The 115343-nt window shown below is 37.3% G+C and carries 104 protein-coding genes, 9 tRNA genes, 1 rRNA gene and 1 pseudogene (1 of these 115 running past the window's edge); 61 read left to right on the forward strand and 54 right to left on the reverse strand.

The genetic code is table 11. The features are described 5' to 3' along the window. The 6 genes from DV356_RS08700 to DV356_RS08725 form a co-directional block, all read right to left on the reverse strand. A 16S ribosomal RNA gene (locus DV356_RS08700) occupies window positions 1-87 on the reverse strand; the annotation flags it as partial. Between the two features lie 175 nt (window positions 88-262). Continuing rightward, window positions 263-339 (reverse strand) — tRNA-Pro (locus DV356_RS08705). 21 nt (window positions 340-360) lie between these two features. Continuing rightward, window positions 361-436, reverse strand: a tRNA-His gene (locus DV356_RS08710). 26 nt (window positions 437-462) lie between these two features. After that, window positions 463-539 (reverse strand) — tRNA-Arg (locus tag DV356_RS08715). Window positions 540-687: 148 nt separating this feature from the next. Beyond that, window positions 688-2823, reverse strand: coding sequence for a bifunctional 23S rRNA (guanine(2069)-N(7))-methyltransferase RlmK/23S rRNA (guanine(2445)-N(2))-methyltransferase RlmL (gene rlmKL / locus DV356_RS08720; protein ID WP_118781189.1), 2136 nt, complete (start codon window positions 2821-2823; stop codon window positions 688-690). Between the two features lie 130 nt (window positions 2824-2953). Further along, a tRNA-Met gene (locus DV356_RS08725) sits at window positions 2954-3030 on the reverse strand. A 187-nt stretch (window positions 3031-3217) separates the two neighbouring features. On the opposite strand from DV356_RS08725, the gene mltA reads away from it, so the two are divergent. The 3 genes from mltA (at window position 3218) to znuA (ending at window position 6282) form a co-directional block, all read left to right on the forward strand. After that, a complete protein-coding gene (gene mltA / locus DV356_RS08730) occupies window positions 3218-4327 on the forward strand; it encodes a murein transglycosylase A (RefSeq protein ID WP_118781188.1) in 1110 nt (369 codons plus the stop codon). Then, window positions 4327-5097: a tRNA cyclic N6-threonylcarbamoyladenosine(37) synthase TcdA gene (gene tcdA / locus DV356_RS08735; RefSeq protein ID WP_005668509.1), complete on the forward strand. Its 771-nt coding sequence runs from the start codon at window positions 4327-4329 to the stop codon at window positions 5095-5097. Before mltA ends, tcdA begins: the two co-directional genes overlap by 1 nt. A gap of 177 nt (window positions 5098-5274) precedes the next feature. Further along, on the forward strand, window positions 5275-6282 hold the full coding sequence (gene znuA, locus DV356_RS08740; protein WP_118806846.1) for a zinc ABC transporter substrate-binding protein ZnuA: 1008 nt from the start codon (window positions 5275-5277) through the stop codon (window positions 6280-6282). 49 nt (window positions 6283-6331) lie between these two features. Here the strand turns inward: znuA and DV356_RS08745 are convergent, their stop codons facing one another. The 3 genes from DV356_RS08745 to metC form a co-directional block, all read right to left on the reverse strand. After that, window positions 6332-6838 carry a DUF2301 domain-containing membrane protein gene (locus tag DV356_RS08745; protein WP_005653606.1) on the reverse strand — a complete coding sequence of 169 codons (507 nt, stop codon included), beginning with the start codon at window positions 6836-6838 and terminating at the stop codon, window positions 6332-6334. 112 nt (window positions 6839-6950) lie between these two features. Then, the gene (gene mpl / locus DV356_RS08750) at window positions 6951-8312 is read right to left on the reverse strand and encodes a UDP-N-acetylmuramate:L-alanyl-gamma-D-glutamyl-meso-diaminopimelate ligase (protein WP_118806847.1); all 1362 of its coding nucleotides are present in this window, start codon (window positions 8310-8312) and stop codon (window positions 6951-6953) included. A 477-nt stretch (window positions 8313-8789) separates the two neighbouring features. Beyond that, on the reverse strand, window positions 8790-9977 hold the full coding sequence (gene metC / locus DV356_RS08755) for a cystathionine beta-lyase (protein ID WP_040035245.1): 1188 nt from the start codon (window positions 9975-9977) through the stop codon (window positions 8790-8792). A 136-nt stretch (window positions 9978-10113) separates the two neighbouring features. On the opposite strand from metC, the gene DV356_RS08760 reads away from it, so the two are divergent. The 5 genes from DV356_RS08760 (at window position 10114) to DV356_RS08780 (ending at window position 11822) form a co-directional block, all read left to right on the forward strand. Further along, a complete protein-coding gene (locus DV356_RS08760; RefSeq protein WP_005649619.1) occupies window positions 10114-10716 on the forward strand; it encodes a peroxiredoxin C in 603 nt (200 codons plus the stop codon). Window positions 10717-10816: 100 nt separating this feature from the next. Next, window positions 10817-11374 carry a CDP-diacylglycerol--glycerol-3-phosphate 3-phosphatidyltransferase gene (gene pgsA / locus DV356_RS08765; RefSeq protein ID WP_005649617.1) on the forward strand — a complete coding sequence of 186 codons (558 nt, stop codon included), beginning with the start codon at window positions 10817-10819 and terminating at the stop codon, window positions 11372-11374. 155 nt (window positions 11375-11529) lie between these two features. Continuing rightward, window positions 11530-11605 (forward strand) — tRNA-Gly (locus DV356_RS08770). A gap of 4 nt (window positions 11606-11609) precedes the next feature. Next, window positions 11610-11696: transfer RNA gene (locus DV356_RS08775), tRNA-Leu, on the forward strand. 50 nt (window positions 11697-11746) lie between these two features. After that, window positions 11747-11822, forward strand: a tRNA-Lys gene (locus DV356_RS08780). Between the two features lie 119 nt (window positions 11823-11941). Here the strand turns inward: DV356_RS08780 and DV356_RS08785 are convergent. Further along, entirely contained in the window at window positions 11942-12472 is a 531-nt protein-coding gene (locus DV356_RS08785) for an inorganic diphosphatase (RefSeq protein ID WP_005630160.1), read from the reverse strand. Between the two features lie 233 nt (window positions 12473-12705). Between DV356_RS08785 and DV356_RS08790 the strand changes: the two genes are divergently transcribed. The 5 genes from DV356_RS08790 (at window position 12706) to DV356_RS08810 (ending at window position 17849) form a co-directional block, all read left to right on the forward strand. Beyond that, window positions 12706-14022, forward strand: a complete 1317-nt coding sequence (locus DV356_RS08790) for an NCS2 family permease (RefSeq protein WP_118806848.1) — start codon at window positions 12706-12708, stop codon at window positions 14020-14022. A 220-nt stretch (window positions 14023-14242) separates the two neighbouring features. Continuing rightward, window positions 14243-14884, forward strand: coding sequence for a uridine kinase (gene udk / locus DV356_RS08795; protein WP_005658079.1), 642 nt, complete (start codon window positions 14243-14245; stop codon window positions 14882-14884). 8 nt (window positions 14885-14892) lie between these two features. After that, entirely contained in the window at window positions 14893-15480 is a 588-nt protein-coding gene (dcd, locus tag DV356_RS08800) for a dCTP deaminase (protein WP_005660907.1), read from the forward strand. A 3-nt stretch (window positions 15481-15483) separates the two neighbouring features. Further along, window positions 15484-16659, forward strand: coding sequence for an AsmA family protein (locus DV356_RS08805; protein ID WP_118806849.1), 1176 nt, complete (start codon window positions 15484-15486; stop codon window positions 16657-16659). Further along, window positions 16659-17849, forward strand: coding sequence for a sugar transporter (locus DV356_RS08810; RefSeq protein WP_118806850.1), 1191 nt, complete (start codon window positions 16659-16661; stop codon window positions 17847-17849). Before DV356_RS08805 ends, DV356_RS08810 begins: the two co-directional genes overlap by 1 nt. Window positions 17850-17928: 79 nt before the next feature. Here DV356_RS08810 and der read toward each other — a convergent pair whose 3' ends face one another. The 4 genes from der to dnaQ all read right to left on the reverse strand — a co-directional run bounded on the left by der (window position 17929) and on the right by dnaQ (window position 20893). Then, a complete protein-coding gene (gene der, locus DV356_RS08815; RefSeq protein ID WP_118806851.1) occupies window positions 17929-19440 on the reverse strand; it encodes a ribosome biogenesis GTPase Der in 1512 nt (503 codons plus the stop codon). A 418-nt stretch (window positions 19441-19858) separates the two neighbouring features. After that, window positions 19859-19935 (reverse strand) — tRNA-Asp (locus DV356_RS08820). A 23-nt stretch (window positions 19936-19958) separates the two neighbouring features. Beyond that, a tRNA-Asp gene (locus tag DV356_RS08825) sits at window positions 19959-20035 on the reverse strand. 87 nt (window positions 20036-20122) lie between these two features. Beyond that, window positions 20123-20893, reverse strand: coding sequence for a DNA polymerase III subunit epsilon (gene dnaQ / locus DV356_RS08830; protein ID WP_020910001.1), 771 nt, complete (start codon window positions 20891-20893; stop codon window positions 20123-20125). 60 nt (window positions 20894-20953) lie between these two features. On the opposite strand from dnaQ, the gene rnhA reads away from it, so the two are divergent. Next, entirely contained in the window at window positions 20954-21418 is a 465-nt protein-coding gene (rnhA, locus tag DV356_RS08835) for a ribonuclease HI (RefSeq protein WP_118806852.1), read from the forward strand. Window positions 21419-21688: 270 nt separating this feature from the next. Next, window positions 21689-22828, forward strand: coding sequence for a porin (locus DV356_RS08840; RefSeq protein ID WP_118806853.1), 1140 nt, complete (start codon window positions 21689-21691; stop codon window positions 22826-22828). A gap of 212 nt (window positions 22829-23040) precedes the next feature. Here the strand turns inward: DV356_RS08840 and nagA are convergent, their stop codons facing one another. The 6 genes from nagA to DV356_RS08870 all read right to left on the reverse strand — a co-directional run bounded on the left by nagA (window position 23041) and on the right by DV356_RS08870 (window position 30397). Continuing rightward, window positions 23041-24186 carry an N-acetylglucosamine-6-phosphate deacetylase gene (gene nagA, locus DV356_RS08845; RefSeq protein ID WP_112109978.1) on the reverse strand — a complete coding sequence of 382 codons (1146 nt, stop codon included), beginning with the start codon at window positions 24184-24186 and terminating at the stop codon, window positions 23041-23043. Window positions 24187-24322: 136 nt separating this feature from the next. Beyond that, window positions 24323-25135, reverse strand: coding sequence for a glucosamine-6-phosphate deaminase (nagB, locus tag DV356_RS08850; RefSeq protein ID WP_112080705.1), 813 nt, complete (start codon window positions 25133-25135; stop codon window positions 24323-24325). 1877 nt (window positions 25136-27012) lie between these two features. Next, entirely contained in the window at window positions 27013-27894 is an 882-nt protein-coding gene (gene nanA, locus DV356_RS08855) for an N-acetylneuraminate lyase (protein ID WP_005654434.1), read from the reverse strand. 10 nt (window positions 27895-27904) lie between these two features. Next, window positions 27905-28771, reverse strand: coding sequence for a MurR/RpiR family transcriptional regulator (locus tag DV356_RS08860; RefSeq protein WP_005654433.1), 867 nt, complete (start codon window positions 28769-28771; stop codon window positions 27905-27907). Further along, window positions 28764-29666 carry an N-acetylmannosamine kinase gene (locus DV356_RS08865; protein ID WP_005668146.1) on the reverse strand — a complete coding sequence of 301 codons (903 nt, stop codon included), beginning with the start codon at window positions 29664-29666 and terminating at the stop codon, window positions 28764-28766. Before DV356_RS08865 ends, DV356_RS08860 begins: the two co-directional genes overlap by 8 nt. Before the next feature lie 44 nt (window positions 29667-29710). Continuing rightward, window positions 29711-30397, reverse strand: a complete 687-nt coding sequence (locus DV356_RS08870) for a putative N-acetylmannosamine-6-phosphate 2-epimerase (RefSeq protein WP_005658108.1) — start codon at window positions 30395-30397, stop codon at window positions 29711-29713. Between the two features lie 349 nt (window positions 30398-30746). On the opposite strand from DV356_RS08870, the gene siaP reads away from it, so the two are divergent. From siaP to DV356_RS08895, 5 genes are all read left to right on the forward strand, one after another. Further along, on the forward strand, window positions 30747-31736 hold the full coding sequence (gene siaP, locus DV356_RS08875; RefSeq protein ID WP_005691499.1) for a sialic acid TRAP transporter substrate-binding protein SiaP: 990 nt from the start codon (window positions 30747-30749) through the stop codon (window positions 31734-31736). 64 nt (window positions 31737-31800) lie between these two features. Then, window positions 31801-33651 (forward strand): sialic acid TRAP transporter substrate-binding protein SiaT, encoded by a 1851-nt coding sequence (siaT, locus tag DV356_RS08880; RefSeq protein ID WP_005654416.1) that lies wholly within the window; start codon window positions 31801-31803, stop codon window positions 33649-33651. A 175-nt stretch (window positions 33652-33826) separates the two neighbouring features. Then, on the forward strand, window positions 33827-34954 hold the full coding sequence (locus DV356_RS08885; RefSeq protein ID WP_005648627.1) for an N-acetylneuraminate epimerase: 1128 nt from the start codon (window positions 33827-33829) through the stop codon (window positions 34952-34954). Window positions 34955-35041: 87 nt separating this feature from the next. Continuing rightward, a complete protein-coding gene (gene nagE, locus DV356_RS08890) occupies window positions 35042-36505 on the forward strand; it encodes an N-acetylglucosamine-specific PTS transporter subunit IIBC (protein WP_112084349.1) in 1464 nt (487 codons plus the stop codon). Window positions 36506-36568: 63 nt separating this feature from the next. Then, window positions 36569-37003: a methyltransferase family protein gene (locus DV356_RS08895; protein ID WP_005691502.1), complete on the forward strand. Its 435-nt coding sequence runs from the start codon at window positions 36569-36571 to the stop codon at window positions 37001-37003. Window positions 37004-37044: 41 nt separating this feature from the next. Here DV356_RS08895 and hflC read toward each other — a convergent pair whose 3' ends face one another. From hflC to yceD, 11 genes and pseudogenes are all read right to left on the reverse strand, one after another. Then, on the reverse strand, window positions 37045-37932 hold the full coding sequence (hflC, locus tag DV356_RS08900; RefSeq protein WP_110426649.1) for a protease modulator HflC: 888 nt from the start codon (window positions 37930-37932) through the stop codon (window positions 37045-37047). Further along, entirely contained in the window at window positions 37932-39152 is a 1221-nt protein-coding gene (gene hflK, locus DV356_RS08905) for an FtsH protease activity modulator HflK (RefSeq protein WP_192882174.1), read from the reverse strand. Before hflK ends, hflC begins: the two co-directional genes overlap by 1 nt. 121 nt (window positions 39153-39273) lie before the next feature. Next, window positions 39274-39981 carry a 4'-phosphopantetheinyl transferase family protein gene (locus DV356_RS08910; RefSeq protein WP_105894169.1) on the reverse strand — a complete coding sequence of 236 codons (708 nt, stop codon included), beginning with the start codon at window positions 39979-39981 and terminating at the stop codon, window positions 39274-39276. 59 nt (window positions 39982-40040) lie between these two features. Continuing rightward, the gene (locus DV356_RS08915) at window positions 40041-41372 is read right to left on the reverse strand and encodes an anaerobic C4-dicarboxylate transporter (protein ID WP_005654411.1); all 1332 of its coding nucleotides are present in this window, start codon (window positions 41370-41372) and stop codon (window positions 40041-40043) included. Window positions 41373-41576: 204 nt separating this feature from the next. Continuing rightward, entirely contained in the window at window positions 41577-41807 is a 231-nt protein-coding gene (acpP, locus tag DV356_RS08920; RefSeq protein WP_005544465.1) for an acyl carrier protein, read from the reverse strand. A gap of 254 nt (window positions 41808-42061) precedes the next feature. Continuing rightward, window positions 42062-42790 (reverse strand): 3-oxoacyl-ACP reductase FabG, encoded by a 729-nt coding sequence (gene fabG / locus DV356_RS08925; protein WP_005654404.1) that lies wholly within the window; start codon window positions 42788-42790, stop codon window positions 42062-42064. A 16-nt stretch (window positions 42791-42806) separates the two neighbouring features. Next, window positions 42807-43745 (reverse strand): ACP S-malonyltransferase, encoded by a 939-nt coding sequence (fabD, locus tag DV356_RS08930; RefSeq protein ID WP_118806855.1) that lies wholly within the window; start codon window positions 43743-43745, stop codon window positions 42807-42809. Window positions 43746-44370: 625 nt separating this feature from the next. After that, window positions 44371-45321 carry a beta-ketoacyl-ACP synthase III gene (locus DV356_RS08945; protein ID WP_048954931.1) on the reverse strand — a complete coding sequence of 317 codons (951 nt, stop codon included), beginning with the start codon at window positions 45319-45321 and terminating at the stop codon, window positions 44371-44373. A 53-nt stretch (window positions 45322-45374) separates the two neighbouring features. Continuing rightward, window positions 45375-45485: pseudogene (locus tag DV356_RS10045) on the reverse strand (phosphate acyltransferase PlsX); the annotation flags it as partial. A gap of 22 nt (window positions 45486-45507) precedes the next feature. Then, a complete protein-coding gene (gene rpmF, locus DV356_RS08950; protein WP_005544470.1) occupies window positions 45508-45678 on the reverse strand; it encodes a 50S ribosomal protein L32 in 171 nt (56 codons plus the stop codon). Between the two features lie 22 nt (window positions 45679-45700). After that, complete coding sequence (gene yceD / locus DV356_RS08955; protein WP_005668115.1) at window positions 45701-46225, reverse strand: 23S rRNA accumulation protein YceD; 525 nt, start codon at window positions 46223-46225, stop codon at window positions 45701-45703. A gap of 158 nt (window positions 46226-46383) precedes the next feature. Between yceD and asd the strand changes: the two genes are divergently transcribed. Next, a complete protein-coding gene (asd, locus tag DV356_RS08960) occupies window positions 46384-47253 on the forward strand; it encodes an archaetidylserine decarboxylase (RefSeq protein WP_162877190.1) in 870 nt (289 codons plus the stop codon). Between the two features lie 108 nt (window positions 47254-47361). Here the strand turns inward: asd and gorA are convergent, their stop codons facing one another. Continuing rightward, window positions 47362-48732 (reverse strand): glutathione-disulfide reductase, encoded by a 1371-nt coding sequence (gene gorA / locus DV356_RS08965; RefSeq protein ID WP_048954930.1) that lies wholly within the window; start codon window positions 48730-48732, stop codon window positions 47362-47364. A gap of 216 nt (window positions 48733-48948) precedes the next feature. Next, a complete protein-coding gene (locus DV356_RS08970; RefSeq protein WP_048954929.1) occupies window positions 48949-49548 on the reverse strand; it encodes a YajG family lipoprotein in 600 nt (199 codons plus the stop codon). 93 nt (window positions 49549-49641) lie between these two features. Here DV356_RS08970 and DV356_RS08975 point away from each other — a divergent pair, with 93 nt between their 5' ends. The 10 genes from DV356_RS08975 to mnmA all read left to right on the forward strand — a co-directional run bounded on the left by DV356_RS08975 (window position 49642) and on the right by mnmA (window position 58741). Further along, window positions 49642-49953 (forward strand): BolA family protein, encoded by a 312-nt coding sequence (locus tag DV356_RS08975; RefSeq protein ID WP_048954928.1) that lies wholly within the window; start codon window positions 49642-49644, stop codon window positions 49951-49953. A gap of 290 nt (window positions 49954-50243) precedes the next feature. Continuing rightward, a complete protein-coding gene (locus DV356_RS08980) occupies window positions 50244-51587 on the forward strand; it encodes a Na(+)-translocating NADH-quinone reductase subunit A (protein ID WP_105894812.1) in 1344 nt (447 codons plus the stop codon). 2 nt (window positions 51588-51589) lie between these two features. After that, window positions 51590-52825 (forward strand): NADH:ubiquinone reductase (Na(+)-transporting) subunit B, encoded by a 1236-nt coding sequence (locus DV356_RS08985; protein WP_005653793.1) that lies wholly within the window; start codon window positions 51590-51592, stop codon window positions 52823-52825. Further along, entirely contained in the window at window positions 52818-53552 is a 735-nt protein-coding gene (locus DV356_RS08990; RefSeq protein ID WP_005653794.1) for a Na(+)-translocating NADH-quinone reductase subunit C, read from the forward strand. Before DV356_RS08985 ends, DV356_RS08990 begins: the two co-directional genes overlap by 8 nt. Beyond that, window positions 53552-54178, forward strand: a complete 627-nt coding sequence (gene nqrD, locus DV356_RS08995; protein WP_005648665.1) for an NADH:ubiquinone reductase (Na(+)-transporting) subunit D — start codon at window positions 53552-53554, stop codon at window positions 54176-54178. The genes DV356_RS08990 and nqrD overlap by 1 nt, the downstream gene beginning before the upstream one ends. A 3-nt stretch (window positions 54179-54181) precedes the next feature. Further along, window positions 54182-54778, forward strand: coding sequence for an NADH:ubiquinone reductase (Na(+)-transporting) subunit E (gene nqrE, locus DV356_RS09000; RefSeq protein WP_005631374.1), 597 nt, complete (start codon window positions 54182-54184; stop codon window positions 54776-54778). 12 nt (window positions 54779-54790) lie between these two features. Next, complete coding sequence (gene nqrF, locus DV356_RS09005) at window positions 54791-56026, forward strand: NADH:ubiquinone reductase (Na(+)-transporting) subunit F (RefSeq protein ID WP_005648666.1); 1236 nt, start codon at window positions 54791-54793, stop codon at window positions 56024-56026. Between the two features lie 143 nt (window positions 56027-56169). After that, window positions 56170-57210: an FAD:protein FMN transferase gene (locus DV356_RS09010; protein ID WP_118806856.1), complete on the forward strand. Its 1041-nt coding sequence runs from the start codon at window positions 56170-56172 to the stop codon at window positions 57208-57210. Window positions 57211-57212: 2 nt separating this feature from the next. Continuing rightward, window positions 57213-57473: a (Na+)-NQR maturation NqrM gene (gene nqrM, locus DV356_RS09015; protein WP_105904836.1), complete on the forward strand. Its 261-nt coding sequence runs from the start codon at window positions 57213-57215 to the stop codon at window positions 57471-57473. Between the two features lie 116 nt (window positions 57474-57589). Further along, a complete protein-coding gene (gene mnmA, locus DV356_RS09020) occupies window positions 57590-58741 on the forward strand; it encodes a tRNA 2-thiouridine(34) synthase MnmA (protein ID WP_118806876.1) in 1152 nt (383 codons plus the stop codon). Window positions 58742-58784: 43 nt separating this feature from the next. Here mnmA and pgeF read toward each other — a convergent pair whose 3' ends face one another. Together pgeF and rluD are read right to left on the reverse strand one after the other, a co-directional pair. Continuing rightward, complete coding sequence (pgeF, locus tag DV356_RS09025) at window positions 58785-59519, reverse strand: peptidoglycan editing factor PgeF (protein WP_118806857.1); 735 nt, start codon at window positions 59517-59519, stop codon at window positions 58785-58787. A 1-nt stretch (window position 59520) separates the two neighbouring features. Beyond that, window positions 59521-60495: a 23S rRNA pseudouridine(1911/1915/1917) synthase RluD gene (gene rluD, locus DV356_RS09030; RefSeq protein ID WP_118806858.1), complete on the reverse strand. Its 975-nt coding sequence runs from the start codon at window positions 60493-60495 to the stop codon at window positions 59521-59523. 107 nt (window positions 60496-60602) lie between these two features. Between rluD and DV356_RS09035 the strand changes: the two genes are divergently transcribed. Further along, entirely contained in the window at window positions 60603-61391 is a 789-nt protein-coding gene (locus DV356_RS09035) for an outer membrane protein assembly factor BamD (protein WP_005658164.1), read from the forward strand. A 78-nt stretch (window positions 61392-61469) separates the two neighbouring features. On the opposite strand, the gene DV356_RS09040 is transcribed toward DV356_RS09035, so the two are convergent. The 4 genes from DV356_RS09040 to focA form a co-directional block, all read right to left on the reverse strand. Then, window positions 61470-61952 carry a surface-adhesin protein E gene (locus DV356_RS09040; RefSeq protein WP_005668088.1) on the reverse strand — a complete coding sequence of 161 codons (483 nt, stop codon included), beginning with the start codon at window positions 61950-61952 and terminating at the stop codon, window positions 61470-61472. 31 nt (window positions 61953-61983) lie between these two features. Beyond that, a complete protein-coding gene (pflA, locus tag DV356_RS09045; RefSeq protein ID WP_005691531.1) occupies window positions 61984-62724 on the reverse strand; it encodes a pyruvate formate lyase 1-activating protein in 741 nt (246 codons plus the stop codon). 130 nt (window positions 62725-62854) lie between these two features. Then, window positions 62855-65167, reverse strand: coding sequence for a formate C-acetyltransferase (gene pflB, locus DV356_RS09050; RefSeq protein ID WP_005653814.1), 2313 nt, complete (start codon window positions 65165-65167; stop codon window positions 62855-62857). Between the two features lie 37 nt (window positions 65168-65204). After that, window positions 65205-66059, reverse strand: coding sequence for a formate transporter FocA (gene focA / locus DV356_RS09055; protein ID WP_005694105.1), 855 nt, complete (start codon window positions 66057-66059; stop codon window positions 65205-65207). A gap of 504 nt (window positions 66060-66563) precedes the next feature. Between focA and nagK the strand changes: the two genes are divergently transcribed. Both nagK and DV356_RS09065 read left to right on the forward strand, forming a co-directional pair. Next, window positions 66564-67478 carry an N-acetylglucosamine kinase gene (gene nagK / locus DV356_RS09060; protein ID WP_116941953.1) on the forward strand — a complete coding sequence of 305 codons (915 nt, stop codon included), beginning with the start codon at window positions 66564-66566 and terminating at the stop codon, window positions 67476-67478. Window positions 67479-67661: 183 nt separating this feature from the next. Then, entirely contained in the window at window positions 67662-69101 is a 1440-nt protein-coding gene (locus DV356_RS09065; protein ID WP_015701433.1) for an alanine/glycine:cation symporter family protein, read from the forward strand. Window positions 69102-69285: 184 nt separating this feature from the next. On the opposite strand, the gene fghA is transcribed toward DV356_RS09065, so the two are convergent. Together fghA and DV356_RS09075 are read right to left on the reverse strand one after the other, a co-directional pair. After that, window positions 69286-70113, reverse strand: a complete 828-nt coding sequence (gene fghA / locus DV356_RS09070) for an S-formylglutathione hydrolase (protein WP_118806859.1) — start codon at window positions 70111-70113, stop codon at window positions 69286-69288. A gap of 8 nt (window positions 70114-70121) precedes the next feature. Further along, window positions 70122-71258, reverse strand: a complete 1137-nt coding sequence (locus tag DV356_RS09075; protein ID WP_012054862.1) for an S-(hydroxymethyl)glutathione dehydrogenase/class III alcohol dehydrogenase — start codon at window positions 71256-71258, stop codon at window positions 70122-70124. A gap of 122 nt (window positions 71259-71380) precedes the next feature. On the opposite strand from DV356_RS09075, the gene DV356_RS09080 reads away from it, so the two are divergent. The 5 genes from DV356_RS09080 to gdhA all read left to right on the forward strand — a co-directional run bounded on the left by DV356_RS09080 (window position 71381) and on the right by gdhA (window position 75283). Continuing rightward, a complete protein-coding gene (locus DV356_RS09080) occupies window positions 71381-71788 on the forward strand; it encodes a MerR family transcriptional regulator (protein WP_105894817.1) in 408 nt (135 codons plus the stop codon). A 217-nt stretch (window positions 71789-72005) separates the two neighbouring features. Next, the gene (gene tatA, locus DV356_RS09085) at window positions 72006-72233 is read left to right on the forward strand and encodes a twin-arginine translocase TatA/TatE family subunit (RefSeq protein ID WP_005648696.1); all 228 of its coding nucleotides are present in this window, start codon (window positions 72006-72008) and stop codon (window positions 72231-72233) included. Between the two features lie 3 nt (window positions 72234-72236). Further along, window positions 72237-72797 carry a Sec-independent protein translocase protein TatB gene (gene tatB, locus DV356_RS09090; RefSeq protein ID WP_005658525.1) on the forward strand — a complete coding sequence of 187 codons (561 nt, stop codon included), beginning with the start codon at window positions 72237-72239 and terminating at the stop codon, window positions 72795-72797. Window positions 72798-72806: 9 nt separating this feature from the next. Beyond that, window positions 72807-73577, forward strand: a complete 771-nt coding sequence (gene tatC / locus DV356_RS09095) for a twin-arginine translocase subunit TatC (protein WP_044332101.1) — start codon at window positions 72807-72809, stop codon at window positions 73575-73577. A 356-nt stretch (window positions 73578-73933) separates the two neighbouring features. After that, on the forward strand, window positions 73934-75283 hold the full coding sequence (gene gdhA, locus DV356_RS09100) for an NADP-specific glutamate dehydrogenase (protein WP_118806860.1): 1350 nt from the start codon (window positions 73934-73936) through the stop codon (window positions 75281-75283). Window positions 75284-75390: 107 nt separating this feature from the next. Here gdhA and fur read toward each other — a convergent pair whose 3' ends face one another. The 3 genes from fur to DV356_RS09115 form a co-directional block, all read right to left on the reverse strand. Then, window positions 75391-75831: a ferric iron uptake transcriptional regulator gene (fur, locus tag DV356_RS09105; RefSeq protein ID WP_118806861.1), complete on the reverse strand. Its 441-nt coding sequence runs from the start codon at window positions 75829-75831 to the stop codon at window positions 75391-75393. Window positions 75832-75858: 27 nt separating this feature from the next. Further along, complete coding sequence (gene fldA, locus DV356_RS09110) at window positions 75859-76383, reverse strand: flavodoxin FldA (RefSeq protein WP_005664331.1); 525 nt, start codon at window positions 76381-76383, stop codon at window positions 75859-75861. 94 nt (window positions 76384-76477) lie between these two features. After that, complete coding sequence (locus DV356_RS09115) at window positions 76478-77260, reverse strand: alpha/beta fold hydrolase (protein WP_118806862.1); 783 nt, start codon at window positions 77258-77260, stop codon at window positions 76478-76480. Between the two features lie 69 nt (window positions 77261-77329). Here DV356_RS09115 and seqA point away from each other — a divergent pair, with 69 nt between their 5' ends. The 7 genes from seqA (at window position 77330) to lpxM (ending at window position 86471) form a co-directional block, all read left to right on the forward strand. Then, window positions 77330-77935 (forward strand): replication initiation negative regulator SeqA, encoded by a 606-nt coding sequence (seqA, locus tag DV356_RS09120; protein WP_042594562.1) that lies wholly within the window; start codon window positions 77330-77332, stop codon window positions 77933-77935. Window positions 77936-77937: 2 nt separating this feature from the next. After that, window positions 77938-79296, forward strand: coding sequence for an o-succinylbenzoate--CoA ligase (gene menE, locus DV356_RS09125; protein ID WP_118806863.1), 1359 nt, complete (start codon window positions 77938-77940; stop codon window positions 79294-79296). A gap of 41 nt (window positions 79297-79337) precedes the next feature. Then, window positions 79338-82655, forward strand: a complete 3318-nt coding sequence (gene mscK / locus DV356_RS09130) for a mechanosensitive channel MscK (protein WP_192882175.1) — start codon at window positions 79338-79340, stop codon at window positions 82653-82655. A gap of 9 nt (window positions 82656-82664) precedes the next feature. Continuing rightward, window positions 82665-83738, forward strand: a complete 1074-nt coding sequence (gene aroC, locus DV356_RS09135; protein WP_112119508.1) for a chorismate synthase — start codon at window positions 82665-82667, stop codon at window positions 83736-83738. An 84-nt stretch (window positions 83739-83822) separates the two neighbouring features. After that, window positions 83823-84683 carry a penicillin-insensitive murein endopeptidase gene (mepA, locus tag DV356_RS09140; RefSeq protein WP_112119507.1) on the forward strand — a complete coding sequence of 287 codons (861 nt, stop codon included), beginning with the start codon at window positions 83823-83825 and terminating at the stop codon, window positions 84681-84683. 17 nt (window positions 84684-84700) lie between these two features. After that, entirely contained in the window at window positions 84701-85468 is a 768-nt protein-coding gene (locus tag DV356_RS09145) for a TSUP family transporter (protein ID WP_112119506.1), read from the forward strand. 46 nt (window positions 85469-85514) lie between these two features. After that, entirely contained in the window at window positions 85515-86471 is a 957-nt protein-coding gene (gene lpxM / locus DV356_RS09150; protein WP_005653851.1) for a lauroyl-Kdo(2)-lipid IV(A) myristoyltransferase, read from the forward strand. A gap of 1 nt (window position 86472) precedes the next feature. On the opposite strand, the gene hypT is transcribed toward lpxM, so the two are convergent. After that, window positions 86473-87360 (reverse strand): hypochlorite stress DNA-binding transcriptional regulator HypT, encoded by an 888-nt coding sequence (hypT, locus tag DV356_RS09155; RefSeq protein ID WP_005653853.1) that lies wholly within the window; start codon window positions 87358-87360, stop codon window positions 86473-86475. A gap of 229 nt (window positions 87361-87589) precedes the next feature. On the opposite strand from hypT, the gene cuyB reads away from it, so the two are divergent. The 3 genes from cuyB to selD all read left to right on the forward strand — a co-directional run bounded on the left by cuyB (window position 87590) and on the right by selD (window position 90777). Further along, a complete protein-coding gene (gene cuyB, locus DV356_RS09160; protein WP_005653854.1) occupies window positions 87590-88282 on the forward strand; it encodes a cysteate racemase in 693 nt (230 codons plus the stop codon). A gap of 14 nt (window positions 88283-88296) precedes the next feature. Next, window positions 88297-89601, forward strand: a complete 1305-nt coding sequence (locus DV356_RS09165) for an anaerobic C4-dicarboxylate transporter (protein ID WP_005653857.1) — start codon at window positions 88297-88299, stop codon at window positions 89599-89601. 135 nt (window positions 89602-89736) lie between these two features. Then, window positions 89737-90777: a selenide, water dikinase SelD gene (gene selD, locus DV356_RS09170; protein ID WP_112119505.1), complete on the forward strand. Its 1041-nt coding sequence runs from the start codon at window positions 89737-89739 to the stop codon at window positions 90775-90777. Between the two features lie 110 nt (window positions 90778-90887). On the opposite strand, the gene rplS is transcribed toward selD, so the two are convergent. From rplS to rpsP, 4 genes are read right to left on the reverse strand one after another with little or no spacing between them, the layout of a single operon-like run. Continuing rightward, entirely contained in the window at window positions 90888-91238 is a 351-nt protein-coding gene (gene rplS, locus DV356_RS09175; RefSeq protein ID WP_005648735.1) for a 50S ribosomal protein L19, read from the reverse strand. A gap of 36 nt (window positions 91239-91274) precedes the next feature. Beyond that, window positions 91275-92015 (reverse strand): tRNA (guanosine(37)-N1)-methyltransferase TrmD, encoded by a 741-nt coding sequence (trmD, locus tag DV356_RS09180; protein ID WP_050847665.1) that lies wholly within the window; start codon window positions 92013-92015, stop codon window positions 91275-91277. 37 nt (window positions 92016-92052) lie between these two features. Beyond that, a complete protein-coding gene (gene rimM, locus DV356_RS09185) occupies window positions 92053-92580 on the reverse strand; it encodes a ribosome maturation factor RimM (RefSeq protein WP_105875401.1) in 528 nt (175 codons plus the stop codon). 44 nt (window positions 92581-92624) lie between these two features. After that, window positions 92625-92873, reverse strand: a complete 249-nt coding sequence (gene rpsP / locus DV356_RS09190; RefSeq protein WP_021035616.1) for a 30S ribosomal protein S16 — start codon at window positions 92871-92873, stop codon at window positions 92625-92627. A gap of 292 nt (window positions 92874-93165) precedes the next feature. Here rpsP and DV356_RS09195 point away from each other — a divergent pair, with 292 nt between their 5' ends. The 5 genes from DV356_RS09195 to DV356_RS09215 all read left to right on the forward strand — a co-directional run bounded on the left by DV356_RS09195 (window position 93166) and on the right by DV356_RS09215 (window position 98564). After that, window positions 93166-93939 carry a hypothetical protein gene (locus tag DV356_RS09195; protein WP_118806865.1) on the forward strand — a complete coding sequence of 258 codons (774 nt, stop codon included), beginning with the start codon at window positions 93166-93168 and terminating at the stop codon, window positions 93937-93939. Between the two features lie 22 nt (window positions 93940-93961). After that, on the forward strand, window positions 93962-95773 hold the full coding sequence (nadN, locus tag DV356_RS09200; RefSeq protein ID WP_118806866.1) for an NAD nucleotidase: 1812 nt from the start codon (window positions 93962-93964) through the stop codon (window positions 95771-95773). Window positions 95774-96051: 278 nt separating this feature from the next. Then, window positions 96052-96594 (forward strand): shikimate kinase AroK, encoded by a 543-nt coding sequence (aroK, locus tag DV356_RS09205; protein ID WP_048942685.1) that lies wholly within the window; start codon window positions 96052-96054, stop codon window positions 96592-96594. 19 nt (window positions 96595-96613) lie between these two features. Further along, window positions 96614-97702 carry a 3-dehydroquinate synthase gene (gene aroB, locus DV356_RS09210; protein ID WP_118806867.1) on the forward strand — a complete coding sequence of 363 codons (1089 nt, stop codon included), beginning with the start codon at window positions 96614-96616 and terminating at the stop codon, window positions 97700-97702. Between the two features lies 1 nt (window position 97703). After that, complete coding sequence (locus DV356_RS09215; RefSeq protein WP_118806868.1) at window positions 97704-98564, forward strand: Dam family site-specific DNA-(adenine-N6)-methyltransferase; 861 nt, start codon at window positions 97704-97706, stop codon at window positions 98562-98564. 1089 nt (window positions 98565-99653) lie between these two features. Here DV356_RS09215 and DV356_RS09220 read toward each other — a convergent pair. Then, entirely contained in the window at window positions 99654-100379 is a 726-nt protein-coding gene (locus DV356_RS09220) for a phosphatase PAP2 family protein (RefSeq protein WP_118806869.1), read from the reverse strand. A gap of 68 nt (window positions 100380-100447) precedes the next feature. On the opposite strand from DV356_RS09220, the gene ribA reads away from it, so the two are divergent. After that, window positions 100448-101098: a GTP cyclohydrolase II gene (ribA, locus tag DV356_RS09225; protein WP_005629111.1), complete on the forward strand. Its 651-nt coding sequence runs from the start codon at window positions 100448-100450 to the stop codon at window positions 101096-101098. A gap of 315 nt (window positions 101099-101413) precedes the next feature. Here the strand turns inward: ribA and DV356_RS09230 are convergent, their stop codons facing one another. Both DV356_RS09230 and DV356_RS09235 read right to left on the reverse strand, forming a co-directional pair. After that, complete coding sequence (locus DV356_RS09230; RefSeq protein WP_118806870.1) at window positions 101414-102958, reverse strand: peptide ABC transporter substrate-binding protein; 1545 nt, start codon at window positions 102956-102958, stop codon at window positions 101414-101416. Then, window positions 102951-103313: a YbaN family protein gene (locus tag DV356_RS09235; RefSeq protein ID WP_005648761.1), complete on the reverse strand. Its 363-nt coding sequence runs from the start codon at window positions 103311-103313 to the stop codon at window positions 102951-102953. Before DV356_RS09235 ends, DV356_RS09230 begins: the two co-directional genes overlap by 8 nt. Before the next feature lie 124 nt (window positions 103314-103437). On the opposite strand from DV356_RS09235, the gene prlC reads away from it, so the two are divergent. From prlC to DV356_RS09265, 6 genes are all read left to right on the forward strand, one after another. Then, window positions 103438-105477 (forward strand): oligopeptidase A, encoded by a 2040-nt coding sequence (gene prlC, locus DV356_RS09240; RefSeq protein ID WP_105894834.1) that lies wholly within the window; start codon window positions 103438-103440, stop codon window positions 105475-105477. A gap of 245 nt (window positions 105478-105722) precedes the next feature. Next, the gene (locus DV356_RS09245; protein ID WP_112119503.1) at window positions 105723-107267 is read left to right on the forward strand and encodes a type I restriction-modification system subunit M; all 1545 of its coding nucleotides are present in this window, start codon (window positions 105723-105725) and stop codon (window positions 107265-107267) included. Window positions 107268-107351: 84 nt separating this feature from the next. Then, window positions 107352-108566: a restriction endonuclease subunit S gene (locus DV356_RS09250; protein WP_118806871.1), complete on the forward strand. Its 1215-nt coding sequence runs from the start codon at window positions 107352-107354 to the stop codon at window positions 108564-108566. Window position 108567: 1 nt separating this feature from the next. Further along, a complete protein-coding gene (locus tag DV356_RS09255; RefSeq protein ID WP_118806872.1) occupies window positions 108568-109701 on the forward strand; it encodes an AAA family ATPase in 1134 nt (377 codons plus the stop codon). Window positions 109702-109705: 4 nt separating this feature from the next. After that, a complete protein-coding gene (locus DV356_RS09260) occupies window positions 109706-110704 on the forward strand; it encodes a virulence RhuM family protein (protein WP_050848864.1) in 999 nt (332 codons plus the stop codon). Between the two features lie 10 nt (window positions 110705-110714). Continuing rightward, window positions 110715-113798 carry a type I restriction endonuclease subunit R gene (locus DV356_RS09265; protein ID WP_118806873.1) on the forward strand — a complete coding sequence of 1028 codons (3084 nt, stop codon included), beginning with the start codon at window positions 110715-110717 and terminating at the stop codon, window positions 113796-113798. A 147-nt stretch (window positions 113799-113945) separates the two neighbouring features. Here the strand turns inward: DV356_RS09265 and DV356_RS09270 are convergent, their stop codons facing one another. Together DV356_RS09270 and DV356_RS09275 are read right to left on the reverse strand one after the other, a co-directional pair. Continuing rightward, window positions 113946-114575 carry a YkgB family protein gene (locus DV356_RS09270; protein WP_005658466.1) on the reverse strand — a complete coding sequence of 210 codons (630 nt, stop codon included), beginning with the start codon at window positions 114573-114575 and terminating at the stop codon, window positions 113946-113948. Between the two features lie 212 nt (window positions 114576-114787). Continuing rightward, on the reverse strand, window positions 114788-115343 hold the 3' end of the coding sequence (locus DV356_RS09275) for an ATP-binding protein (protein WP_118806874.1). The gene runs 1241 nt beyond the window's last position; 556 of the gene's 1797 nt are visible here — the last part of the coding sequence; its start codon lies beyond the right edge, outside the window; the stop codon is at window positions 114788-114790.

The following is a 115343-nucleotide window of genomic DNA, read 5'->3' on the forward strand; positions in this document are numbered from 1 at the left end:
GCAAGCTTTCTCCTGCTACCGTTCGACTTGCATGTGTTAAGCCTGCCGCCAGCGTTCAATCTGAGCCATGATCAAACTCTTCAATTCAAGTTCAATCGCTCAATAAACTGCTTAGCTATAAATAAAATACTACTTAAAAAAGTAATAATGAATTTTCAGTTAAGCACCTATTAAGACTTCAAAATTAAAATATTTTTAAAACAAGTCAATCAACAAGTGCCCACACAGATTGTCTGATATATTGTTAAAGAGCAAAATAAAGTGGTCGGCGAGATAGGATTTGAACCTACGACCCACTGGTCCCAAACCAGTTGCGCTACCAAGCTGCGCTACTCGCCGTCAGATCTTATAAAGATAAGATGGGGTGGCTAATGGGATTCGAACCCACGACAACTGGAATCACAATCCAGGGCTCTACCAACTGAGCTATAGCCACCATTAAAAGTTGTTATTGCATTGACCTGGCGCGCTCGACAAGATTCGAACTTGCGACCTTTGGCTCCGGAGGCCAACGCTCTATCCAACTGAGCTACGAACGCGTTACTGCGTCGTTGCGGAGGCGTATATTAATGATTTAATAAAACCTTGTCTAGCACTTTTTGAAAAAAAATGTTTGCGCGATAGTTTTTTATTCAGTTTGTTTAAAATGCACTATTTTTTCGACTATTTTTACAACTTGGCGAATCATTATATATGTTGAATCATCCAACAATTATGAATTTGTTTATTACGTTCAAAATCTAGCGGTAAGGTTTTATGCGAAATTTCTACCGCACTTAAGCCTAATTCTTCCAACGCAACTAAATTCATTTTGAATCCACGTTTATTATTCGAAAAAACAATTGTGCCATTATTCGACAAAACTCGTTTTAGGTTGCTCATCAATTTCACATGATCTCGTTGAACATCCCAACTCTCTTCCATACGTTTAGAATTCGAAAACGTCGGTGGATCCACAAATATCAAATCAAATTGACGATCACATTTTTCTAACCATTGAAGGCAATCTGCTTGAATTAATTTATGTTGTTTACCTTCAATATCATTCAAAATAAGATTTTGCTCCGCCCAATTAAGATAAGTATTTGACATATCAACTGTAGTTGTCGATTTAGCGCCACCAAGTGCTGCATGAACAGTGGCAGAACCTGTATAAGCAAATAAGTTCAAGAAATCTTTACCCTTTGCCAACTCACCAATCATTTTTCTTGTTAAACGGTGATCTAAGAATAATCCAGTGTCTAAATAATCTGTCAAATTTACCCAAAGTTGCGCGCCATATTCATTCACATAAAAGTATTCGCCTTTATTGGCTAACTTCTCATATTGATTTGTACCTTTTTGTTTCTGACGAACTTTGAGGATCAACTTATTCGTTTCCACACCTGTCACTTGCAAAGTTGCAGTAACGGCATCTAACAAACGCTGACGAGCTTTGTTTTCATCAATATTTTTCGGTGCTGCATACTCTTGCACAACAATGTAATCTGCATAACGATCAACAGCTAAATTATATTCAGGCAAATCAGCATCATATAAACGATAAGCGTCTAATTCTTGTTGCTTTGCCCATTTGCTAATTTTCTTAATATTTTTTTGTAATCGATTAGCAAAATCGGGGGCGACCTCCGAAGTGCGGTTAAATTCTAATTCCTTTTCATCTGTAATTGCGTCAGATTTTCGTTCTGAAACTTGATAATTCTTTTGCACACAATCTAGTGGGCCATTTTTTGCTTTAAACTGTCGGCTGGCACGCATTCTCAAACAATCAAGCAATGTGGATTCGCTACTAAAAACAGAAACATTCCAACCGCAAAATTCTTTTTTAAGTCTTTGCCCAAATACAGAATAGAGCGCGATTAAAGCTGGGGTTGTTCCTAAACGTTCCCCATAAGGTGGATTACAGATAACCGTACCGACTTCATTTAAACGAGGATTTTTTAACGCTGCCACATCAGCTTGCTGCCATTTAATTAAATGTGAAACACCTGCATTTTGTGCATTTTTCTGCGCCTTTTTTAATACGCGGTGATCGAGGTCAAATCCATAAAAGTGCGGTTGAATTTCACGTTGTTTTTCCTCTGCTAATTCAATCGCTTCATTTTTTACTTTTTCCCAAGCCGATTGATTATACGCTTTCCAAAAATCAAATCCCCAATGTAAACGATAAAGTTGCGGTGCAATTTTAGCTTCAATTTGTGCCGCCTCAATTAAAAGCGTTCCAGAACCACACATTGGATCTACTAATGGAGAACCCGCTTGCCAACCTGAACGCATAACAATTGCCGCCGCTAGAGTTTCACGTAAAGGTGCTTGACCTGCATCTTCACGATAGCCTCGCAAATGTAATGCTTCCCCACTTAAATCTAAAGAAATCACTAAATTTTCACGATTCAAATAAGCATGGATACGTACGTCTGGCTGAATTTTATCTACATCAGGACGAGCTTTACCTTGACGTTCAAAGTAATCGACAATTCCATCTTTAACGCGCATCGCACCAAATTGAGTATGACGAATTTCTTGGTTGGTTCCATTAAAATCGACAAAGAATGTAACTCGTTCATCAAATTGCGCTAACCAATTAAAGCCTGAAACAGCCGCATAAAGATCCAAATCACTGTAAATTTTGGTTTCAATCAAAGGAAATAAAATGCGTGAAGCAAGGCGTGACCAAAGCAAAGTACGGTATAAAGTTTCGTCATCAGCTTGATAATGAACGCCACCTTGAACCACTTTTGCCTCTTGCGCGCCAAGTTCAGTGAGTTCAACTTTTAATAATTCTTCAAAGCCACGAGAAGTCGTTGCAAATAATTGTTTCATTTAGGTACCGATTTTGAAAATTTTGAGGGATTATAGCATAGAAAAAGATGATCTAATTGAGATCATCATAGCGAGTTAAACTGTAAAAAGAAAAGCCCTGATTTTCTTAAATCAGGGCTTTAGAATTTGTTGGTTGCGGGGGCCGGATTTGAACCGACGGCCTTCGGGTTATGAGCCCGACGAGCTACCAAGCTGCTCCACCCCGCGTCTGATGGGGCGTACTATACTCGCTTAAAATTGAATTGCAAGAATTAAACAAAACTTGACGTATTGTTTGTTAATAAAATGTTCAATATGTGGTTTTATTAATCAACTTCGCTAAATAACACTGGTTGTTTTCAGTAAATTTTGATAGCGTATGCAGCCCTATTGTAGCTTACTTTAGAATTAAAAAATGTCGATGCTTAAACCTTTCTGGTTCAAAACTTTTTCTATCTCAATTATTACCGCACTTTTGGTAGCTTGTACCTCTAACACAAAAAACACTCAGATTCCAACCACCCCAAATGGGAGTGATCCTCAACAATTCGGTGCAAAATATACCAATCGAACTTATCAGCAAACTGCTCTTGTGCCTGTTTCCTATATAGAAAACCAAAGTGCGGTAATAAATCAAGGCGATTTTTTAACACAGCTTTCCAATATAAAAAATTATTCAAGTAAACTTTCCACCAATTTTTACGATAATTATGAAAAGATTACAAATTGGGTTCTTTCTGGGGCAAATATTAATGAACTCACTCAATTTAATATCCAACCGCAAATTATGCGTGGCTTTGATGGATTTCAAAATGTGCTGATGACAGGCTATTATTCGCCTATACTTTATGCTCGTCATTCCCCACAAGGTCAATTTAAAAATCCAATTTATCGTATGCCTGTAAAAAAACGTCTAAGTCGAGCACAAATTTATGCGGGAGCATTAGCGGGAAAAAGATTAGAGTTAGCATATAGCGATTCAATGTTAGAAAACTTTTTACTTGGTGTACAAGGCAGTGGCTATGTAGATTTTGGCGATGGCAATCTTAACTATTTTGCTTACGCAGGACAAAATGGTTACCCTTACACGGCTATCGGGCGTTTATTAGTAGAAGATGGCGAAATTCCAAAAGAAAAAATGTCTATTCAAGCAATTCGAGAATGGGGTAATCGTAATCCCTCTCGTGTACAAAGCTTGTTAGAACGCAATGAAGCTTATGTATTCTTTAAAAATGATCCAAGTGGCAAAGTGAAAGGCTCTGCGGGCGTTCCTCTTGTAGCAATGGCTTCAGTGGCATCAGATCGCAATATTATCCCGTCTGGTTCTGTGCTTTTAGTCGAAGTACCCGACATTGATAATAACGGAAACTGGATTGGCACACACAAATTACACTTAATGGTTGCACTTGATGTAGGCGGTGCAGTGAAAGGTCATCACTTTGACTTATATCGTGGTATCGGTGCTAGAGCAGGACATATTGCAGGGCTTTCAAAACACTACGGTAGAGTATGGGTATTACGGTAATGGCTAGAATAGATAATTACGAACAACGCTTTGGTGGCATTGGGCGACTTTATACGCCTGATGGCTTAGCACGCTTACGCCAAGCGCATATTTGCGTAATAGGCATTGGTGGCGTGGGTTCTTGGGTCGTGGAGGCCTTAGCACGTTCAGGTATTTGCGAACTCACATTAATTGATATGGATGATATTTGCGTCACAAATATCAATCGCCAACTTCCTGCGATGAGCGGCACAATCGGCAAATTAAAAACTGAAGTCATGTCAGAGCGAGTAAAATTAATTAACCCAGAATGTACCGTCAATATTATTGATGATTTTATCTCGCCAGAGAATCAATCGGATTATCTCAATCGAGGCTATGACTATGTGATTGATGCCATTGACAATGTGAAAACTAAAGCGTCGCTGATTGCTTATTGTAAACGTAACAAAATTAATGTGATTACTATTGGTGGTGCTGGCGGTCAAACTGATCCAACCCAAATTCAAATTGCCGATCTCAGTAAAACCATTCAGGATCCGCTGCTCGCCAAAGTGCGGTCAGTTTTACGCAAGGATTACAATTTTAGCCAAAATCCAAAGCGTAAATTTAGTATCGATGCGGTATTTTCAACACAACCTTTAATATTCCCACAAATGACTGAAGGCTGTTCTACTTCTGCCACAATGAATTGCGCAAACGGATTTGGCGCAGCCACAATGATTACGGCAACCTTTGGTTTTTTTGCCGTTTCTCGTGTAATAGATAAATTACTAAAGAAAAAATCTTAATCACCTCTTGAAAATGCACATTGACCATAAATGTGCATTTTTTATTGAATGAAACCTATTGACTTTGAAAATGAAAAATTTTCCCTCTTTTTACTATAAAATCGTTGCAATTTATATAAAAAGGCGTACTCTTTTTTCCCTTTGAGAATTACTACCAACAAGTAAGGAAACATAAATATGAAAAAACTTTTAAAAATTAGTGCCATTTCTGCCGCACTTTTAAGTGTGCCAATGATGGCGAATGCCGATGTATTAGCATCAGTAAAACCTTTAGGCTTTATTGTTTCATCTATTGCAGATGGCGTAACTGGTACACAAGTCCTTGTTCCTGCAGGTGCCTCTCCGCATGATTACAATTTGAAATTATCTGATATTCAAAAAGTAAAATCTGCAGATTTAGTTGTATGGATTGGTGAAGACATTGATTCATTCTTAGACAAACCAATTAGCCAAATTGAACGTAAAAAAGTGATTACCATTGCCGATCTTGCGGATGTAAAACCTTTATTAAGTAAAGCTCACCATGAGCATTTCCATGAAGATGGCGATCATGATCATGACCATAAGCACGAACACAAACATGATCATAAACATGATCATAAACACGAGCATAAACACGAGCATAAACACGATCACGAACATCATGATCACGATCATCACGAGGGTTTAACAACAAACTGGCACGTTTGGTATTCTCCAGCTATCAGCAAAATTGTTGCACAAAAAGTAGCGGATAAATTAACTGCACAATTCCCAGATAAAAAAGCGTTAATTGCACAAAATCTTTCAGATTTTAACCGCACTTTGGCAGAACAAAGTGAAAAAATTACGGCACAACTTGCAAATGTTAAAGACAAAGGTTTCTACGTTTTCCACGATGCTTATGGTTATTTCAACGATGCTTATGGGTTAAAACAAACGGGTTACTTTACCATCAATCCATTAGTAGCACCGGGTGCAAAAACTTTAGCGCACATTAAAGAAGAAATTGATGAACATAAAGTAAATTGCTTATTCGCAGAGCCTCAATTTACGCCAAAAGTGATTGAGTCTTTAGCGAAAAATACTAAAGTCAATGTAGGACAACTCGACCCAATTGGCGATAAAGTTACTTTAGGTAAAAATTCTTATGCAACATTCTTGCAATCTACTGCAGATAGCTATATGGAATGTTTAGCTAAATAAATCTTTCTAAAAACAATGACCGCACATAAAAGTGCGGTCATTTTCTTTTCTAAATTTGATATTTAGTTTTATCTCCAATATCAAAATGCAAAGGCATTCGCCATTTTTGTATCGCTAAAACTAAAAGCAATACGCCAGAAATAATAGAAAAAATGCGTAGTGCAATAAGATTATTTAACACCCACGAAAACCACAAGCAAGCCACAAATATCGGCTGTAAATTTAGCAAAGGCACGCGGAAACAAAAATATTCTTTAAAACACAAACCGCCTAAAGTAAGTAACGCACCGCCAAGAGCCAACGCAGGATAATGATTAATATAAAAAAGTAATCCTATCCAAGTAGCAAATTGAAAAAGCAATCGAAAAGATTTTAAGTAAATGTGTAACGAAGAGGCACAACAGGTTGCCGCAATTAATATAAACGTGAGTGATAAATCTGGATACCAGCTTACGGTAAGAACAGCCAACGCAGCTATCACAAAACCAGTGCGGTAAATAATAACAGTCAGATAATCTAAAAAATCCATCGGTGATTTAATATGTGGATCAGCCATTGTATAAATGTTCCTTTTTATGAATTACAAATTAAAAATAAATATAGCCTAAAAGTCAGAAATAAAAAGTACAGTCAATTTAAAAACACGTTCTAAATTAACCGCACTTTTATTATTTCAGTTTTAGCTTATCAAGAATTTTTTGATGAATGCCACCAAAACTGCCGTTAGACATCACTAAAATATGATCCGTAGGTTGAGCCTCTGCAACAATCATATCCACTAATCGATCTAAATTTGCATTCCAATAAGCAGGTTGTACACATTGGTTTGCAATATCTGCCACTTCCCAAGAAAGTTGTTCAGGTTGAAGCATAAACACGGCATCAGCTCGGCCAAGTGCAGGCGCGATGTCATCTTTATCAACACCCATTTTCATTGTGTTAGAACGAGGTTCAAGCACTGCAAGAATTCGCACACCACCACCCACTTTATCTCGTAAAGCGGTTAGCGTAGCAAGAATAGCTTCTGGATGATGAGCAAAATCATCATAAACTGTAATGCTATTAACTTCGCCTTTCACTTCTAAACGACGTTTAGCATTCACAAAAGATCCCAACGCTTTGCACGCATCTTCAATAGCAACGCCAGTATGATGAGCCGCAGCGATCGCCATTAACGCATTATGCATATTATGTTGTCCGACTACATTCCATTTTACTTCTGCCACTTTTTCTCCATGATGGAAGACAGCAAAATGTGAAGCATCATTTGTAATACGTTCAGCAAACCACTCGTTATCTTTGCCTAAAAATTGCTGTTGAGACCAACATCCCAATGCCAAAGTTTCTTTTGCACTTTGTTCACTCGCCGAACTTAATACCAAGCCACTGGCTGGGATAGTTCGAATCATATGATGAAATTGGCGTTGGATCGCTTTGAGATCATCAAAAATATCTGCATGGTCAAAACTAATGTTATTTACGATAAGTGTACGAGGATTGTAATGGACAAATTTCGAACGTTTATCAAAGAAAGCTGTATCATATTCATCAGCTTCAATAACAAAATAAGGGCTATCTCCTAAACGAGCTGAAATGCCAAAATTACCCGCAATTCCTCCGATTAAAAAACCTGGTTTTAAGCCATTTTGTTCTAAGATCCACGTTAGCATACCTGTTGTCGTTGTTTTTCCATGCGTACCTGAAACCGCCAATACCCAACGATCTCGCAATAAATGATCATGTAACCATTGAGGACCAGATGTATATTTCAAATTATTTTCCAACACATATTCTACGCAAGGATTACCACGTTTCATCGCATTACCAACAATTACCATATCAGGCGCAGGTTGTAATTGTGCAACATCATAATTTGGAATAATCTCGATACCTTGCTCTTCTAAAAAAGTGCTCATTGGAGGGTAAACATTAGTATCGGAACCCGTTACGTGATAGCCCATTTGTTTAGCAATCATCGCCACACCACCCATAAATGTGCCACAAATACCTAAGATATGAATATGTTTCATTGTATTTCTCTATTGATTAAGGAAAACGAAAAATATGATAAAACAACTTCTATGAACTTTCAAAAGAAAAGACTGCCATACCAAACTATATGATCTATAATTAACGCCACTGAACTGTTATTTAACCACTTCAATAGGAATAAACAATGAAATTTAAGCGATAAAGCAATTTCAGAAGCACAATGGCTCACTATTTACAAAGAAAATAATCAGCCGTTCTATGTAGCAAATCTTCCTGCATTACAATTTGGAAAAACAGTTGCACCAAAAGCAAATGAAGTCGTTACCTTATCAACCGATGAAGAAGCCGTGCTTTCTCAAATTCGTCCTCACTTACAACAAGGAAAAAGTATTCAAGTCGATATTATTGGGACTTCAATTCATTTTGCTGACGGTACCCAAATTGGTTTAGTTTCAGAACAAAAATAATCCTATAAAAAATGCCTGTGTAAAACAGGCATTTTTTTATCCGCACTTTTAAGCAATTCGCTCAAAACCAGCTTTCAAATCTGCAATTAGTTCATCCACATTTTCAAAACCAATATGCACACGAATTAATGAACCTGTAAGATTACGTTTAATATTTGGACGAATATGTGCAATTTCTTCTGGTTGATTACAAAGAATTAGCGACTCAAATCCTCCCCATGAATAAGCCATAGCGAACAGTTGAAAATGATCCATAAAATTTGATACTTGCTCTGAAGTTAATCGCTGGGTTAATTCAAAAGAAAATAAACCACTGCTTCCACTAAAATCACGTAAAAAGAATTCATGACCAGGGCAACTTGGTAAAGCTGGATGATACACAGTTTTTACTTCTGGTTGCTCACTCAACCATTTTGCCACTTTAATACCGCTTTCCTGATGTTGTTTTAATCGTACCCCCAATGTACGGATACCACGAGCAGTCGTATAAGCAGAATCTGCATCAACCATTTGCCCCATTAAATAGGAATGTTCTCTAAGTTGATCCCAAGTTCGCGCATTCGCAACGGCAGTACCAATCATAATATCTGAATGACCCACTAAATATTTCGTACCCGCCTGAATAGAAATATCAATATCATGCTCTAACGCTTTAAATAGAACACCAGCCGACCAAGTATTATCAATCATAATCACAATATTAGGGTTCACCTTTCTTGCAGCCTTCACAATAGTCGGAATATCGGGAATTTCCATTGTAATAGAACTCGGTGCTTCTAAGAAAAGTACTTTTGTATTCGGTTGAATAAGCGTTGCAATATCTGCACCAATAAGAGGATCGTAATAAGTTATATCGATCTGCATTTTTTTCAGCACAATATTACAGAAATTTTGGGTTGGCTCGTAAGCTGCGCCACTCATTAACACATGGTCGCCAGTTTTAACAAAAGAAAGAATCGAATTAGTGACTGCTGCTGTACCACAAGGATAAAGATAACAACCTGCCCCCCCCTCCATTTCGCACATTAAATCTTGTAAAGCAAAATGTGTTAGCGTCCCTCTTCTGCCATAAAATAATTCGCCTTTTGCTCTACGTTGAGTAGCGTGTTTTTTATCTTCAATACTGTCAAATAGTAATGAAGAAGCTCGCTGTAAAACAGGGTTTACCGATCCTTGTGAAAAACGTTTTTGACGCCCTGCATGGACAAATGTTGTTGAGAGATTGTGTTGTTGCATATTTCCACCTTATTTTAGATAAGATTAATTGCTTTAATAGATAAAATCGAGTATAAAATGTCGGCGTTTCAAATAGAATCGCACCGCTATTTTGTGTGGCAAAACTTTAACTTAACTTTATATAGGAATTATGACTATGGTATTAGTAACCCGTCAAGCACCAGATTTTACTTCATCTGCTGTATTAAGCAATGGCGAAATCGTTGATAACTTCAACTTTAAAAAACACATTGCTGGAAAAGCTGCAGTAATCTTTTTCTACCCATTAGACTTTACCTTTGTTTGCCCTTCTGAGTTAATCGCATTTGACCACCGTTATGAAGAATTCAAAAAACGTGGAGTAGAAGTAGTTGGTGTTTCTATCGACTCTCAATTCACTCACAATGCATGGCGTAACACCCCAACTGAAAATGGTGGTATCGGTCAAGTTAAATATGCATTAGCGGCAGACGTAAAACACGAAATTGCTCAAGCATACGGTATTGAACATCCAGAAGCAGGCGTTGCATTACGCGCTTCATTCTTAATCGACAAAAATGGCGTTGTTCGTCACCAAGTAGTAAACGATCTTCCATTAGGTCGTAATATCGATGAAATGTTACGTATGGTTGATGCATTACAATTCCATGAAGATCACGGTGAAGTTTGCCCTGCTCAATGGGAAAAAGGTAAAGAAGGGATGAAAGATAACCCTGAAGGTGTTGCAAAATACTTAAAACAAAACGCTGATAAACTTTAATCCGTAATTATTTACAAGAAAGCCACATAATGTGGCTTTTTTTATATTCTTAGATACTTTAGAATAGGCATATCTCTAACACCAAGAGCGGTTCATTTCTATGAAATTTAATATTCCTATTTTCCTAACGATCTTTCGAGTCATTTTGATTCCTTTTTTCGTGATTGCATTTTATTTACCCATTGAATCATCTCCTTTCATCACAACGCTCATTTTTTTTATTGCAGGTGTCACTGACTGGCTAGATGGCTATCTAGCTCGTAAATGGAAACAGACCACGCGCTTTGGTGCATTTCTTGATCCTGTTGCTGATAAAGTAATGGTAGTGGCTGCACTAGTTTTAATTGTCGAACATCAACATACATTTTGGATAACCATTCCTGCCATTATTATGATTTCTCGTGAAATTATCATCTCCGCATTACGTGAATGGATGGCAGAGCTTGGGGAACGTAGCAAAGTCGCAGTCTCTTGGTGGGGAAAATGGAAAACCACAGCGCAAATGTTAGCACTAGGCGGATTATTATGGCGTTATAACAACTATATGGAAATAGCAGCAATTATCTTACTTTATATCGCCGCTATTTTAACTATATGGTCAATGATCCAATATTTACAAGTAGCAAAAGGAAGCTTGCTAGATAATATTCAATTATAAATTTAAATAAAACACAGTTATTTTTTATGATAACCATCTATATTTGAGTTATTTTTAATCAAATAAAATATTTTTTATTTTTTTCGTTTGACAGCAATATATAAATCCGTAAAATACGCCCCGTTGTCACGCAGCAGTGCTGATTAGTGATAAATGCGGGAATAGCTCAGTTGGTAGAGCACGACCTTGCCAAGGTCGGGGTCGCGAGTTCGAGCCTCGTTTCCCGCTCCAATTTGCCCGAGTGGTGGAATCGGTAGACACAAGGGATTTAAAATCCCTCGCCTTTCGAGGCGTGCCAGTTCAAGTCTGGCTTCGGGCACCATTTAAACACCAATCAAAAGATTTGAAAATTTATTTTAAAATCATCTAATTGGGTCGTTAGCTCAGTCGGTAGAGCAGCGGACTTTTAATCCGTTGGTCGAAGGTTCGAATCCTTCACGACCCACCACTTTAAAAATAAAGTAAGCACCGAAAGGTGTTTTTTTATTATCTAAATCTCTGAAACTCATATAAAAAATCCCCGACTCAAAGAATCAGGGACTTTTACAATCAAACGTCTTTAATTAATTAACGCTCATTCCAACGTTTAATAGACTCACGAATCACTTCTTTCGCTTCTTCTACATCGCCCCAATGAGTTACTTTCGTTGAGCCAGGTTTCTTAAGCGCTTTATAGTTATTGAAATGGAACTCAATTTGTTTAATTAAGTTTGCTGGTAAATCTGCTAATGAATTGTAAGCATTGCCTGTATCACGATCATCTGCAGGAACACAAACGATTTTATCATCCACTTCGCCATCATCAACAAATTTCATGACACCAATTACTTTAGCCTCAAGGAATACACCTGTTGCTAATGGTTGGCGAGTGATTAATAACACATCTAACTCATCGCCATCTTCATCTAAAGTTTGTGGAATGAAACCATAGTTAGTTGGTTTTGCAAAAATTGCTGGCTCAACACGATCTAACTGGAATGCCGCAACTTTACGGTTCCATTCGATTTTATGGCAGCTACCTTCTGGAATTTCATTTACTACATTGATAATGCCAGCATCTACATCGCCTGGCGTTAAAATTTGATTAAAATCAGCCATTTTGTTTCCTTCATTTTATCAAGTTAAAAAACGCGACAAGTATAGCAGTTTTTCTGCGAACTCGCAGTCTCATTTGTAGAGAAAATCAGCAAATAGATTATTTCATAACTATTCATAATTTTGACCGCACTTTATCCTAAATAAAACTCACGCAAACGTTTACTTATCATTTTTATGATGTAAAATAGCGCACCTTATTACTTCCAATTTTTTACTTAACTTCAAGGAACACTATGCCAACTTTAGAAAAAACATTTGAGCTCAAACAACGTGGTTCAACTGTTCGTCAAGAAATTATCGCGGGTTTAACCACGTTCTTAGCAATGGTTTATTCTGTCATCGTGGTACCCAATATGCTGGGTGCTGCAGGTTTTCCTGCGGAATCTGTCTTTATTGCCACCTGTTTAGTTGCAGGATTAGGCTCTATCTTAATCGGCTTATGGGCAAATGCACCAATGGCAATTGGTTGTGCAATTTCTCTTACTGCTTTTACAGCATTTAGCTTAGTGATTGGTCAAAAAGTCGCCATTCCCGTTGCGCTAGGCGCAGTATTCTTAATGGGGGTTGTGTTTACCTTAATTTCTACCACAGGTATCCGTGCATGGATCTTGCGTAATTTACCATCCAATATCGCTCACGGAGCAGGCATTGGTATCGGACTCTTTTTACTTTTAATTGCCGCAAACGGTGTTGGTTTAGTCGTCAGCAACCAAGCTGGCTTACCAGTAAAATTAGGCGATTTCACCTCATTCCCAGTCATGATGTCCTTAATTGGCTTAGCGTTCATTATCGGCCTTGAAAAAATGAAAATTAAAGGCGGCATTTTATGGGTAATTATCGCTATTACTATCGTAGGTTTAATTTTTGATCCAAATGTAAAATTTGGCGGAGAGATTTTCAAAATGCCAACCTTTGGTGAAAATTCTCTCTTCTTACAATTAGACTTTATGGGTGCACTACAACCTGCAATCTTGCCTGTGGTATTTGCTCTCGTGATGACTGCCGTATTTGATGCGACTGGTACAATTCGTGCAGTTGCAGGTCAAGCAGACTTGCTTGATAAAGACGGTCAAATTATCAATGGCGGTAAAGCCTTAACTTCAGATTCAATCAGTAGCTTATTCTCAGGCTTATTCGGTACAGCACCAGCTGCCGTTTATATTGAGTCAGCAGCAGGGACAGCAGCAGGCGGTAAAACAGGTATTACTGCTATCGTTGTTGGGGTGTTATTCCTATTAATGCTTTTCTTCCAACCATTAGCTTTCTTAGTGCCAGGCTACGCAACTGCTCCAGCATTAATGTATGTTGGTTTATTAATGTTAAGCAATGTAAGCAAATTAGATTTCGATGATTTCGTTGGAGCGATGAGCGGATTAATCTGCGCAGTGTTTATCGTACTTACCGCTAACATCGTAACAGGCATTATGTTAGGTTTTGCGGCATTAGTAATTGGAAGAATAGTGAGCGGCGATATTAAACGCTTAAATATAGGTACTGTGATTATTGCAATCGTACTTGTTGCATTCTATGCAGGCGGTTGGGCGATTTAGTAACAGAAATAAGAAAAGGGAAAAGCCTTCCCCTTAATTTTAATCACAAAAGCGCGGTGAAATTTCACCGCACTTTTTTATACTTGGATTACTCTTTCTTCAATAAGAAAATACCGTGATGAAGTTCACAGTTTTTAAAATTCAAGTGAAAAAATAAACGTGAAATTCACCGCACTTTTCTTTATAATTGCAAGAATTTTCCTTACATCGAAACACGATTATGTCAAATCCCTCTTGTATCATCATCGCCATCACAGGTGCATCTGCATCAGGCAAAAGTTCTATCGCTTCCACTGTTCACAAAGAGCTCTGTAATGAATTAGGCTGCCAAGAAATTGGTATTATTACTGAAGACAGTTACTATAAAGATCAAAGTCATTTAGAAATGACTGAGCGCGTAAAAACGAATTACGATCATCCAAGCTCTATGGATCGCGATTTACTTATCCAACATTTAAAAAATCTAAAAAATGGCAGTGCAGTAGATGTGCCTGTTTATAGCTATGTAGAACATACTCGCACCAACGAAACAACGCATTTCACACCAAAACGAATCGTAATTTTAGAAGGGATTTTATTGCTCACAGACGAAAGAGTACGCCAATTAGCCGATATTTCTGTATTCGTAGACACACCACTTGATATTTGTTTCATCCGCCGTTTACAACGCGATATGGAAGAACGTGGTCGCTCTCTACAATCAGTGATTGATCAATATCGTGCAACTGTGCGTCCGATGTTCTTACAATTTATTGAGCCGTCTAAACAATATGCGGATATTGTTATTCCTCGCGGTGGTAAAAATCGCATTGCGATCAATATGTTAAAAGCTCAAATTCTTCATTTATTGAATCAAAAATAGGAAATCTTATGCGTCTTTGCGATACTGATATTGAACGCTATCTCGATGATGGCATTATTTCTTTAACACCACGTCCAAATAATGACAAAATCAACGGTGCGACAATTGATGTTCGCTTGGGGAATTCTTTCCGTGTATTTCGTGAACACTCTGCACCTTTCATTGATTTAAGTGGCCCGAAAGAAGAAGTATCCGCCCAGCTTGAATCAGTAATGAGCGATGAAATTATTATTCCAGAGGGGGAAGCATTTTTCTTACATCCTGGTACTTTAGCCTTAGCAACCACGCTTGAATCCGTGAAATTGCCAGCCAATATTATCGGTTGGTTAGATGGCCGTTCTTCTTTAGCCCGTTTAGGCTTAATGGTACACGTCACCGCACACCGTATTGATCCAGGTTGGGAAGGAAAAATCGTGCTGGAATTTTATAATTCAGGGAAATTACCCTTAGCATTACGCCCAAATATGGTAATTGGTGCGTTAAGTTTTGAAGTATTAAGTGGCGAAGCAAAACGACCATACAGCAGCCGCAAAGATGCAAAATATAAAAATCAACAAAGTGCAGTAGCCAGTCGTATTGACGAAGACAAGGAATAATCGATGAAAAAGTTCGCACTTATCGTAGGGATCGTCGCTTTGGCGATCTTTTCTTTTTTATATATTCAACTTTACCGCGTGCAAAGTGCTATTAATGAACAACTGGCACAACAAAACATTGCCGTTCAGTCAATCAATTTATCATTATTTTCTCCCGCACTTTCCCTTGAAAATCTAAAAACTACGCAATTTTCAGCTCAAAAAATTGAAGCTAAATTTAGTTTTTTGCCTCTTTTGTATGGAAACGCAGCACTTCATTCACTGAATATTCAACAGCTCAAATTAACTCAAAACACACAAAATCCTGCCAATGTATCGATAGAGGTTTCGCCTTTTTCATTAAAACAGCTTTTATCAAAAAAAGTAATATTAAATGGCGAAAACCATATTCGCATTGAATTTAATAAACCTATTTATGGAAAAACAAAAACTTTCCATTTTTCTTTCCATAAAGCGAATTTAGACTTCTCAACATCAGAATCAGCCGTGCTTCAATTTGTAGATGCAAACCTAAATAATCAGCCTATCGGTTATATTGAAAGCCACACAGCCCACCAACAAATAGTGACTTATATAAAACCACAATGCGATAACAATTGTTTAGCCGTATTGAAATATCAACAAATTGGCAACCAAAGTGCGGTAAATTTTTCGAGTAAATATTTCCCTGTTCAACAATTATTCGCACTGTTAAATTTACCAGAAATGTTAAGTGGACACGCCGATTTTGATCTTGATTTCAGCTTTTCATCTTCCTCGCTTATTCAAGGCAAATTAAATTTTTTAGCGCAAAATGGCGAAATTCTTGGTGTGAATCTATTGGATATGGTAGCACAATATTTCCCGATTAATTACAACAATGATTTGTTACAAAACAAAGAGTTAAACACTCGCTTTGAACAATTTTACTTACAATTATTTCTCCAACAAAATCAACTCATTGCTGAAAAAATCGAATTAAAAACGCCCGCACTTTTGGGGCAAGGAAAAGGCATCATTGATTTAAATCGAATGGAATGCAATGTGGATATTAATGTAAATTCTACGGATCAACGCTATCAAAATTTAACCCTGCCAATCAATTTTTTTGGTAACTGCAATTCTCCACAATACAAAATTAATTTTACGAAGAAATTCCGCCATCAATTAATTGATGCGATTAAAGAAAAGTTACGTTAATGTCGTTATATTTAAAAGCTGAAAAAATCCAATCATGGCGCGTGCTTATTATGGCTTGCGCAGGATTTATTTTTAATACTACAGAATTTGTACCCGTTGCAATGTTAAGCGATATTGCACAAAGTTTTGATATGCAAACCGCTGATACTGGTTTAATGATGACAGTTTATGCTTGGACGGTGCTAATTATGTCTTTACCAGCCATGCTTGCCACGGGCAATATGGAACGTAAAAGTCTGCTTATTAAACTTTTCATTATATTTATTGTTGGGCATATTTTATCGGTCATTGCATGGAATTTCTGGATATTACTTCTCGCTCGAATATGTATTGCATTAGCCCATTCAGTGTTTTGGTCAATTACTGCCTCACTTGTGATGCGCATCTCACCTAAACACAAGAAAACTCAAGCATTAGGAATGCTCGCTATTGGCACCGCACTTGCCACCATCTTAGGCTTACCGATTGGAAGAATCGTCGGACAGCTTGTCGGTTGGCGAGTTACTTTTGGCGTTATTGCGATACTGGCATTATCCATTATGTTTTTAATTATTCGATTATTGCCAAATTTACCCAGTAAAAATGCTGGCTCTATTGCAAGTTTACCCTTGCTTGCGAAACGCCCATTATTACTTTGGCTTTATGTAACAACGGCAATCGTCATTTCAGCACACTTTACTGCTTATACTTATATCGAACCATTCATGATTGATGTCGGGCATTTAGATCCAAATTTTGCCACGGCTGTATTATTAGTTTTTGGTTTCTCAGGTATTGCCGCAAGTCTATTATTTAACAGACTCTACCGATTTGCTCCCACAAAATTTATTGTTGTTTCGATGAGTTTATTAATGTTCTCTCTATTGCTCCTGTTATTTTCAACTGAAGCAATGATAGCAATGTTCAGTCTTGTATTTATTTGGGGGATTGGCATTTCTTGTATCGGACTCTCTCTACAAATGCGCGTACTAAAACTTGCGCCAGATGCAACCGATGTTGCCACAGCTATTTACTCGGGCATTTTCAATGCAGGAATTGGCGCAGGCGCATTATTTGGAAACCTTGCGACAACCTATTTAGGATTAAATGAAATTGGTTATACGGGTGCAGCATTAGGTTTAATCGGTTTCATCATTTTTATTACAACGCACTTAAAATATCGCCATACCTTTCTTCTGCAAAACAAATAAAAAAATAACCGCACTTTAGTTCTCCAAAAAGAGTTTTAAAAGTGCGGTTAAATCTTGCTAAGTTTTATTTATCTTGCGTTTAACGTTTTGCTTTCTTAATAAACTTCATCAAACGTTTACGTTTACGCAATTGGTTCGGAGTGAGTTTATTTTTGCGTCCTGCAAATGGGTTAGCCCCTTCTTGGAAAAGCAGACGAATGGGTGAGCCAATAATTTTTAAGCTCTTACGATAATAATTAGATAAATAACGTTTATAAGAATCTGGTAGTTTATCCATTTGGTTACCGTGAACTACTATAATCGGCGGATTGTAACCACCTGGGTGAGCATATTTTAATTTAATGCGACGACCGCCAATCATCGGCGGTTGGTGCTCATCCGTTGCCATTTGCAAAATACGAGTTAAAAGCGAAGTCGTCATTTTTTGAGTGGCACAAGCATAGGCTTCTTTAATCGAATCAAAAAGATTACCCACACCACTTCCGTGCAAGGCTGAAATAAAATGCACGCGTGCAAAATCAATAAAATCTAAACGACGATCAAGTTCAGATTTCACACGATCTTTCACATCTTGATCTAAGCCATCCCATTTATTCACGACGATCACCAAAGAACGCCCTGCATTTAAAATAAAGCCGAGCAAAGATAAATCCTGATCAGAAATGTTCTCTCTCGCATCAATAGTCAGCAATACAACATTAGCATCTTGAATCGCTTGTAAGGTTTTAATCACAGAGAATTTTTCCACTGCCAAATGCACTTTACCACGCTTACGCACACCAGCCGTATCAATCAAGGTATATTGCTGTCCATCACGCTCCATTGGAATATAAATACTATCGCGTGTCGTACCTGGCATATCAAAAACCACTACACGATCTTCGCCTAAAATACGATTGGTTAAAGTAGATTTACCCACATTTGGACGACCAACAATGGCAATCTTAATATTTTTATCTTGTTCTTCTTCCGATTCCTCTAAAGCCTCATCAATTAATGCCGTATCTTCTTCTGAATCAAAATCGAATTCTTGTTCCCATTCGTCTTGTTCTTCCTCAGAAGTGCGGTCATTTTCATCGGCGTTTTCCATTTTTTCCGCAAAAGGCGCAAGTACTTGTTCCATTAACTGAGTTACCCCACGACCTTGTGAGGCTGCGATTTGCTCAATTTCCCCTAAACCTAACTGATAAAATTCAGCACAATGAGAATCCGCATCAATACCATCGGTTTTATTTGCCACCACAATCGTCGTTTTGTTTTGACGTTGGCGTAAATAATTCGCAATACCAATATCTGCTACCGTTAAACCTGCTCTAGCATCCACAAGGAAAAGAACAATATCCGCTTCATCAATAGCAAGCAAAGATTGCTCCGCCATTTTTTCTTCTACGCCCTCTTCCGTTCCATCAATACCGCCAGTATCAATAACAATAAAATCATAGCCAGCAATATGTGCGTGACCATATTTTCTATCACGAGTTAAACCTGGAAAATCAGCGACTAACGCATCTCTCGTACGAGTAAGGCGATTAAATAATGTGGATTTTCCCACATTCGGGCGACCAACAAGGGCGACGACTGGAGTTGCCATAAAAAATCTCTTATTTTGTCAAAAATGGCGGCTATTATATCGGAAGTTAAAGGATTGGTAAAAAATGATTTCAACAAGGAAAAGAAAAAGCCACAGGATACAATCCTATGGCTTTCTAAATACTGTTTATTTATCTATAACTTAACGTTATAATAATCTCGCTTTCAAGAATCCAGCTTGAAAGCGAGTGTTGCGCTTTTTCGCAACGTTTGAAGAGGATAAGAAAATGATTAAACTCATTATCCTTGTTGTCATTTTATTGTTAGTGAGCCAGACCGCTTACTAATAAGACAACATACTAGGGAGTAGCAGCTCCCTAGTTCTTCAAATCTTAAAAGTTTACTTTATTTTTGTCAAGGATGAATAAATTTCAGATACAAAAAAAGCACCCTTAGGTGCTATCTTTATTTATCTTAATTGGCGGAATGGACGGGACTCGAACCCGCGACCCCCTGCGTGACAGGCAGGTATTCTAACCAGCTGAACTACCACTCCGAGATAAGATATTAATTTTAAATTGGCGGAATGGACGGGACTCGAACCCGCGACCCCCTGCGTGACAGGCAGGTATTCTAACCAGCTGAACTACCACTCCGCTAAGTGCTGCGTATCTTAATGATGAACACAAATCTCGTCAATCTTTTTTTATTAAATTTTACTTACCTGCTTAAATTCCAAACGATTAATGCACATTATTATTGCCAAAGCGTTTATCCCAAAGGCAATTATTTCCACTTTTTTTATTAAGCATCTTTAATAATTCTAAATGCGCTTGTAACTCATCATTAGTAGGTTGAAGTAATTTTAAATTGTGCGAAAAATCTACCGCACTTTTTATTTCTTCCGCCGCTTTTTCTTGCACAACACGGATAACTTCAGACTCAACAGATTCTTCTTCATCGAATAAATTTGTTTGCCCCCCCGTCATCATCAAATAAACATCCGCCAAGATCTCGGCATCCAGTAACGCACCGTGCAAAGTACGTTTGCTATTATCAATACCTAAACGATCACAAAGTGCGTCCAAATTATTGCGTTTTCCAGGATACATCTGACGCGCCATTTGTAGCGTATCTGTCACCAAACAAATATCGTCAGTTTTCACATTGAGGTTAAGTTTACGAAATTCATAATCCATAAATCCAACGTCAAAGGGGGCATTGTGAATAAGCAATTCCGCACCATTAATATAATCCAAAAAATCTTGGGCAACCTCTTTGAATTCAGGTTTATCCGCTAACATTTCATCAGTAATACCATGAACTTTAATCGCATCAGGATCAACGGGGCGATCTGGCTTAATATAAATATGGAAATTATTACCTGTGTAACGACGATTTATTAATTCAACTGCACCAATTTCAATAATGCAGTGTCCTTCATAATGTGCACCGAGCTGACTCATACCTGTAGTTTCAGTATCTAACACAATTTGGCGATTGGGATTAATCATTTGTTCAACCTATCTCTTTCCATTAAAATACCTGCCATTCTACACAACAACCTTTTTGTTATGCAAAAACAGATTGAAATTTTTACTGATGGATCTTGCTTAGGTAATCCAGGGGTGGGCGGAATTGGTGCCGTATTGCGTTATAAACAGCATGAAAAAATGCTCTCCAAAGGCTATTTCAAAACCACCAATAATCGAATGGAATTACGCGCTGTCATTGAAGCATTAAATACATTAAAAGAACCTTGCTTGATCACGCTTTATAGTGATAGCCAATATATGAAAAATGGCATAACAAAATGGATCTTTAACTGGAAAAAAAATAATTGGAAAGCAAGTTCTGGAAAGCCTGTAAAAAACCAAGATTTATGGATAGCCTTAGATGAATCCATCCAACGTCATAAAATTAATTGGCAATGGGTAAAAGGTCATGCAGGACACAGAGAAAATGAAATTTGCGATGAATTAGCAAAAAAAGGGGCAGAAAATCCGACATTGGAAGATATTGGCTACATGGAAGAATAATATAGAAGGTGGCATACTATTCTATTCCCCAATACCTAAAAATATTTATAGGTAATACTTAAACCTAAAAAAGAACAAAAAACAATCAAATTTATTTAAAAAGTGTGATCTCGATGAGATTTCAAGAAAATTAAAATTTTGGAGTATTGACATAAAAAATTTTTTTTGCGAAGATGCAGCACGTCGCTCGCCTATTTTGTTTGGTGATTAGACAATTCTATTGGAAAAAAGTTCAATCATAGATAGTAACAACCATAAGGAATACAAATTATGAAAAAAACACTTGCAGCATTAATCGTTGGTGCATTCGCAGCTTCAGCAGCAAACGCGGCTGTTGTTTATAACAACGAAGGGACTAACGTAGAATTAGGTGGTCGTTTAAGCGTTATCGCAGAACAAAGTAGTAACACTGTAGATGATCAAAAACAGCAACACGGTGCATTACGCAATCAAGGGTCACGTTTCCACATTAAAGCAACGCATAACTTCGGTGATGGTTTCTATGCACAAGGTTATTTAGAAACTCGTTTAGTTACAGAAGGCACTCAAGACAATGCAGATCACTTCGGTGATATTACAACCAAATATGCTTATGTTACTTTAGGAAATAAAGCATTCGGTGAAGTAAAACTTGGTCGTGCGAAAACTATTGCTGATGGCATCACAAGCGCAGAAGATAAAGAATATGGTGTTCTCAACAATAGCAAATATGTTCGTACTAATGGTAATACCGTTGGCTATACTTTTAAAGGTATCGATGGTTTAGTATTAGGTGCTAATTATTTATTAGCACAACAGCGCCTTCATAATGATCAAGGGATTATTGCTAATAAGGCAGGAGAAGTTTATCCACAAACAATCAGCAATGGCGTTCAGGTTGGTGCAAAATATGATGCAAACAACATTATTGCAGGTATTGCTTATGGTCGTACAAATTATAGAGAAAATGCTACAGGTAACCTTCGCTTAATTTCAAGTAGAAAAGAACAAGTAGAGGGTGTGCTTTCAACTTTAGGCTATCATTTTAGTGATTTAGGCTTATTAGTGTCGCTAGATAGTGGCTATGCAAAAACTAAAAACCATACAACAACAACAACAACAACAACAAGACCAGCAGTAACACACCCAGCATACGACGAAAAACGCTATTTCGTATCTCCAGGTTTCCAATATGAATTAATGGAAGATACTAATGTCTATGGCAACTTCAAATATGAACGCACTTCTTCAGATGAAGGTAAAAGAACACATGAACAAGCAGTATTATTCGGTGTAGATCATAAACTTCACAAACAAGTATTAACCTATATTGAAGGTGCTTACGCGAGAACTAAAACAAATGATAAAGGTAAAACCGAAAAAACTGGAAAAGAAAAATCAGTGGGTGTAGGTTTACGCGTTTACTTCTAATTATTTGTTAGAATGAATACTTAAAAAGCGAATCGAAAGATTCGCTTTTTTGTTTGCTTAAAAAAATCAAGTTAAAAAATGATTAAGTTAAAAAATGATTAAGTTAAAAGTGTATAAATATTTAGGCTATTTTATAAGTAACAAAATATTAATAAAAAATCTGTGATATATATCACAGATTTTTAATCAATTAACTATTTAAGTGTTTACTATTAATTCTCTTTCCACTTTCCGTTTACTACTGTGCCGATTACTTGGTAATTTGGCGTAAACACGGCTAAGTTCGCTATCTTACCTTTTTCTACCGAACCTAAACGATCATCTACACCAATTGCACGAGCAGGGTAAAGGTTACTCATTCTAATGGCTTCCGCAAGAGGAATTTCAACATATTCTACCGCATTTTTAATAGATTCCATCATTGTGATTGATGCCCCTGCAATTGTGCCATTCGCATCATAGCAACGCCCTTCTTTGATATAAATTGTTTTTCCCACAAAGGTAAAACTTTCTAGTTCTGGCGGTGCGCCTGCCGCTGCAATAGAGTCAGTCACAATACAAAGTTTGTCGCCTTTGATTTTTTTATCAATGCGAACATTGCCGTAATTGATATGCACCCCATCGACGATAATGCCAGTGTAAACATCAGAATCTAATACTGCACCCACTACGCCCATTGCACGTCCAGAACTAATTGGCGACATTGCATTATGTAAGTGGGTTGCAAAAGTTGCACCTTTGTGGAATGCGGCTTTAGCCACTTCATAAGTGGCATTAGAATGGCCTACAGAGACAATAATGCCCGCTTTCACAAAATCAGGCGTATAGTTAATAGTTGGGTTTTCTGCGGCAATGGTGATTTTTGTAATGACATCACCATTTTCACAGAGGAAATCTTTCATTTCAGGCGTAATTTCACGAATATATTCGGGACGGTGTACGCCTTTTTTCTCAATGCTGAGATAAGGCCCTTCAATATGTAAACCAAGTGCTTGGTTTTTATGCTTGTTTAAATATTCACGCATAATTTTTACCGCACTTTTTATATTTTCATCAGGCGCGGTAATAAAAGTGGGAAGGAAACTTGTACAACCTGATTTTAAGTTAGTTTCCTGCATAATTTCCAAGGTTTCAACGCTGGTTTGGTCGTTAAACATCACGCCACCACAGCCATTTAATTGCAGATCAATAAAACCAGCAGTTAAATTATTACCTTGTAAATCAATGGTTTTGATACCTGTTTCTAATTCAGCTTGGGGAACTACCGCTTCAATAATTTCACCGTTAATAATTACAGCAAAATCACGTAAAACATCATATTTTGTGTAAATTACACAATTAATTAATGCGTATTTCATATTCTGTTCCTAATATCAACATCAGTTTAACATAGCAACTATATTGCTCTTAAACGTAAGGACAATTTGCCCTATGATTGTTTGTGATTATAGGGCGAATGTAATTCGCCCCTACATAAAGATGAAGAATAGATCTCTATTTATCCTGATAATCCGTACCAGCAACCGAGCCTTCTAATTCAGTAAAATATTTCACGGTTTTCACTTTTAACTCTTGTTGTGCAGCTTCATCACAAACAAGCACGAAATGACGGTGCATTTGTAATGCACTGACTGTCCATAAATGGTTAATACTGCCTTCAACGGCAGCTTGCACTGCCAGTGCTTTTTGATGTCCTGTTGCTAAAATCATCACTTCTTCTGCATCTAATAATGTACCGACACCAATGGTTAAAGCATATTTCGGCACTTGAGTAACATCGTTATTAAAGAAGCGTGAATTTGCAATCAATGTATCTTGCGTGAGCGTTTTAATACGGGTGCGAGAACTTAATGAAGAAGCAGGTTCATTAAATGCGATATGTCCATCTACGCCAACCCCCCCCATAAACAGATGAATTTTGCCGTAGGATTTAATTTTTTCTTCATAACGACGGCATTCTGCATTGTGGTCATCGGTATTGCCGTTAAGAATATTGATATTTTCAGGTAAAATATCGATATGATTGAAAAAATTGTTATACATAAAGCTGTGGTAACTTTCAGGGTGTTCCTCTGGTAAAGCCACATATTCATCCATATTGAAAGTCACTACGTGTTTGAAACTCACTTTGCCTGCTTGATGAAGTCGAATCAGTTCTTGATAAGTTTTTAGTGGTGTACCGCCAGTAGGTAACCCCAATACAAAAGGACGCTCGGCGGTAGGTTTAAAATCGTTGATACGATTGATGATATGTTGTGCAGCCCAACAACTGACTTGTTGTTCTGTTTGTAACGGAATAAAACGCATATTAGCCTTCCTTTATTATTGACCGTAATGATCCTATTCATATCGTAGGGTGGGCTTTAGCCCACCAATCTTATTGGATATATGGTGGGCTAAAGCCCACCCTACGGCAAAGGATCATGATAAGTGCAGTAATTTTCTATCTTGTTTTTAAAAAGAAATTCTTTTGCTCCAATAATTTACCACAAAGCAATAGAAGTTGCCCCCTTCCGCCCTTCGGGCACCTTCCCCCGTAAACAGGGGAAGGCAAGTGCTTGCTGACTTGTTATTCTGTTTGTAACGGAATAAACAGAGGAAGGCAAGTTCTTGCTGGCTTGCTGTTCTGTTTGTAACGGAATAAAACGCATATTAGCCTTCCTTTATTATTGACCGTGATGATCCTATTCATATCGTAGGGTGGGCTTTAGCCCACCAATCTTATTGGATATATGGTGGGCTAAAGCCCACCCTACGGCAAAGGATCATGATAAGTGCAGTAATTTTCTATCTTGTTTTTAAAAAGAAATTCTTTTGCTCCAATAATTTACCACAAAGCAATAGAAGTTGCCCCCTTCCGCCCTTCGGGCACCTTCCCCCGTAAACAGGGGAAGGCAAGTGCTTGCTGACTTGTTATTCTGTTTGTAACGGAATAAACAGAGGAAGGCAAGTTCTTGCTGGCTTGCTGTTCTGTTTGTAACGGAATAAAACGCATATTAGCCTTCCTTTATTATTGACCGTGATGATCCTATTCATATCGTAGGGTGGGCTTTAGCCCACCAATCTTATTGGATATATGGTGGGCTAAAGCCCACCCTACGGCAAAGGATCATGATAAGTGCAGTAATTTTCTATCTTGTTTTTAAAAAGAAATTCTTTTGCTCCAATAATTTACCACAAAGCAATAGAAGTTGCCCCCTTCCGCCCTTCGGGCACCTTCCCCCGTAAACAGGGGAAGGAAAGTGCTTGCTGACTTGCTGTTCTGTTTGTAACGGAATAAACAGAGGAAGGCAAATTCTTGCTGGCTTGCTGTTCTGTTTGTAACGGAATAAAACGCATATTAGCCTTCCTTTATTATTAGCCACAAATCAATGCTCCTATTCATATCGTAGGGTGGGCTTTAGCCCACCAATCTTATCGGATATATGGTGGGCTAAAGCCCACCCTACGGCAAAGGATCATGATAAGTACAGTAATTTTCTATCTTGTTTTTAAAAAGAAATTCTTTTGCTCCAATAATTTACCACAAAGCAATAGAAGTTGCCCCCTTCCGCCCTTCGGGCACCTTCCCCCGTAAACAGGGGAAGGAAAGTGCTTGCTGACTTGCTGTTCTGTTTGTAACGGAATAAACAGAGGAAGGCAAATTCTTGCTGGCTTGCTGTTCTGTTTGTAACGGAATAAAACGCATATTAGCCTTCCTTTATTATTAGCCACAAATCAATGCTCCTATTCATATCGTAGGGTGGGCTTTAGCCCACCAATCTTATCGGATATATGGTGGGCTAAAGCCCACCCTACGGCAAAGGATCATGATAAGTACAGTAATTTTCTATCTTGTTTTTAAAAAGAAATTCTTTTGCTCCAATAATTTACCACAAAGCAATAGAAGTTGCCCCCTTCCGCCCTTCGGGCACCTTCCCCCGTAAACAGGGGAAGGAAAGTGCTTGCTGACTTGCTGTTCTGTTTGTAACGGAATAAACAGAGGAAGGCAAATTCTTGCTGGCTTGCTGTTCTGTTTGTAACGGAATAAAACGCATATTAGCCTTCCTTTATTATTAGCCACAAATCAATGCTCCTATTCATATCGTAGGGTGGGCTTTAGCCCACCAATCTTATTGGATATATGGTGGGCTAAAGCCCACCCTACGGCAAAGGATCATGATAAGTGCAGTAATTTTTTATCTTTATGACAAAAATTTCGCTTTCAAGTCTTTTGCTTTTGCAACCTGTTCTGCTGTTGCTTTTGATGTCATTGGTTCACGGCAATAACCTGCATCCACCCCTTCTAATTTAAGCAATTCTTTGATGGTTAAATATAAACCGTTCGCTAAAATGCCTTCAATTAAATCGTTGGTTACGTGTTGGATTTCTAAGGCTTCTTTGAGTTTACCTGCTTTGGTTAATTCAAAAATTTGACGAGCACGAACGCCGTTTACGTTAAAGGTTGAACCAATTGCACCATCCACACCAAGTGATGCCGCAGGTAACATCATTTCATCGAAACCTGCCCAAATTAAGTGGTTTGGATAAGCTTTTTTCAAACGTTCTAATAAGTAGAAATCACCTGCTGTGAATTTTACCCCTAATACTTTCGGGTTTTTGTAAAGTTCACCGAATTGTTCAATGCCCATATTCACGCCAGTTAAGAACGGGATTGAGTACACAATCATATTGTTGCCCGTTTCAGCGATGATGGTGTCGTAATAATGTTTAATTTCAGGGAAGCTAAATTTGTAATAGAATGGCGTCACTGCAGATAAGCAGTCGTAGCCTAATTCTGTTGCATATTTACCTAATTCCACCGCTTCTTTTAAGTTTACACTACCCACTTGAGCAATTAGTGCGATTTGATCTTTTGCTTCATCTTTTGCAATGCGGAAGATTTCTTTTTTCTCTTCCGTTGAAAGCATAAAGTTTTCGCCTGTTGAACCGCCCACATATAAGCCATCAACTTTCATTTTGTCGATATTATGGCGGATAATTTGGCGTAAACCTTTTTCATTAATGGTGCCATCTTCATTAAATGACACTAATAATGCACTGAAAATACCTTTTAAATCACGCATAAGTTTTCTCCTATTTTATACGTTGTTCAAGAATTACATTGAGAGTTTTTTGTTTAGTTTGAGCGGCAATTTCTTCTTCGCCCTGCACTAACAAAGCATAAATTAAATCTAATACAAAAAGCTGTGCAATTTTGGTGCCAATAGAATCGCCTTGTAACTTGCCTTGTTTATTACCATTTACCAAAACATAATCAGCATATTCTGTCACGGGGGAACGCAAACTATGCGTCAATGCCACTGTTGTTGCACCATTTTGTTTTGCGATTTTGATGGTATGTGCCGTTTCAGCAGAATAACCAGAATGGCTTAAACCAATTGCCACATCAGAAGACGTAAGTAACGCTGCCTGCATATACATAAAATGATTATTACCTGAAGCATCCACTTGAAAACCAATACGCATCAGCTTATTTTTAGCATCTTCAGCCGTTACGCCAGATGAACCCACACCAAATAAAAAAATACGGCGTGCTTTTTTAAGTACTTTAACGACTTCTTCAAGCTGTTTTAAATCAAGTAAATTAATCGTTTCTTCCATTACATTAGCAACCGCCGTTTGCAATTTTTGTGCAATAGTGAGCGAATCATCACTTGGCATAATTTCTGTTTCAAGTATGCTTTCATCTTGATTATCTTTCGTCGCAAGTTCAATAGAAAGCTCTAGTTTGAACTCGCTGAAACCTTTAAAACCAATGGTTCGACAAAAACGGACGAGCGTAGCTTCTCCAACTTGCAAATGTTTAGCGATTTCTGAAAGGGAGCATTGAGAGACTAAATCAGGCGAACGCAAAATCGTATCGGCAATTTTTTTCTCTGATTTAGTTAAACTCTGGTAAAGTGAGCCAATTTTGTTTAACACATTTCCCGATTTAGCCATAAATTGTTCCTTCAGGCTTATCCAGTAAAACATCTTTTACCCAATAAGCTGCGCCAATTAAACCTGCATCTTGTCCAAATTTAGCGGTTTCAATTTCACAACAATATATCGAAGGAAAATCTTGTAAATATTTTTCAACCAAAGATAAATATCCCTCAGCTAATCCCACACTGCCACCAATCGCGATTTTTTGAATATCTAAACTAATCACTAAATCAGCAATTAAATTAGCAATGGCTTTCGCAGAACGCTCGACAAGTGCGGTCGCTTTTTCATCATTTTTTCTAAAACGCTCAAACACTTCTTTTGGATCGCACGGATCTTCCCATTGGGAAGAAACTGCTTCAATTGCTCGCCCTGAAGCAATCGCTTCGACACAACCTCGACGACCACAACCACAGATCGCACCATTTGGATCAGCTAATGTATGACCAATATGCCCAGCAATACCACGAGAACCTGTCTGCAAAATTTGGTTCAGCACAATCCCTCCGCCAACTCCTGTTGAAACGGTAATAAAAACAAAATTTGATACCTGTTCAGAATTTTGCAATTGATATTCCGCATAAGTCGCAGCTTGTGCATCATTTAATAAACCAATCGGTTTATCCGTATGTTTTGCAATACTGGCTTTAAGTGGAAATTCCGCCAAGCCGCCTAAGTTTTTCGGATTTAATGCACTTAAAATGCCATTATTGATGATCCCCGTAGATGCTACCGCTACATAATCAAACTGCCCTTCATAATCAGCAAGCAATTTGCCTAACGCTTGGTGCATTCCCTCCACTACATTTTCACGTGGTGTATGAATTTGCTGACGTTGCTCAATTTCGCCATTTTTTACAATCGCCGCAGCAATTTTTGTCCCACCAATATCTAGTGCTAAACAACGCATAACTTATCCTTATAGTGTAAAGTCTTTTCTCACACGTCTTACGACTATCTTGCAGATTTCACTGAATTAGCAAACCAACTCACAATATGTTCAAGACGAGTTAAGGCTGAACCTACAGTCACGCAATCTGCACCAATTTCAATTGCCACTTTTGCTAATTCTGGTGTGTTGTAGCGACCTTCCGCCATCACAAAACAACCCGCTGCTTTTAAATCTTTCACTAATTGATAATCCGGTTCTTCTGGCACTGAGCCACCTGTATAACCCGACATCGTACTGCCGACAATATCAAAACCAAGCGCTTTACAATACAAGCCTTCTTCTAAATTAGAACAATCTGCCATTGCCAAACAGCCCATTTCGTGGATTTTTTTCACCGCACTTTCAATATCCACAGGACGCGGACGGCTCGTGCCATCTACTGCAATAATATCCGCGCCTGCATTGGCTAGATCTTCAATATCTTGTAAAAACGGCGTAATACGCACGGGACTATCAGGCAAATCACGTTTTACAATTCCGATAATTGGAACATTCACAAAAGGACGGGTTGCTTTAAGGTTATCAACCCCCTCAATACGTAAGCCAGAAGCGCCGCCCATAACCGAAGCCTGAGCCATAGCAGAAACGATTTCAGGTTTATCCATTGGGCCATCATCGACAGGTTGGCAAGAAGAAATAAGACCATATTGAATTTGAGAAAGTACTTCTTGATAAGATAATTTAGACATATAACACCCCTCATTTAAATCTGAATAAATCACTTTAAAATTAATTTAATCCACATAAAACAATCTTTTATAAGTTGTAATATGCTTATATTTTCATCATTTAACATTATTATATGAAAAAGAAATGCCATTTTAAAGAATATTTTTGAAGTGTTTTTTCATAAATGTGATCAACTTCTCATTTTTGAAATAAAACTCGTAAAACTATTTTAAATTTGTTTTTTTACTCTTAGAATTGCTCTCGAATCCTATTTTTGGGGAGAAAACATACATTTTTTGCCTAAATTGATTCTCATATTACGGGGTTAATATATTCCCCTTTCCAACATAAGTTCACACAGGAGCGAATATGATGAAATTGACAAAACTTTTCCTTGCTACAGCCATTTCTTTAGGCGTATCTTCTGCTGTTCTTGCCGCTGATTATGACTTGAAATTCGGTATGAATGCTGGAACTTCATCAAATGAATATAAAGCGGCAGAAATGTTTGCCAAAGAAGTCAAAGAAAAATCACAGGGTAAAATTGAAATTTCACTTTATCCAAGTTCACAATTAGGTGATGACCGCGCAATGTTAAAACAATTAAAAGACGGTTCTCTCGACTTCACCTTTGCAGAATCTGCTCGCTTCCAGTTGTTTTACCCTGAAGCAGCAGTATTTGCCTTACCTTATGTTATTAGCAACTATAATGTTGCACAAAAAGCCTTATTCGATACAGAATTTGGTAAAGATTTAATTAAAAAAATGGATAAAGATCTTGGCGTGACTTTACTTTCCCAAGCTTATAACGGAACTCGCCAAACGACTTCAAATCGTGCAATCAACAGTATTGCAGATATGAAAGGCTTAAAACTTCGTGTACCAAATGCAGCAACAAACTTAGCCTATGCTAAATATGTTGGCGCATCACCAACACCAATGGCATTTTCTGAAGTTTATCTTGCGTTACAAACCAATGCCGTCGATGGTCAAGAAAACCCGTTAGCAGCGGTGCAAGCACAAAAATTCTATGAAGTGCAAAAGTTCTTAGCAATGACTAATCACATTTTGAATGACCAACTTTATTTAGTAAGCAACGAGACTTATAAAGAACTCCCTGAAGATCTTCAAAAAGTCGTAAAAGATGCTGCCGAAAATGCAGCAAAATATCACACTAAATTATTCGTAGATGGAGAAAAAGATTTAGTCACATTCTTTGAAAAACAAGGTGTGAAAATTACACATCCTGATCTTGTCCCATTTAAAGCATCAATGAAGCCGTATTATGCTGAGTTTGTAAAACAAACTGGTCAAAAAGGTGAAGCAGCTTTAAAACAAATTGAAGCAATCAATCCATAATCCCTCTTTAGTGTGCCGTAATGGCACACTACATTCCCTTATTCTTCATTAAACGGAGTGAAGTATGAAATATATTAATAAGCTTGAAGAATGGCTGGGTGGCACATTATTTATTGCCATTTTCGGTATTCTTATCGCTCAAATTCTTTCACGCCAAGTTTTTCATTCTCCGTTAATTTGGAGTGAAGAACTCGCCAAGCTCTTATTTGTTTACGTGGGTATGTTGGGTATCAGCGTTGCTGTGAGAAAACAAGAACACGTATTTATTGATTTTTTAACTAATCTAATGCCCGAAAAAATCAGAAAATTCACAAATACGTTTGTACAATTATTAGTCTTTGTATGTATTTTCTTATTTATTCATTTCGGTATTCGTACTTTTAACGGCGCATCATTCCCTATTGATGCCTTAGGAGGCATTTCTGAAAAATGGATTTTCGCAGCACTGCCTGTTATCGCAATATTAATGATGTTTCGCTTTATCCAAGCGCAAACCCTAAACTTTAAGACAGGGAAAAGCTATTTACCTGCGACTTTCTTTATCATAAGTGCGGTCATTTTATTTGCGATTTTATTTTTCGCGCCAGATTGGTTCAAAGTATTACGTATTAGCAATTATATAAAACTCGGTTCAAGTTCAGTCTATGTCGCCTTACTCGTTTGGCTCATCATTATGTTTATCGGTGTCCCTGTAGGTTGGTCCTTATTTATTGCTACTCTACTTTATTTTTCTATGACACGTTGGAATGTCGTAAATGCCGCAACTGAAAAATTAGTCTATAGCCTAGACAGCTTCCCATTACTTGCCGTGCCGTTTTATATTTTAACGGGCATTCTAATGAATACAGGTGGGATTACCGAACGTATTTTTAATTTCGCTAAAGCCTTACTCGGTCATTACACAGGAGGAATGGGACACGTTAATATCGGTGCAAGTTTATTGTTCTCTGGTATGTCAGGTTCAGCACTTGCTGATGCTGGGGGCTTAGGTCAATTAGAAATCAAATCAATGCGTGATGCTGGTTATGACGATGATATTTGCGGAGGAATTACTGCTGCTTCTTGTATTATTGGGCCATTAGTTCCGCCAAGTATTGCAATGATTATTTACGGTGTAATTGCCAATGAATCTATCGCAAAACTCTTTATTGCAGGTTTTATTCCAGGTGTATTAATTACTTTAGCTTTAATGGCAATGAATTATCGCATTGCCAAAAAACGAGGTTATCCACGAACACCAAAAGCTACGAGAGAACAACTTTGCAGTAGCTTTAAACAATCTTTTTGGGCAATCTTAACGCCGTTATTAATTATCGGTGGTATTTTTTCAGGCTTATTCAGTCCAACAGAATCTGCCATTGTTGCAGCAGCATATTCTGTAATTATTGGTAAATTTGTGTATAAAGAATTAACCTTAAAAAGCTTATTTAATAGTTGCATAGAAGCAATGGCAATTACGGGCGTAGTCGCCTTAATGATTATGACAGTGACTTTCTTTGGCGATATGATTGCCCGTGAACAAGTCGCAATGCGTGTTGCTAATGTGTTTGTTGCCGTTGCCGATTCGCCTTTAACCGTATTGGTAATGATTAACGCACTGTTACTTTTTCTTGGAATGTTCATTGATGCCCTAGCATTACAATTTTTAGTATTACCAATGCTTATTCCTATCGCAATGCAATTCAATATTGACTTAATCTTCTTTGGTGTAATGACCACATTAAATATGATGATTGGTATTCTTACCCCACCAATGGGAATGGCTCTCTTTGTTGTTGCTCGTGTAGGAAATATGTCAGTTTCCACGGTAACCAAAGGCGTATTACCGTTCTTGATTCCCGTTTTCGTCACATTAGTATTAATCACGATTTTCCCACAAATCATCACATTTGTGCCAAATCTATTGATACCATAATAAAAAGTGCGGTTGAAAAACATTAAATTTTTTAACCGCGCTTTCATCGTTTTCGTAAGTTACATCTGCCGTATCTTACAATACAAAAGGGTGCAATAACTGCACTTTATCAACGCCTATTCAATGCCGTTTAATGAATAGAAAACTGTAAACACAACTCAAAATGGGGTTTATTATGAAACTAACTAAAACAGCATTATGTACCGCACTTTTTGCTACCTTTACTTTTTCAGCGAACGCACAAACTTATCCTGATTTACCAGTGGGGATCAAAGGAGGAACAGGCGCATTAATTGGCGACACAGTTTATGTGGGATTAGGTTCTGGTGGCGATAAATTCTATACCTTAGACCTAAAAGATCCTTCAGCACAATGGAAAGAAATTGCTACATTTCCAGGTGGCGAACGCAATCAACCTGTTGCAGCCGCAGTGGATGGAAAACTTTATGTATTCGGTGGTTTACAAAAAAATGAAAAAGGCGAACTTCAACTCGTTAATGACGCTTATCGCTATAACCCAAGCGATAATACTTGGATGAAACTTCCTACTCGTTCTCCCCGTGGTTTAGTAGGATCAAGTGGCGCATCTCACGGAGATAAAGTTTATATTTTAGGCGGCTCTAATCTCTCTATATTTAATGGTTTCTTCCAAGACACTGTGGCAGCAGGTGAAGATCAAGCGAAAAAAGATGAAATCGCAGCAGCTTACTTCGATCAACGTCCAGAAGATTATTTCTTTACAACAGAATTATTGAGCTATGAACCCTCAACCAACAAATGGCGCAATGAAGGTCGCATTCCATTCTCTGGTCGTGCTGGTGCAGCCTTTACAATTCAAGGTAATGATCTAGTGGTTGTCAATGGCGAAATTAAACCTGGACTTCGCACCGCTGAAACCCATCAAGGTAAATTCACTGCTAAAGGTGTGCAATGGAAAAACTTACCTGACTTACCTGCACCAAAAGGCAAATCACAAGATGGTTTAGCTGGTGCACTTTCAGGCTATAGTAACGGTCATTATTTAGTCACTGGTGGCGCAAATTTTCCAGGTTCAATCAAACAATTCAAAGAAGGAAAACTTCACGCACATAAAGGTTTAAGCAAAGCTTGGCATAACGAAGTTTATACGTTGAATAATGGTAAATGGCGCATTGTTGGGGAATTACCAATGAATATTGGTTATGGTTTTTCTGTATCTTACAACAATAAAGTTTTACTGATTGGCGGTGAAACTGATGGAGGTAAGGCTTTAACTAGCGTCAAAGCCATTAGCTACGATGGTAAAAAATTGACCATCGAATAATTTATCACAGAATAATGTTAAGGCTTGAGGCAAAGAATGGGCTCAAGCCTTTTGATTTCATCAAAATATAAAAATTAAGGAGATTATATGAGTGTACTCAGTTACGCACAAAAAATCGGTCAAGCCTTAATGGTGCCTGTGGCAGCCTTACCTGCTGCTGCATTATTAATGGGTATTGGCTATTGGATCGACCCAGATGGTTGGGGTGCAAATAGTCAATTAGCGGCATTATTAATTAAATCTGGCGCAGCAATTATTGACAACATGGGCTTACTCTTCGCTGTGGGCGTCGCTTTTGGGCTTGCAAAAGATAAACACGGTTCCGCCGCACTTTCAGGCCTTGTTGGTTTCTACGTAGTAACCACCCTACTTTCCCCTGCTGGTGTAGCACAATTACAACACATTGATATTAGTGAAGTGCCTGCCGCATTCAAAAAAATCAATAACCAATTTATTGGGATTTTAATTGGTGTGATTTCAGCTGAACTTTACAACCGTTTCTATCAAGTTGAATTACCAAAGGCACTTTCGTTCTTTAGCGGAAAACGCCTCGTCCCAATTTTGGTTTCTTTCGTGATGATCGCCGTATCATTTGCCTTACTCTATATTTGGCCTCATATTTTTAACGCGCTCGTTTCATTTGGTGAATCCATCAAAGATTTAGGTGCAGTAGGTGCGGGGATCTACGGTTTCTTCAACCGCTTATTAATTCCTGTGGGCTTACACCATGCCTTAAACTCTGTATTCTGGTTTGATGTAGCGGGTATCAACGATATTCCAAACTTCTTGGGCGGCGCTAAATCCATTGCCGAAGGCACTGCAACCGTGGGGCTCACTGGTATGTATCAAGCTGGTTTCTTCCCTGTCATGATGTTTGGTTTACCAGGTGCTGCTCTTGCAATTTATCACTGCGCAAAACCAAACCAAAAAGTACAAGTGGCCTCAATTATGCTTGCGGGTGCGTTAGCCTCTTTCTTTACAGGGATCACTGAACCGCTTGAATTCTCATTTATGTTCGTTGCACCTGTACTTTATGTATTGCATGCATTATTAACAGGTATCTCTGTATTCATTGCAGCTACAATGCACTGGATTGCAGGATTCGGATTTAGTGCAGGTTTAGTGGATATGGTACTTTCTAGCCGTAACCCACTTGCCGTTAGCTGGTATATGTTACTTGTACAAGGTATTGTATTCTTTGCTATCTATTATTTTGTGTTCCGTTTTGCAATTAATGCCTTTAATCTCAAAACGCTAGGACGTGAAGATAAAGCGGAAACAGCTGCAGCCCCAACTCAAAGCGACCAATCTCGCGAAGAAAGAGCGGTGAAATTTATTGCTGCTTTAGGTGGTTCAGAAAACTTCAAAACTGTGGATGCTTGTATCACTCGTTTACGCTTAACTTTAGTTGATCATCACAATATTAACGAAGATCAACTTAAAGCGCTTGGTTCAAAAGGTAATGTAAAATTAGGCAATGATGGATTACAAGTCATTTTAGGGCCTGAAGCTGAACTTGTAGCAGAAGCAATTAAAGCAAAATTAAAATAAATTTTGACCACACTTTGAATGCCGTCTATCACTAGGCGGCATTTTTATTAATGAGATTTAGCAATGTTATTTATTCCACCACCACTACTCTGTTTATTCATTGCCATAGCAATGTATTTTTTGCCAAAGATTGCTAGTTATTCTGTCCATTTTTCAGTGATTGTTTTTGTTATTTCCCTTTCATTTTTGATTGCTTTAAGCAGCGTTATGCAATTCTTTATATGTAAAACCTCCATTAATCCTCGTGATTTTAAAGGCACAACAAAATTAGTTTGCACAGGCATATTTCGATTTAGCCGTAACCCAATGTATTTAAGTTTGCTGTTAATTTTGCTTGCTTGGACGCTTTGGTTAGGTAATAGTTTGGCTTGGTTAGGCGTAATTATCTTTATATTAGTGATAAACCAGTTTCAAATAGCCCGAGAAGAAACCTATTTGGAAAATAAATTTGGCGATGAATATCGTCGTTACAAACAAAAAGTAAGACGTTGGCTATAAAAAACACCTTCACGAGGAAGGTGCTTTTATCAAATTAAAATCTATTTTTTCGGTGCCTGCATAAAGCGGAAGAAATCACTATCTGGTTTTAAAATCATTATATTGTCAGAATTTGCAAAACTCGCTTCATAGGCTTTTAAGCTACGCACAAAAGTAAAGAATTGTGGTTCTTGAGCAAAAGCATCTGAATATAATTTTGCTGCCGCTGCATCGCCTGAACCTCGTAATTCTTGTGCAGTTTTATTTGCATTAGCAAGAATTAACGTCACTTTGCGATCTACATCAGCTTGAATAAATGCAGCTTTTTCTTTCCCTTGAGAACGATGTTCACGCGCCACTGCATCACGTTCTGCACGCATACGTTGGTAAATTGAAGAAGAGACTTCATCTGGTAAATTAATTTGTTTTACACGCACATCGATCACTTCAATACCTAATTCTGCCGTACTGTCTTGTCCTGAACTTAAAGCTTTTTTTGCCCCTTCCATTAATTCTCCACGTGTACCAGAAACAATATCTTTAATCGTGCGTGAACCAATTTCAGAACGTAAACGGTCATTTACTTTACGACTTAATAAATTTGCAGCTTGGGCATAATCGCCACCGCCAGTAGACGTGTAGAATCGACCAAAATCACTGATTTTCCATTTCACATAAGAATCCACTAGCAAATCTTTTTTCTCAACAGTAACAAAACGTGTTGCAGAGCCATCTAAAGTACGAATACGCGCATCTAAAACTTTGATGCTATCAATTAAAGGCACTTTAAAATGCAATCCCGGTTCATATACAACCACTTTGTTATCGGCATCACGCTGTACTTTGTTAAATCGTAACATAATGCCACGCGTACCTTCCGTTACAACGACGATGCTAGAATAAACCACTGCCACAATCACGAAAATAACAGGTAATAAAAATCTACGCATTAGTTAAATCTCCCTTGACGAATCGGTGCAACGGTAGTCGGCTGAGGCTGATAAGAATTTTGACGTTCTGGCGCAGTAAAAGCAGGCGAAGAATTGACCGCACTTGGCGTGCTTGTTACCGATTTTTTGCCCATAATTTGCTCTAGCGGTAACACAGTTAAATTATTACCATTATTGCCATCAAGCATTATTTTTGGCGTATTTGCCATCACTTTTTCCATCGTCTGAATATATAAACGCTCACGCAGTAAATCTGGTGCAGCCTTAAATTCTGGCAACAAGCGTTGCAAACGTTCAACTTCACCTTTTGCATCTAACACAATACGATCTTTATAAGCTGTTGCTTCTTCAAGAATACGTTGTGCATCACCGCGTGCAATCGGTTCTTTCTCACGCGCATAGGCTTCCGCTTCACGAATAAAACGTTGTTCATCTTCCTGCGCTTTAATTGCATCATCAAAGGCATCTTTTACTTCTTCAGGTGGGCGCGCAGATTGGAAGTTCACATCAATAACCTCAAGTCCCATATCATAGGATTTGATAATTTCATTCAAAGCTTTCCAAGTATTTTCACGCACGACAGAGCGACCTGTGGTTAAAATATCATTCATAGACATATGCCCAACAACATAACGTAATGCACTATCTGTCGCTTGATTCAAACTATCATCTGCATTTGTTACGCTAAAAAGATATTTTGCAGGATCTTGCACGCGATATTGCACGGTCATTTCCACTTTTACCATATTTTCATCTTGAGTCAGCATTGCACCTTGTGTACGCAACTCTTTTACTTGCTCCACATTTACTGGCAATACTTTATCTACAAATGTTGGTTTCCAGTTCAAACCGGGTTGAACAATAGAATGTAACTCGCCAAAACGAAGCACCACACCGCGTTCAGCCTCTTTAATGGTGTAAAAACCGCTTACGCCCCAAATAATCGCACCAATCGCTACAGCAAGTGGAATAACTTTGCCAAAATGAAATGGCGTATTGCCTTGAGAACTGCCATTATTTTGACCGCTCTTTTTATTTCCACCACCTAATTTTTTAAGCAGATTATTAAAAATCTCCTCAATATCTGGCGGAGATTGCTCTTGATTTCCACGATTTTGGTTATTATTCCATCCATTATTGTTGGATGAATTTTCCGGCTGTTGGTCGTTGCTCTGCCCTGGTTTACTCCAAGGATCGCGATCTGAACCGTTCTGTGACATTTCATTCTCCATTTGTCAAAAAATTGTTAAGAGTTTAGCTAAATAAATGGGGCACGTCTATGAAAATACAAGAATTTTTAGGCAATAAAAAATCCTTGATTTTACACAAGGATTTTCTTGATTAATTCACATCATAAAAAACGCATTTTTGAAGTTCTTTTATCTGTAAACTTTCCCCACTCCATTCATAAAAGTGCGGTAATTTTTCTTGATGATTGACAAAAGCAGCTAAATAAATAGGGAGTTCATCAGTAAACCACAACTGCCCCTGCGGACAATAATCCGAAAAAATTTTTTGTTGTTCAGGGAAATGACGAACATTGGATAATTTTACGATCCCAAATCCTTGGGATTTCAATGCAGCCTCTCGCAAACACCAACAACGATAAAAAGCGTTCAAAGAATCCTGCTGATGATGAAACCAATCAATTTCTTCTTTTGGTGCAATATGTTCCATCAACGCCGTAAAATTTCTTATTTTAGGAAATTCAATATCAATTCCCACCGCACTTTTTTCTTCATTTCTAATATCTAATATTACCGCCACCCAATCACCAGAATGACTAATATTAAAATCTATTCTCTCATCAAGAAAATAAGGTCTGCCACTTTCAGTACGATGAATTTGAGATAAAAGTGCGGTGGATTTTCTAGATATTTTTAAAAGTTGGAAAAGTAATAAGTGAGCAAGCCGACGGCACTGATGACGCTGAAAAACACGCAAGCTATCCGTTTCAATGTGATATAGATTTTCTGGAATCAGTTCATCGGGTAAGGATTCCAAAGAAAAAGGTTGATTTATATTGCCGTAGGCGATGTAGGTTGTCATAAAATAAAAGCACCATTCAAAGGTGCTTTTATATTAAAAGGATTTAGTTTGTGTGTAAATTAGCGAATCACTAATTCCGCCACAGAAACACCGACCAAGCAAGCAACAACAACCCCAATTAAACCTGGCACCATAAAACTGTGGTTAAAATAATATTTACCAATTTTTGTTGTACCCGTTACGTCAAAGTTTACTGTTGCAATATCTGACGGATAATTTGGAATGAAGAAATAGGCATAAGTTGCAGGCATTAAACCAACTAAGATTGGCGCAGGAATACCTAAGCCAATACCCACAGGTAATAACATTACGGCTGTTGCTGCTTGGCTATTAATTACAACTGAGACTGCAAATAACGCCAATGCGAATGTCCAAGGGTAAGTTTGCACCATATCAGTAATCGCGGCTTTAAATTCTGGCATTGCATATTTGAAGTAAGTGTCGCTCATCCACGCAATACCATAAATTGCAATCGCTGCTACCATACCTGACTTAAATACCACACCATTTTGCACGATTTGAGGATTCGTTTTCGTTGCAAGTAAAATCACACCGCCAAAGCAAAGCATCATCATTTGAATGATAAGTGACATTGAAATTGCTTTTCCGCTACCGATAGTACGAATTTCAGGAATCATCGCAATCGCAACAATCACAACTAAAGCAAGTAAAAATAGGTAAACAGATTTTTTTGCCCCTTGCGGAAGGGTTTCATTCAATGTTGTACTGGTAGTATTTAAAATACGTTCGCGCCATACTGGATCTTGTAAACGACGTTGATATTCAGGATCTTGTTCTAACTCTTTACCACGACGCATACTGTATAAAGAAAGCGCAATCGTACCCGCTAAGGTTGCAGGAACGGTCACACAAATAATATCTAATAAACTAATATGCTCAAAAGCGGGCATTGCTGTAATTTTACCTAGATAAAATACAACAGCTGCAGAAAGTGGGCTTGATGTGATGGCTAATTGCGATGCTACTGAAGACGCTGCCATTGGACGTTCTGGACGAATTTTGTTTTTCAATGCAACATCGCCGATGATTGGCATAATTGTGTAAACAGAGTGACCCGTACCAAGCATAAAGGTTAATAAATAGACGACTAATGGGCCGAGTAAAGTGACACGTTTTGGATTTTTACGGAGAATGCGTTCAGCAATTTGTAACATAAATTTCAAACCGCCAGCTGCTTCAAGTACGGATGCGCAAGTCACCACTGCAAGAATGATAAGCATTACATCAATCGGTGCTTTCCCCACTGGCATACGAAATACGAAAACCTCGATAGCAAGACCGATACCAGAAACAACACCTAATCCGATACCGCCGTAACGGCTACCGATATAGAGCATTAATAGTAAAAATAAAAATTCTAAATAAAGCATAAACACCTCAAAAATGAAAAACTATGCAAATAATACTTCTTTTTAGGCATATAACTAAATAATTTTTTAAAATTTAAACCAAGATTTTAAGTAAACGATAATTTAGATCAATTTTTATGAAAAGGAAAAATAAAAAGTGCGGTAATTTTAAAGAGGATTATTAGAAAAAAAATTAGGCGACTTAAAACGTCGCCCAACTTAAAATTATTGATTGTTTTGCACGTAATCAATCGCAGATTGAACAGTGGTAATTTTTTCAGCTTCTTCATCAGGAATTTCAATATCAAATTCTTCTTCTAAAGCCATTACTAATTCAACTGTGTCTAATGAATCTGCACCTAAATCTTCAACAAAAGAAGCTTCAGGTTTAACATCTTCTTCTTTAACACCTAATTGTTCAACGATGATTTTTTTCACGCGTTCTTCAATACTCATTTGTTTTTCCTATTTGTTGGTTTTAACTCATAAAAGAGCAGTTAGTGTATGTATTTTTTAGTAACTTGCAACTATTTTATGGTCTGGTCGCACCACAAAATAGGCAATGTGAACACACACATCAAATATAGTTACGTACCTTTGCATACGCTCAAGGCGTAACCAAGTTACATTGCGAGCGGGATTTTAGCATTATCTAAAATCTTTGGCTATGATTTTATTGCTTAGAAATCCCCATAAATCAATGTCAAATTTTAGCTTAAGTATAAGCCACCATTCACGTGTAACGTTGTTCCCGTGATATAACCTGCATCATCAGAAGCTAAGAAAGCAACGGCTTTAGCTATGTCTTTTGCTTCGCCTAAACGTCCAGCTGGAACATTAGATAAGATCCCCGCTTTTTGTTCATCCGTAAGCACTTCTGTCATATCTGTTGCAATAAAACCTGGTGCAACCACATTTACAGTAATACCACGTGCAGCTACTTCTTTCGCTAAAGATTTAGAAAAACCAACCACACCCGCTTTTGCCGCACAATAGTTAGTTTGTCCTGGATTACCCGTTGAACCAACCACTGAACCAATATTGATGATACGACCAAAACGTTTTTTCATCATTGAACGTAACATGGCTTTAGAAAGATGATACACCGAAGTTAAGTTAGTTTGCATAATATCAAACCATTCCTCATCTTTCATACGCATCAATAAATTATCGCGAGTAATACCTGCGTTATTCACGAGAATATCAATATCGCCAAAATCATTTTTAATTTGTTCAAGTAAGGTTTCGATAGATTCTTTATCCGTTACGTTTAAAACTAAACCTTTACCTTTATCCCCTAAATAAGCCGAGATCGCCTCTGCACCCTTTTCAGAGGTTGCGGTACCAATTACAAATGCACCTTTTGAACTAAGTTCTTCTGCAATCGCACGACCGATACCACGGCTAGCCCCTGTCACTAAAGCAATTTTACCTTGCATTTTTTCTTCCTTTTACTTACGCTAAAAATTCTTCTACCGCATTGAATGATGCAACATCATTTACAGATATTGCTTGTAAATCACCCACAATGCGTTTGGTTAAACCATTTAATACTTTACCTGGCCCCACTTCAACAAGCACTAAAACACCATCTTGCGCCATTTTTTCAACTGTTTCAGTCCAACGAACTGGACTATATAACTGACGAACAAGTGCGGTACGAATTTCGGCGCCTTCAGTTTCAGCTTTCACATCAACGTTATTTAATACTGATGTTGTTGGTGTATTAATTTGAATATTCTCAAGTGTTACCGCTAATTGCTCGGCTGCAGGTTTCATTAATGCACAGTGAGAAGGTACGCTCACAGCTAACGGCAATGCACGTTTCGCCCCTGCTTCTTTACATAATGCAGCCGCACGCTCAACTGCAGTCTTCGCACCCGCAATAACTACTTGACCCGGTGAGTTAAAGTTCACCGCAGATACGACTTCGCCTTCCTCTGCTTGTTTGCAAGCATTAATAATTGCTTCATTATCTAAACCAATGATTGCATACATTGCGCCAGTGCCTTCAGGCACAGCTTGTTGCATTAATTTTCCGCGCAATTCCACTAATTTAATCGCATCTTGGAAATCCAACACCCCAGCACAAACTAACGCAGAATACTCACCCAAGCTATGGCCTGCCATCACTTCTGGTTTTAATTGAGGAAATTTTTCTTGCCATACGCGATAAATAGCGACTGAAGCAGCTAAAAGTACGGGCTGAGTTTGCCAAGTTTTATTAAGTTCTTCAGCTGGACCTTGTTGAACAAGATACCATAAATCATAACCAAGCGCATCAGATGCTTGTTTAAATGTTTCAATAACGATTGGATATTCAGTGGCAAGATCAGCAAGCATACCGACAGTTTGGGAGCCTTGACCTGGGAAGACCATTGCGAATTTTTTCATTATGTTTTGTCCTATTGTTTTTTAATTGAAAATTCTTCTTCGGTAATTAAAATCGGGTTTCGCCGATGGCGACTTACTTTTTCTTTGCTTCGCCAAAGAAAAAGTAAGCAAAAAGAAAGGCGACCCTACTTTTCCTTGTTTCCTTTGTTCCATTGAATTTGCTTAACGGAAATTTTCTGAACTCGCTACGCTCAAACAGACGAAAATTTCCTACAAATTCAATTCCACAAAGGTGGAAAAGAAGGGAACCCAGTTTGTTCTTTATCCGATTTAAAGTGCGGTCAAAACTCAAAATATTTTTTGTTCTTAAAATGAATTTAAAATTAACCGCACTTTTTAAATAATGCTCTGATAAATTCGGGGCCCCATATAAATCGCCTTTGCGACTTTCAATTTTTAGGCAATTTGCGTCTGTTTGAGCGTAGCGAGTTCAGCAAATTGCCGTTAAGAAAATTGAAACAAAGCAAAGAACAGCGATTTAACTGGGGCGTGTTTTCTTTGCCTACTTTCTTTTACACGAGTAAAAGAAAGTAGGTCGCCATCAGGCGAACCCCTGACATTTAACACAAAAAGTGCGGTCAATTTTTACCGCACTTTAAAATCATCAATAATTATATCAAATCAACTAAAATCTCACTAACGCTGAACCCCAAGTCCAACCACCGCCAAAGGCTTCTAATAATAGTAACTCCCCACGTTGAATACGACCATCTCGAATAGCCTCATCTAAAGCGACAGGCACAGTTGCTGCACTGTTATTAGCGTATTTATCTAACGTTACCACCACTTGCGACATATCCATTTCTAATTTTTTAGCTGTTGCTGTAATAATACGTAAATTTGCTTGGTGTGGCACAAGCCAGTCTAAATCTTTTTTATCTAAATTATTGGCTAAAAGTGTTTCTTCCACCACATTTGAAAGTTCACGAACTGCCAATTTGAACGTTTCGTTACCTTGCATCTCGATATAGCCAGATTTTTCTATACCACGTTCTGGCTGAGCTAAAACAAGGGCATTATTTTTATCTGCTGAAGCGTGTAAATGGGTGGAGATAATTCCTTCTTGTTCACTCGCTTCTAAAATTACAGCACCCGCACCATCACCAAATAGCACAACAGTGCTGCGATCTGTTTCATCTAATTTACGAGAATTGAGATCTGAGCCTATCACTAAGGCTTTTTTCACTTTGCCTGCACGAATAAATTGATCAGCTACGCTCAAAGCATAGACAAAGCCTGTGCAAGCTGCCGCCAAATCAAAAGAAATCGCATCATCAATATTTAATAAACCTTGCACTTGGCAAGCCGCACTTGGATAAGCATGTGAGTGACTTGTAGTTGCAACAATAATCAGTTCAATATCTTGAGGATTAATTTGAGCAGCTTCGATCGCATTTTTTGCCGCTTCAAATCCCATTGTTGCAACAGTTTCATCTTCCGCTGCGATACGACGTTCACGGATACCAGAACGAGTGACAATCCATTCATCTGATGTATCAACCATTTTTTCTAAATCCGCATTTGTGCGAATATGGCTCGGCAGATAGCTACCGGTGGATAAAATTCTACTATTCATACTCAATAAGATAAGCGATTAAAAAGGAAAAAATCTATGGACTATCGCCAAGTAAGAGAATAAGACGACACCGGATTATTTTCCGATGTTAAAGGAATGCAGATAGTAATACGGGGACCAACGTCCCCGCCCATCACATCTAACGCCAAAGTTAGACGGTTCAAGTGAACACCTATAAGTAAAAAATTACTTATTGATCACTTTACGACCACGATAGTAACCGTCTGCAGTTACGTGGTGGCGTAAGTGAGTTTCACCGCTTGCCTTATCTACTGATACAGCAGCAGTTGTTAAAGCATCGTGTGAACGACGCATATCACGACGTGAACGAGATTTTTTGTTTTGTTGAACAGCCATTGGCTATACTCCTAAATTTAATTTACTTTTGCTTTAAATTAGCTAATACAGCGAACGGGTTCGGTTTTTTTGCCAATTCTTCAGGCAATTCGCCAAAAACCTGTTCCTGCGCGGACACTTCACAGTGTTCAGATGAATGCATTGGGACAAGCGGCAAAGCTAAAATTAGCTCATCTTCCACCGTGCCAATTAAATCTATTTCGCCAAACTCATTGAACTCGATTGGCTCATAAATTTCGGGCAAGTCATCAGCCTGATCCCAATTAGCCACTGGACTATAAGTAAACTCACATTCCAATGTTTGTTTGTAAGGTTCGTTACAACGCTGACATTCAAGATCGACATCAATCTGTACTTTACCTTTCATCACCACTAATTTTTGTGGATCAACATAAAACGATAATGTTACCTGTGCATCGCTGAGCACGTTTACCACTGATTCCGCCAAACGCTCAAGCTGATTTGCCGAATAATAACCAACATAATCAAGCCGTCTTTGAGCATCTTTTATGGGATCAACAGTGAGGGGTAGTTTTACCTTTTGCATAGGGCGTGAATATTACCTGTTGTTGCGAAGATAGTCAAAGGGAAATCACATTTTTTATTGGATAATAACGAGAGAAAAATTTCTAATTACCAAAAAAGTTGGCACTTTGATAAAAATTGCTATAATCACGCCTCTTTTTTTAACAAGGAAAGATAATGATGACTTCAAATTCTTATTGGCAACGCTTAAAAGTGGCATTTCAATATGTCATGCCGCAAATTTATTTAACTCAAATTGCTGGCTGGTTTGCTAAACAAAAATGGGGCAAAATAACACATTTTGTAATTAAAGCTTTTGCGAAAAAATACAACATTGATATGAGCATTGCGCAAAAAGAACAATTTTCTGATTACGCAAGTTTTAATGAATTTTTTATTCGTCCGTTAAAAGAAAACGCACGTCCAATTAATCAAAATCCAACCGCACTTTGTTTACCAGCAGACGGTCGCATTAGTGAGTGCGGTCATATTGACGATAATCTTTTATTGCAAGCTAAGGGGCATTTTTTCAGCCTAGAAGACTTATTGGCAGAAGATAAAGAATTAGTGGAAACCTTTAAAAATGGGGAATTTGCCACTACTTATCTTTCTCCTCGTGATTATCACCGAGTACATATGCCGTGCGATGCTACGCTACGCAAAATGATTTATGTGCCAGGCGATTTATTCTCTGTGAATCCATTTTTAGCCCAACATGTACCCAATTTATTTGCACGTAATGAACGTGTGATTTGTGTATTTGATACTGAATTTGGCACAATGGTACAAATTTTAGTGGGTGCAACCATCACTGCAAGTATTGGCACAACTTGGGCAGGCGTAATTAATCCACCACGCCACAACGAAGTGAAAACTTGGACTTATGAAGGCGAAAGTGCGGTCAAATTATTGAAAGGTCAAGAAATGGGTTGGTTCCAACTTGGTTCAACAGTAATTAATTTATTCCAAGCCAATCAAGTGCGTTTGGCTGATCATTTAAGCGTAAATGAACCTGTTCGCATGGGCGAAATCTTGGCATATAAAAAATAAACAGGATTTATTTCCATAAATGACAGAAACAAATCCTGAAAATAGATATTTCTCACTTCTTTAAAGGCAGTATAACCTTACTGCCTTTTTCTTCTTTCATTTGAACAATTAACGCATTGTTACAAATTCCTCTGAACCTGTTGGATGAATTGCCACCGTATTGTCAAAATCAGCTTTTGTTGCACCCATTTTGATTGCTACAGCAAATCCTTGAATCATTTCATCTACACCAAAACCAATACCATGTAAACCCACAACTTTTTCATCTTTACCCACACAAACTAATTTCATTTTGCACGGTTGGCGATGTTGAGTTACCGCAGTGTACATCGCTGTGAAAGAAGATTTATATACCTTAACATTTTCTGCGCCGTACTGCTCAATCGCTTGCGGTTCAGTTAAACCTACAGTGCCGATAGGCGGATGGCTAAATACAACGGTTGGAACTAAACTGTAATCTAAATATTCAGTCGGTTTATTATTAAATAAACGCTCAGAAAGGCGACGACCTGCTGCAACTGCAACTGGTGTTAATTCAATGCCGTTTTCGATAATATCGCCTACCGCATAAATGCCTTTCACATTAGTATTTTGATATTTATCTACTTTGACATAGCCGTGTTCATTCGTTTCTACGCCTGCATTTTCTAAGCCAATTTTATCTGTCGAAGGAACACGACCTGCTGCCCAAATAACGCAATCTACGGTAACATCAGATTGACCATCACATCTTACAGTAAGTGAACCATCTGCATTTTTTACAATTTCAGATGGGGTAGAATTGGTATGTAATTGAATTCCATCTTGCGCAAGCACTTCCACTAATGTTTCTACGATTAATGGATCCTGATTACGCATTGGCGCATGGCGACGTACTAATAAATGCGTTTCCACGCCTAGGCTGTTTAATACGCCAGAAAGTTCAACAGCAATATAGCCTGCACCAATAACCGCAGCACGTTTTGGTAATTCGGTTAATGCAAAGAAACCATCTGAATCAATGCCGTATTCTTGTCCTTTAATGTTTGGACGATATGGGCGGCCACCTGTTGCGATTAATATATGATCTGCGGTTACTTGTTCTTTTGTACCATCAGCTAGCGTTACTTCGACGGTATGCGCATCGACAAATTTTCCGAAACCATTAATTACATCAATATTATTTTTCGCTAATACATTATTATAAGATGTATGGATACGACTAATATAGGCTTGGCGACTTTCAATCAGTTTTGAAAAATCAAATTTTTTCACTTCAACATCAAAACCATAATCTGGCGCATAATTGTTGATTGCTTCTGCAATATGTGCGCCATAAAACATCACTTTTTTAGGTACGCAACCGACATTTACACAAGTTCCGCCAAGATGTTTTGCTTCAATGATTGCACATTTTTTTCCATAACTTGCTGCTCGATTTAGAGACGCAATACCGCCACTGCCACCGCCAATAGCAATATAATCATAATGTTTAGTCATAGTTTGATCCTTTTTTGAACTCAAAAATTTTCCATATTTTGCCTAATTTTTATGAAGAATGCTATAAATTGATTTAATTGGTTTTATGAATATTTTTTATTCTTTTGAACAGATGATTAGTTTGAAATGATTTTATGTGAAGCCTAGTATGTAGAATGAAATAGCGTGATAGAAAAAGAGGAAGATTGTTCAATCTTCCTCACTGTAGATATGTGATTAATTAGAATATTGGTTAATCGCAGCCGCAACTTCTTGATCTTGATAAATATTGTTCACAATATCATTAAAAGTTTGAGATAGCACTTTATGAATTTCATCATTGTCCGCATTAAATACGCCCTCTTGTGAGCGCGTGACATTAAATGATTTATTATACGAACCTTTCGCACCTTGTACATAAACTGTCGCTTGAATTTTGGTATTAAGTTTATAACGAAGATTACCTTGTTCCACTTGCGTACCAAATTCACGCACATCCACAGTTACCCACGCATTTGAACCATTTAATTGCCCAATTCTAAAGCCTTTACTAATTAAATTTTGCTGCATCACTTGCTGAAATAATTGTGTAACACTTGGGGATGCATTTAATTTAATCAGTTCCCCGTGTTTCGTATAACTCGCAATCTCTTGTATTGCACGGCTATCTTTTGTTGTAACAGATACAACGGCAGTTCGATTAACATTCATTGAAGCACTTGGTGCAGGCGGTGTAAATGCTAATATATTTGATTGTGCTTGGCAGCCTGCAAGAAATAATGTAGCCGCTAGAATACCTACTGATGATAATGTTTTAATTTTGTTTACTAATGCCATAATTTCCCCATAAATCAATTAGAATTGTGCTATTCTTACAAACTTCCTTATTAATGTATAGCGTTTCATTTTAGTTTTTGTGGAGAACTTATAATGTCAATTCAACAAATTATTGAGCAAAAAATTCAAAAAGAATTTCAACCGCACTTTTTAGCAATAGAAAATGAAAGCCATTTACATCACTCTAATCGAGGTTCTGAATCACATTTTAAATGCGTTATTGTCAGCGCAGACTTTAAAAATATTCGAAAAGTACAACGTCATCAGCGTATTTATCAATTATTGAACGAAGAATTAAATCATAGTATTCACGCATTAGCATTACATTTATTCACTCCAGAAGAATGGAAAGTACAAAATGAAACTGTACCGCACTCAACAAAATGTGCAGGTATTGGTCGTTAATTTTGTTATAAAAATGTAACATTTTTGATATATCGCAAAAAGTTCTAACAAAAAACCCTCTGTTTAAGTAGCGAAAAACAGAGATTTTCGCTAGAATAAGGCGTTTAATTTAGTCCAAATTCGATTTCTCGGTAAAATTATTAACTGTGAAATCAATCCATTTGAGTTTTTTATTTTGTGACATTAATGTTTTTTTAGCGGTTTGTCACACTCAAACGTGAGATTGCTTCTAGGGTATTTTTACTATATTAGCAATTGTATTTTTAACCTTGAAAAGTAGTGCAAATAGTATGATTACAATTAAGAAAGGTTTGGATCTCCCAATCGCGGGAAAACCAGCACAAGTAATCCATAGCGGCAACGCTGTGAATCAAGTTGCGATTCTAGGTGAGGAGTATGTGGGGATGCGTCCTTCAATGAAGGTGCGCGAAGGCGATGTTGTGAAAAAAGGTCAAGTACTTTTTGAAGACAAAAAAAATCCTGGTGTAATTTTTACAGCCCCTGCAAGCGGTACCATCACTGCAATCAATCGTGGCGAAAAACGTGTATTACAATCTGTTGTTATTAATGTAGAAGGTGATGAAAAAATCACTTTTGCAAAATATAGCACAGAACAATTGAATACACTTTCTTCTGAACAAGTAAAACAAAACTTGATAGAATCTGGCTTATGGACGGCATTACGTACTCGTCCATTTAGTAAAGTTCCATCCATTGAAAGTGAAGCATCTTCTCTTTTTGTAAATGCGATGGATACCAATCCATTAGCAGCCGATCCCTCTGTCGTATTAAAAGAATATTCGCAAGACTTCACTAACGGTTTAACCGTATTAAGTCGTCTATTACCTTCAAAACCATTACACTTATGTAAAGCAGGCGATTCTAATATTCCAACTGCTGATCTTGAAAATTTACAGATTCATGATTTTACTGGTGTTCATCCAGCTGGTCTTGTAGGGACGCATATTCACTTTATTGATCCTGTCGGTATTCAAAAAACTGTATGGCATATCAATTATCAAGATGTGATCGCTGTAGGTAAATTATTTACAACAGGCGAACTTTATTCAGAACGAGTAATTTCTCTTGCAGGTCCTCAAGTGAAAGAACCTCGTTTAGTACGTACAACAATCGGTGCTAATCTTTCTCAATTAACCCAAAATGAATTAAGTGCAGGTAAAAATCGTGTAATTTCTGGCTCAGTTCTTTGTGGTCAAATAGCAAAAGATTCACATGATTATTTAGGTCGCTATGCTTTGCAAGTATCAGTAATCGCTGAAGGTAATGAAAAAGAATTTTTTGGTTGGATTATGCCACAAGCCAATAAATATTCTGTGACTCGTACCGTATTAGGCCACTTCAGTAAAAAATTGTTTAATTTTACTACTTCAGAAAATGGTGGCGAACGTGCAATGGTGCCAATCGGTAGCTATGAGCGAGTAATGCCATTGGACATTTTACCTACATTATTATTACGTGATTTAATCGTGGGCGATACCGATGGTGCTCAAGAGTTAGGTTGTCTGGAATTAGACGAAGAAGACTTGGCGTTATGTTCTTTCGTTTGTCCAGGCAAATATGAATACGGTTCAATCTTGCGTCAAGTCTTAGATAAGATTGAGAAGGAAGGTTAAAAATGGGTTTGAAAAATCTTTTTGAAAAAATGGAACCCGCGTTTTTACCCGGTGGTAAATACAGCAAGCTTTATCCGATCTTTGAATCGATTTATACCTTGCTTTATACACCAGGTACGGTAACGCACAAAAACACTCACGTTCGTGATGCGTTAGATTCAAAACGTATGATGATTACGGTTTTCCTTGCGTTGTTCCCTGCGATTTTCTATGGGATGTACAATGTGGGGAACCAAGCGATTCCAGCGTTAAATCAATTAGGCAATTTAGATCAACTAATTGCTAACGATTGGCACTATGCTCTTGCAAGTTCATTAGGTTTAGATTTAACTGCCAATGCAACTTGGGGCTCTAAAATGGCTCTTGGAGCAATTTTCTTTTTACCAATTTACTTAGTGGTATTTACCGTTTGTACTATTTGGGAATTGTTATTCTCTGTGGTTCGTGGTCACGAAGTAAATGAAGGAATGTTCGTTTCAACCATTTTATTTGCGTTGATCGTTCCACCAACATTGCCACTATGGCAAGCCGCATTAGGTATTACTTTTGGTATCATTGTTGCAAAAGAAATTTTTGGTGGCGTAGGTCGTAACTTTATGAACCCTGCACTTGCTGGTCGTGCGTTCTTATTCTTCGCATATCCAGCTCAAATTTCAGGCGATACGGTTTGGACTGCCGCAGATGGTTTCTCTGGTGCAACCGCACTTTCACAGTGGTCACAAGGTGGTCAAGGTGCATTGCAACATACCGTAACAGGCGCTCCAATTACTTGGATGGATGCTTTTGTTGGTAACTTACCTGGTTCAATGGGGGAAGTTTCTACCCTTGCAATTTTAATTGGCGGTGCTGTTATTGTATTCACTCGCATTGCAGCTTGGCGCATTATTGCTGGTGTGATGATTGGCATGATTGCAACCTCAACCTTGTTTAACCTAATTGGCTCAGAGACTAACCCTATGTTCTCAATGCCTTGGCATTGGCACTTTGTTTTAGGTGGATTTGCATTGGGTATGGTATTTATGGCGACCGATCCTGTTTCAGCATCTTTTACTAATACTGGTAAATGGTGGTACGGTGCATTAATTGGCGTAATGGCTGTATTAATTCGTACTGTAAACCCAGCCTATCCAGAAGGAATGATGTTAGCGATTTTATTTGCAAACTTATTTGCACCGATTTTCGACTACATCGTTGTTCAAGCAAATATCAAACGTCGGAGAGCAAGAACAAATGGCTAAGTTTAATAAAGACAGCGTAGGTGGCACAATCCTTGTTGTGCTACTACTGAGTTTAGTTTGTTCCATTATTGTTGCTGGTTCCGCAGTAATGTTAAAGCCTGCACAAGAAGAACAAAAATTGCTTGATAAACAAAAAAATATTTTAAATGTAGCTGGTCTTTTACAAGAAAACACGAATGTAAAAGAAACTTATGCAAAATTTATCGAGCCCCGTTTCGTTGATTTAGCAACGGGTGAATACACACAACAAGCAGATGATAGCCAACAAGCAATTCCTGCTGATGCAGATAAAGCACGTATTCGTTCTCGTAGCAAAACAACTGAAGTTTATCTTGTAAAAGATGAACAGGGTCAAACTCAACAAGTTATTTTACCAATTTATGGCACTGGCTTGTGGTCAGTGATGTATGGCTTAGTATCTGTTCAACCAGATGGTAATACTATTAATGGAATCACTTACTATCAACACGGAGAAACACCGGGATTGGGCGGAGAAATTGAAAATCCAAACTGGGCAAGTCTATTTAAAGGTAAAAAATTATTTGATGAGCAACATCAACCTGCCATTCGTATTGTGAAAGGTCAAGCTCCACAAGATGAACATAGCATTGATGGTTTATCTGGTGCAACTTTAACAGGTAATGGTGTTCAAGGTACCTTTAATTATTGGTTCAGCAAAGATGGCTTTGGTCCATATCTTGAAAAACTTCATTCAGGAGCAAACTAATGTCTGGAAAAACAAGTTATAAAGATCTGTTGTTAGCGCCAATTGCTAAAAACAACCCTATTGCATTGCAAATCTTAGGGATTTGTTCTGCATTAGCTGTAACAACAAAATTAGAAACTGCTTTTGTTATGGCGATTGCAGTTACCTTAGTAACTGGATTATCAAACTTATTTGTTTCCCTAATCCGCAATTATATCCCTAACAGCATTCGTATTATTGTACAACTCGCAATCATCGCTTCGCTTGTTATCGTAGTGGATCAAATTCTAAAAGCCTATGCTTATGGTTTATCTAAACAACTTTCAGTATTCGTTGGTTTGATTATTACTAACTGTATCGTAATGGGACGTGCTGAAGCATTTGCGATGAAATCCCCTCCAGTTGAAAGTTTTGTAGATGGTATCGGAAATGGCTTAGGTTATGGTTCAATGTTAATTATCGTAGCATTTTTCCGTGAACTTATCGGTTCAGGTAAATTATTTGGTATGACGATTTTCGAAACTATTCAAAATGGTGGCTGGTATCAAGCAAATGGTTTATTCCTACTTGCACCAAGTGCATTCTTTATCATCGGATTTGTGATCTGGGGATTAAGAACTTGGAAACCAGAACAACAGGAGAAGTAATCAATGGAACATTATATTAGCCTATTTGTTAAGGCAGTCTTCATTGAAAATATGGCACTTTCTTTCTTCTTAGGAATGTGTACTTTCTTAGCGGTATCTAAAAAGGTGTCCACTGCGTTTGGTCTTGGGATTGCGGTAACTTTCGTTCTTGGGATCGCAGTGCCAGTAAACCAATTAATTTATGCAAATGTACTAAAAGAAAATGCTTTAATTGAAGGTGTAGATTTATCATTCTTAAACTTCATCACTTTCATTGGGGTTATTGCTGGTTTAGTGCAAATTCTTGAAATGGTATTAGATAAATTTATGCCATCTCTTTATAACGCATTAGGGATTTTCTTACCGTTAATCGCAGTAAACTGTGCGATCTTTGGTGGGGTATCTTTCATGGTTCAACGTGATTACAATTTCCCTGAATCTATCGTGTATGGTTTCGGCTCAGGTTTAGGTTGGATGTTAGCGATTGTAGCGCTTGCTGGCTTAACGGAAAAAATGAAATACGCTGATATTCCTGCTGGATTAAAAGGTTTAGGTATTACCTTTATCTCTGTTGGTTTAATGGCACTAGGCTTTATGTCTTTCTCTGGTATTCAATTATAAGGAGTGTAATCAATGAGCGATTCAGTAATTCTTGCACTCGGTATTGCCGCATTCACGGTTATTGTATTAGTGTTAGTGGCAATCATCTTATTTGCGAAATCAAAATTAGTCGATTCTGGTGATATTACTATCGACATCAATGACGATCCTGAAAAAGCGATCACATTACCTGCAGGTGGCAAATTATTAGGGGCTTTAGCAAGTAAAGGTATTTTCGTGTCTTCTGCTTGCGGCGGCGGTGGCTCTTGTGGTCAATGTATTGTTAAAGTGAAAAATGGCGGTGGAGAAATTCTTCCAACCGAACTTTCTCACATTAACAAACGTGAAGCAAAAGAGGGATATCGCTTAGCTTGTCAAGTTAATGTAAAAGGTAATATGGAAGTTGAACTTCCAGAAGAAATCTTCGGCGTGAAAAAATGGGAATGTACTGTTATTTCTAACGATAACAAAGCAACCTTTATCAAAGAACTTAAATTAGCGATCCCTGAAGGCGAGGAAGTGCCTTTCCGTGCAGGTGGTTATATCCAAATCGAAGCTGAGCCACATGTAGTGAACTATAAAGATTTTGATATTCCAGAAGAATACCACGAAGACTGGGATAAATATGATTTATGGCGTTATGTCTCTAAAGTGGACGAGCATATTATCCGTGCTTACTCAATGGCTTCATACCCTGAAGAGAAAGGTATCATTATGCTTAACGTTCGTATTGCGACTCCACCACCACGCCAACCTGATGCGCCTCCGGGTCAAATGTCTTCTTACATTTGGTCATTAAAAGCAGGAGATAAAGTCACAATTTCTGGTCCATTTGGTGAATTCTTCGCGAAAGAAACTGATGCAGAAATGGTATTTATCGGTGGTGGTGCGGGTATGGCTCCAATGCGTTCACATATCTTCGACCAATTAAAACGTTTACATTCTAAACGTAAAATGTCGTTCTGGTATGGTGCACGTTCTAAACGTGAAATATTCTATCAAGAAGACTTTGACCAATTACAAGCTGAAAATCCAAACTTTGTATGGCACGTAGCACTTTCAGATGCATTGCCTGAAGATAATTGGACTGGCTATACAGGCTTTATTCACAATGTACTTTATGAAAACTACTTGAAAAATCATGAAGCACCAGAAGACTGTGAATACTATATGTGTGGGCCTCCAGTGATGAATGCAGCTGTAATTAAAATGTTGAAAGATCTTGGTGTTGAAGATGAAAACATTTTATTAGATGACTTTGGTGGCTGATTTTAGTTAATCAATTCATCATAAAAGCTGACCGCACTTTGTGATAAAGTGCGGTCAAAATTTAAGATGTTTTTAAAAATTTTCTATGATTACAGGTAAGTTTTGTTGAGTTTGCCAGTAATTCACAAATTTAGGAAATCCAGATGAAAAAATTAATAAGCGGTATCATAGCGGTAGCAATGGCATTAAGTCTTGCTGCTTGTCAAAAAGAAACAAAAGTTATCTCTTTAAGCGGTAAAACAATGGGGACAACTTATCATGTTAAATACCTTGATGATGGTTCAATAAAAGCAACATCTGAAAAGACGCATGAAGAAATTGAAGCAATCTTAAAAGATGTGAATGAGAAAATGTCCACTTACAAAAAAGATTCGGAATTGAGCCGCTTCAATCAAAATACCCAAGTGAACACACCGATTGAGATTTCAGCAGATTTTGCCAAAGTATTAGCTGAAGCGATTCGTTTAAATAAAGTGACCGAAGGCGCGTTGGATGTAACTGTTGGTCCAGTTGTGAATTTATGGGGATTTGGTCCTGAAAAACGCCCCGAAAAGCAACCTACACCAGAACAATTAGCTGAACGCCAAGCCTGGGTTGGCATTGATAAAATTGCCCTTGATATGAGTGGTGCAAAACCGACATTAAGCAAAGCACTTCCTCAAGTTTACGTAGATTTATCGTCCATTGCTAAAGGCTTTGGCGTTGATCAGGTGGCTGAAAAGTTAGAACAATTAAATGCTCAGAATTACATGGTTGAAATCGGCGGTGAAATTCGTGCGAAAGGAAAAAATATTGAAGGTAAACCTTGGCAGATTGCCATTGAAAAACCAACTACAACAGGCGAAAGAGCGGTTGAAGCTGTCATTGGATTAAACAATATGGGAATGGCAAGTTCTGGTGATTACCGTATTTACTTTGAAGAAAATGGCAAACGCTTTGCGCACGAAATTGATCCGAAAACAGGTTATCCAATTCAGCATCATTTAGCCTCAATTACGGTACTTGCACCAACCTCAATGACTGCAGATGGCTTATCTACAGGGTTATTTGTGCTGGGGGAAGACAAGGCGTTAGAAGTGGCTGAGAAAAATAATCTTGCCGTTTATTTAATCATTAGAACAGATAATGGTTTTGTTACCAAATCATCCTCTGCTTTCAAAAAATTAACAGAAACAAAAGAATAGTTATGCAAACTTTATTTTTTACTTTAATCGCTTTCATCGCAATTATATTGTTGATGTCTATCGGATTTATTATCAAAAAACAAAGTTTAAAAGGCAGCTGCGGTGGTTTATCTACCCTTGGTATTGCCAAAGCTTGCGATTGTGATAAACCTTGCGACACGCTTCAATCAAAATTAGATGCAGGCGATGAACAAGCGAAAGCTGAATATGAGCAAAAATTTGCGAAAAAAGATGATGACTCGCAATTTTATGAAGTGAAATAACTTGCTCAAAAATGACCGCACTTTATGTGCAAAATAAAATTAACGGCAAAATTATTTTGCCGTTTTCTAATTCAATGACCAATGTGCTTCGCCTTAACCGAAGTTACGGGAGAACTATGTTAATTTCAAATACTTATAATCAACACTTTCCTCAATTGACGCAAGAGCAGCTTGCGAGAAATGCGACAAAAAAAGTCATTTGTGGTATGTCTGGTGGCGTGGATTCTTCTGTGTCAGCGTTTATTCTTCAACAGCAAGGCTATCAGGTGGAAGGCCTATTTATGAAAAACTGGGAAGAAGATGATGATACGGATTATTGTACTGCTGCCGCTGATCTTGCAGACGCTCAAGCAGTATGCGATAAATTAGGGATCAAACTACATAAAATTAATTTTGCGGCAGAATATTGGGATAATGTCTTTGAGCATTTTTTAACTGAATATAAAGCAGGGCGCACGCCGAACCCAGATATTTTGTGTAATAAAGAAATTAAATTTAAAGCATTTTTAGAATATGCAGCTGAAGATCTCGGTGCAAATTATATTGCAACAGGGCATTATGTACGTAGAGCGGGAAATAATGAAAATGCAAAACTATTACGTGGTTTAGATGCCAATAAAGATCAAAGTTATTTTCTTTATACTTTAAGCCATAAACAAGTGGGGCAAAGTTTATTCCCCGTTGGTGAAATCGAGAAGCCCATTGTTCGCGCTATTGCTGAAGATCTTGGCTTAATTACGGCGAAGAAAAAAGATTCTACCGGTATTTGTTTTATTGGTGAGCGTAAATTTAAGGATTTCTTAGCACGCTATTTACCAGCTCAACCAGGTAATATTCGCACTGTAGATGATGAAATTATTGGTCGCCATGATGGATTAATGTATCACACATTGGGACAACGCAAAGGATTAGGCATTGGTGGTCTAAAAAATGCGGGAGATGAAGCTTGGTATGTAGTAGATAAAGATGTAGAAAATAATGAACTGATTGTCGCGCAAGGTCACGATCATCCTCGTTTATTTTCAAAAGGATTGATTGCTAGCCAATTACATTGGGTTGATCGCGAACCAATTCGAGAGTCATTACGTTGCACGGTGAAAACGCGTTATCGCCAACAAGATATTCCTTGTGTGATTGAACCAATTGATGATGAAACCATTCGAGTTATTTTTGATGAACCTCAATCAGCAGTAACCCCAGGGCAATCTGCCGTATTTTACCTTGGCGAAGTTTGTTTGGGTGGCGGTATTATCGCAGAAAGAATATAAAACAAAGATGACTAAAAGCGCGTAAAATGCGCTTTTAAACTATTTATTCAAACCAAATGACACTCGCCATTCGTCCCGTTTGATTGTCCCTGCGATAAGAAAAGAACTTTTCTTTTTCGTTGAATGTACAGTGATTTCCACCATAAATTTGCGTAATACCTAGATTGTTTAATCGCTGAGTTGCAATTTGATAAAGATTACTCAGGTATTTACCGTCTTCGATTGCATCAGGTTGAAAGGCGAGTTTGGCTTTTTCATCTACTGCAACAAACTTTTCTACAACATCAATCCCAACTTGAAAGGCCTTTGGACCTATTGCAGGGCCAAACCACGCGATAATATCTTCAGGTTTAGCTTGAAAATATTTCACTGTTTCTTCTAGTACGCCATCGCATAAACCACGCCAGCCAGCATGTGTTGCAGCCACTTCATTGCCAGATGTTGTAGTGAATAGAACTGGCAAACAGTCTGCCGTCATAACAACGCAAACTTGATTGGGAACATTTGTATAAACTGCATCCGCTTCAAGATTTTGTTCTGAATAAGGTAATTGAAGTACTCGAGTGCTGTGTGTTTGCGTTAAAAATATAGGTTTTTGTGGCAAGCCAAATTTTTCGACTAATAAAGTGCGGTTAGTTTTTACCGCACTTTTATCATCACCGACATGATCGCCTAAGTTGAAACTCAAATAAGGCTCTAAGCTCACGCCCCCTTCACGAGTAGTGGTAAAGGCATGAATATTCTTTGGAACATTCCAATTGGGGTTAATTACTTGCATATTAATAATCTAACTCATCTTGATGTTCGAGATAGTCGGCTTTGAGTGCATTAAGCAATTCAACGAAATCATCTGGCAATGGTGCATACCATTCCATCATCTCCCCTGTGATTGGATGAGCTAAGCGTAACATGACCGCATGTAAAGCTTGGCGTTTGAAATTACGCAATACTTCCATAAAGTCTTCACTCGCATTTTTGGGTGGACGAGGGCGTCCGCCATAGGTTTGATCGCCTAGCAATGGATGGGCAATATGTGCCATATGAACGCGGATTTGATGGGTGCGCCCCGTTTCTAAACGTAAACGTAAACGGGTGTAGTTACGGTAATTTTCCATAATACGATAATGGGTGACAGCTGGTTTTCCCATTGGATGAACAGCCATTAAAGTACGTTTGGTTGCATGACGAGCCATAGGTTGATCTACTGTGCCACCTTTAGTCATAATGCCTGAAGCGACTGCTTCATATTCGCGCGTAATTTTGCGTTTTTGTAAGTCTCGCACTAACTTAGTTTGTGCTGGAATAGTTTTCGCAACAACCATTAGACCTGTCGTATCTTTATCTAATCGATGCACAATTCCTGCTCTCGGTACTTCTACAATCGGCGGATAATGATAGAGTAACGCATTGAGTAAAGTTCCATTTGGATTGCCAGCACCAGGGTGTACCACAAGATCTTTTGGTTTGTTAATCACAATAATATCATCATCTTCATACACGATATTCAATGGAATATTTTCTGCTTCAAAACGTGTTTCATCTTCCACTTCAACAATAATCTCTATCCTCTCTCCTCCAAGCACTTTCTCACGTGGAATATTGGCAATGCGATCATTTAGTTTTACGAGATCGGCTTCAATCCATGTTTTTAATCGGGAACGAGAATATTCAGGGAACAACTCTGCAAGTGTTTGGTCTAAACGCTGTCCCATTTGTTCTGGCTGCACTTCAGCCGAAAGGGTAATTTGTGGCATAAATAGCTCTCAAAAATTTTAAAAGTTGGCTTATTGATTAATGTTCTATACAATAGCGGACAATTGTATCTTATTTATTGGTTTTCGTAAAAATTAAGGAAAAAACAATGCATAAAATAAAATCTTTGGCATTGCTTGCCGTGGCAGCATTGGTTATTGGATGTTCAAGTGGTTCAAAAGATGTTGAACAAGCATCGGTAAATGAATTATACACAAAAGGTACAACATCATTACAAGAAGGTAGTTACTCTGAAGCCATTCGCTATTTAAAAGCGACGACTGAGCGTTTTCCAGGTAGCGTTTATCAAGAACAAGCAATGTTAGATTTAATTTATGCAAATTATAAAACTCAAGATTATACGCAAGTATTATTGATGGTAGATAGCTTTTTACATCAATTTCCACAAAGCCCAAATCAAGCCTATGCGGTATATATGGCTGGCTTAACTAATGCAGCAACAGGCGATAATTTCATTCAAGATTTTTTTGGAATTGACCGTGCTACACGTGAAACAACCTCTATGCGTACCGCTTTTTCTAATTTCCAAAACTTAGTTCGTGTATTCCCTAATAGCCCTTACTCACAAGATGCTTTAGCTCGTATGGCTTATATTAAAGATGCACTGGCTCGTCACGAATTAGAGATTGCAAAATTCTATGCAAAACGTAAAGCGTGGGTAGCAGTTGCAAATCGTGTGGTAGGAATGTTAAAACAATATCCTGATACTAAAGCAACTTATGAAGGATTATTTCTGATGCAGGAAGCTTATGAAAAAATGGGTTTAACCGCATTAGCAAATGATACTCAAAAAATTATTGATGCGAATAAAGATAAAACTTTTGCACCAATTGAAAAACCAAACGAGCCAGACTTAAAAGTGCCAGCAGTAAAATAGCAATAACTGCAGAAAAATCGAATACTCTCTGCACCTAAAAGTTGAATAAAATTTAAACTAATTAAGGTGCAGATTTTTTTATTTTTTATCAACTGAAAATGCTTTACCATAATTTGCACAAATAATCTGAGCAGCATTATAAAGCGTTGTATCAGGTGTTAAACTTAACGTATGTTTCTTTTGCTTTTTAGGTGCTGCCCGCAAACCCTGTCCCCAAAATTCATCATAGAAATCAGTTCGTACTTGAGTTAAATGATAATTTGCACAATTCAAAATCTTATACTGACGAACAGAACGTGCATAACGTTTAGGCTCAGGATAAACATACAATCCCTTATCTAAATTCACCACTGCATCAAAATGTACAATTTGTGGCTCTTGGTTATCCACCCAGATCGATTCACTATCGATGTAATAATTCACATTCTTTACCAAACGTATATATCCGCTTCGTACATCAGTCGGCGGTGCCAGCTTCACATCATTTTGTTCAGCCTTTTGGATTTGAGCAGAACAGGCAGTAAGTAACCCAAGTGATAATGTTAAAATAATTTTTTTCATTATTTACTCCTTATGTTAGCTGACATTTATTCTAGAATTTTACAGTGTGTCCATAACCTTCTAGAATTGTTTTAATATGCTCTAAGGATTCTTTAGTTGGCGGTAATACATCTTCAAGCTCATAATCTAACCCAAGGGTTTTCCATTTATGTGCACCTAATCGATGATAAGGAAGAAGTTCAACTTTTTCAATATTGGTCATACCTTCAATAAACTGACCTAATAAATGCACATCGTGATCGCTATCAGTATAACCAGGAACCACAACATAACGAATCCAGGTATGTTGATTACGTTTTTGCAAATATTTTGCAAATTCAAGGGTACGTTTATTTGGCACCCCAATAAGATTTTGATGAACTTGATCATTAAGTTCTTTTAAATCGAGTAAAACAAGATCTGTTACATCTAATAATTCATCAATAATATGATCATAATGACGTACAAAACCATTTGTATCTAAGCAAGTATTAATCCCTTCCTCTTTACAAGCACGGAACCAATCGCGTACAAACTCTGCTTGTAACACAGCCTCGCCACCAGATGCTGTGACACCACCGCCAGTAGCATTCATAAAATGGCGATAAGTCACGACTTCTTTCATTAAATCTTCGACACTGATTTCTTTACCACCTTCAAGATCCCAAGTATCACGATTGTGGCAATATTTGCAGCGCATCAAGCAGCCTTGCATAAATAAAATAAAACGAATACCTGGCCCATCTACAGTGCCACAGGATTCAAAAGAGTGAATTCGTCCAAGAACTGACATACATAAATTTCCTAAAATTAGATATAGCTAAATTTTACCAAATATTTAGTCTATAAAAAATGAGCCTGATTTAAATCAGGCTCATACATATTATATTCCCGCTAAAGTGCGGTCAAAAATAAAAATGTTTTTACATTGACTCTGTGAAAGTTCTAGTAATTACATCTTGTTGTTGCTCTTTAGTTAAAGAGTTAAAACGTACTGCGTAACCAGATACACGGATAGTCAATTGTGGATATTTATCCGGATTTTCCATTGCATCTAACAACATTTCACGGTTTAACACGTTCACATTTAAGTGTTGGCCACCTTCAACCGTTGCTTCGTGGTGGAAGTAACCATCCATTAAGCCAGCAAGGTTGCGACGTTGTGCTTCGGCATCTTTACCTAACGCATTTGGTACGATTGAGAAGGTATAAGAAATACCATCTTTCGCGTAAGCAAATGGAAGTTTAGCTACAGAAGTTAATGATGCTACCGCACCTTTTTGGTCACGTCCGTGCATTGGGTTCGCACCTGGTCCGAATGGTGCACCAGCACGACGGCCATCTGGGGTGTTGCCCGTTTTCTTACCATAAACTACGTTAGAAGTAATGGTTAATACAGATTGTGTAGGCACTGCATTGCGGTAAGTTTTAAGTTTTTGAATTTTCTTCATAAAACGTTCAACTAAGTCACAAGCGATGTCATCAACACGGTTATCGTTATTACCATATTGTGGATATTCACCTTCAATTTCAAAGTCGATTGCTACGTTAGTTGCAACAACATTGCCATCTTTATCTTTGATATCGCCACGAACTGGTTTAACTTTCGCATATTTGATTGCTGAAAGTGAGTCAGCCGCAACAGAAAGACCTGCGATACCACAAGCCATAGTACGGTATACATCACGATCATGTAATGCCATTAATGCGGCTTCGTATGAATATTTATCGTGCATATAGTGGATTACGTTTAAGGCAGTCACATATTGTTTTGCCAACCAATCCATAAAGCTATCCATACGAGTCATTACTGTATCAAAATCTAATACTTCATCAGTAATTGGTGCAGTTTTCGGGCCTACTTGCATACCTAATTTTTCATCAATACCGCCGTTGATTGCGTATAACAATGTTTTCGCTAAGTTTGCACGTGCACCGAAGAATTGCATTTGTTTACCCACAATCATTGGTGATACACAACATGCGATTGCGTAGTCATCGTTGTTGAAGTCTGGACGCATTAAATCATCGTTTTCGTATTGAACTGATGAGGTATCAATCGATACTTTTGCACAGAAACGTTTGAAGTTTTCAGGTAATTGTTCAGACCAAAGAATGGTTAAGTTTGGTTCTGGAGAAGTACCCATGTTGTAAAGGGTGTGTAAAATACGGAATGTATTTTTGGTTACTAATGTACGACCATCTAAACCCATACCTGCGATGGTTTCAGTTGCCCACATTGGGTCACCAGAGAATAATTGATCGTATTCAGGTGTACGTAAGAAACGAACCATACGAAGTTTCATAACTAAGTGGTCAACTAATTCTTGCGCTTCAGTTTCAGTAATTTTTCCTGCTTTTAAATCACGTTCGATGTACACGTCAATAAAGGTTGCAGTACGACCGAATGACATTGCAGCACCATTTTGTGATTTGATTGCAGCAAGATAAGCAAAGTACATCCATTGAATTGCTTCTTGAGCATTAGTTGCTGGGTTAGAAATATCATAACCATAGCTTGCTGCCATTTGTTTTAATTGACCTAATGCACGGTGTTGTTCTGCGATTTCTTCACGTAAACGAATTGTTGCTTCAAGATTTACGCCATCTTCTAAATCTTTTTGTAAAGAAGAGAATTGTGCGTATTTATCTTTCATTAAGAAATCTACACCATAAAGTGCTACACGACGGTAGTCACCGATGATACGACCACGACCATAAGCATCTGGAAGACCAGTTAATACCCCAGATTTACGGCAACGTAAAATATCTGGCGTGTAAACATCGAATACACCTTGGTTATGTGTTTTACGGTATTCAGTGAAGATTTTTTTCACTTTTGGATCAAGTTCACGACCATAAACTTTACAAGAACCTTCCACCATTTTGATACCACCGAATGGCATAATGGCACGTTTTAAAGGTTCATCAGTTTGAAGACCAACGATTTTTTCTAAATCTTTGTTAATGTAACCAGGTGCGTGAGAGATAATGGTAGATGGTGTATGTTCATCAAAATCTAATGGCGCGTGAGTACGGTTTTCAATTTTAATTCCTTCCATTACAGATTCCCAAAGCTTGGTTGTTGCTTCGGTTGGACCTGCTAAGAAAGAGTCATCGCCTTCATAAGGGGTATAGTTTTTTTGGATAAAGTCACGTACATTGACATTTTCTTGCCAATCGCCACCAGCAAAACCAGCCCACGCCAATTTTTGCATTTCATTAAGTTCTGACATAGTCATTTCCTTTGTTAATTAATTAATAAGTAAATCTTTAATGCGTTTTGGTTAAATAACGTTGGAATACACCAATACAAATTGCCCCGCCGACAATATTTCCCAACGTTACAGGGATTAAATTCTTCACGATGAAATGGTACAAATCTAAATCTGCGTATTTCATCGGATCAACACCGATTTGTTGCCAAAATTCAGGTGTACTAAAATGTGCGGTAATAATTCCCATCGGAATCATAAACATATTAGCCACACAGTGTTCAAATCCTGACGCGACAAACAAACCAATCGGCATGATCATAATAAATGCTTTGTCTGTAACAGTCTTACCAGAATAAGACATCCAAACCGCCACACACACCATAATGTTACATAAAATACCTAGGTTAAAAGCTTCAAACCAAGTGTGATGAATTTTATGTTGGGCGGTTGCAAGAATTGTTAAACCCCATTGACCATTTGCTGCCATTGTTTGTCCACTAAACCAAATAACAGCCGCAATAAATAAACCACCAACGAAGTTGCCTAAATACACCACGATCCAATTTCGAATCATTTGTGTCGTGGTGATTCTACCGCCTACACGGGCGACTAAAGTTAAAGTAGAAGAAGTGAATAATTCAGATCCTAAAATCACCACCATAATTACGCCCAAGGAGAAGACTAATCCACCTACTAACTTGGTTAATCCCCAAGGTGCGCCTGCACTAGCAGTTTGTGTTGTCGTGTAAAATACAAAGGCTAAGGCAATACAAGCACCAGCACTAATACCGGACATAAACGATAAAAATGGACGTTTATTTGCTTTATAAGTTGCTGTATTTTCTGCATAATCCGTTGCTTCAACAGGTGTGAGCGCAACAGAAGATAGTTTTTGATTTTCTGATGCCATAATCAAACTCCAACTATTGACATTGAAAAAGTTGATGAAAATTTAATACTTTTAACAAGTTTACGACTACAAATACTTCTATAATTGGCGCTATTTTACTCTCCTCCCCTTTCATTGCAAAGAAAAGCAAAAATTATTTCAACAAACTTTGATATTTTGCAAGGTTTGTTTAATTAAAGACAAAATTCCCATATTAATATTCGCTCAATTTCATACATTCAGAGTAAGTAAAGCACTTAATTTGAAACTTGTTTTATTCGCGTAATACCGTGAATTCCCCCAGATAATCATCCACTTTTCCAAAACCTTGATTATTCACAACAGGCAAATTCATAATTTTTTTAAACGAACCAGATTAAGTGTATAGACTTGCTATTTTGAGTAATTAATAGCATTATTTTGATCTTTTTGAAGAAAAAGGCGATCTTTGTCATAAAATAATGATTTAAGTGCGGTTAAAATTTTGGTTAATTTTAAGTGCACTTCTTTATACAGGAGCAGATTATGTATTATGGTTTAGATATTGGTGGCACGAAAATAGAGCTTGCCGTATTCAATGAAAAATTAGAAAAATTATATTCTGAACGGGTGCTAACACCTAAAACCGACTATGAAGAATGGCTTAACACGATTGTGGATTTAGTGAATCGTGCTGATGAAAAGTTTGGTGAAGTGGGTACCGTAGGTTTGGGCGTACCTGGTTTTGTTAATCAACAAACTGGATTAGCCGAAATTACCAATATTCGTGTGGCAGATAATAAACCAATTTTACACGATTTGTCTGCACGTTTAGGCCGTGAAGTGCGGGCAGAAAATGACGCAAATTGTTTCGCGTTATCTGAAGCATGGGATGCTGAAAATCAGCAATATCCGACTGTACTTGGTTTAATTCTTGGAACTGGTTTTGGTGGTGGCTTTGTCTTAAATGGTAAAGTTCATTCAGGTCAAGTGGGAATGGCAGGAGAGCTTGGTCATTTACAATTAAATTATCATGCTTTGAAATTATTGGGATGGGATAACGCCCCAATTTATCAATGCGGTTGCGGCAACAAGGCTTGTTTGGATAATTATCTGTCTGGTCGCGGTTTTGAAATGCTTTATCAAGATTTGAAAGGCGAAACATTATCTGCTCGTAAAATTATTAATTTGTTCTATCAAAGCAATGAAAGTGCGGTAGATTTTGTGAATCTTTTTGTTGAGTTGGCGGCGATTTCTATTGGCAATATCATTACGGCATTTGATCCGCATATGATTGTGTTAGGTGGTGGATTATCTAATTTTGATTACCTTTATGAGGCTTTACCAAAAGCGCTTCCGCCTCATTTGATGCGAAAAGCAAAAGTTCCGCCAATTAAAAAAGCGAAACACGGCGATTCTGGTGGTGTGCGTGGTGCGGCAGCGTTGTTTTTAACCAAATAATTCAACAAACTAGTGGGGCGTATTCAAATAATACGCCCTTTATTTTGGAAAATATTTAGAATATTGTGAATTTATTAGATTTTTTCTTGTTTGTGTTTCTTTTCTTTAGAGAAATTATTAAAAGATCTCGCCTTTTCATTGAAAAGCCATACAATCAAATTATTTATCGCTTGAGGGATGATTATGGAATTTGAATTTTCAAAAATGTTAGAAGAAGTGCTAACTTGGATAGTCGCACACCTTGATGGACCTTTATGGGATGCCACCATTATTATTTTGCTTGGGACTGGTCTATTTTTTACCATTACAACAGGATTTGTGCAGTTCCGTTTATTCCCAGCAAGCCTTCGTGAAATGTGGTTTGGTCGTTCGGTGGAGGGGAGTTCATTAACACCTTTCCAAGCGTTTACAACAGGTCTTGCGAGCCGCGTTGGTGTGGGTAACATTGGTGGGGTTGCAACGGCAATCGCCTTAGGGGGCGAAGGCGCAGTGTTTTGGATGTGGGTAACGGCATTTATTGGTATGTCGAGTGCTTTCGCTGAATCTACCCTTGCTCAATTATTTAAAATTCAAGATAAAGATGGATCATTCCGTGGCGGCCCTGCTTATTATATTGTGCAAGGTTTAAAATCACGTTGTATGGCAGTGGCTTTTGCGCTTGCATTAATTTTTACATTTGGTTTTGCTTTTAATTCGGTGCAGGCGAACTCCATTGTTGAAGCGACGAGCAATGCGTGGAATTGGAAAGGGGAATATGTCGGTATTTCATTAGTAATTTTGACCGCACTTATTATTTTCGGTGGCGTTAAGCGTATTGCGATTATTTCGAGCAACCTTGTACCAATGATGGCACTTTTCTATTTGATTATGGCGGTAATTATTCTTGGCATGCATATTGATATGATCCCTTCCGTGATTCATCGTATTGTTCAAAGTGCATTTAGTTTTGATGCTGCCGCTGGCGGAATGTTTGGTGCATTGGTATCGAAAGCAATGATGATGGGGATTAAACGTGGTTTATTCTCAAACGAAGCGGGGATGGGATCTGCGCCTAATTCGGCTGCAGCAGCTCACGTTAAGCATCCAGTTAGCCAAGGTTTAGTGCAAATGCTCGGTGTGTTTGTTGATACAATGATCGTTTGTACTTGTACTGCCGTTATTATTTTGCTTTCGAATAATTATGGTAGCGAAACGCTCAAAAGTATCTCACTTACGCAAAATGCTTTGCAATACCACATAGGTGAATTTGGGGTGCATTTCCTAGCGTTTATCTTATTGTTATTCGCTTATTCTTCTATTATTGGTAACTATGCTTATGCGGAAAGCAATATCCGTTTTATAAAAAATAAACCTTGGTTTGTATTTTTGTTCCGTTTAATGGTGCTATTTTTCGTGTATTTCGGTGCGGTTCGCTCTGGCAATGTGGTGTGGAATTTTGCAGATACGGTGATGGCTGTCATGGCAATCATTAACTTGATCGCAATTTTGATGTTGTCGCCAATCGTATGGAAATTAATGAAAGATTATCAACGCCAGCTTAAAGAAGGAAAAACGCCAGAGTTTAAAATTGATGAATACCCTGAATTACGTAAGAAAATATTTGATTCCCGCATTTGGAAATAAAGATAAAATGGCTAGAAAGAGATTATCTACCTTTCCAAAGAGTTAGATTATTATTTAAAGAAATTTTTTGATATTGTTTCAGGCTTGGTTCTTCTAGTTCAGACTGAATAAACTATTGCCGGCACTTTTTACCGCCCTCGTGCCGGCTATTCCAAACTGCTTTGAAAACTGACCGCTCTTTAGCTTACTTCAAAAATGCCGCATGATAGGCAATATGCTCGCCAATAAAACTGGCGATGAAGTAATAGCTGTGATCATAGCCTTTATGGAAGCGCACATCGACTGGCTGACTTGCCACTCGACAGGTTTCGATAAAATCTTCGGTACGCAATTGTGTCGGTAAAAACTCATCTTCCAAGCCCTGCTCAATGCGCATACCTTGCACTTTATAGCCTTGTTGAATGAGAGAGCTGGCATCATATTGCTGCCATTTTTCACGATCTTCCCCTAAATAGGCAGAAAAGGCTTTTTCTCCCCAAGGCACAAGGCTTGGCGACAAAATGGGCGAAAAGGCAGAAACACTTTGATAACGTTCCCGATTTCGCAGTGCCAATACCAATGCACCGTGTCCGCCCATTGAATGTCCCATAATGGAACGTTTGCCGTTGGTAGGGAAATTTGCTTCAATCAAATCAGGCAATTCATTCAAGATATAATCATACATTTGATAATTCGTCGCCCAAGGCTGCTCGGTCGCATTAAGATAAAAGCCCGCTCCCTGCCCTAAATCGTAAGCCGCATCGTTCGGCACTTGCTCTCCACGAGGGCTAGTATCAGGCGCAACCACAATCACTTGATGTTCTGCCGCATAACGCTGGAAGCCTGATTTAGTAATGAAATTTTGTTCAGTACAAGTTAAGCCAGAAAGCCAATAAATCACGCCAAGCGGTCGATTTTCTGGATTATTTGGCAAATAGACGGCAAATTTCATTTCACATTGAAGCGTTTGGGCATTATGTGCCCAAACTTGCTGCGAACCGCCAAAAATTTGATGTTGTTCAATCAGTTTCATAGCGTACCTTAGTAGTGAATAACAGTACGGATTGATTTACCTTCGTGCATTAATTCAAAGGCTTCATTAATTTGATCAAGTGGCATTGTGTGAGTCACAAACGGTTCTAACTGGATGTCGCCTTTCATTGAATCTTCCACCATTTGCGGAAGTTCAGAGCGACCTTTCACGCCACCAAATGCCGAGCCTTTCCAAACACGACCTGTTACCAATTGGAACGGACGCGTTGAAATTTCTTGTCCTGCACCCGCTACGCCGATGATAATGGATTGTCCCCAGCCACGGTGAGCACTTTCTAATGCTTGACGCATTACGTTTACATTACCGATACATTCAAAGGTATGGTCAATGCCCCATTTATTAATATCTAACAACACATCTTTGATCGGCTTATCGTAATCATTAGGGTTTAAACAATCCGTTGCACCAAACTGTTTTGCCAACTCAAATTTTGCAGGATTGGTATCAATGGCGATAATGCGACCTGCTTTGGCTTGACGCGCACCTTGCACCACCGCCAAACCAATCGCCCCCAAGCCAAACACGGCAACAGAGTCGCCTTCTTGTACTTTTGCTGTATTATGTACCGCACCAATACCTGTGGTAACGCCGCAGCCGAGCAAACACACTTGTTCGTGGTTCGCTTCAGGGTTGATTTTCGCCAGTGAAACTTCCGCAACAACTGAGTATTCACTGAAGGTTGAACAGCCCATATAGTGATAGATCGGCTGACCTTGATAAGAAAAACGTGTCGTGCAATCAGGCATTAAGCCTTTACCTTGCGTGTCACGCACTGAGACGCATAAGTTGGTTTTACCCGAGCGGCAAAACTCACATTCGCCACATTCAGCAGTATAAAGAGGAATGACGTGATCGCCCGGTTTTACGCTTAACACACCTTCGCCAACCGCAACAACCACACCCGCACCTTCGTGTCCTAGCACCACAGGGAATACCCCTTCAGGATCGCTTCCTGATAACGTAAACGCATCAGTATGGCAAACGCCCGTGTGAGTGTTGCGGATTAACACTTCGCCTTTGCGTGGCATTTCTACGTCGATTTCTACAATTTGTAAGGGTTGATTTGGGGCGAATGCCACCGCCGCACGAGATTTGATGGTTGAATTGATTTGTTTAATTTCCATTGTTTTTCCTCTTAATTCATTGACAAATTTGCCTTGCCTAAGCAAGATAGCATCAGTTTACACTTTAGAGCTCACTCTAAAGCAAGTGTTTTTTTATCATTTTTGTTTAAAGGGAATAAAAAGTGACTTACACCACCGCTAAAGCTGCTGAAAAAATAGGCATTTCCGCCTACACCTTACGCTTTTATGACAAAGAAGGCTTGTTACCTAATGTCGGACGTGATGAATACGGTAATCGCCGTTTTACCGACAAGGATTTGCAATGGTTGAGTTTATTAAAATGCTTGAAAAATACAGGAATGCGCTTAAAAGACATCAAACGCTTTGCGGAATGCACCATCATTGGCGACGATACTATTGAAGAACGCCTTTCCTTATTTGAAAATCAAACAAAAAATGTAAAATGTCAAATTGCCGAATTAAAACGTTATTTAGATTTGCTTGAATACAAATTAGCGTTTTACCAAAAAGCGAAAGCACTAGGCTCGGTAAAAGCTGTGAATTTACCGCAAATTCCTGAAACGAGCTAAAAGGATAAAAGTGCTCACATCACAGAATTAGAAGAAAAATACAATTTTTAGAGATAGATAAATTTTAACTTTTTTATTACATAAATAAGTTAAAAATCAGGTTTTGTGATCAAGATCAGGATAACATAAAAATAATCTCCGATAGCTATTGTTCTAAATGGCTAAAAAGAGTATATTCCGAGCCAAATTTTTTCTTTTTTACAGAACGGAGTTTATTATGTTTGGTTTATCCCCCGCTCAACTGATTATTTTATTAGTCGTTATTTTATTGATTTTTGGCACGAAAAAATTAAGAAATGCTGGCTCAGATCTTGGCGCAGCAGTGAAAGGTTTCAAAAAGGCGATGAAAGAAGATGAAAAAGTAAAAGATGCGGAATTTAAGTCTATAGATAATGAAACAGCGTCTGCAAAAAAAGAAAATATAAAAGAGAAAGAACAGGCTTAATCCGTGTTTGATATTGGTTTTTCAGAACTTATTTTACTAATGGTTTTAGGATTGGTTGTATTAGGCCCGAAACGTTTGCCTATAGCAATTCGCACTGTAATGGATTGGGTAAAAACAATTCGTGGTTTAGCTGCTAACGTTCAAAATGAGTTGAAACAAGAGCTAAAATTGCAAGAATTACAAGATAGTATTAAAAAAGCGGAATCCCTTAACTTGCAAGCCCTTTCACCAGAATTGAGTAAAACGGTGGAAGAATTAAAAGCTCAAGCAGATAAGATGAAAGCGGAGCTAGAAGATAAAGCAGCTCAAGCTGGTACAACGGTGGAAGATCAAATCAAAGAAATCAAAAGTGCGGCTGAAAATGCAGAAAAACCTCAAAATGCAATCTCAGTTGAGGAGGCTGCAGAAACTTTATCTGAAGCAGAAAAAACACCTACAGATTTGACCGCACTTGAAACTCACGAGAAAGTAGAACTGAACACACATTTATCTAGCTATTATCCTCCTGATGATATTGAAATCGCTCCAGCGTCAAAATCTCAATCTTCAAAAACTAAATCATAGCGAGTTTTTATGAGTAATGTGGATGAATCTCAACCTTTAATTACGCACCTTGTTGAACTAAGAAACCGTTTATTACGCTGTGTGATTTGTGTAGTGTTGGTTTTTGTTGCTTTGGTGTATTTTTCCAATGATATTTATCATTTTGTTGCTGCACCTTTAACGGCTGTTATGCCAAAAGGCACAACAATGATTGCAACCAATATTCAAACGCCTTTCTTTACGCCAATTAAATTAACTGCGATTGTTGCAATTTTTATTTCTGTCCCTTATTTGCTTTATCAAATTTGGGCTTTTATTGCACCTGCTTTATATCAGCACGAAAAACGGATGATTTATCCGTTGTTATTTTCCAGTACGATTTTATTTTATTGCGGTGTTGCTTTTGCTTACTATGTCGTCTTTCCTCTTGTATTCAGCTTCTTTACACAAACAGCCCCAGAAGGCGTTACCATCGCAACAGATATTAGTAGTTATTTAGATTTTGCTTTAGCGTTATTTTTAGCTTTTGGCGTTTGTTTTGAAGTGCCAATTGCGATTATTCTACTTTGCTGGACTGGTATTACCACTGTAAAGGCTCTTTCCGAAAAACGCCCTTATATTATTGTTGCGGCATTTTTTATTGGAATGCTTTTAACGCCTCCTGATGTTTTTTCACAAACTTTGCTTGCCATACCGATGTGCTTGCTGTTTGAGCTCGGTCTATTGGTCGCTCGATTTTATCAACCAAAAGACGACGAAAGTGCGGTTAAAAATAATGATGAATCAGAAAAAACACAATGATGAACTGAATTGTTAATCGTATGGGGGCTTTGCCCCCGTTTTTATTATATTGATATAACCCTAATTTTTTTTCATAAAACATATTTTCGTAGTGATTTACTAGAAATATGATTTGTAGTCTGCTCTATATTTTTATTGAAAATATCATTACCTGATGGTTTTCTGTCGTTTTTTATTTTTTATCTAATAAATACGATATTTTTTAGATAATTTCTTTACTTTTTCCTTTTCTTTAAATTTCCTTTATAAAAATGGTTGCAAGATTAAATTAGCCATTGCATATTGTCTATGCGCTTCACGAGGCGTATACAATAAAAATACAATACACACAACATCAACAAAGAGGGAAATTCATTATGTCAAAAGTTGCTTCCTTAGACGCATTTTTAACAAAAGTTGCTCAACGCGATGGTTATCAACCTGAATTTTTACAAGCGGTTCGCGAGGTATTCACATCAATTTGGCCTTTTTTAGAAGCCAATCCTAAATATCGTTCAGAAGCATTATTAGAACGTTTAGTTGAGCCTGAACGTGCATTTCAATTCCGTGTGGCGTGGACTGACGATAAAGGGCAAGTGCAAGTAAACAGAGCATTTCGCGTACAATTTAATAGTGCCATAGGCCCATTTAAAGGGGGAATGCGTTTCCATCCATCAGTAAACTTATCTATCTTAAAATTCTTAGGTTTTGAGCAAATCTTTAAAAATGCTTTAACAACATTGCCTATGGGCGGGGCAAAAGGCGGTTCAGATTTTGATCCTAAAGGCAAATCTGATGCTGAAGTTATGCGTTTTTGCCAAGCATTAATGGCTGAACTTTATCGTCACGTAGGAGCTGATACAGATGTTCCCGCAGGCGATATAGGCGTCGGTGGGCGCGAAGTTGGCTATTTAGCTGGCTATATGAAAAAATTATCAAACCAATCAGCCTGTGTTTTCACTGGTCGCGGTCTTTCTTTCGGTGGTAGTTTAATTCGTCCGGAAGCAACGGGATATGGATTAATTTATTTTGCTCAAGCAATGCTTGCTGAAAAAGGCGATAGTTTTGCAGGTAAAGTAGTTTCAGTTTCTGGTTCTGGTAATGTAGCACAATACGCTATTGAAAAAGCATTATCTCTTGGTGCAAAAGTAGTAACTTGTTCTGATTCATCAGGTTATGTTTATGATCCAAATGGATTTACTACTGAAAAATTAGCCGCACTTTTCGATATTAAAAATACAAAACGTGGGCGTGTGAAAGATTATGCGGAACAGTTTGGTTTACAATATTTTGAAGGTAAACGCCCTTGGGAAGTGCAAGTTGATATTGCGCTTCCTTGTGCAACTCAAAATGAGTTAGAACTTTCTGATGCACAACTTTTAATCAAAAATGGTGTGAAATTAGTGGCTGAAGGTGCCAATATGCCAACAACAATTGAAGCAACAGAAGCATTACTCGCTGCAAATGTATTATTTGGGCCAGGTAAAGCAGCTAATGCTGGTGGAGTCGCAACTTCTGGTTTAGAAATGGCGCAAAGTTCACAACGTTTATATTGGACAGCGGAAGAAGTGGACGCTCAATTACATCGCATTATGTTAGATATTCACACAAACTGTAAAAAATACGGCACAATTGAAGGTCAAGAAAACATTAACTATGTTGTTGGTGCAAATGTAGCAGGTTTTGTTAAGGTGGCTGATGCTATGTTGGCTCAAGGCGTTTATTAACAGATAAAAAAGTTAAACTAAATAACCGCACTGTAATAAAGTGCGGTTATTTTTTAGGATGAAATTTGAATATAAAAAAGGCGACATTTTGTCGCCTTAGATATTATTTATTTTGAATTGTTTTCGTCACAATGATTAATATCACTGCATTTTCCGTAAAGATATACGTTATGCGTTTTTAATTTTATGCCGTATTTTTCGCTGATTTCACGCTGACGTTGTTCAATAATGTTATCAGTAAATTCAAATACTTTGCCGCAATCTTCACAAATAATATGATCGTGATGTTCTGTTGGAGCAAGCTCAAAAACGGATTTATTTCCCTCAAAATTATGACGGATTACAATATGCGCTTCATCAAATTGATTAAGCACACGATAAACTGTGGCTAATCCAATTTCACTACCTTGTTCCAGCAAAATTTTATAAACATCTTCTGCAGAAAAATGTTCATTTTTATGATTTTGCATTAAAGTGAGGATAGTTAGGCGAGGCTCTGTAATTTTTAATCCTGCTTTTTTGAGTAATTTAATATTTTCTTCAGACATAATTTTTCTTCCTATTATGCAAAAATGTTAAGCCAATTCAGCTAAACACATTTCATCATAAATTTGTTTACACCATTTTTCTACACGCTCTGCGGTAAGCTCTGGCTGGCGATCTTCATCAATACATAATCCGATGAAAGTGTCATCTTCCAATAAGGCTTTTGAAGCTTCAAAATTATAGCCTTCTGTTGGCCAATTTCCTACCACAATTGCACCGTGTGGCTCTATAATATCGCGTACAGTTCCGATAGCATCACAGAAATAATCCGCATAATCTTCTTGATCGCCACAGCCAAAAATACCTACAAGCTTATCTGTAAAATCGATTTCTTCGAGTGTTGGAAAAAAATCATCCCAGTCTGCTTGTGCTTCGCCGTAATACCAAGTTGGGATACCGAAAAGCAAGAAATCGTATGCTTCAATATCCTCTTTGCTACTTTTGGCAATATCACGAATATCAATTAAATCGCTACCTAATTGTTTTTGGATTTGTTTTGCGATGTTTTCAGTATTTCCAGTATCACTACCATAAAAAAGACCAACTATTGCCATTTTTATTTCCTTTTATATTAAATTTAATCTATTGATTATAAGACTTATCCAAATTCGGCGAACTATATCATAAAAGCATTCTCACTTAAACCACTTAATTCTTATTTAGAAATCGTTTAATTGCACGAATAACAAAATCAGGTTTTTCGGCGTGAACCCAGTGTCCACTCCCATTAATCGTAAAGGCAGTTGCATTAGGAAATTGTTCTAGAATTTTTTCGCTATTTTCTATTTTTATATAAGAGGAATTTCCACCCTTAATAAAAAGAGTTGGCGTAAATACACGTACCTTTTCCCAATCCATAATATCGGCATAATTGTTAAAAAGCGCGGTAAGATTAAAACGAAAACAATCAGCTGAATTAACATCAAAAGATTTCAACATAAATTGTACAACGTCTTCATCATTAATTTCTTGTTTTAAAATCGGTTTGGTTTGCTGACGATTTTTAGGCTTTGCATTTTTTACCGCAAATAGGCCATTAAACACATCTTTATGACCAAATCCTTCATAAGGCAGAGGGGACATATCAATTACGATTAATTTTTCGACTAATTCTGGGCAAAGTGCGGTGATTTTCATGGCGGTTTTTCCACCCATAGAATGACCAATTAATATCACTTTGGATAAACTTAAGTGGCGGATTACCTCGATAACATCTTCAGCCATCAGTTGATAATTCATTTTTTCCGAATGAAAACTATGGCCGTGATTGCGTAAATCAATACGTAAAATACTGTAATGTTTACTAAAAGCTCTTGCGATAACGCCGAGATTATCCATATCGCCGAATAAACCGTGAATAAAAATTAAAACAGGCGTATTAATCGTTTGTTTTACTTGATGAAATTGATAATTGAGTAATGATTTTACCATAATTTTTACGTGAGAATTTGTAAAGAAGTCGTTATAATTGAAAAAATTCTAGCAAACAGAGAGATAAAAATGAAGATCATTGAAGTAGATGAAGAATTATACCAGTATATTGCGAGCCAAACCCGCTCTATTGGGGAAAGTGCTTCGGATATTTTACGTCGTTTGCTTAGTTTACCTGTGCATACTTCAAGTGTTGATGATTTAGTTGTTACTTCAGCAGAAACTAACAAATCCGCAGATCAAAAGCCAGAACAGGCTATTAATGTGAAAGAAGTAAATATCAAAACAACAAAAAAGCAATCAATAAACGCAATTAATCAGATAGTAGAAAAAGTCCAAACTTTATTAAATTCAGATGAATTCAAAGAAGAAAGTAAGGCGGTGGTGCGTTTCTTAGCGATTTTACGTGTGCTTTATCGTACAAATCCTGAAAGTTTTGCTCAAGCCACAGAATCTTTACAGGGACGTACACGGGTTTATTTTGCTCGTGATGAAGCGACATTATTAATGGCTGGCAATCATACAAAACCAAAACAAATTCCAGATACGCCTTATTGGGTTATTACCAATACAAATAGTGGACGAAAAATGTTGATGCTAGAAGGCGCAATGCAATCTATGGAATTACCTGAAACATTGATTGATGAAGTACGATCATATTTCACGGTAAATTAATAATGTATCCTTGGCAACATTTTGCTATTCAACCTGATTTCTCAGATAAAATCGCTTTACGTACTACGCAGAGCGATACGCTTACTTGGATAGAATTAACTACAAAGATTAACCAAACGGTGGCTTTTTTACAAAAAAAAGGAGTAAATGCGGAAAGTGCGGTTGCTTTTGTGGGAAAAAATTCAGAGAAAATTTTATTTTTATATCTAGCTACAATTCAGCTTGGTGCAAAAGTTTTAGGCATAAACCCTGCTTTTCCACAAGAAAAAATTGCAAAATTATGTGAGTTTTATCAAATTGATTTTTGTTTTTATGATAAAGATTTACTAAATTTGCAAGAAATTGGTGTTTTTACACAAAAAGCCGATTTTTTTCGTCCTGCGACGATGACGCTCACGTCTGGCTCGACAGGTTTACCAAAAGCAGTTGTGCATAATGTCCAAGCGCATTTGGATAATGCAAAAGGGGTATGTAACTTAATGAAGTTTGATTGTAATCAATCTTGGTTACTTTCATTACCCTTATATCACGTTTCAGGGCAAGGTATTGTTTGGCGTTGGTTATATTGCGGTGCACAATTACATTTCCCAGAAGATGATTTTTATGCTTCATTATTAAAGACGACCCACGTTTCTCTTGTGCCAACGCAATTACAGCGTTTATTAGATTATTTACAGGAAAATCCGAGCATTTCATTTGCTACACGCCATATTTTACTTGGTGGCACGCATATTCCAACAGAACTTACACAAAATATGGTGAAATATGACATTAAAACTTATTCTGGTTATGGAATGACGGAAATGGCTTCGACAGTTTTTGCTAAAAAATCTGACGGAAAACAAGGCGTAGGGCAACCGCTCTTAGGTAGAGAGTATTGTTTAGTAAATGATGAAATTTGGCTGAAAGGTGCAGGTTTGGCGATGGGGTATTGGAAAGATCGACAAATTGTTCCATTAACGAATAACCAAGGCTGGATTCAGACAAAAGATAAAGGCATTTGGCAAGAGGGCGAACTTGTTATTATCGGACGACTTGATAATATGTTTATTTCAGGTGGCGAAAATATTCAGCCAGAAGAAATTGAACAAGTGATTATTCAACATTCTTCAGTTAATCAAGTGTTTGTTTTACCACAAAAAAACAAAGAATTTGGTCAGCGTCCTGTCGCTTTAGTGGATTTTAATGAACCCTTTAGCAAAAGTGCGGTTGAAAATTTAATGTTTTTTTTACAAGATAAACTTGCACGTTTTAAACAACCTATTGCATATTATTCTTTGCCACTGATGCTTGAGAAAGGCATTAAGATCTCACGTAAACAGCTTGCTGATTGGTTGGCAAAGCGAGATGAGATAAATTAATTTACCATTTAGATTAGGGAAAAATAATGATTAGGAAACTTATGAAAATACCTCCATTTTTTACCGCACTTTTTGCCTCGGCAATGTTTACCCTTAGCGTTTCGCAAGGGGTATTGGCGGCAAATTCAACAAATGTATTACCAACGGAGCAATCGCTTAAAGCCGATTTGGCTAACGCTCAAAAAATGAGTGAGGGGGAAGCAAAAAATAGGTTGTTAGCAGAATTACAAACATCAATTGATTTATTGCAGCAAATTCAAGCTCAACAAAAAATCAATGATGCATTGCAAACAACATTAAGCCATTCAGAGAGTGAAATTAGAAAGAATAATGCAGAAATTCAAGCATTAAAAAAACAAGAAACGGCAACAAGTACTGATGATAATGCACAATCACAGGACTATTTACAAAATAGTCTCACTAAGTTAAATGATCAATTACAAGATACGCAAAACGCATTAAGCACAGCAAATGCACAATTGGCAGGGCAAAGTTCTATTTCTGAACGAGCACAAGCGGCATTAACAGAAAATGTTGTACGCACACAGCAAATCAATCAACAATTAGCCAATAATAATATTGGTAGCACATTGCGAAAACAATATCAGATTGAATTACAACTGATTGATTTAAAGAATAGTTATAATCAAAACTTATTAAAAAATAATGATCAGCTTTCTTTACTCTATCAAAGCCGTTATGACCTATTGAATTTACGTTTGCAAGTACAGCAGCAAAATATTATTGCGATCCAAGAAGTCATTAATCAAAAAAATCTTCAGCAATCACAAAATCAAGTAGAACAAGCTCAGCAACAGCAAAAAACTGTGCAAAATGATTACATTCAAAAAGAACTTGATCGCAATGCACAGCTTGGTCAGTATTTATTAAAACAAACAGAAAAAGCGAATTCATTAACTCAAGATGAGTTAAGAATGCGGAATATTTTAGATAGCCTCACTCAAACTCAACGTACTATTGATGAACAAATTAGTGCATTACAAGGCACGTTAGTTCTTTCACGTATTATCCAGCAACAAAAACAAAAATTACCGACTAACTTAAATATTCAAGGTTTATCAAAACAAATTGCCGATTTGCGTGTACATATTTTTGACATTACTCAAAAACGCAATGAACTTTATGATCTAGATAACTATATTAATAAAGTTGAAAGTGAAGATGGAAAACAATTTACTGAGGCAGAAAGAACGCAAGTTAAAACGCTATTAACTGAGCGTCGGAAAATGACATCTGATCTGATTAAATCTTTAAATAATCAATTAAATCTCGCGATTTCTTTGGAATTAACACAGCTGCAAATTACACAAATCAGTGATCAAATTCAATCTAAATTAGAGCAGCAAAGTTTTTGGGTGAAAAGTAATAATCCTATTAATTTAGATTGGGTAAAAATGCTGCCAAGAGCTTTAATTGAACAGTTTAATGGTATGTTGAAAAAATTAGGTTTTCCAACTAATTATGACAATTTACCTTATTTGCTGATGTATTTCTTAGGGTTATTTATTGTAGGCGGTGCAATTTTTAAATTTAAAAATCGTATTAAACAACAATTAAACAAAATTAATCGTGAAATACATCGTTTAGATACAGATAGTCAGTGGAGTACTCCACTTGCCCTGTTATTAACAGCGTTTTTAACGCTTTCTAGTACACTTTGGTTTTTAGCAGTTTGCCAAATGATCGGCTTCTTTTTCTTCAAAAATCCAGAAGAATTTTGGCATTGGTCATTTAGTATGGCGGGTTATTGGTGGTTCTTTACATTTTGGATTTCATTGTTCCGTCCAAATGGTATTTTTGTTAATCATTTTGAATCTTCAAAAGAGAATGCACAACGTTTTCGTGGTGTTATCCAGCGCATTATTATTGTGGTTGTATTGCTTTTAAATACTTCTGTGTTTAGCAATGTCACTGATGCAGGTTTAGCTAATGATGTGTTAGGTCAAATTAATACTATTGCGGCTCTAATTTTCTGTGCGGCGATTATTGCCCCTCGTTTTAATCGAGTACTTCGTTCTTATGAACCTGAAACAAATAAACATCATTGGTTAATAAGAATTGTACAAATTGGTTTGAGATTAATTCCTGTGGGATTAATCGTACTTATTGTTTTAGGCTATTACTACACCGCTTTAAATTTAATTGAACATTTTATTCATTCTTATATTGCTTGGTGTGTATGGTGGTTAGTACGCAATACGATTTACCGTGGTATTACGGTTTCTTCTCGTCGTTTAGCACATCGCCGTTTAGCAGAAAAACGTCGTCAAAAAGCACTTGAAAATAATTATGAAAATATATCCTCTGATGATGTGGTTGCAGTGGGAGAGCCAGAGGAAAGTTTGGCGTTAAATGATGTGCGTAGCCAATTATTACGTTTTGTAGATCTCTTTATTTGGACAGCATTATTAGGGATTTTCTACTATGTATGGTCAGATTTAGTCACCGTAGTGAGCTATTTACGTGAAATTACACTTTGGCAACAAACCACGACAACCGATGCTGGCACTGTAATGGAAAGCATTACTTTATTTAATCTTCTTGTTGCTTTGGTTATCGTAGGAATTACTTATGTGTTGGTTCGTAATATTTCAGGCATTTTGGAAGTATTAATTTTCTCTCGCGTGAATCTTTCACAAGGTACGCCTTATACGATTACGACACTACTTACTTATATTTTTATCGCCATTGGTGGTGCGTGGGCATTTGCAACCTTAGGGATGTCTTGGTCAAAATTACAATGGTTATTCGCCGCACTTTCTGTTGGTCTTGGTTTTGGTATGCAAGAGATTTTTGCAAACTTTGTGTCAGGTATCATTTTGTTATTTGAACGCCCAATCCGAGTTGGCGATGTGGTTACCATTAATGAAGTGAGCGGTACTGTAGCGAAAATTCGTATCCGTGCAATTACATTGATTGATTTTGATCGCAAAGAAGTGATTGTGCCAAATAAATCTTTTGTGACAGGTCAAGTGACCAACTGGGCATTATCTAACACTATGACACGTTTAGTGATTAGCGTTGGTGTTGCTTATGGTTCTGATTTAACACTCGTGCGCCAATTATTACTTAAAGCAGCTGATGAACAGCCGACTATTTTACGCGATCCTAAACCATCTGCTTATTTTTTAACTTTTGGTGCAAGTACACTGGATCACGAGTTACGTGTTTATGTAGAACAAGTTGGGGATCGCACCAGTACTACAGATGCTCTTAATCGCCGTATTAATGAATTATTTGCAGAACATAATATTGATATTGCCTTTAATCAATTAGATGTATTTATCAAAAATAATGATACAGGCGAAGAAATTCCTTTCGTTGATGTAAAAAAATAAGGGGAAATTATGGCTGGTAATACAATTGGACAACTTTTCCGTGTGACAACCTTTGGGGAGTCACATGGTATTGCATTAGGCTGTATCGTTGATGGCGTGCCACCAAATCTCGAATTATCCGAGAAAGATATTCAGCCAGATCTAGATCGCCGTAAACCAGGAACATCTCGATATACTACGCCTCGTCGTGAAGATGACGAAGTTCAAATTTTATCTGGTGTGTTTGAAGGAAAAACCACAGGCACAAGTATTGGGATGATCATTAAAAATGGTGATCAGCGTTCGCAAGATTATGGCGAGATTAAAGATCGTTTCCGCCCAGGTCATGCGGATTTTACCTATCAGCAAAAGTATGGAATCCGTGATTATCGTGGCGGTGGGCGTTCGTCAGCACGTGAAACAGCGATGCGGGTTGCTGCTGGGGCTATTGCAAAAAAATATTTACGCAAACATTTTGGCATTGAGGTGCGAGGTTTTTTAAGCCAAATCGGTAATATAAAAATTGCTCCGCAGAAAGTGGGACAAATTGATTGGGAAAAGGTAAACAGCAATCCATTCTTTTGTCCTGATGAAAGTGCGGTAGAAAAATTCGATGAATTAATCCGTGAACTTAAAAAAGAAGGAGATTCTATTGGCGCAAAACTTACTGTTATTGCAGAAAATGTACCTGTAGGATTGGGCGAGCCAGTATTTGACCGTTTAGATGCCGATCTTGCTCACGTATTAATGGGAATTAATGCAGTAAAAGGTGTAGAAATTGGCGATGGCTTTGCTGTGGTTGAACAACGAGGTTCGGAACATCGTGATGAAATGACACCTAATGGCTTTGAAAGTAATCATGCAGGCGGTATTTTAGGCGGAATTAGTTCAGGACAGCCAATTATCGCCACTATTGCACTAAAACCAACTTCAAGCATTACGATTCCTGGTCGTTCAATCAATCTTAATGGTAAACCCGTAGAAGTTGTAACAAAAGGTCGTCACGATCCTTGTGTGGGGATTCGTGCTGTGCCAATTGCGGAAGCTATGGTGGCGATTGTCTTATTAGATCATCTCTTACGTTTTAAGGCTCAGTGTAAATAATCCTGTACCTAGGGTAGTATACTCTAGGTTAGTTCTTCAATAGGACTGAACCTAGGATATACTTACCTACAGCAAAACTTTAGAATGAATAAAATTTTATTAAAAACAACCATAATTTTTACCGCACTTTTCTCTCTGAACGTTGTTGCGTCTCCTCTAGATTGGCAAAAAGTGAAACGCCCTATTCCAAGTGAAGATGGTAAAGCAAGTCCTATTGGTAGTTATACCAACGGGTGTATTATTGGAGCGCAAGCATTACCGCCGAAAGGTGAAGGTTACCAAGTTATTCGTATGAATCGCAATCGTTATTATGGTCATCCAAATATGATTCAGTATCTTAAACGTTTGGGACAACACGTTAAAGCTGCTGGGTTGCCAACTATGTTAGTGGGCGATATTGCCATGCCGGGTGGCGGGCGTTTTTTAACGGGTCATGCTAGCCATCAGATGGGATTAGATGCGGATATTTGGTTAAGAATGGGCGAAATGTCAGACGCCGATGCGCTGAATTCTGATGGTAAGGGTTTATTAGTTGTAGATAGAAAGGCGCAACGAGTGGATGAACGAGTATGGAATAGCAATCATGCGACGTTAATCAAGTTAGCTGCGCAAGATCCAAATGTGACGCGTATTTTTGTTAATCCTGCGATTAAGGTAAAATTATGTCAAACCGCTGGCAATGATCGCAGTTGGCTACACAAAGTTCGTCCTTGGTATGGACACAACTCTCATTTTCATGTTCGTTTAACTTGCCCAGCAGATGCATCTTATTGTGAAAATCAAGCGCCTGTGCCTGCTGGTGATGGTTGTGGAGACGAATTATATTCTTGGTTTGAACCACCAAAACCAGGTACTTCAGTGAGCAAACCTAAAGTTACACCGCCTGAGCCGTTTTTGTGCCAACAGATTTTGAACTCACCCAATCGGAGTGAATGGTTAGAATAGCATTGAGGTAAATCAATATGGATATCGGCATTGATCTTTTAGCAATATTGTTTTGTGTTGGTTTTGTCGCATCATTTATTGATGCAATTGCTGGCGGTGGTGGATTAATCACCATTCCAGCGTTGCTCATGACAGGTATGTCACCAGCAATGGCGTTAGGCACCAACAAATTGCAAGCTATGGGCGGTGCATTATCCGCAAGCCTTTATTTCTTGCGAAAAAGAGCGGTCAATTTACGCGATATTTGGTTTATTTTGATTTGGGTTTTCTTAGGTTCAGCCCTAGGTACATTATTAATTCAATCAATTGACGTGGCGATTTTCAAAAAAATGCTGCCTTTTTTGATTTTAGCCATTGGTCTATATTTTTTATTTACCCCTAAATTAGGTGATGAAGATCGGAAACAACGATTAAGTTATCTGTTATTTGGTCTTTTAGTTAGCCCATTTTTAGGTTTTTATGATGGCTTCTTTGGGCCAGGGACTGGCTCAATCATGAGTTTAGCCTGTGTTACTTTGCTAGGATTTAATCTCCCGAAAGCGGCAGCACATGCAAAAGTGATGAACTTCACTTCGAACCTTGCTTCTTTTGCGCTTTTCTTATTGGGCGGACAAATTCTTTGGAAAGTGGGTTTCGTGATGATGGCTGGGAGCATTTTAGGTGCAAATTTAGGCGCCAAAATGGTAATGACGAAAGGTAAAACCTTGATTCGACCGATGGTTGTTATCATGTCTTTTATGATGACGGCTAAAATGGTTTACGATCAGGGTTGGTTTCATTTTTAATTCGGAAAGCACGCAAAAGTGCGGTTAAAATTAATTACATTTTATTATGTCGGATAATCAACAAAATTTACGTTTGACGGCGAGAGTGGGCTATGAAGCGCACTTTTCATGGTCGTATTTAAAGCCTCAATATTGGGGGATTTGGCTTGGTATTTTCTTTTTATTGTTGTTAGCATTTGTGCCTTTTCGTCTGCGCGATAAATTGACGGGAAAATTAGGTATTTGGATTGGGCATAAAGCAAAGAAACAGCGTACGCGTGCACAAACTAACTTGCAATATTGTTTCCCTCATTGGACTGAACAACAACGTGAGCAAGTGATTGATAAAATGTTTGCGGTTGTTGCACAAGTTATGTTTGGAATTGGTGAGATTGCAATCCGTTCAAAGAAACATTTGCAAAAACGAAGTGAATTTATCGGTCTTGAACATATCGAACAGGCAAAAGCTGAAGGAAAGAATATTATTCTTATGGTGCCACATGGCTGGGCGATTGATGCGTCTGGTATTATTTTGCACACTCAAGGCATGCCAATGACTTCTATGTATAATCCACACCGTAATCCATTGGTGGATTGGCTTTGGACGATTACACGCCAACGTTTCGGCGGAAAAATGCATGCGCGCCAAAATGGTATTAAACCTTTTTTAAATCATGTTCGTAAAGGCGAAATAGGTTATTACTTACCAGATGAAGATTTTGGGGCGGAACAAAGCGTATTTGTTGATTTCTTTGGGACTTATAAAGCGACATTGCCAGGGTTAAATAAAATGGCAAAACTTTCTAAAGCCGTTGTTATTCCAATGTTTCCTCGTTATAACGCTGAAACAGGCAAATATGAAATGGAAATTCATCCTGCAATGAATTTAAGTGATGATCCTGAACAATCAGCCCGAGCAATGAACGAAGAAATAGAATCTTTTGTTACGCCAGCGCCAGAGCAATATGTTTGGATTTTACAATTATTGCGTACAAGGAAAGATGGCGAAGATCTTTATGATTAGATTATTTTCTATTATCTAGAGATTTCCAAAATTGCTCGGCATACATATTTAATCTTGTATTTATTCGATAGATATATGCCTTTATTGGAATGATCAGTTCATTATCATCAAGAATAACTAGTTTATTCTGCCTTAGTTCCTCTTTTATTGAGTACTCTGGTAACCAAGCTATTCCTTGCTTGTTTAAAACCATATTTTTTAATAACTCACTCATAGAAGAAACAAAAATCGTTCTAAAATTAAGATGTGAGTAGAGATTTAGTTTTCTATTTACCAATCTTCCCATATAAGAATTTTTTGTATAATTAAGTAACGGAGTCTCTTCTTTAGAAAAAGAAAATTCAGGTTCTTTATCTTTATTTAATGCACTTACAGGATATAGATTTGATTCTAACATTTCTTTTGATAAAAAAGGTTCTTGACGTAATAGATCATCATAAAATGAAAAAATAAAATCACTTTTTCCTTCAACCAAAGTTTTTACGGTTTGATCAACATCAATTGCTTCAACGGAATAAATAAAGTTCTGGTGTGATTGACCAATATCATGAATTAACTTTGGCATTACAGATAAAGATAGAGAATGTGCAGCTGCAAAAGTTATATTCGGTTTTTTTTGTGTATTCTGCCCTAATAACTCATCAAGATTATACTGTAACTGTTTTAAAAGGTTTCTAGCTTGCGAATGAAATAATTTTCCTTCTTCTGTAAGTTGAAGTGGGACAGAGGATCTATCGAAGAGTTTTACACCAATAGATTCTTCAAGAGAAATTATTCTCCGGCTAAAAGCTGATTGCGATAAATTTCTATGTTCTGCTGCCTGTGAAAAATTGCGTGTATCTTCCAGTATTAAAAAATCTTCTAACCATTTTGTTTCAATATTTTTCATTTATTATTTCTCTCTATGCTAATTTTGCATACCTTATTCTTAAATATGTAATAGCTTATCACTTTTTGTTTTTTATCATATTGATTTAAATCATTATTTTGTTCATTTGTAATGTGCACAATTTATGCTATGCAATATTTGCATTAGTGTGCGATTTGTTGCATTTCTCTTATTTCATTAGATTTTGTTAAAAATAAATAACCCAAAGATAAATAGGAGAATTTTTCTTATGAAGAACATTATTGGTATTTTAGGTGGAATGGGACCAGCAGCAACGGCAGATATGTTTCAGAAATTTATTCAATTTACACCAGCTCATTGTGATCAAGAACATATTCCTCTTGTTATTTCGTCTATTCCTGATATTCCCGATCGTACAACTTCCATTTTGCATGGAGGAGAATCACCACTACTTGCAATGGAGGAACGCATTTATGGGTTAGAAAATGCGGGTGCTAAATGTATCCTAATTGCCTGTAATACTGCGCATTATTGGTATGATGAACTAAAAGAGAAATGTCATGTTGATATGTTAAATATTATTGATTCAACAATTAATGAAGTTCTACAAATGGGTAAAACAAAGATTGGTATTCTTGCTACTGATGCTACTTTAGCAACAAAGCTATATCAGAAAACATTAGAAAAATATGGATTAATTTGTCTTCTTCCCAATGAAGAACATCAAAAATCGGTCATGGAAAGTATTTATTTATATAAGAGCGGAGAGATTCAAAAAGCTGAAGAATTAATGTTAATACAACGTGATGAACTTATTCGTCACGGTGCAGAAGTAATTATTCTAGGGTGTACGGAAATCCCATTGATCCTAAAAAATGCAATGAGAGAGCAACCTACACTTTATGAGGATTCTACAGCAGCATTAGTTAGAGCTGCTATTCGTTGGTATCAAACTCATTGATTAAGGAGATGATTATGGTCTGGGTTGAAATTTTTGTTGTTCTAGCCTCTATTGTACTTGGCCTTAGATTTGGAGGTATTGCCATTGGTTTATTTGGTGGTCTTGGACTTGCTATCTTAACGTTGGGCTTAAGACTACCAATAGGATCTGTTCCAATAGATGTTATTTTGATCATAATGTCTGTATCTCTTTCAGCAGCAACATTGCAAGCTACAGGAGGAATGGCATTCTTAGTTAATTATGCAGAAAGATTAATGCGTAAAAATCCCAAACATATAAATTTTATTGCGCCAATGATTACTTGGTTAATGACCATTTTTGCAGGTACTGGATTTATTGTTTTTTCTACATTACCTGTCATTGCTGAAGTTGCAAAAGAATCTGGAATTAGACCATCCAGAGTTTTATCGGGAGCGGTTGTATCATCTCAGCTAGCTGTTGCAGGCTCACCAATTAGTGCAGCAATGGCAGCAATGATCACTATTATGGAAAATAATTCTGTTACATTTTTCCAAGTTATGGTCGTTTGTTTACCTGTATCTTTTGTGGCTTCAATGGTAGCTGCATTTGTAGCTTCTAAACAAGGTTGTGAGTTAAAAGATGATCCTGTGTATTTACAACGTTTACAAGATGGATTAGTTTCTAAGACAGAATATAAAACAAGTGATACACCTAAATCAGCTAAGATTTCAGTGCTAATTTTCTTATTGGCTACAGTTGTTATTGTATTATTTGCAACACTACCATCTTTAAGACCTGTGTATGAAAGTGGCAAAGCTATGGGAACAAGAGATATTATAGTTGTAGTTATGCTCACTTCGGCTTGTTTGATGCTAGTAACAAGTAAAACGAAACCCGAAGCCGTTGTTACAAATTCAACATTTAGATCAGGAATGAGCTCCGTAGCAGTTATTTTGGGGATCGTTACATTAGGTATTACATTTGTTGATGCTCATTTAGGAAATATTAAAGAAATTGCAGGAGATGTATTACATACATACCCAATGCTACTTGCACCAGTATTGTTTTTTACTTGTGCACTATTATACTCCCAAGGTTCTACAACTCCATTAATTATACCTCTTGCAGTTGCACTAGGAGTACCTAATTGGGCTATTTTAGGATCTTTCGTTGCAGTTACTGGTATTTTTCTTTTACCAACTTATCCTACTTCATTGGCAGCTATGGAAATGGATACGACAGGAACTACTAGAGTTGGTAAATATATTTTAAATCATCCATTTATGTTGCCTGCATTATTAGGTGTTATAGCTGGTGTTGCATTTGGATTTGCTTGGGCACCAATAATCGTTAAATAAAGTAACCTAATTTTAGGTAGGGAGGTTAGCCTCCCTATTTTATTTTGGATAAAATATAATAGAAGGTCTTATAATATCTCAGGTAAATATAAGAGCAGATTCTCGAAAACGGATATTCAATAAGGTAAATAAGAAATGGAAGAAAAAATTCGGCTGACGCAATACAGCCATGGTGCAGGTTGAGGCTGTAAAATTTCGCCTAAGGTGTTAGGGACAATTTTACATTCAGAACTGGAAAAATTTTATGATCCAAATCTGCTCGTTGGCAATGAAACTGCTGACGATGCAGCGGTGTATGATCTTGGTAATGGAACTGCAATTATCAGTACCACAGACTTTTTCATGCCGATTGTGGATGATCCTTTTGATTTTGGACGAATTGCCGCGACCAATGCCATCAGTGATATTTTTGCTATGGGCGGTAAGCCGATAATGGGAATTGCCATTTTAGGTTTTCCAACCAATGTATTACCTGCAGAAGTTGCACAAAAAATTGTTGATGGTGGGCGTTTTGCTTGCCATCAAGCGGGGATTGCTTTGGCGGGAGGGCATTCCATTGATTCGCCTGAACCTATTTTTGGTCTAGCTGTGACAGGTGTGATTGACACTGAAAAAGTGAAACGTAATGCGTCTGCAAAATCAGGTTGTAAGCTTTATATGACGAAACCGCTTGGTATTGGTATTTTGACGACAGCAGAGAAAAAAGGAAAACTAAAACCAGAACATCAAGGTTTAGCCACTGCCGCTATGTGCCAAATGAATTCTATTGGTAGTCAATTTTCCCAAGTGGATGGCGTTACCGCAATGACGGATGTCACAGGATTTGGTTTACTTGGTCATTTAATTGAAATCTGTGAAGGTTCAAATCTAAGTGCGGTAGTTTTTTCGGACAAAATTAAAACCTTGGACGGCGTAAAAGATTATATTGCTCAAGGTTGCGTCCCTGGTGGAACAGGGCGTAATTTTGAAAGTTATGGACATAAAGTTGGCGCATTAACCGAAGAACAAAAAGCGATTTTGTGTGATCCTCAAACATCAGGCGGCTTATTAGTGGCAGTTGAGCCTAATAGCGTTCAAACAGTAATTGACATAGCCAAAGATGCGGGCATTGATTTATATGAAGTGGGTGAATTGAAACCTAAATCAGAATCCGATGTCGTTGTTGAAGTAAAATAAGGAATTTTAATCGATCATCCCTAATGATTAATTAAATTACCATGATCCACATAGCAAAAAACCTTGGAATATCCCAAGGTTTTTTTTAGATTATCATTAAATATAATGAATTATGCGCCTAAACGCTCTTTAATACGAGCTGATTTACCTGAACGTTCACGTAAGTAGTAAAGTTTAGCTTTACGTACCGCACCTTTACGTTTAACTGCGATAGAATCTACAGCTGGAGAGTGAGTTTGGAATACACGCTCAACGCCTACGCCGTTAGATACTTTACGCAAAGTAAATGCTGAGTGCAAGCCACGGTTACGAATTGCAATAACCACGCCTTCGAATGCTTGCAAACGACGTTTGCTACCTTCAACTACCCATACTTTAACTTCTAAAGTATCACCTGGGCGGAAGCTAGGTACGTTTTGTTTTAATTGTTCTTGTTCAAGTTGTTTGATAATGTTAGACATTGTTTGATCCTTTATTGATCCTAGATGTAACTGAAACTAACTGTTATGCTCGGCTTGCGCCTCTTTTAACAGCTTACGTTGTTCGTCAGTCAGAGCTAGGCCTTCTAAGAGCTCAGGGCGTCGGAGCCACGTTCTCTGTAGCGACTGTTTTAATCGCCATTTCCGAATTTCTTCGTGATGTCCCGACATCAGCACGGGTGGTACAGTTAATCCTTCTAACACTTCCGGTCTAGTGTAATGTGGGCAATCTAATAAACCATCTGCAAAAGAATCTTCTTCTGCGGAGGCTTGCTTGCCTAATACACCGGGAATAAAACGTGCAACAGCATCAATTAATGTCATTGCCGGCAATTCCCCACCGGTCAGAACGTAATCGCCAATTGACCATTCTTCATCGATTTCAGTTTGAATCAATCGCTCATCAATACCTTCGTAACGTCCACATACCAAAATCAATTTCTGATTTTGAGCAAGCTCGGTTACGCCGCCTTGATCGAGTTTACGTCCTTGTGGCGAAAGGTAAATCACCTTTGCGCTTTCTCCTGCCGCTGCTTTCGCAGCATGAATTGCATCCCGTAAAGGTTGCACCATCATCAGCATTCCCGGACCACCACCATAAGGACGGTCATCCACGGTTTTATGCTTGTCGAATGTAAAATCTCTAGGATTCCAACATTCTACTTGCAGAAGGTTATGTTTTACGGCTCTACCTGTAACCCCAAATTCCGTAATCGCTTTAAACATTTCGGGGAATAATGAAATCACCCCTATCCACATAAAAAGCCTACTACATTACGTTTGTGCATACTTGAGATTAGAAACCAGCGTCCCAATCCACTTCAATTGTTTTCGTGGTGAGATCGACTCTTTTAACTACTTGTTCATACAAGAACGGAATTAACCGCTCTTGTTTTCCAAAAGCATCTTTGGTATTGGCTTTAACCACTAACACATCATTAGAACCGGTTTCCATCATCTCTGTTACCATTCCCATTGTATAACCTTCTAAGTTTACGACTGAACAACCGATTAAATCATGCCAGTAATAATCGCCCTCTTCCAGTTTTGGGAATACAGATAAATCCACACCAATTTCAATATTCGCTAAAATTTGTGCGGCTTCACGATCATCAACGCCTTTTAATTTAACGATGATTTCGTGATTATGATAACGCCAGTTTTCTAATTCGATGGGTTGCCATTCGCCTTTAATTTTTAAAAACCAAGGTTGATAATTAAAAATGCTTTCAGCTTGTTCTGTTGATGAATAAATACGTAACCACCCACGAATACCGTAGGTTGAGCCTAATTTGCCCACAACTTCAATACGTTGTTGTCCCATATTTTTCACCTATCTTAGCTTAAGAACTAAATCAAAAAGCAAAATTATGCTGCTTTTTGAGCTTCTTTTACCAAAGTTGCAACACGATCAGAAAGTGAAGCACCTTGAGCAACCCAGTGATTTACACGCTCAAGATTAATGCGAAGACGTTCTGCGTTACCCTGTGCGATTGGGTTGAAGAAACCTACACGCTCAATGAAGCGACCGTCACGAGGTGAACGGCTGTCAGCTACTACGATTTGATAAAATGGGCGTTTTTTAGCTCCGCCACGAGATAAACGAATGGTTACCATAACCTTCCTCTAAATGTTTAATTACTAAAAGAATATTCTCAAATTCGAAAGTGATTTGAGAATATAGCTTACTTTTTTCTCTGTATATATAGACAAAAAGCCTGCGAATTTTATACTTTTCAAGCAAAATTGCAAGTTTTGTGCGCATAAAAGTAGGTTATATTCCTCTTAATTATCATTCACAATTTATTTTGTTTTGCGATATAATACGAGGCACTCAGCTGTTTTAGGTCAAATTTACGCGTATAGCGGTATTTTACATTAATAAAATATCAGTTAAATGAGGTTTATTATGAAAATTGGTTTTCATTCTGTGTTAATTGGATTGGCATCATTTATTGGTGTTCAACAAGATGTCATAGCTAATCCATCTTCTCATCAATCAATATCTACTGAATCAGCTGAGGCTTTGAAGCAACAATTTTCAATAGCTTTAGCTAAACAAGACAAACAACAAATTACAAATTTACAAAAAAAACTTACCGCACTTTTTTCTTTACCTCCCCGATTTCTTGATAATCAGATCCAAATAAGCGAAAAAATCCTCACTCGCATTTTTAAAACAGATAAAAATCTCACTCCTAAATTTCTTGATTACTTATATTTTGAGCCGATAAATACTGGCGATGCAAATTTAATTCAGGAAATGAAGAAAAACTTATTGGTGTCTTTTTTAGCGAATGAGCAGGCAAAAATTTATATTCGTCAAACAGATAATTCGGAGCAATTTGTTCAGGCTTTACTAGAAAGGGGAGCAAAAGCAGATCAAATCATATTATTGTCTTTGGATGCGAAAGGTATATTTCAAAAAATGATTGAACAAATGCGTCAAGATTTTCCGAACCAGACTATTTTTCCGATTACTGAAAATCGTGTAAGTTTGATTACTCCTTCTTCTGAAATTAAGCCTCGCCTTGCTTTAGCAAATATGATGTTCAATCTCCAATTTAAAGGTGTGGAAGTTGATGATTTTTCGTATCTAGATCAACCTCGAGAAAATTTACAGCACAATAATGATGCAATTCGTTACAAAACCTTTCAAGCAATGCTAGAAGGTTTAAATTAATCCCTTATCAACAGGAGTTTTTATGCTTTTATCCAAAAAATCAGCCACCTTTGCACTCAGTGCATTCGCGATGCTTTTCACTAGTGCAGCTCTTGCCAAAGAAGCACCACAAGCTCACAAAGCTGTGGAATTAAGTATTTTGCACATTAATGATCACCATTCTTATTTAGAACCACACGAAACACGGATTAATTTAAATGGTCAGCAAACCAAAGTGGATATTGGTGGTTTTTCTGCTGTCAATGCAAAACTTAACGAATTGCGTAAAAAATACAAAAATCCATTAGTACTGCATGCAGGTGATGCCATTACTGGTACACTTTACTTTACGCTGTTTGGCGGTTCTGCAGATGCTGCAGTGATGAATGCAGGTAATTTCCATTATTTTACTTTGGGTAATCATGAATTTGACGCGGGTAATGAAGGGTTATTAAAACTGCTTGAGCCATTAAAAATCCCTGTGCTTTCAGCTAATGTGATTCCTGATAAAAGTTCAATTTTGTATAACAAATGGAAACCTTACGATATTTTCACAGTGGATGGAGAAAAAATTGCCATTATCGGTTTAGATACAGTGAATAAAACAGTGAATTCCTCTTCTCCTGGTAAGGATGTGAAGTTCTATGATGAAATTGCTACCGCACAAATTATGGCAAATGCGCTAAAACAACAAGGCATTAATAAAATCATTTTACTTTCACACGCTGGAAGTGAAAAAAATATCGAAATTGCTCAAAAAGTAAATGATATTGATGTGATCGTTACTGGCGATTCACATTATTTATACGGAAATGATGAATTACGTGGTTTAAAATTGCCAGTAATCTATGAATATCCCCTTGAATTTAAAAATCCAAATGGCGAACCAGTATTTGTAATGGAAGGCTGGGCTTATTCTGCTGTTGTGGGTGATTTAGGTGTTAAATTCAGTCCTGAAGGTATTGCGTCTATTACTCGTAAAATTCCTCACGTGTTAATGAGCTCTCATAAACTTCAAGTGAAAAATTCTGAAGGTAAATGGGCTGAATTAGCTGGCGATGAACGTAAAAAAGCACTTGATACTTTAAAATCAATGAAAAGTATTTCACTTGATGATCACGATACGAAAACCGATAAGCTTATTGCTAAATATAAAAGTGAAAAAGATCACTTAGCACAAGAAATTGTGGGCGTCATCACTGGTTCTGCAATGCCAGGTGGTTCAGCAAACCGTATCCCAAATAAAGCAGGTTCAAATCCTGAAGGTTCTATTGCGACACGCTTTATTGCAGAAACAATGTATAACGAACTCAAAACAGTGGATTTAACCATTCAAAATGCAGGTGGTGTGCGGGCAGATATTTTACCAGGCAATGTGACTTTTAATGATGCTTATACTTTCTTGCCTTTCGGGAATACCTTATATACCTACAAAATGGAAGGTTCGTTAGTGAAACAAGTGCTTGAAGATGCGATGCAATTTGCTTTAGTTGATGGATCTACAGGTGCATTCCCTTATGGTGCAGGCATTCGTTATGAAGCGAATGAAACACCAAATGCGGAAGGTAAACGTTTAGTGAGTGTAGAAGTATTGAATAAACAAACCCAACAATGGGAACCGATTGATGATAACAAACGTTATCTTGTTGGAACAAATGCTTATGTCGCAGGTGGTAAAGACGGTTATAAAACCTTTGGTAAATTATTTAACGATCCAAAATATGAGGGCGTTGATACCTACTTACCTGATGCAGAAAGTTTCATAAAATTTATGAAAAAACACCCGCACTTTGAGGCTTATACTTCATCAAATGTGAAGTTTAATGCTTCAACTGATGCGTTACCTAAAAAATAAAATTGAAAAATAGGCTAAAAATAGCGCGTACTTAACGCGCTATTTTTGTTATTAGTCTGAGGCTTGAAGACTTCATAGATGATTGAGAATTTTAACTATTCCATATTTAGATGATTTCTCGTAGAAAATAAATTCCCTATAAAGGTTGAAAAATAGGGTAATTTATTGCGATAATCTACCCCATTTTTTGGGAGATCTTTCTATCTTCTGCATTTTTACGCAGTTTATTTTCATTAGAAATGATCGCATTTTATTTCACTTTTATTAGATAAAGAACAATGGCAGAAAAACGTAATATTTTTTTAGTGGGACCAATGGGTGCAGGTAAAAGCACTATCGGTCGTCAATTAGCACAACAGCTTAATATGGATTTTATTGATTCCGATGCAGTGATTGAAGAACGTACGGGCGCGGATATTAGCTGGATTTTTGATTTGGAAGGCGAAGACGGCTTCCGCAAACGTGAAGAACGCATTATTAACGAACTCACACAAATGCAAGGTATCGTCCTTTCAACTGGTGGTGGCGCAGTGCTTTCTAAGGAAAGCCGTAATTATTTATCAGCACGCGGTATTGTGATTTATTTAGAAACGACGGTGGAAAAACAATTCCAACGTACTCAACGTGATAAAAAACGTCCATTGCTTCAAGATGCAGAGAATCCTCGTCAAGTATTGGAAGATTTAGCAAAGACTCGCAACCCGTTTTATGAAGAAATTGCGGACATCACGTTGCCAACCGATGAACAAAATGCCAAAGTAATGGTAAATCAAATTGTTGATTTAATTGATAATATGAATGGACTAAATGGTTCGCTTTAAACACACCTAAGGATAAATTATGTTGTGCGTCAATGTGGAATTACAAGAACGTCGCTACCCTATCTTAATTGGTAGTGGCTTATTGCAAGATGAACGTAGTTACCCGATTAAACGTGGGGATCGCGTGATGATTGTAACGAATCCCACGGTTGCACAGTTTTATCTTGATACAGTTATCTATGCGTTGGAAAAACGTGGTTGCGTGGTCGATCATGTTTTATTGCCAGATGGCGAAAAATACAAAACACTTGAATCTTTAAACTTAATTTTCACCGCACTGTTGCAAGGTAATCATGGACGAGATACCACGATTATTGCATTGGGTGGCGGTGTCATTGGCGATGTTGCTGGATTTGCTGCGGCAAGTTATCAGCGTGGCATCCGTTTAATTCAAATTCCAACCACATTGCTTTCACAAGTGGATTCTTCAGTGGGTGGTAAAACGGCGGTTAATCATGAATTAGGCAAAAATATGATTGGCGCGTTCTATCAACCATCAATGGTTATTATTGATACGCTCACGCTTAATACGCTTCCTAAACGTGAAGTAAATGCGGGGCTTGCTGAAGTTATCAAATACGGTGCCATTTTAGATTACGAATTTTTTGAATGGCTAGAACAACATATTGATGAACTTGTCGCTTTGCATCCTGAGGCACTTCAACATTGTATTTCTCGTTGTTGCCAAATTAAAGCAAATGTGGTCGCGAGAGATGAAACAGAAAAAGGCGATCGTGCATTGCTCAATCTTGGACATACTTTTGGGCATGCCATTGAAACTCATCTAGGTTATGGAAACTGGCTTCATGGAGAAGCTGTTTCAACGGGAATGATGATGGCAGCGGCGCTTTCTGAAGAACTTGGAGATATTTCTATTGCAGATGTGTCTCGCCTTGAAAAATTACTTGCTCGTGCTAATTTGCCCACCGTATCACCGGATACGATGCAGCCAGAAGACTATTTACCGCATATGATGCGTGACAAAAAAGTTCTAGCGGGTAAATTGCGTCTGGTGCTACTCAAATCTCTAGGCCAAGCTTATGTAGCAAATGATACCGCTCATACCCTCGTGTTAAACGCAATTCGTCGTTGTACTCAAACGGATTAAGATGTTACGTCCGAAAAAACAATCTTTAAAACCTAAGTTAAAACACCGTCCATTTTTAAAATGGGCGGGGGGAAAATTTCGTTTAACGGACGAGATAAATAAAGCCTTTCCAAACAAAAAAAACTGCTTAATTGAGCCATTCGTGGGTGCTGGAGCAGTATTTCTTAATTCTAATTTTGAACGCTATATTTTGGCGGATATCAACCCTGATTTAATCAATCTATTCAATATTGTTAAAGAAAATGTAGAGGGTTATATTGAAGATTGTAAGCCGATTTTCTTCGCTGATGATGCCAATACACCCGATTATTACTATGCTAAACGTCGCCAATTCAATGCTTCTACGGATCCTTTCGAACGTTCGATTATTTTTTTATATTTGAACCGTTTTGGGTTTAACGGATTATGCCGTTATAACAGCAAGAATGAATTTAATGTGCCTTTTGGAGCTTACAAAACTCATTATTTTCCAGAAGATGAATTACGTTATTTCGCTTATAAAGCGCAAAGTGCGGTGTTTTTATGCTGTGATTTTCAAAAGACTTTTGAATTTGCCGATAAGGATTCGGTAATTTATTGTGATCCACCTTATGCTCCGCTACAACAAGAGACTAATTTTACTGGTTATGCGGGCAATGAGTTTGGACTGGCGCAGCAACGTGCTTTGGCAGATTTAGCGAAATCTATACAAAAAGAAAAACAAATTTCGATATTGATCTCGAATCACGATACTAAATTTACGCGTGAAATTTATAACGGTGCTAAATTTAAACGGGTAAAAGTCCAACGTTCTATTAGCCAAAACCCAGAAAAACGCGTAAAAGTGAAAGAATTGATTGCGATATTTGGTGCTCGTAAATAATAAAAATAGCCCTTACTTTATACTAAAAGTACCAAAATCGTAATTTTAAAACCACAATAAAATAATATATTGTGTATTACCATTTATCTCTTACAGTACCTATATACTTTTTTGATACTAACCCAAAATACTCACAAGTCTGTAATTTTACCTGTAATCCTTTTGTTTTATCAGAATGATTATCTAGAAAACTCATCCAATCATCAGAATAATTATTATCCTATAGTAGAATGTAAATTATTTTAATAACGCCTTATTTGTACTGTGGATAATTCATCAAAATTTAAGCCTGTTATGCTTTGTTCTTTAGTGTATAACAAATAGGATAAAAATGGAAAAAGCAAAACCATCCAAGCAAAGAAATTTTAATCACTGTCAAGGAGTACATTATTGAATTTGGTAATAAACCGTTAGGTTTAAAAGATACTACACCCAAATGCCACGCCCTATTTGTGCTCAAGTTTTATTTGAGAAAAATGTTAATACAGTGCCATCCTCTAATAGCAATTTTTCTAATTACCCAAAAAGCGAATTCTGCCCCATAAAATTAAACTAAAGCAATTTATACCAATCATATTTTCCATTATCACCAAATAAAACGCATGGACTGAATTAAAAAATTCATTCAGAAAAAATTGGCAAAAATATTATCGTCAAATTAGTTTTTTGGCAAAAAACTTATAACCTATTGAATTTATTATATTAGCTAATCAACAAAAAATTTGGGAATACGATAAACTTGAAGAGTATCAAATTCCTTATATTCTATTAACATTAGCAGACTGTCCTAACCAAAAAGGAATATATAAAAATAAACGTCACTGCTGGTTTAGATTTTGGTTTGATGCTTCAATTCAAAGATATGAAGATATTTGGAATAATAGTTCTTTACCAGTATTGTGGACAACCTATTATTACCTATTAGGGAAACAAAGAAAACCTTCAGAAATAAATCTAAAAAACATGAATTATTTCATCATGGATAAAACTTTCTTAGAACAAGAAATATTACTTCCCCAATTTATTATTCAAAATATAGAACGGTGGTTTGAAACACACAATTTTGTATAGACAAGCCAGCACCTAATACTATTTCATGACGAAGATCGCCTTTTTCTTTAAAAAGGCAAAAATAATGCTATTAATCAACCATGCCAGTAATGTCGCCACCAACAAATCTATTGGGTAATGCATGCCTAATCGCACACGGCTAATCAACATCAACAAGCCCCACACTGCAATCCCCGCCACCAGCAATTTTGCTTTAAAAGAACGGTTACCCAATAATTGGGTAAAGCCAACAGCAAGCATTAGCCAAGTTGCCGCAAAAATCGTATGTCCTGAAGGGAACGAATACCCCGTTTCATTCTCATAATGATGAACTAACCAAGCTGGTGTGATAGCATCCATCGAATAAAAATTCTTAGCTATTTCAGAACGCAAAGTGCGGTCATTTTTATAAAAGTTTTCAGGCGTTGAATGAGTTTGCTCAGCTAGATAAACGGTGAACGGACGAGGTTCTTCAAATAATGCTTTTGCCCCTGTTTTTGCCGCTTGAGTTGCAATAACTGAAATCCCCATCACAATTACGCCTAATAGCCATTGTTTTGGATTTTTAAATAAAAACGCAAACAAAAGCGTAAATAACACACAGGTAATCAACGCATAAGGTACGCTACCCGTTTCAGTGAGCAAATAAAGCCAATAATCAGCTTGAGTTAATTGGCTATTACCATGCCACTGATAGGAAATACCCCACATAAAAAATGGTACAAGACAAAGTAATAACGTATATAATGACAGCCTTTTGAACATGCTCGCCCCTTGATAACAAAAATAACGCGCGCATTCTAACAGAAATGACTACGAATAAGGATCACTTTATGGCAAAAATTCAGCTAGTTGCGCAAGCCAATTTACCCACTGAATACGGTATTTTCAAAATGGTGGGATTTGAATTCCCAGATACAAAAAAAGAACATGTAGCCTTAGTGATGGGCGATATTTCTAATGCTGATGAACCTGTATTAGCACGTATCCATTCTGAATGTTTAACTGGCGATGCACTTCACAGCTTAAAATGCGATTGTGGGTTCCAACTGGCGACAGCATTAAAACAAATTCAAGAAGAAGGTCGCGGAGTCTTAATTTATCATCGTGAAGAAGGCCGCGGAATTGGTTTGATTAATAAAATCCGTGCTTATTCTTTACAAGATAAAGGAATGGATACCATTGAAGCTAATCTTGCTTTAGGTTTCAAAGCGGATGAACGCAACTTTGAAGTCTGTGCCGATATGTTCGAGCTACTTGGTGTAAAAAAAGTTCGCTTGATGACCAACAACCCAGAAAAAGTAGAAACCATGAAAAAAGCAGGTATCAACGTGGTTGAACGAGTACCGCTTAATGTAGGCGAAAACCGCTACAACACAAAATATCTTGATACAAAAGCGAAAAAAATGGGACATTACATTGTGCATAACAATGACGAACAACATTTAATGACCTGTCCACATTGCCAAGAAGAGATTATTTAATAAAACAACACATGTTAAAAAAGCCATACTGTTATATTGAACAGTATGGCTTTTTTATTTAAACTTTATGTTATGGAATAATCAAAAGATTTTTTAGCATATTGCTAAAAACGAGAAACCCCGTCTCGTATTCCAAAGATCGGGGCTTATCAGGAGTAAGTAAAATGAAAAAATTGCCTTTTTCATTTTCTTGATTATCTGTTGTTTAGTTAGCTGTTCCGGAACAGTTATCTAAGATAATCGCAAGGGGACGATGTAGGAGTTGTCCCCAATGCCTCCAATCTTAAAGAATTCTTTCCTTGATTGCAAGGGCAATTATTGACTTTGAACCTTTCTCCACAAATCTTTACTGTAAATGACACCGACAGAATTTACTTGCGCACCCATTATACTCGGTGCAAGATAAACAGGCGTACTATATTGAAAAATGGGTAACACTAAATGCTCTTGTTGAACTATCCCTTTTAATTTTGCGTAATTTTCTAACCGCACTTTTTCGGATGTCGTCGTCATTGCACTTTCAAATAAACGATCAAATTCCGCATTTTTATAGCCATTTTTGTTATCTGGGCTTTTTGAATAGAATAAATTTAGAAATGCTGCAGGATCATTAAAATCAGCACACCAGCCAGAACGAATTAATTGAAAATCGCCTTTTGTGCGGGCGGTTTGCAATTCTTGCCAGTTCATCCCTTGATTTTCAACTCGTAATAAATCAGATTGTGATAATTGATGATTTAATCGCATTGCAATGGTTTGATTCAGAGATGAATCATCATAACGAATACGTAATTTCAATGGACGAGTTTCACTAATTTGATTTTGGGAAAAGAGCTGTTCTGCAACAACTGGCTCCCAAACAGATTCTTGCTCACCTAGCATAGATTTTGGCAAAAAAGTATTGCTAGGATGAAGATGAGCAATATCTGCAACCAAATTATTGGTAGAAATCATCGAAACAATCGCTTTTCTTACCGCACTTTTTTGTAACACAGGATCGGAAAGATTAAACTCATAGAAGTAAGTACAAAGTTGCGGATAATCTTGGATATTCTGATCGACTTTTTTCGGATTCATTACAACATCAAAATCAGACAAATCTGCATCAACGGAAATTTTTTGATACTTCACTTGCTGAAATATCACTTTTTCTTTCGCCCAATAATAAGGATTGGTAGTTAAAATATGCTGATTTTCAGCCTGACTTTGTAACTGATATGCGCCATTACTGATAAATATTTCAGTCGATTTAGCATAGTGAGGCAAAAGACTGACATGTGCCAGCATAGAAAGTAAATATGGCGATGCTTTATCTAATTCAATGCGTAAAGTGCGGTCATTTTCGGCAAACAATCCTAGGGATTCAACAGGTAACGCTTTTTCCAATACTGCCTTCGCATTTTTCAGATTCATAAAAGCCAAATAATTTTTAAGTGGGCTTTCAGATTGAGAAAGTGTTTGCCAAGATTGTACAAAATCTGATGCAGTGATAGGCTCGCCATTTGACCATTTAGCATTTTCACGCAAAGTGAAAATCCAAGTTTTATTGTCTTCGGTTTGCCAATTTTCTGCTACAGCTGGAACAAGATTACCTTGCACATCATAAGCTGTTAATCCTTCAAAAAGATCTCGTAATAATTGAGTTTGTTCTTCGCTTTGTGCTTGCCAAGGTTGCAAAGTCAAATCGCTATAAACGCCACGTTTTAATTCAACTCGGTTAGATTCTAATTGAGTATTTTTTTGTGTCTCAATTTGTGGCGAAATAGGCTTAGGACTATCCAATTTATCACAAGCCACCACCGTAAAAATAATAGAAAAAATAACCGCACTTCGTTGGCACAAGGCGAACAAATTATTCATTTTCGGTTTTAATCCAAAATAAGAAGAACCAAAACTTAATACAAATCAACGCAACAATAACACTACGCCCTATTACACTTGGCGTGAAATAAAAACCAATTAGTAGCATTGTGGTAACAAAAGTCAAAATAAAAATTTTGGTATTTTTCTTTAATGATCGATTTTCATGAAAGGACTTGAGATGTTTTTGATAAATACTTGTGCCTAAAAACCATTGTTCTAAGCGTTTTGAACCTTTTGTGAAGAAAAATAAAGTAAGTAATAAAAAAGGCGTGGTAGGCAAAAGAGGAAGAAAAATCCCAATGATGCCAATTGCAAGTGAAAGAAAACCTAAAATAATGTAAATAATTTTCATAATGTTCCTAATAAAAAAGAAAATGCAAACTATTATTACTGATTTTTTAGATTTTTCAACCTTGATATTATAGAATTTGCCGTCACATAAAAAAACAGTTTTCAAAAAAGGAACATTTATGTCTATGTCAAATCCATTACTTAACATTCAAGGCCTACCGCCATTTTCACAAATCAAGCCAGAACACATTCAACCAGCTGTTGAAAAATTAATTCAAGATTGTCGCAATACGATAGAACAAGTGTTAAAACAACCGCACTTTACTTGGGAAAATTTCATTTTGCCTTTAACGGAAACTAATGATCGGTTAAATCGTGCTTGGTCGCCCGTTTCTCATCTCAATTCAGTAAAAAATAGCACTGAATTACGTGAAGCCTATCAAACGTGCTTACCGTTACTTTCTGAATACAGCACTTGGGTTGGTCAGCATAAAGGGCTTTATAATGCCTATTTAGCGTTAAAAAATAGTGCTGAATTTGCCGATTATTCGATTGCACAAAAGAAAGCCATTGAAAATTCACTGCGTGATTTTGAACTTTCAGGCATTGGGCTTTCCGAAGAGAAACAACAACGTTATGGCGAAATTGTGGCACGCTTATCGGAATTAAATTCACAATTCAGCAATAATGTATTAGATGCCACAATGGGTTGGGAAAAACTCATTGAAAACGAAGCAGAACTTACTGGCTTGCCTGAATCTGCACTGCAAGCAGCACAACAATCCGCTGAAAGCAAAGGATTAAAGGGCTATCGTTTTACGTTAGAAATCCCAAGTTATTTGCCTGTGATGACTTACTGCGAAAATCGTGCATTGCGTGAAGAAATGTACCGTGCTTATGCAACACGTGCCTCTGAACAAGGCCCTAACGCTGGCAAATGGGACAACAGTAAAGTTATGGAAGAAATTCTGACGTTACGCGTTGAACTGGCAAAATTACTCGGTTTTAATACTTATACCGAACTTTCACTTGCCACAAAAATGGCAGAAAACCCACAACAAGTGCTTGATTTCTTAGATCATCTTGCCGAACGTGCCAAACCACAAGGCGAAAAAGAACTGCAAGAATTGAAAGATTACTGCGAAAAAGAATTTGGTGTCACTGAACTTGCACCTTGGGATATTGGTTTTTACAGCGAAAAACAAAAACAACATTTATACGCCATTAATGATGAAGAACTTCGCCCATATTTTCCAGAAAATCGCGTGATTTCAGGGTTGTTTGAATTAATTAAACGCATTTTTAATATTCGTGCAGTGGAACGCAAAGGCGTGGATACTTGGCATAAAGATGTGCGTTTCTTTGATTTAATCGATCAAAATGATCAACTCCGAGGCAGTTTCTATCTTGATTTATATGCACGCGAACATAAACGTGGAGGTGCGTGGATGGATGATTGTATCGGACGTAAGCGTAAACTGGATGGCAGCATTGAAACGCCTGTGGCTTATTTAACTTGCAACTTCAATGCACCGATAGGGAATAAACCAGCGTTATTTACTCACAATGAAGTCACCACGCTATTCCACGAATTTGGGCACGGAATCCATCATATGCTCACGCAAATTGATGTATCCGATGTGGCGGGTATAAATGGCGTGCCTTGGGATGCTGTGGAATTACCAAGTCAATTTATGGAAAACTGGTGCTGGGAAGAAGAGGCTTTGGCGTTTATTTCAGGGCATTACGAAACAGGCGAGCCGTTGCCAAAAGAAAAACTCACGCAATTATTAAAAGCGAAAAATTTCCAAGCTGCGATGTTTATCTTACGTCAGCTTGAATTTGGTATTTTTGATTTCCGTTTACATCACACCTTTGATGCGGAAAAAACCAATCAAATTTTGGATACACTTAAATCAGTGAAATCACAAGTTGCCGTCATAAAAGGCGTAGATTGGGCAAGAGCACCACACAGCTTCAGCCATATTTTTGCAGGGGGCTACGCCGCAGGTTATTACAGCTATTTATGGGCTGAAGTATTATCGGCTGATGCTTATTCACGCTTTGAAGAAGAAGGTATTTTCAACCCAATCACCGGCAAATCATTCTTAGATGAAATTCTCACCCGTGGTGGCTCAGAAGAGCCAATGGAACTCTTCAAACGCTTCCGTGGCCGTGAACCGCAATTAGATGCATTATTAAGACATAAAGGCATTATGAATTAATATATCAATCAGATAGGGTATGTACGACATACCCTTTCTCAAATATCTCCCTCTAAAATAAATCCCACCATAAAAACATAGTAAATTTTAACCGCACTTTATCTAGACAAAACCTGCAAACGAGACATTATTTTTACAAATAGCTGTAAGATAAACGCATAGAAATTCACGCAGAATAGACTAATTTCCTGTATAATTTTTCACATATCTATTCAACTCATTACACAAAATATTCTGAGGATTTTATGGCTGCTGCAATTCAACAACGTGCCGAACTTCAACGCCGTATTTGGCAAATTGCTAATGATGTGCGTGGCTCAGTCGATGGCTGGGATTTCAAACAATATGTGCTTGGCACACTTTTTTACCGTTTTATTAGCGAAAATTTTGCCAATTACATTGAAGCGGGCGATGAAAGCGTAAATTATGCCCAATTACCTGATGAAATCATTACACCTGACATTAAAACAGATGCCATTAAAACCAAAGGCTACTTTATTTACCCAAGCCAATTATTTAAGAATGTCGCGGCTAATGCTGGCAGCAATCCTAATTTGAATACCGATTTAAAGCAGATTTTTACTGATATTGAAAACTCAGCGACGGGCTTTCCATCTGAACAAGATATTAAAGGCTTATTTGCCGATTTTGACACCACCAGCAACCGTTTGGGCAATACCGTAAAAGATAAAAACGACCGCTTAACGGCTGTTTTGAAAGGCGTGGCTGAACTTGATTTTGGCAAATTTGAAGATAATCATATTGATTTATTCGGTGATGCTTACGAATTTTTAATTTCCAACTATGCCGCCAATGCAGGCAAATCTGGTGGCGAATTTTTCACCCCACAAAGTGTTTCCAAACTCATTGCTCAAATTGCAATGCACGGGCAAACCTCGGTCAATAAAATTTATGACCCTGCAGCAGGTTCTGGCTCACTTTTGCTTCAAGCCAAAAAACAATTTGATGAACATATTATTGAAGAAGGCTTTTTCGGGCAGGAAATTAACCATACCACATACAACCTTGCCCGTATGAATATGTTTTTGCATAACATCAACTACGACAAGTTTGATATTGCTTTAGGCAACACCTTAATGGAACCACAATTTGGCGATGATAAACCTTTCGATGTCATCGTTTCTAACCCGCCTTACTCCGTGAAATGGGCTGGCTCCGACGATCCAACACTGATTAACGATGAACGATTTGCCCCCGCAGGTGTGCTTGCACCGAAATCAAAAGCAGATTTTGCCTTTATTTTACACGCATTAAGCTATCTTTCAGGCAAAGGCAGGGCGGCGATTGTTTCCTTCCCTGGTATTTTTTATCGTGGCGGTGCCGAGCAAAAAATTCGTCAATATTTGGTGGATAATAACTATGTGGATGCGGTGATTGCGCTTGCGCCAAATCTCTTTTTTGGCACCAGTATTGCGGTGAATATTTTGGTGCTTTCCAAACACAAACCCAATACCCAAACTCAATTTATCGACGCCAGCGGTTTATTTAAATCTGCCACTAATAACAACATTTTAGAAGAGGAACATATCGAGCAAATCCTCAAACTGTTTGCCGATAAAGAGGATGTGCCGCATTTGGCAAAATCCATATCCTTTGAAGAAATCGCCCAAAATGACTACAACCTTGCAGTAAGTTCGTATGTGGAACAAAAAGACACCCGTGAAGTAATTAATATTGATGAACTCAATGCTCAAATTCGTAAAACAGTTGCCAATATTGACCGCTTGCGTGCCGAGATTGACAAGATTGTTGCAGAAATTGAGGGGTAAAATGTAGGGTGGGCTTCAGCCCACCAATTTACGATAACAGGTGGTGGGCTAAAGCCCACCCTACGAGGAGCAACAAAAAATACGATGAAAAACAACCGCACTTTTTTAGAAAAATTATTGGATGGGGCTGAGGTTGAGTGGAAGCCTTTAGGGGATGTCTGTAATTTTCAAAACGGATTTGCCTTTAAGAGTAGCTTATTTAAAGACAATGGTGCCCCTATTGTCAGAATAACAAATATAGATGGTAAAGAAGTAAATCTATCTGATGTTAAATATTTTTTGCTGGATGATTACAATACTGATATGACACCTTATAAAGTTCATAAAGGTGATATTTTGATTGCTATGTCTGGAGCAACTACTGGGAAAATTGGTTTTTATAACTATGAACACCCCTCCTATCTTAATCAGCGAGTCGGTAAATTTTTACCTAATACTAATATTTTAAATAATCGATATTTATATCATTATCTATTATCAAAAGTTGAAGATATTTATATTATTTCTGGAGGCGGAGCACAACCTAACCTAAGCTCTAATAGGTTAATGTCGGAAGTTCTCATCCCCATCCCCCCACTCTCCGTCCAAACCGAAATCGTAAAAATTTTGGACGCATTGACAGCACTTACCAGCGAGCTTACCAGCGAGCTTACCAGCGAGCTTATACTACGCCAGAAACAGTATGAATACTATCGAGAAAAATTACTTTCTCATAATGATTCAGAGAATTCATCACAACAAAAAGTGGATAAAGATAAACTTTTTAGTACTTCTAACATTCAATGGTTACATTTAAATGAAATATATAAGTTTCAATATGGTATTGGTAATAAAATACCAACCATTGGTGGTGAATATCCAGTTTATGGAAGTAATGGAATTGTAGGATCTCACAATGAATATAACAGTGAAGATGCTCCTGTTATTGGACATATTGGAGCTTATGCAGGAATAGTTAATTGGGCTGAAGGCAAACATTTCGTCACTTACAACGGTATCATTTGCAATAAAATTAATGATAATGTTAATTCTAGATATGCGTACTATCTTTTGCTCTCACAAAACTTTATTGATAAAGCAAACAAGGCATCACAACCATTTATTTCCTATGATATTTTAAATAAATGTATTGTTCCAGTCCCTCCAATCGAAGAACAACAACGTATCGTTTCAATCTTAGACAAATTTGAAACCTTAACCAATTCCATCACCGAAGGCTTGCCTTTAGCGATTGAACAAAGCCAAAAGCGGTATGAGTATTACCGAGAATTATTATTGAATTTCCCTGGCAGAGAATAATATGACTAAAAGTTTAGACAAAATTGCAAAACAATTAAGAGATTCTGATAAAAAGGTTAATCTAATTTACGCCTTTAATGGAAGTGGAAAAACCCGTTTATCAAAAGTCTTTAAGAATCTTATTGCACCTAAAGAAAATCATGACAATGAAGAAGATCTAACACGAAGAAAAATTCTTTATTTCAATGCCTTTACCGAAGATTTATTCTATTGGGATAATGATCTACTTAATGACACAGAACCAAAATTAAAGATTCAACCAAATTCTTTTATTCGCTGGTTGATTAGAGATCAAGGGGATGAAGGTAAAGTAATTGGAAAATTTCATCATTATTGTGATGAAAAACTTATGCCTAAATTTGATATAGAAAATAATCAAATTACATTCAGTTTTGCACGTGGAGATGATACGCCTGAAGAAAATATAAAACTATCGAAAGGGGAAGAAAGTAATTTTATTTGGAGTATTTTTCATACGTTAATTGAACAAGTTGTTGCAGAATTAAATATCTCAGAGCCTAGTGAACGCACTACTAATGAATTTGATGAACTTAAATATATCTTTATTGATGATCCAGTAAGTTCATTGGATGAAAATCATCTTATTCAATTAGCTGTTGATTTAGCAGAATTAGTCAAAGATAGTCCCGATACTATAAAATTTATTATCACCACACACAATCCTTTATTTTATAACGTTTTATACAATGAACTTGGAGCAAAAAATGGTTATATTCTAAGAAAAGATGAAAATAAGAATGAAAACGAAAGATTTGATCTTGAGGTGAAACAAGGTGGTTCAAACAAGAGTTTCTCCTATCATCTTTTTCTAAAAAATCTACTTGAAGAAGTTGAATCTAAAGATATTCAAAAATATCATTTCATGTTACTGAGAAATTTATATGAAAAAACTGCTAACTTTCTTGGTTATTCAGGATGGTCAAATCTATTACCCAATGATGATGCAAGACAAAGCTATTACACTCGTATAATCAATTTTACTAGTCACTTCGCTGAACCAACAGATGCCGAAAAGAAGATTGTTAAATATTTACTTGAACATCTAATTAATAATTATGGTTTCTATATAGAAGAAAATATTAAAGAGCCACAAACTGATAATATAACAGAGTAAAAATATGAACGACTTAATCATCTACAACACAGACGATGGTAAATCTCACGTTGCTTTATTGGTTGTCGAAAATGAGGCTTGGCTGACCCAAAATCAGCTTGCGGAACTTTTTGACACCTCTGTACAAAATATCGCCTTACATATAAAAAATATATTAGAAGACAATGAATTAGATGAAAATTCAGTTATCAAGGATTACTTGATAACTGCCCAAGATGGCAAGCAATATCAAGTAAAACATTATTCTCTTGATATGATTCTCGCCATCGGCTTTCGTGTGCGTAGCCCTCGTGGTGTACAGTTTCGTCGTTGGGCAAATACGCAATTACGTACTTATTTAGATAAAGGTTTTCTATTAGATAAAGAGCGGTTGAAAAATCCTCAAGGTCGATTTGATCATTTTGATGAATTACTGGAACAAATTCGTGAAATTCGAGCCAGTGAATTGCGGTTTTATCAAAAAGTACGAGAGTTATTTAAATTATCCAGTGACTACGATAAAACAGATAAAGTCACTCAAATGTTTTTTGCAGAAACACAAAATAAGTTGATTTATGCCATTACACAACAAACCGCCGCAGAACTCATTTGTACGCGTGCAAATGCCAAATTACCTAATATGGGTCTTACCTCTTGGAAAGGTGCTGTTGTACGTAAAGGCGATATTATTACCGCTAAAAACTATTTAACTCATGATGAATTAGATTCCTTGAATCGTTTAGTGATGATCTTTTTAGAAAGTGCCGAATTACGCGTTAAAAACCGTCAAGATCTGACATTAAATTTCTGGCGTAATAATGTCGATAATTTAATTGAATTTAACGGTTTTCCGTTGCTTATCGGTAATGGAACCCGAACCGTAAAACAAATGGAAACCTTTACTAAAGAACAATATGCCTTATTTGATCAGGTCAGAAAACAACAAAAACGCATACAAGCTGATAATGAAGATTTAGAAATTTTAGAAAAATGGCAAAAAGATCTGAAAAAGCAAAAGCATTAAGGAACTACTTATGACCCAATACAAAACTATCGCTGAATCCAATAATTTTATCGTTTTAGATCAATATAATAAATTTGTGGAAGAACCTAATGCTGGTTATCAAACGGAAGGGAGCCTCGAGCGTGAGTTTATTCGTGATTTACAGGCTCAAGGCTATGAGTATTTACAAGAAATCAATGGTAATGATGCGTTGATTAAAAACTTACGGGCGCAATTACAACGCTTAAATAACGTGGTTTTCTCCGATGCAGAATGGCAACGTTTTTTAGAGGAATATTTGGATAAACCGAGCGATAATCTGATTGAGAAAACCCGCAAAATTCACGATGATTATATTTATGATTTTGTGTTCGATAACGGACGCATTCAGAACATCTATTTGCTTGATAAGAAAAATCTTGCCAATAATTCTCTACAAGTCATCAATCAATTTGAGCAAACTGGCAGCTATGATAATCGTTATGATGTGACAATTTTGGTCAATGGTTTACCCCTTGTACATATTGAATTAAAAAAACGCGGCGTGGCGATTCGTGAAGCCTTTAACCAAATTCACCGTTACAGCAAAGAAAGTTTCAATAAAGAAAATTCTCTCTTTAAATATATTCAGATTTTTGTCATTTCTAATGGCACGGATACTCGCTATTTTGCTAATACGACTAAACGCAATAAGAATAGCTACGACTTCACAATGAATTGGGCAACGGCAAAAAATACGCTGATTAAAGATTTAAAGGATTTTACCGCGACTTTCTTGCAAAAGAATACTTTGCTCAATGTGTTGGTCAATTACTGCGTGTTTGATATTTCCGACACTCTATTGATTATGCGTCCGTATCAAATTGCCGCCACTGAGCGTATTTTATGGAAAATCAAAAGTTCATATCACGCCAAAAATTGGAGCAATAAAGAAAGTGGTGGCTATATTTGGCATACCACAGGTTCAGGCAAAACGCTCACCAGTTTTAAAGCATCTCGCCTTGCGACTGAACTTGATTTTATTGATAAAGTCTTTTTTGTGGTCGATCGTAAAGACTTAGACTACCAAACGATGAAAGAATATCAGCGTTTTTCGCCTGATAGCGTGAATGGATCGGAAAGTACCGCTGGGCTTAAACGCAATATTGAAAAAGATGATAACAAAATTATCGTAACCACCATTCAAAAATTGAATAATTTAATGAAAAGTGAAGAAAACCTGTCTATTTATCAAAAACAGGTGGTCTTTATTTTCGATGAAGCACATCGCTCCCAATTTGGCGAAGCACAAAAAAATCTAAAACGTAAATTCAAAAAATTCTATCAATTTGGTTTTACTGGCACACCTATTTTCCCTGAAAACGCATTAGGTGCGGAAACGACAGCAAGTGTGTTCGGTACGGAATTGCATTCTTATGTGATAACTGATGCTATTCGTGATGACAAAGTACTGAAATTCAAGGTCGATTACAACGATGTCCGCCCACAATTTAAAGCCTTAGAAACAGAAAAAGATCCTGAAAAATTGACCGCACTTGAGCAGAAACAAGCCTTTTTACACCCTGAGCGTATTAAAGAAATCTCGCAATATTTGCTTAACAATTTTAAACAAAAAACCCACCGCTTGAATGCCACAGGTAAAGGCTTTAATGCAATGTTTGCGGTAAGCAGTGTGGAAGCAGCAAAACGTTATTACGAAACCTTACAAAATTTACAGGCAGAGCAGGAACATCCGTTAAAAATTGCAACAATCTTTTCGTTTGCCGCCAATGAAGAACAAGATGCGATTGGCGATATTCCAGATGAGACCTTTGAACCCACTGCTCTAAACAGTACAGCAAAAGAATTTTTAACAAAAGCCATTGATGATTACAATCACTACTTTGGCACGAATTATGGCGTAGATAGTCAATCATTCCAAAATTACTATCGCGATCTTGCCAAACGTGTGAAAAATCAGGAAGTGGATTTACTGATTGTGGTCGGAATGTTCTTAACAGGCTTTGATGCCCCTACGTTGAATACTCTTTTCGTGGACAAAAACTTGCGTTATCACGGATTAATGCAGGCTTTTTCTCGCACCAACCGCATTTATGACACAACTAAAACCTTTGGGAATATCGTCACTTTCCGCGATTTGGAACAAAATACCATTGATGCAATCACGCTATTTGGCGATAAAAATACGAAGAATGTCGTACTAGAAAAAAGCTACGACAGCTATTTTAATGGTGATGACAATCAACGTGGCTATGCAGAAATCGTGAAAGAATTAAAAGAAAGCTTTCCTGATCCAACAGAAATCGAAACAGAGCAAGATAAAAAAGAGTTTGTAAAATTATTTGGCGAATATTTGCGTATTGAAAATATTTTGCAAAATTACGATGAGTTTGCAGCATTGCAAGCCTTACAAGCGGTCGATTTAAATGATCCGATTGCAATGGAGAAATTCAAGCAAGTACATTATGTGAATGATGAACAAATTGCAGAAATGCTGAAAGTACCCACTTTACCAGTAAGAGCGGAGCAAGATTATCGTTCAACTTATAATGATATTCGCGATTGGTTACGCCAAAGAAAAGAGGGGAATGATAAAGATAATTCGCCGATAAATTGGGACGATGTCGTGTTTGAAGTAGATTTATTAAAATCTCAAGAAATCAATTTGGATTATATTCTTGCGTTAATTTTCGAGCATCATAAGAAAAACCAAGACAAAGAGGTGTTAATTGATGAAATCCGCCGCACAGTTCGTTCAAGTTTAGGTAACCGTGCTAAAGAGAGCTTGATTGTCGATTTTATCAACCAAACAAATTTAGATGATATTCCCGATAAAGCGACTTTAATTGACTCATTCTTCCTATTTGCTCAAGCAGAACAGCGAAAAGAAGCAGAAACCTTAATTCAAGAAGAAAATTTGAATGTCGATGCAGCAAAACGCTATATCAGCACTTCATTAAAACGCGAATATGCCAGTGAAAACGGCACAGCACTTAATGAAGTATTGCCAAAAATGAGTCCACTTACTCCACAATATCTCACTAAAAAGCAGAGAATTTTCCAAAAAATTGCTGCATTTGTAGAGAAATTTAAAGGGGTTGGAGGACAGATTTAAATTTAATATATCAACAATTAGACATCTTATTAAGACATAAAGGCATTATGAATTAATAATACAAAACGTAATGATCAATATTTAACTAGTCGTGATAATAAAAACAGCTCCAATTTATACTTGGAGCTGTTTTTTATATCGATAAACTTATTTTTTACGTGCTAAAATTCGATTTGCACACTCTGCTGCAGCTGTTAAGCCACCTGCCATCATAATAATATCTTTAATCACTAAACGACCAACTCCAGATAAATAAGGGAAACCATAGGCTGGCGTTGGTAAATCTCCACCTAGATTAGGCACCCAAGCCTCGGGCGTTGTGATTAAAAATGACAGCGTGACTATTGACATGCCAAATGTCAGTAGGCCTCCTGCTAAACCTGCCGTTGCATTCCAAATACCAGCTAAAGTAAGAATACCAACAGTAACAATAATTGCTCCAATAATGTAAGAAGCCGTATAGGTGCCATTTTCTTTATGCCATTCGATGTTTTTTGCAACCATTTTTCCTTCAGGATTTTTGTGTAGTGTATATTCCATCACTAACTCTCCTTTATCATTCGGCACTAAATTTGGCCCTTTTTCATACATATAGCTAAAAAATGGGCTATTTGATACAAAGTGGGCAATTCCATCTGCCTCATATTGACAAACTTTCAAACCACCGATCCATGCCATTACAATAAAAATAGCAATACGGATAAAATTAATAAATTGACGCTGCATTGGTGCAACAATTCTCGCGACAAATTCAACAAATGTATTAAATACTGACATATAAATTTCCACATAAAAGTAAATAAAATTGAGAGCCTAATTCTACTTGCTTTAATATTAAAAAGCAAAATCAATTCCCTTTAATAAAAGGTAAATAACGGAGAAATTTGAAAAGTTTTACTAATTAAAATAAAATTTTATTTTCCCATTTTAAGCCTCTTTATTATCTTTAAATCACATTTAAATAATCTTTACACAACTACCTTATGATATTAAAATTTACAAAATTTAAGCAAATCCTCCACATCTTCTAACCAAAGATTTCCAATTTCATCAATCAATTCTCCACAATTAAAAACATCAGAATTTTTAGCCGCACTTTCTAAAGTATCCGCTAATTGACGTAAATGATTTAACCCTACCGATGCCGCTGCGCCTTTAATTTTATGGGCGGTATCTTCTGTTTCTTTCATATTATCTTTTGATAATTGAGCCAGATAATTTGGCATAGTTTGTTTGAATAAAGATAAATTTTCTAAAATTTGTTTTTTTCCAAGTGTTTCTATCAGCGCTAAATCAAACTGTTCTGAAAGCTCATTATCATCATTCATTTCTATAATAGATTCGCTTTCATCCGTAAAAAATTGCTGCAGACAATGGTGTAAATCCTTAATTGAAATGGGTTTACGTAATACGCCATCCATGCCCATTTCTAAATATTCTTGCTCGCTTTGCATAACATTCGCGGTAAAAGCAATCATTGGCGGTAAAAAATCATAAATACCGTTTTCATAGTTCTCTCGCAAATATTGGGCAATTTCAAAACCA

The organism is Haemophilus influenzae, assembly GCF_003494325.1.
GTDB classification, from domain to species: Bacteria; Pseudomonadota; Gammaproteobacteria; order Enterobacterales; family Pasteurellaceae; genus Haemophilus; species Haemophilus influenzae_I.

Excerpts from the sequence above, each read along its gene's own strand:
- DV356_RS09265 (WP_118806873.1), top strand. The coding sequence starts at position 110,715 with ATGACCCAATACAAAACTATCGCTGAATCCAATAATTTTATCGTTTTA.
- fur (WP_118806861.1), bottom strand. The coding sequence starts at position 75,831 with ATGTCTGAAGAAAATATTAAATTACTCAAAAAAGCAGGATTAAAAATT.
- DV356_RS09255 (WP_118806872.1), top strand. The coding sequence starts at position 108,568 with ATGACTAAAAGTTTAGACAAAATTGCAAAACAATTAAGAGATTCTGAT.
- tatA (WP_005648696.1), top strand. The coding sequence starts at position 72,006 with ATGTTTGGTTTATCCCCCGCTCAACTGATTATTTTATTAGTCGTTATT.
- metC (WP_040035245.1), bottom strand. The coding sequence starts at position 9,977 with ATGCAACAACACAATCTCTCAACAACATTTGTCCATGCAGGGCGTCAA.
- ribA (WP_005629111.1), top strand. The coding sequence starts at position 100,448 with ATGGCAAAAATTCAGCTAGTTGCGCAAGCCAATTTACCCACTGAATAC.
- pgsA (WP_005649617.1), top strand. The coding sequence starts at position 10,817 with ATGAAATTTAATATTCCTATTTTCCTAACGATCTTTCGAGTCATTTTG.
- rpmF (WP_005544470.1), bottom strand. The coding sequence starts at position 45,678 with ATGGCTGTTCAACAAAACAAAAAATCTCGTTCACGTCGTGATATGCGT.
- aroB (WP_118806867.1), top strand. The coding sequence starts at position 96,614 with ATGTTGTGCGTCAATGTGGAATTACAAGAACGTCGCTACCCTATCTTA.
- DV356_RS08810 (WP_118806850.1), top strand. The coding sequence starts at position 16,659 with ATGTCGTTATATTTAAAAGCTGAAAAAATCCAATCATGGCGCGTGCTT.
- lpxM (WP_005653851.1), top strand. The coding sequence starts at position 85,515 with ATGTCGGATAATCAACAAAATTTACGTTTGACGGCGAGAGTGGGCTAT.
- DV356_RS08915 (WP_005654411.1), bottom strand. The coding sequence starts at position 41,372 with ATGCTTTATTTAGAATTTTTATTTTTACTATTAATGCTCTATATCGGT.
- DV356_RS09065 (WP_015701433.1), top strand. The coding sequence starts at position 67,662 with ATGGAATTTGAATTTTCAAAAATGTTAGAAGAAGTGCTAACTTGGATA.
- menE (WP_118806863.1), top strand. The coding sequence starts at position 77,938 with ATGTATCCTTGGCAACATTTTGCTATTCAACCTGATTTCTCAGATAAA.
- DV356_RS08745 (WP_005653606.1), bottom strand. The coding sequence starts at position 6,838 with ATGGCTGATCCACATATTAAATCACCGATGGATTTTTTAGATTATCTG.
- DV356_RS09010 (WP_118806856.1), top strand. The coding sequence starts at position 56,170 with ATGAAAAAATTAATAAGCGGTATCATAGCGGTAGCAATGGCATTAAGT.
- mscK (WP_192882175.1), top strand. The coding sequence starts at position 79,338 with ATGAAAATACCTCCATTTTTTACCGCACTTTTTGCCTCGGCAATGTTT.
- fabG (WP_005654404.1), bottom strand. The coding sequence starts at position 42,790 with ATGCAAGGTAAAATTGCTTTAGTGACAGGGGCTAGCCGTGGTATCGGT.
- pgeF (WP_118806857.1), bottom strand. The coding sequence starts at position 59,519 with ATGCAAGTAATTAACCCCAATTGGAATGTTCCAAAGAATATTCATGCC.
- DV356_RS08980 (WP_105894812.1), top strand. The coding sequence starts at position 50,244 with ATGATTACAATTAAGAAAGGTTTGGATCTCCCAATCGCGGGAAAACCA.
- der (WP_118806851.1), bottom strand. The coding sequence starts at position 19,440 with ATGGCAACTCCAGTCGTCGCCCTTGTTGGTCGCCCGAATGTGGGAAAA.
- DV356_RS08870 (WP_005658108.1), bottom strand. The coding sequence starts at position 30,397 with ATGTCTAAATTATCTTATCAAGAAGTACTTTCTCAAATTCAATATGGT.
- acpP (WP_005544465.1), bottom strand. The coding sequence starts at position 41,807 with ATGAGTATTGAAGAACGCGTGAAAAAAATCATCGTTGAACAATTAGGT.
- tcdA (WP_005668509.1), top strand. The coding sequence starts at position 4,327 with ATGGCTAGAATAGATAATTACGAACAACGCTTTGGTGGCATTGGGCGA.
- fghA (WP_118806859.1), bottom strand. The coding sequence starts at position 70,113 with ATGAAACTGATTGAACAACATCAAATTTTTGGCGGTTCGCAGCAAGTT.
- aroC (WP_112119508.1), top strand. The coding sequence starts at position 82,665 with ATGGCTGGTAATACAATTGGACAACTTTTCCGTGTGACAACCTTTGGG.
- DV356_RS08990 (WP_005653794.1), top strand. The coding sequence starts at position 52,818 with ATGGCTAAGTTTAATAAAGACAGCGTAGGTGGCACAATCCTTGTTGTG.
- DV356_RS08785 (WP_005630160.1), bottom strand. The coding sequence starts at position 12,472 with ATGGCTGATTTTAATCAAATTTTAACGCCAGGCGATGTAGATGCTGGC.
- nagB (WP_112080705.1), bottom strand. The coding sequence starts at position 25,135 with ATGCGTTTTATTCCGTTACAAACAGAACAACAAGTCAGTTGTTGGGCT.
- nagA (WP_112109978.1), bottom strand. The coding sequence starts at position 24,186 with ATGAAATACGCATTAATTAATTGTGTAATTTACACAAAATATGATGTT.
- pflB (WP_005653814.1), bottom strand. The coding sequence starts at position 65,167 with ATGTCAGAACTTAATGAAATGCAAAAATTGGCGTGGGCTGGTTTTGCT.
- DV356_RS08975 (WP_048954928.1), top strand. The coding sequence starts at position 49,642 with ATGTCAATTCAACAAATTATTGAGCAAAAAATTCAAAAAGAATTTCAA.
- rpsP (WP_021035616.1), bottom strand. The coding sequence starts at position 92,873 with ATGGTAACCATTCGTTTATCTCGTGGCGGAGCTAAAAAACGCCCATTT.
- fldA (WP_005664331.1), bottom strand. The coding sequence starts at position 76,383 with ATGGCAATAGTTGGTCTTTTTTATGGTAGTGATACTGGAAATACTGAA.
- rplS (WP_005648735.1), bottom strand. The coding sequence starts at position 91,238 with ATGTCTAACATTATCAAACAACTTGAACAAGAACAATTAAAACAAAAC.
- DV356_RS09270 (WP_005658466.1), bottom strand. The coding sequence starts at position 114,575 with ATGTCAGTATTTAATACATTTGTTGAATTTGTCGCGAGAATTGTTGCA.
- mpl (WP_118806847.1), bottom strand. The coding sequence starts at position 8,312 with ATGAAACATATTCATATCTTAGGTATTTGTGGCACATTTATGGGTGGT.
- prlC (WP_105894834.1), top strand. The coding sequence starts at position 103,438 with ATGTCAAATCCATTACTTAACATTCAAGGCCTACCGCCATTTTCACAA.
- pflA (WP_005691531.1), bottom strand. The coding sequence starts at position 62,724 with ATGTCAGTTCTTGGACGAATTCACTCTTTTGAATCCTGTGGCACTGTA.
- siaP (WP_005691499.1), top strand. The coding sequence starts at position 30,747 with ATGATGAAATTGACAAAACTTTTCCTTGCTACAGCCATTTCTTTAGGC.
- DV356_RS09215 (WP_118806868.1), top strand. The coding sequence starts at position 97,704 with ATGTTACGTCCGAAAAAACAATCTTTAAAACCTAAGTTAAAACACCGT.
- nanA (WP_005654434.1), bottom strand. The coding sequence starts at position 27,894 with ATGCGTGATTTAAAAGGTATTTTCAGTGCATTATTAGTGTCATTTAAT.
- znuA (WP_118806846.1), top strand. The coding sequence starts at position 5,275 with ATGAAAAAACTTTTAAAAATTAGTGCCATTTCTGCCGCACTTTTAAGT.
- DV356_RS08840 (WP_118806853.1), top strand. The coding sequence starts at position 21,689 with ATGAAAAAAACACTTGCAGCATTAATCGTTGGTGCATTCGCAGCTTCA.
- hflC (WP_110426649.1), bottom strand. The coding sequence starts at position 37,932 with ATGCGTAGATTTTTATTACCTGTTATTTTCGTGATTGTGGCAGTGGTT.
- DV356_RS08805 (WP_118806849.1), top strand. The coding sequence starts at position 15,484 with ATGAAAAAGTTCGCACTTATCGTAGGGATCGTCGCTTTGGCGATCTTT.
- DV356_RS09075 (WP_012054862.1), bottom strand. The coding sequence starts at position 71,258 with ATGGAAATTAAACAAATCAATTCAACCATCAAATCTCGTGCGGCGGTG.
- yceD (WP_005668115.1), bottom strand. The coding sequence starts at position 46,225 with ATGCAAAAGGTAAAACTACCCCTCACTGTTGATCCCATAAAAGATGCT.
- asd (WP_162877190.1), top strand. The coding sequence starts at position 46,384 with ATGACTTCAAATTCTTATTGGCAACGCTTAAAAGTGGCATTTCAATAT.
- gdhA (WP_118806860.1), top strand. The coding sequence starts at position 73,934 with ATGTCAAAAGTTGCTTCCTTAGACGCATTTTTAACAAAAGTTGCTCAA.
- rimM (WP_105875401.1), bottom strand. The coding sequence starts at position 92,580 with ATGGGACAACAACGTATTGAAGTTGTGGGCAAATTAGGCTCAACCTAC.
- tatC (WP_044332101.1), top strand. The coding sequence starts at position 72,807 with ATGAGTAATGTGGATGAATCTCAACCTTTAATTACGCACCTTGTTGAA.
- DV356_RS08760 (WP_005649619.1), top strand. The coding sequence starts at position 10,114 with ATGGTATTAGTAACCCGTCAAGCACCAGATTTTACTTCATCTGCTGTA.
- udk (WP_005658079.1), top strand. The coding sequence starts at position 14,243 with ATGTCAAATCCCTCTTGTATCATCATCGCCATCACAGGTGCATCTGCA.
- DV356_RS09195 (WP_118806865.1), top strand. The coding sequence starts at position 93,166 with ATGAAAATTGGTTTTCATTCTGTGTTAATTGGATTGGCATCATTTATT.
- DV356_RS08790 (WP_118806848.1), top strand. The coding sequence starts at position 12,706 with ATGCCAACTTTAGAAAAAACATTTGAGCTCAAACAACGTGGTTCAACT.
- mltA (WP_118781188.1), top strand. The coding sequence starts at position 3,218 with ATGTCGATGCTTAAACCTTTCTGGTTCAAAACTTTTTCTATCTCAATT.
- nqrF (WP_005648666.1), top strand. The coding sequence starts at position 54,791 with ATGAGCGATTCAGTAATTCTTGCACTCGGTATTGCCGCATTCACGGTT.
- trmD (WP_050847665.1), bottom strand. The coding sequence starts at position 92,015 with ATGTGGATAGGGGTGATTTCATTATTCCCCGAAATGTTTAAAGCGATT.
- DV356_RS08885 (WP_005648627.1), top strand. The coding sequence starts at position 33,827 with ATGAAACTAACTAAAACAGCATTATGTACCGCACTTTTTGCTACCTTT.
- DV356_RS09235 (WP_005648761.1), bottom strand. The coding sequence starts at position 103,313 with ATGAAAATTATTTACATTATTTTAGGTTTTCTTTCACTTGCAATTGGC.
- cuyB (WP_005653854.1), top strand. The coding sequence starts at position 87,590 with ATGAAGAACATTATTGGTATTTTAGGTGGAATGGGACCAGCAGCAACG.
- DV356_RS09245 (WP_112119503.1), top strand. The coding sequence starts at position 105,723 with ATGGCTGCTGCAATTCAACAACGTGCCGAACTTCAACGCCGTATTTGG.
- fabD (WP_118806855.1), bottom strand. The coding sequence starts at position 43,745 with ATGAAAAAATTCGCAATGGTCTTCCCAGGTCAAGGCTCCCAAACTGTC.
- siaT (WP_005654416.1), top strand. The coding sequence starts at position 31,801 with ATGAAATATATTAATAAGCTTGAAGAATGGCTGGGTGGCACATTATTT.
- DV356_RS08985 (WP_005653793.1), top strand. The coding sequence starts at position 51,590 with ATGGGTTTGAAAAATCTTTTTGAAAAAATGGAACCCGCGTTTTTACCC.
- nqrM (WP_105904836.1), top strand. The coding sequence starts at position 57,213 with ATGCAAACTTTATTTTTTACTTTAATCGCTTTCATCGCAATTATATTG.
- DV356_RS08910 (WP_105894169.1), bottom strand. The coding sequence starts at position 39,981 with ATGACAACCTACATCGCCTACGGCAATATAAATCAACCTTTTTCTTTG.
- DV356_RS09040 (WP_005668088.1), bottom strand. The coding sequence starts at position 61,952 with ATGAAAAAAATTATTTTAACATTATCACTTGGGTTACTTACTGCCTGT.
- DV356_RS09145 (WP_112119506.1), top strand. The coding sequence starts at position 84,701 with ATGGATATCGGCATTGATCTTTTAGCAATATTGTTTTGTGTTGGTTTT.
- DV356_RS09230 (WP_118806870.1), bottom strand. The coding sequence starts at position 102,958 with ATGAATAATTTGTTCGCCTTGTGCCAACGAAGTGCGGTTATTTTTTCT.
- dnaQ (WP_020910001.1), bottom strand. The coding sequence starts at position 20,893 with ATGATTAATCCCAATCGCCAAATTGTGTTAGATACTGAAACTACAGGT.
- DV356_RS09035 (WP_005658164.1), top strand. The coding sequence starts at position 60,603 with ATGCATAAAATAAAATCTTTGGCATTGCTTGCCGTGGCAGCATTGGTT.
- DV356_RS08865 (WP_005668146.1), bottom strand. The coding sequence starts at position 29,666 with ATGCGTTGTTTAGCACTAGATATTGGTGGGACAAAAATTGCTGCGGCG.
- nqrD (WP_005648665.1), top strand. The coding sequence starts at position 53,552 with ATGTCTGGAAAAACAAGTTATAAAGATCTGTTGTTAGCGCCAATTGCT.
- DV356_RS08860 (WP_005654433.1), bottom strand. The coding sequence starts at position 28,771 with ATGGCTAAATCGGGAAATGTGTTAAACAAAATTGGCTCACTTTACCAG.
- DV356_RS08945 (WP_048954931.1), bottom strand. The coding sequence starts at position 45,321 with ATGAATAGTAGAATTTTATCCACCGGTAGCTATCTGCCGAGCCATATT.
- DV356_RS09260 (WP_050848864.1), top strand. The coding sequence starts at position 109,706 with ATGAACGACTTAATCATCTACAACACAGACGATGGTAAATCTCACGTT.
- seqA (WP_042594562.1), top strand. The coding sequence starts at position 77,330 with ATGAAGATCATTGAAGTAGATGAAGAATTATACCAGTATATTGCGAGC.
- rlmKL (WP_118781189.1), bottom strand. The coding sequence starts at position 2,823 with ATGAAACAATTATTTGCAACGACTTCTCGTGGCTTTGAAGAATTATTA.
- hflK (WP_192882174.1), bottom strand. The coding sequence starts at position 39,152 with ATGTCACAGAACGGTTCAGATCGCGATCCTTGGAGTAAACCAGGGCAG.
- hypT (WP_005653853.1), bottom strand. The coding sequence starts at position 87,360 with ATGAAAAATATTGAAACAAAATGGTTAGAAGATTTTTTAATACTGGAA.
- DV356_RS08970 (WP_048954929.1), bottom strand. The coding sequence starts at position 49,548 with ATGGCATTAGTAAACAAAATTAAAACATTATCATCAGTAGGTATTCTA.
- aroK (WP_048942685.1), top strand. The coding sequence starts at position 96,052 with ATGGCAGAAAAACGTAATATTTTTTTAGTGGGACCAATGGGTGCAGGT.
- DV356_RS09115 (WP_118806862.1), bottom strand. The coding sequence starts at position 77,260 with ATGGTAAAATCATTACTCAATTATCAATTTCATCAAGTAAAACAAACG.
- gorA (WP_048954930.1), bottom strand. The coding sequence starts at position 48,732 with ATGACTAAACATTATGATTATATTGCTATTGGCGGTGGCAGTGGCGGT.
- rnhA (WP_118806852.1), top strand. The coding sequence starts at position 20,954 with ATGCAAAAACAGATTGAAATTTTTACTGATGGATCTTGCTTAGGTAAT.
- mnmA (WP_118806876.1), top strand. The coding sequence starts at position 57,590 with ATGTTAATTTCAAATACTTATAATCAACACTTTCCTCAATTGACGCAA.
- nagK (WP_116941953.1), top strand. The coding sequence starts at position 66,564 with ATGTATTATGGTTTAGATATTGGTGGCACGAAAATAGAGCTTGCCGTA.
- focA (WP_005694105.1), bottom strand. The coding sequence starts at position 66,059 with ATGGCATCAGAAAATCAAAAACTATCTTCTGTTGCGCTCACACCTGTT.
- nqrE (WP_005631374.1), top strand. The coding sequence starts at position 54,182 with ATGGAACATTATATTAGCCTATTTGTTAAGGCAGTCTTCATTGAAAAT.
- DV356_RS09250 (WP_118806871.1), top strand. The coding sequence starts at position 107,352 with ATGAAAAACAACCGCACTTTTTTAGAAAAATTATTGGATGGGGCTGAG.
- DV356_RS08895 (WP_005691502.1), top strand. The coding sequence starts at position 36,569 with ATGTTATTTATTCCACCACCACTACTCTGTTTATTCATTGCCATAGCA.
- mepA (WP_112119507.1), top strand. The coding sequence starts at position 83,823 with ATGAATAAAATTTTATTAAAAACAACCATAATTTTTACCGCACTTTTC.
- dcd (WP_005660907.1), top strand. The coding sequence starts at position 14,893 with ATGCGTCTTTGCGATACTGATATTGAACGCTATCTCGATGATGGCATT.
- DV356_RS09165 (WP_005653857.1), top strand. The coding sequence starts at position 88,297 with ATGGTCTGGGTTGAAATTTTTGTTGTTCTAGCCTCTATTGTACTTGGC.
- nagE (WP_112084349.1), top strand. The coding sequence starts at position 35,042 with ATGAGTGTACTCAGTTACGCACAAAAAATCGGTCAAGCCTTAATGGTG.
- DV356_RS09220 (WP_118806869.1), bottom strand. The coding sequence starts at position 100,379 with ATGTTCAAAAGGCTGTCATTATATACGTTATTACTTTGTCTTGTACCA.
- rluD (WP_118806858.1), bottom strand. The coding sequence starts at position 60,495 with ATGCCACAAATTACCCTTTCGGCTGAAGTGCAGCCAGAACAAATGGGA.
- nadN (WP_118806866.1), top strand. The coding sequence starts at position 93,962 with ATGCTTTTATCCAAAAAATCAGCCACCTTTGCACTCAGTGCATTCGCG.